Origin of the sequence: Sphingopyxis sp. GW247-27LB, from assembly GCF_002277025.1 — a bacterium.
In the GTDB taxonomy this organism is placed as follows: domain Bacteria; phylum Pseudomonadota; class Alphaproteobacteria; order Sphingomonadales; family Sphingomonadaceae; genus Sphingopyxis.
Window position 1 is genome coordinate 82,974 of record NZ_NIWD01000005.1, and the last position, 88,172, is coordinate 171,145.

Annotated in this window: 92 protein-coding genes and 5 pseudogenes; 50 read left to right on the top strand and 47 right to left on the bottom strand. The window is 62.9% G+C overall.

Translation table 11 applies throughout. From position 1 onward, the window contains the following. The 7 genes and pseudogenes from CD928_RS24000 to CD928_RS04915 all read right to left on the bottom strand — a co-directional run. The coding region (locus CD928_RS24000) for a transposase (RefSeq protein WP_369679301.1) at positions 1-84 on the bottom strand (84 nt) is incomplete at its 3' end. A 67-nt stretch (positions 85-151) separates the two neighbouring features. Next, positions 152-286: pseudogene (locus CD928_RS23720) on the bottom strand (IS481 family transposase); the annotation flags it as partial. A 99-nt stretch (positions 287-385) separates the two neighbouring features. After that, positions 386-1,968, bottom strand: a pseudogene (locus CD928_RS04895) (IS66 family transposase). 70 nt (positions 1,969-2,038) lie between these two features. Continuing rightward, positions 2,039-2,392 carry an IS66 family insertion sequence element accessory protein TnpB gene (gene tnpB, locus CD928_RS04900; RefSeq protein ID WP_054588704.1) on the bottom strand — a complete coding sequence of 118 codons (354 nt, stop codon included), beginning with the start codon at positions 2,390-2,392 and terminating at the stop codon, positions 2,039-2,041. Then, positions 2,389-2,793, bottom strand: a complete 405-nt coding sequence (locus CD928_RS04905; RefSeq protein ID WP_081997356.1) for a transposase — start codon at positions 2,791-2,793, stop codon at positions 2,389-2,391. The genes tnpB and CD928_RS04905 overlap by 4 nt, the downstream gene beginning before the upstream one ends. A 125-nt stretch (positions 2,794-2,918) precedes the next feature. Continuing rightward, a protein-coding gene (locus tag CD928_RS04910) for an IS3 family transposase (RefSeq protein WP_095385752.1) occupies positions 2,919-4,066 on the bottom strand; the annotation gives its coding sequence in 2 pieces (ribosomal slippage) (positions 2,919-3,808 and positions 3,808-4,066; 1,149 coding nt in all). 63 nt (positions 4,067-4,129) lie between these two features. Beyond that, positions 4,130-4,465 (bottom strand): annotated as a pseudogene (locus tag CD928_RS04915) (IS481 family transposase); the annotation flags it as partial. Between the two features lie 54 nt (positions 4,466-4,519). Between CD928_RS04915 and CD928_RS04920 the strand changes: the two are divergent. Next, positions 4,520-4,823, top strand: a pseudogene (locus tag CD928_RS04920) (integrase core domain-containing protein); the annotation flags it as partial. A 197-nt stretch (positions 4,824-5,020) separates the two neighbouring features. Here the strand turns inward: CD928_RS04920 and CD928_RS04925 are convergent. Further along, complete coding sequence (locus tag CD928_RS04925) at positions 5,021-5,497, bottom strand: helix-turn-helix domain-containing protein (protein ID WP_081997358.1); 477 nt, start codon at positions 5,495-5,497, stop codon at positions 5,021-5,023. Positions 5,498-5,861: 364 nt separating this feature from the next. Between CD928_RS04925 and CD928_RS04930 the strand changes: the two genes are divergently transcribed. From CD928_RS04930 to CD928_RS05005, 17 genes are all read left to right on the top strand, one after another. Continuing rightward, positions 5,862-6,698, top strand: coding sequence for a DsbC family protein (locus tag CD928_RS04930; protein WP_082665251.1), 837 nt, complete (start codon positions 5,862-5,864; stop codon positions 6,696-6,698). Positions 6,699-6,882: 184 nt separating this feature from the next. Beyond that, entirely contained in the window at positions 6,883-7,197 is a 315-nt protein-coding gene (locus CD928_RS04935) for a hypothetical protein (protein ID WP_054588705.1), read from the top strand. Positions 7,198-7,334: 137 nt separating this feature from the next. Beyond that, complete coding sequence (locus CD928_RS04940; RefSeq protein ID WP_054588706.1) at positions 7,335-7,601, top strand: type IV conjugative transfer system protein TraL; 267 nt, start codon at positions 7,335-7,337, stop codon at positions 7,599-7,601. A gap of 8 nt (positions 7,602-7,609) precedes the next feature. Then, positions 7,610-8,251, top strand: a complete 642-nt coding sequence (locus CD928_RS04945; RefSeq protein ID WP_054588707.1) for a TraE/TraK family type IV conjugative transfer system protein — start codon at positions 7,610-7,612, stop codon at positions 8,249-8,251. After that, positions 8,235-8,999 carry a type-F conjugative transfer system secretin TraK gene (locus CD928_RS04950; RefSeq protein WP_054588708.1) on the top strand — a complete coding sequence of 255 codons (765 nt, stop codon included), beginning with the start codon at positions 8,235-8,237 and terminating at the stop codon, positions 8,997-8,999. The genes CD928_RS04945 and CD928_RS04950 overlap by 17 nt, the downstream gene beginning before the upstream one ends. Then, a complete protein-coding gene (locus tag CD928_RS04955; RefSeq protein ID WP_054588709.1) occupies positions 8,996-10,288 on the top strand; it encodes a TraB/VirB10 family protein in 1,293 nt (430 codons plus the stop codon). Before CD928_RS04950 ends, CD928_RS04955 begins: the two co-directional genes overlap by 4 nt. A 29-nt stretch (positions 10,289-10,317) precedes the next feature. Next, positions 10,318-10,926 carry a TraV family lipoprotein gene (locus CD928_RS04960; RefSeq protein ID WP_054588710.1) on the top strand — a complete coding sequence of 203 codons (609 nt, stop codon included), beginning with the start codon at positions 10,318-10,320 and terminating at the stop codon, positions 10,924-10,926. Next, positions 10,923-13,451, top strand: a complete 2,529-nt coding sequence (locus tag CD928_RS04965) for a TraC family protein (RefSeq protein WP_095385755.1) — start codon at positions 10,923-10,925, stop codon at positions 13,449-13,451. The genes CD928_RS04960 and CD928_RS04965 overlap by 4 nt, the downstream gene beginning before the upstream one ends. Next, positions 13,448-13,780 (top strand): hypothetical protein, encoded by a 333-nt coding sequence (locus tag CD928_RS04970; RefSeq protein ID WP_095385758.1) that lies wholly within the window; start codon positions 13,448-13,450, stop codon positions 13,778-13,780. Before CD928_RS04965 ends, CD928_RS04970 begins: the two co-directional genes overlap by 4 nt. After that, on the top strand, positions 13,777-14,019 hold the full coding sequence (locus tag CD928_RS22930) for a hypothetical protein (protein WP_141237088.1): 243 nt from the start codon (positions 13,777-13,779) through the stop codon (positions 14,017-14,019). Before CD928_RS04970 ends, CD928_RS22930 begins: the two co-directional genes overlap by 4 nt. 46 nt (positions 14,020-14,065) lie before the next feature. After that, complete coding sequence (locus CD928_RS04975; RefSeq protein ID WP_095385887.1) at positions 14,066-14,692, top strand: conjugal transfer protein TraW; 627 nt, start codon at positions 14,066-14,068, stop codon at positions 14,690-14,692. 559 nt (positions 14,693-15,251) lie between these two features. Beyond that, positions 15,252-16,229, top strand: a complete 978-nt coding sequence (locus tag CD928_RS04980) for a TraU family protein (protein WP_095385761.1) — start codon at positions 15,252-15,254, stop codon at positions 16,227-16,229. A gap of 327 nt (positions 16,230-16,556) precedes the next feature. Further along, entirely contained in the window at positions 16,557-18,503 is a 1,947-nt protein-coding gene (locus CD928_RS04985; RefSeq protein WP_369679299.1) for a hypothetical protein, read from the top strand. Further along, positions 18,500-19,609 carry a conjugal transfer protein TraN gene (gene traN, locus CD928_RS04990; RefSeq protein WP_095385893.1) on the top strand — a complete coding sequence of 370 codons (1,110 nt, stop codon included), beginning with the start codon at positions 18,500-18,502 and terminating at the stop codon, positions 19,607-19,609. The genes CD928_RS04985 and traN overlap by 4 nt, the downstream gene beginning before the upstream one ends. A 133-nt stretch (positions 19,610-19,742) precedes the next feature. After that, on the top strand, positions 19,743-20,474 hold the full coding sequence (locus CD928_RS04995; protein ID WP_255247051.1) for a type-F conjugative transfer system pilin assembly protein TrbC: 732 nt from the start codon (positions 19,743-19,745) through the stop codon (positions 20,472-20,474). After that, positions 20,446-21,045 carry a S26 family signal peptidase gene (locus CD928_RS05000; protein WP_095385766.1) on the top strand — a complete coding sequence of 200 codons (600 nt, stop codon included), beginning with the start codon at positions 20,446-20,448 and terminating at the stop codon, positions 21,043-21,045. Before CD928_RS04995 ends, CD928_RS05000 begins: the two co-directional genes overlap by 29 nt. Continuing rightward, complete coding sequence (locus CD928_RS05005; RefSeq protein ID WP_255247040.1) at positions 21,042-21,938, top strand: conjugal transfer protein TraF; 897 nt, start codon at positions 21,042-21,044, stop codon at positions 21,936-21,938. The genes CD928_RS05000 and CD928_RS05005 overlap by 4 nt, the downstream gene beginning before the upstream one ends. A 35-nt stretch (positions 21,939-21,973) precedes the next feature. On the opposite strand, the gene CD928_RS05010 is transcribed toward CD928_RS05005, so the two are convergent. After that, positions 21,974-22,384 (bottom strand): type II toxin-antitoxin system VapC family toxin, encoded by a 411-nt coding sequence (locus tag CD928_RS05010; protein ID WP_095385899.1) that lies wholly within the window; start codon positions 22,382-22,384, stop codon positions 21,974-21,976. After that, a complete protein-coding gene (locus CD928_RS05015) occupies positions 22,381-22,632 on the bottom strand; it encodes an AbrB/MazE/SpoVT family DNA-binding domain-containing protein (RefSeq protein ID WP_095385769.1) in 252 nt (83 codons plus the stop codon). Before CD928_RS05015 ends, CD928_RS05010 begins: the two co-directional genes overlap by 4 nt. A gap of 109 nt (positions 22,633-22,741) precedes the next feature. On the opposite strand from CD928_RS05015, the gene CD928_RS05020 reads away from it, so the two are divergent. From CD928_RS05020 to CD928_RS05030, 3 genes are read left to right on the top strand one after another with little or no spacing between them, the layout of a single operon-like run. Beyond that, complete coding sequence (locus CD928_RS05020; RefSeq protein ID WP_255247041.1) at positions 22,742-23,284, top strand: hypothetical protein; 543 nt, start codon at positions 22,742-22,744, stop codon at positions 23,282-23,284. A 53-nt stretch (positions 23,285-23,337) separates the two neighbouring features. Continuing rightward, positions 23,338-24,759, top strand: a complete 1,422-nt coding sequence (locus CD928_RS05025) for a conjugal transfer protein TraH (protein WP_095385772.1) — start codon at positions 23,338-23,340, stop codon at positions 24,757-24,759. Between the two features lie 5 nt (positions 24,760-24,764). After that, a complete protein-coding gene (locus tag CD928_RS05030) occupies positions 24,765-28,499 on the top strand; it encodes a conjugal transfer protein TraG N-terminal domain-containing protein (RefSeq protein ID WP_095385775.1) in 3,735 nt (1,244 codons plus the stop codon). Here CD928_RS05030 and CD928_RS05035 read toward each other — a convergent pair. After that, entirely contained in the window at positions 28,496-29,020 is a 525-nt protein-coding gene (locus CD928_RS05035; RefSeq protein ID WP_255247042.1) for a hypothetical protein, read from the bottom strand. The two genes, CD928_RS05030 and CD928_RS05035, sit on opposite strands and share 4 nt — an antisense overlap. A gap of 153 nt (positions 29,021-29,173) precedes the next feature. Next, positions 29,174-29,563 carry a MarR family winged helix-turn-helix transcriptional regulator gene (locus CD928_RS05040; RefSeq protein ID WP_052208293.1) on the bottom strand — a complete coding sequence of 130 codons (390 nt, stop codon included), beginning with the start codon at positions 29,561-29,563 and terminating at the stop codon, positions 29,174-29,176. 223 nt (positions 29,564-29,786) lie between these two features. Here CD928_RS05040 and CD928_RS05045 point away from each other — a divergent pair, with 223 nt between their 5' ends. Both CD928_RS05045 and CD928_RS05050 read left to right on the top strand, forming a co-directional pair. Continuing rightward, a complete protein-coding gene (locus tag CD928_RS05045; RefSeq protein ID WP_176473457.1) occupies positions 29,787-30,026 on the top strand; it encodes a ribbon-helix-helix domain-containing protein in 240 nt (79 codons plus the stop codon). A 3-nt stretch (positions 30,027-30,029) separates the two neighbouring features. After that, positions 30,030-30,458 carry a putative toxin-antitoxin system toxin component, PIN family gene (locus CD928_RS05050; RefSeq protein WP_095385783.1) on the top strand — a complete coding sequence of 143 codons (429 nt, stop codon included), beginning with the start codon at positions 30,030-30,032 and terminating at the stop codon, positions 30,456-30,458. A gap of 8 nt (positions 30,459-30,466) precedes the next feature. On the opposite strand, the gene CD928_RS05055 is transcribed toward CD928_RS05050, so the two are convergent. After that, a complete protein-coding gene (locus CD928_RS05055; RefSeq protein WP_141237089.1) occupies positions 30,467-30,712 on the bottom strand; it encodes a hypothetical protein in 246 nt (81 codons plus the stop codon). 212 nt (positions 30,713-30,924) lie between these two features. Here CD928_RS05055 and CD928_RS05060 point away from each other — a divergent pair, with 212 nt between their 5' ends. Further along, the gene (locus CD928_RS05060; protein ID WP_095385786.1) at positions 30,925-31,296 is read left to right on the top strand and encodes a PRC-barrel domain-containing protein; all 372 of its coding nucleotides are present in this window, start codon (positions 30,925-30,927) and stop codon (positions 31,294-31,296) included. Here the strand turns inward: CD928_RS05060 and CD928_RS22935 are convergent. The 5 genes from CD928_RS22935 to CD928_RS05080 all read right to left on the bottom strand — a co-directional run bounded on the left by CD928_RS22935 (position 31,280) and on the right by CD928_RS05080 (position 33,432). After that, the gene (locus tag CD928_RS22935; RefSeq protein WP_054724989.1) at positions 31,280-31,612 is read right to left on the bottom strand and encodes a hypothetical protein; all 333 of its coding nucleotides are present in this window, start codon (positions 31,610-31,612) and stop codon (positions 31,280-31,282) included. The two genes, CD928_RS05060 and CD928_RS22935, sit on opposite strands and share 17 nt — an antisense overlap. Positions 31,613-31,695: 83 nt before the next feature. Beyond that, positions 31,696-31,959 carry a DksA/TraR family C4-type zinc finger protein gene (locus CD928_RS05065; RefSeq protein WP_095385904.1) on the bottom strand — a complete coding sequence of 88 codons (264 nt, stop codon included), beginning with the start codon at positions 31,957-31,959 and terminating at the stop codon, positions 31,696-31,698. 17 nt (positions 31,960-31,976) lie between these two features. Then, positions 31,977-32,570, bottom strand: a complete 594-nt coding sequence (locus CD928_RS05070) for an alpha-ketoglutarate-dependent dioxygenase AlkB (protein ID WP_095385907.1) — start codon at positions 32,568-32,570, stop codon at positions 31,977-31,979. 5 nt (positions 32,571-32,575) lie between these two features. After that, the gene (locus CD928_RS05075; protein ID WP_217983720.1) at positions 32,576-32,995 is read right to left on the bottom strand and encodes a nuclease; all 420 of its coding nucleotides are present in this window, start codon (positions 32,993-32,995) and stop codon (positions 32,576-32,578) included. Between the two features lie 11 nt (positions 32,996-33,006). Further along, the gene (locus CD928_RS05080) at positions 33,007-33,432 is read right to left on the bottom strand and encodes an SOS response-associated peptidase family protein (RefSeq protein WP_095385913.1); all 426 of its coding nucleotides are present in this window, start codon (positions 33,430-33,432) and stop codon (positions 33,007-33,009) included. Between the two features lie 144 nt (positions 33,433-33,576). Between CD928_RS05080 and CD928_RS05085 the strand changes: the two genes are divergently transcribed. From CD928_RS05085 to CD928_RS05165, 18 genes are all read left to right on the top strand, one after another. Continuing rightward, entirely contained in the window at positions 33,577-34,203 is a 627-nt protein-coding gene (locus tag CD928_RS05085) for an SOS response-associated peptidase family protein (protein ID WP_095385788.1), read from the top strand. Then, the gene (locus tag CD928_RS05090; protein ID WP_095385791.1) at positions 34,200-34,658 is read left to right on the top strand and encodes a DUF1810 domain-containing protein; all 459 of its coding nucleotides are present in this window, start codon (positions 34,200-34,202) and stop codon (positions 34,656-34,658) included. Before CD928_RS05085 ends, CD928_RS05090 begins: the two co-directional genes overlap by 4 nt. Before the next feature lie 56 nt (positions 34,659-34,714). Continuing rightward, positions 34,715-35,509 carry an ImuA family protein gene (locus CD928_RS05095; RefSeq protein WP_176473458.1) on the top strand — a complete coding sequence of 265 codons (795 nt, stop codon included), beginning with the start codon at positions 34,715-34,717 and terminating at the stop codon, positions 35,507-35,509. After that, positions 35,409-37,241: a DUF6504 family protein gene (locus CD928_RS05100; RefSeq protein ID WP_095385794.1), complete on the top strand. Its 1,833-nt coding sequence runs from the start codon at positions 35,409-35,411 to the stop codon at positions 37,239-37,241. The genes CD928_RS05095 and CD928_RS05100 overlap by 101 nt, the downstream gene beginning before the upstream one ends. Further along, positions 37,241-40,513, top strand: a complete 3,273-nt coding sequence (locus tag CD928_RS05105; protein ID WP_095385797.1) for an error-prone DNA polymerase — start codon at positions 37,241-37,243, stop codon at positions 40,511-40,513. Before CD928_RS05100 ends, CD928_RS05105 begins: the two co-directional genes overlap by 1 nt. 162 nt (positions 40,514-40,675) lie before the next feature. After that, positions 40,676-41,194: a LuxR C-terminal-related transcriptional regulator gene (locus CD928_RS05110; RefSeq protein ID WP_095385800.1), complete on the top strand. Its 519-nt coding sequence runs from the start codon at positions 40,676-40,678 to the stop codon at positions 41,192-41,194. 58 nt (positions 41,195-41,252) lie between these two features. Next, positions 41,253-41,585 (top strand): hypothetical protein, encoded by a 333-nt coding sequence (locus tag CD928_RS05115; protein ID WP_039575537.1) that lies wholly within the window; start codon positions 41,253-41,255, stop codon positions 41,583-41,585. Positions 41,586-41,626: 41 nt separating this feature from the next. Then, on the top strand, positions 41,627-42,100 hold the full coding sequence (locus CD928_RS23725) for a hypothetical protein (protein ID WP_255247043.1): 474 nt from the start codon (positions 41,627-41,629) through the stop codon (positions 42,098-42,100). A 125-nt stretch (positions 42,101-42,225) separates the two neighbouring features. Beyond that, on the top strand, positions 42,226-43,050 hold the full coding sequence (locus CD928_RS05120) for a JAB domain-containing protein (RefSeq protein ID WP_255247053.1): 825 nt from the start codon (positions 42,226-42,228) through the stop codon (positions 43,048-43,050). Beyond that, the gene (locus CD928_RS05125; RefSeq protein ID WP_255247044.1) at positions 43,047-44,072 is read left to right on the top strand and encodes a LuxR family transcriptional regulator; all 1,026 of its coding nucleotides are present in this window, start codon (positions 43,047-43,049) and stop codon (positions 44,070-44,072) included. The genes CD928_RS05120 and CD928_RS05125 overlap by 4 nt, the downstream gene beginning before the upstream one ends. A 108-nt stretch (positions 44,073-44,180) precedes the next feature. Beyond that, entirely contained in the window at positions 44,181-44,804 is a 624-nt protein-coding gene (locus CD928_RS05130) for an acyl-homoserine-lactone synthase (protein WP_095385805.1), read from the top strand. Next, on the top strand, positions 44,801-45,661 hold the full coding sequence (locus tag CD928_RS05135; protein ID WP_095385808.1) for a phytanoyl-CoA dioxygenase family protein: 861 nt from the start codon (positions 44,801-44,803) through the stop codon (positions 45,659-45,661). Before CD928_RS05130 ends, CD928_RS05135 begins: the two co-directional genes overlap by 4 nt. 3 nt (positions 45,662-45,664) lie before the next feature. Further along, entirely contained in the window at positions 45,665-46,267 is a 603-nt protein-coding gene (locus CD928_RS05140) for a GntR family transcriptional regulator (protein ID WP_095385811.1), read from the top strand. A gap of 198 nt (positions 46,268-46,465) precedes the next feature. Further along, the gene (locus CD928_RS05145; protein WP_095385813.1) at positions 46,466-47,398 is read left to right on the top strand and encodes a nucleotidyltransferase and HEPN domain-containing protein; all 933 of its coding nucleotides are present in this window, start codon (positions 46,466-46,468) and stop codon (positions 47,396-47,398) included. 262 nt (positions 47,399-47,660) lie between these two features. After that, entirely contained in the window at positions 47,661-48,278 is a 618-nt protein-coding gene (locus CD928_RS05150; RefSeq protein WP_255247045.1) for an RNA polymerase sigma factor, read from the top strand. Beyond that, positions 48,275-49,288 (top strand): FecR domain-containing protein, encoded by a 1,014-nt coding sequence (locus tag CD928_RS05155; RefSeq protein WP_095385816.1) that lies wholly within the window; start codon positions 48,275-48,277, stop codon positions 49,286-49,288. The genes CD928_RS05150 and CD928_RS05155 overlap by 4 nt, the downstream gene beginning before the upstream one ends. A gap of 95 nt (positions 49,289-49,383) precedes the next feature. Next, entirely contained in the window at positions 49,384-51,924 is a 2,541-nt protein-coding gene (locus CD928_RS05160; RefSeq protein WP_095385921.1) for a TonB-dependent receptor, read from the top strand. 6 nt (positions 51,925-51,930) lie between these two features. Beyond that, positions 51,931-54,117, top strand: a complete 2,187-nt coding sequence (locus CD928_RS05165; protein WP_095385818.1) for a prolyl oligopeptidase family serine peptidase — start codon at positions 51,931-51,933, stop codon at positions 54,115-54,117. 1 nt (position 54,118) lies between these two features. On the opposite strand, the gene CD928_RS05170 is transcribed toward CD928_RS05165, so the two are convergent. The 4 genes and pseudogenes from CD928_RS05170 to tnpA form a co-directional block, all read right to left on the bottom strand. After that, positions 54,119-55,840, bottom strand: coding sequence for an asparagine synthase-related protein (locus CD928_RS05170; protein WP_095385820.1), 1,722 nt, complete (start codon positions 55,838-55,840; stop codon positions 54,119-54,121). Continuing rightward, on the bottom strand, positions 55,840-56,511 hold the full coding sequence (locus CD928_RS05175) for a lasso peptide biosynthesis B2 protein (protein ID WP_095385823.1): 672 nt from the start codon (positions 56,509-56,511) through the stop codon (positions 55,840-55,842). Before CD928_RS05175 ends, CD928_RS05170 begins: the two co-directional genes overlap by 1 nt. 230 nt (positions 56,512-56,741) lie before the next feature. Next, complete coding sequence (locus CD928_RS23305) at positions 56,742-56,885, bottom strand: hypothetical protein (RefSeq protein ID WP_176473460.1); 144 nt, start codon at positions 56,883-56,885, stop codon at positions 56,742-56,744. 195 nt (positions 56,886-57,080) lie between these two features. Further along, positions 57,081-57,479: pseudogene (tnpA, locus tag CD928_RS05180) on the bottom strand (IS200/IS605 family transposase); the annotation flags it as partial. A 308-nt stretch (positions 57,480-57,787) separates the two neighbouring features. On the opposite strand from tnpA, the gene CD928_RS05185 reads away from it, so the two are divergent. From CD928_RS05185 to CD928_RS05200, 4 genes are all read left to right on the top strand, one after another. Then, positions 57,788-58,321, top strand: a complete 534-nt coding sequence (locus CD928_RS05185) for an RNA polymerase sigma factor (protein WP_255247046.1) — start codon at positions 57,788-57,790, stop codon at positions 58,319-58,321. Continuing rightward, positions 58,318-59,259, top strand: coding sequence for a FecR domain-containing protein (locus CD928_RS05190; RefSeq protein WP_095385826.1), 942 nt, complete (start codon positions 58,318-58,320; stop codon positions 59,257-59,259). The genes CD928_RS05185 and CD928_RS05190 overlap by 4 nt, the downstream gene beginning before the upstream one ends. 134 nt (positions 59,260-59,393) lie before the next feature. Continuing rightward, on the top strand, positions 59,394-61,928 hold the full coding sequence (locus tag CD928_RS05195) for a TonB-dependent receptor (RefSeq protein ID WP_176473461.1): 2,535 nt from the start codon (positions 59,394-59,396) through the stop codon (positions 61,926-61,928). Beyond that, the gene (locus CD928_RS05200) at positions 61,928-64,096 is read left to right on the top strand and encodes a prolyl oligopeptidase family serine peptidase (protein ID WP_095385831.1); all 2,169 of its coding nucleotides are present in this window, start codon (positions 61,928-61,930) and stop codon (positions 64,094-64,096) included. Before CD928_RS05195 ends, CD928_RS05200 begins: the two co-directional genes overlap by 1 nt. A gap of 445 nt (positions 64,097-64,541) precedes the next feature. Here the strand turns inward: CD928_RS05200 and CD928_RS05205 are convergent, their stop codons facing one another. Next, positions 64,542-65,249, bottom strand: a complete 708-nt coding sequence (locus CD928_RS05205) for an acyl-homoserine-lactone synthase (protein WP_095385834.1) — start codon at positions 65,247-65,249, stop codon at positions 64,542-64,544. Positions 65,250-65,485: 236 nt separating this feature from the next. On the opposite strand from CD928_RS05205, the gene CD928_RS05210 reads away from it, so the two are divergent. Next, positions 65,486-66,268: a DUF2285 domain-containing protein gene (locus CD928_RS05210; protein ID WP_141237092.1), complete on the top strand. Its 783-nt coding sequence runs from the start codon at positions 65,486-65,488 to the stop codon at positions 66,266-66,268. Positions 66,269-66,303: 35 nt separating this feature from the next. Here CD928_RS05210 and CD928_RS05215 read toward each other — a convergent pair whose 3' ends face one another. The 4 genes from CD928_RS05215 to CD928_RS05230 are packed head-to-tail and all read right to left on the bottom strand — an operon-like array spanning position 66,304 to position 72,189. Continuing rightward, positions 66,304-66,867: a lytic transglycosylase domain-containing protein gene (locus tag CD928_RS05215; protein ID WP_369679300.1), complete on the bottom strand. Its 564-nt coding sequence runs from the start codon at positions 66,865-66,867 to the stop codon at positions 66,304-66,306. Then, a complete protein-coding gene (gene mobF, locus CD928_RS05220) occupies positions 66,864-69,809 on the bottom strand; it encodes a MobF family relaxase (RefSeq protein ID WP_095385840.1) in 2,946 nt (981 codons plus the stop codon). The genes CD928_RS05215 and mobF overlap by 4 nt, the downstream gene beginning before the upstream one ends. Further along, positions 69,806-71,869 carry a type IV secretion system DNA-binding domain-containing protein gene (locus CD928_RS05225; RefSeq protein WP_095385842.1) on the bottom strand — a complete coding sequence of 688 codons (2,064 nt, stop codon included), beginning with the start codon at positions 71,867-71,869 and terminating at the stop codon, positions 69,806-69,808. Before CD928_RS05225 ends, mobF begins: the two co-directional genes overlap by 4 nt. Next, on the bottom strand, positions 71,866-72,189 hold the full coding sequence (locus tag CD928_RS05230; protein WP_095385845.1) for a ribbon-helix-helix protein, CopG family: 324 nt from the start codon (positions 72,187-72,189) through the stop codon (positions 71,866-71,868). The genes CD928_RS05225 and CD928_RS05230 overlap by 4 nt, the downstream gene beginning before the upstream one ends. Before the next feature lie 481 nt (positions 72,190-72,670). Between CD928_RS05230 and CD928_RS05235 the strand changes: the two genes are divergently transcribed. Next, on the top strand, positions 72,671-72,913 hold the full coding sequence (locus CD928_RS05235) for a hypothetical protein (protein WP_062902938.1): 243 nt from the start codon (positions 72,671-72,673) through the stop codon (positions 72,911-72,913). A gap of 186 nt (positions 72,914-73,099) precedes the next feature. Here the strand turns inward: CD928_RS05235 and CD928_RS05240 are convergent, their stop codons facing one another. After that, complete coding sequence (locus CD928_RS05240) at positions 73,100-74,068, bottom strand: SLOG family protein (protein WP_062900430.1); 969 nt, start codon at positions 74,066-74,068, stop codon at positions 73,100-73,102. 384 nt (positions 74,069-74,452) lie between these two features. Here CD928_RS05240 and CD928_RS05245 point away from each other — a divergent pair, with 384 nt between their 5' ends. After that, positions 74,453-74,926 carry an SRPBCC domain-containing protein gene (locus CD928_RS05245; RefSeq protein ID WP_137867548.1) on the top strand — a complete coding sequence of 158 codons (474 nt, stop codon included), beginning with the start codon at positions 74,453-74,455 and terminating at the stop codon, positions 74,924-74,926. Positions 74,927-74,971: 45 nt separating this feature from the next. Here the strand turns inward: CD928_RS05245 and CD928_RS05250 are convergent, their stop codons facing one another. The 4 genes from CD928_RS05250 to CD928_RS05265 all read right to left on the bottom strand — a co-directional run bounded on the left by CD928_RS05250 (position 74,972) and on the right by CD928_RS05265 (position 77,025). After that, positions 74,972-75,208 (bottom strand): DUF6117 family protein, encoded by a 237-nt coding sequence (locus tag CD928_RS05250; protein ID WP_062900432.1) that lies wholly within the window; start codon positions 75,206-75,208, stop codon positions 74,972-74,974. A gap of 5 nt (positions 75,209-75,213) precedes the next feature. Then, on the bottom strand, positions 75,214-76,224 hold the full coding sequence (locus CD928_RS05255) for an SLOG family protein (RefSeq protein WP_062900433.1): 1,011 nt from the start codon (positions 76,222-76,224) through the stop codon (positions 75,214-75,216). A gap of 66 nt (positions 76,225-76,290) precedes the next feature. Continuing rightward, the gene (locus CD928_RS05260) at positions 76,291-76,476 is read right to left on the bottom strand and encodes a hypothetical protein (protein WP_062900434.1); all 186 of its coding nucleotides are present in this window, start codon (positions 76,474-76,476) and stop codon (positions 76,291-76,293) included. A 69-nt stretch (positions 76,477-76,545) separates the two neighbouring features. Next, positions 76,546-77,025 carry a DUF736 domain-containing protein gene (locus CD928_RS05265; RefSeq protein WP_062900435.1) on the bottom strand — a complete coding sequence of 160 codons (480 nt, stop codon included), beginning with the start codon at positions 77,023-77,025 and terminating at the stop codon, positions 76,546-76,548. A 157-nt stretch (positions 77,026-77,182) separates the two neighbouring features. Between CD928_RS05265 and CD928_RS05270 the strand changes: the two genes are divergently transcribed. After that, a complete protein-coding gene (locus CD928_RS05270) occupies positions 77,183-77,401 on the top strand; it encodes a hypothetical protein (protein WP_232014688.1) in 219 nt (72 codons plus the stop codon). A 506-nt stretch (positions 77,402-77,907) separates the two neighbouring features. On the opposite strand, the gene CD928_RS05275 is transcribed toward CD928_RS05270, so the two are convergent. From CD928_RS05275 to CD928_RS05350, 15 genes are all read right to left on the bottom strand, one after another. Further along, positions 77,908-78,342 carry a MucR family transcriptional regulator gene (locus tag CD928_RS05275; protein ID WP_062900437.1) on the bottom strand — a complete coding sequence of 145 codons (435 nt, stop codon included), beginning with the start codon at positions 78,340-78,342 and terminating at the stop codon, positions 77,908-77,910. A gap of 121 nt (positions 78,343-78,463) precedes the next feature. Beyond that, positions 78,464-78,751, bottom strand: a complete 288-nt coding sequence (locus CD928_RS05280; protein ID WP_062900438.1) for a hypothetical protein — start codon at positions 78,749-78,751, stop codon at positions 78,464-78,466. A 95-nt stretch (positions 78,752-78,846) separates the two neighbouring features. Then, a complete protein-coding gene (locus CD928_RS05285) occupies positions 78,847-79,722 on the bottom strand; it encodes a hypothetical protein (RefSeq protein ID WP_232014689.1) in 876 nt (291 codons plus the stop codon). Between the two features lie 481 nt (positions 79,723-80,203). Then, the gene (locus CD928_RS05295) at positions 80,204-80,635 is read right to left on the bottom strand and encodes a hypothetical protein (protein ID WP_062900439.1); all 432 of its coding nucleotides are present in this window, start codon (positions 80,633-80,635) and stop codon (positions 80,204-80,206) included. Between the two features lie 73 nt (positions 80,636-80,708). Then, complete coding sequence (locus CD928_RS05300) at positions 80,709-82,394, bottom strand: ATP-binding protein (protein ID WP_062900440.1); 1,686 nt, start codon at positions 82,392-82,394, stop codon at positions 80,709-80,711. A gap of 110 nt (positions 82,395-82,504) precedes the next feature. Further along, positions 82,505-82,987, bottom strand: a complete 483-nt coding sequence (locus CD928_RS05305; RefSeq protein WP_095385930.1) for a hypothetical protein — start codon at positions 82,985-82,987, stop codon at positions 82,505-82,507. A 68-nt stretch (positions 82,988-83,055) separates the two neighbouring features. Beyond that, positions 83,056-83,349, bottom strand: coding sequence for a hypothetical protein (locus CD928_RS23730; RefSeq protein ID WP_255247047.1), 294 nt, complete (start codon positions 83,347-83,349; stop codon positions 83,056-83,058). A 179-nt stretch (positions 83,350-83,528) separates the two neighbouring features. Continuing rightward, positions 83,529-84,173, bottom strand: a complete 645-nt coding sequence (locus CD928_RS05315) for a hypothetical protein (RefSeq protein WP_095385933.1) — start codon at positions 84,171-84,173, stop codon at positions 83,529-83,531. 66 nt (positions 84,174-84,239) lie between these two features. Beyond that, a complete protein-coding gene (locus CD928_RS05320) occupies positions 84,240-84,509 on the bottom strand; it encodes a hypothetical protein (RefSeq protein WP_095385853.1) in 270 nt (89 codons plus the stop codon). Continuing rightward, a complete protein-coding gene (locus tag CD928_RS05325; RefSeq protein ID WP_095385856.1) occupies positions 84,506-85,048 on the bottom strand; it encodes a hypothetical protein in 543 nt (180 codons plus the stop codon). The genes CD928_RS05320 and CD928_RS05325 overlap by 4 nt, the downstream gene beginning before the upstream one ends. A 31-nt stretch (positions 85,049-85,079) precedes the next feature. Beyond that, positions 85,080-85,556, bottom strand: a complete 477-nt coding sequence (locus CD928_RS05330) for a hypothetical protein (protein WP_095385858.1) — start codon at positions 85,554-85,556, stop codon at positions 85,080-85,082. Between the two features lie 133 nt (positions 85,557-85,689). Next, positions 85,690-85,932 (bottom strand): hypothetical protein, encoded by a 243-nt coding sequence (locus CD928_RS05335; protein ID WP_095385861.1) that lies wholly within the window; start codon positions 85,930-85,932, stop codon positions 85,690-85,692. Positions 85,933-85,993: 61 nt separating this feature from the next. Continuing rightward, positions 85,994-86,866: a hypothetical protein gene (locus CD928_RS05340; protein ID WP_095385864.1), complete on the bottom strand. Its 873-nt coding sequence runs from the start codon at positions 86,864-86,866 to the stop codon at positions 85,994-85,996. After that, the gene (locus tag CD928_RS05345) at positions 86,863-87,252 is read right to left on the bottom strand and encodes a hypothetical protein (protein WP_095385867.1); all 390 of its coding nucleotides are present in this window, start codon (positions 87,250-87,252) and stop codon (positions 86,863-86,865) included. The genes CD928_RS05340 and CD928_RS05345 overlap by 4 nt, the downstream gene beginning before the upstream one ends. Before the next feature lie 57 nt (positions 87,253-87,309). Then, the coding region (locus tag CD928_RS05350) for a hypothetical protein (RefSeq protein WP_255247048.1) at positions 87,310-88,172 on the bottom strand (863 nt) is incomplete at its 5' end.

Consider the following 88,172-nt stretch of genomic DNA (forward strand, 5'->3'; position numbering starts at 1 on the left):
CGCCAGCTCGCCGGTCTTCGCGCCTGCCTCCGCTTCCTTCAGCACACCAATGATCTGCTCTTCCGAAAACCTCAAACGCTTCATCTGTCCGTCCTTCCTTCAAGGCCGGACTCTAATCACTGTTGGAGGAAAATCAGGGGGTCACGTCATAGGGCTTGGTGAGGCGATGCTCGATGCCGTTCTGCTCGCAGACACGGCCGAAGATATGGCCGATCCATCCCAGTGGGCCGCCTTGGTCCCGCTGCACGAACTGTACGCCGTTATCTGTCAGGATGGTGTGGATCCTGGTAAGTGATAATTTTCCCCCACGCGGGGCGGACGGGCGCGGGCTTCGATTAGAAGCTGGCGCCTAATTTCGTTGTATCTAATTTCGATCGTGCTTTGCTCAGGCGGCGTTGGCGGTGGCACTCGTTTCGAACGTCATTTCGGCGGCCTTTGTATCGACCCAGTTCCCAGGTAGCAGGTCATCGATGGGCTCGCCGTCGCCGCGGGTGACGATGCGGGCAAGGACGTCGGCCAGGTAGGCGGCGGGGTTGATCGCACCCAGCTTGCAGGTCTCGATCAGCGACGCGATCGCCGCCCAGTTCTCGGCGCCCAGTTCGTGGCCCGCGAACAACGCATTTTTCCGTTGGAGTGCGATCGGCCGCATCGACCGCTCCACCGGGTTGTTGTCGATGTCGATCCGGCCATCGTCGAGGAACCGGACGAGCCCGGCCCAGTGGCTCAGTGCATAGTTGATCGCCTTGAGGGTCGGCGAGCCGCTGAACATGCGCCGGCGCTTGGCGTCGAGCCAGTCATGCAGCTCGTCGACGATCGGGCTGGACCGCGCCTAGCGGACGGCAAGGCGCTCCTCGGGCGTGCGACCGTGGATCTCGCGCTCGATGTTGTAGAGCAGCCCGATCCGGTGCAGCGCTTCGGTGGCGATCGGCGCGCCATCGCCCTTGCCGCCGGCGTCGAAGAAGCCGCGGCGAACATGCGCCCAGCAATAGGCCAGCACCGAGGGTCCGCCGGGACGTCCCGCCTTGCCGAACTGGCCATAGGCTTCATAGCCATCGACCTGCAGGATGCCGTGATACTCGCCGAGGAGCTTCGCCGCCCACATGCCGCCCCGGCCCGGCATGTAGCTGTAAACGATCGCGGGTGGATCGACCCCGCCATGCGGGCGGTCGTCGCGGACCATCGCCCACAGGTAGCCCGTCTTCGTCTTGCCGCTGCTCGGCGCCAGCACCATCGCGGTGGTCTCGTCGACGAACAGGCGATCGCTCTTCAGAAGCTCCGCCTTCTGCCGGTCGACGATCGGCTTCAGATAGCCCGCCGCGCGGCCGACCCAGCCCGCGAGCGTCGCGCGATCGATCGTCACGCCCTGGCGCGCCAACATCTGCGCCTGCCGGTAGAGCGGAAGGTGATCAGCGTATTTCTTGACGAGGATATCGGCGAGCAGCGCTTCCCTCGGCAGGCCGCCCGGCACCACATGCGCGGGAGCCTTCGCCTGCGCGACGCTATCGCCGCACGATCGGCACACCATCCTCGGCCGCACCGTCACGATGACGCGATATTGGGCGGGGATGATGTCGAGTCGTTGGGACCGATCCTCGCCGATCCGGTGCAGCGCACCGCCGCAGCCCGCGCAGCAGCCGGCCTCCGGCGCGATCTCGATCTCGTGACGCGGAAGATGCGCCGGCAGCGAGGCGCGGGTTCGTCCGCCGCACGCTTGCGCCGCGGCGGCGCGATGCCGGTGGCTTCCTCGCCCTGTTCGACCAGCAGTTCGGCTTCGGCCATCGATACGTCGCGATCTTCGAGCGCCAGCGCGAGCTGGCCGCTGTCGATCTTCTCCGACCGCTTGCCGAAGTGCATGCGATTGAGGACATCAAGAAGGTGCTGGAGCCGGGCGGAGCGGAGCCGTTCGGCGATGATCATCGCCTTTAGTGCCTCGACGTCGTCGGGCAGCTCTTCCACCCCCTCGCTCATGGTGCGGATGGATACATTATTTCGCGGTTTTCTGCCCGTTTTGTGCGGCAAGACGAGTCATTTTCACGGCCTATAACGCCATCACCGGACGCGCCACACGCGGGGCATGAACACGCGCCCAGTCGAGCCCTTCGATCAGCGCCGAAGCCTGCGCCGCGGTAAGGCTCATCACCCCGTCGCCGAAGCGCGGCCAGCGGAACGTGCCCGTCTCGAGCCGCTTCGTCACCAGCACCAGGCCGGTCCCGTCCCATAGCAGCAGCTTGATCCGATCGGCGCGCTTGCGGCGGAACACGAACATGATTCCGGAGAAGGGGTCGCGGTTCAGCTCGTGCTGCACGAGCGACGCCAGGCCCACCATTCCCTTGCGGAAGTCGACCGGCTTCACCGCCACCAGCACTTTGAGTGGTCCCGGCGGGATGATCATGTCGACACCTGCACCGCGAGCAGCACCCGCTCGATATGGTCGGCAGTCACGCCGTCGGGAATGCGGATCGTCATGCCCTTGATGTTGATGCGGATCTCGGCGCCGCTGCCCTGCGCCTTCGGCTCCTCGACCATTGCCGGAACGAAGGCCGGCGCGTCGTCCGATTCCATCCGTTCGCGCGCTTCCCGGCGCCAGGCGTAGAGCTGCTGCGGCAGGATATCGTTCCGGCGCGCGATATCCGCGACGTTCGCCCGCGGCGCCATACTCTCGGCGATGATCCGGGCCTTCGCTTCCGGCGTCCACTGCCGACGCTCGCGACCCGCCGGGATCACCTCCATCGGGCGAGCACGACCGTTCCCGTTGCTTTCGAAGCTACTTTCGAACGTCGTTACATCGCCCATCGCTAGTTACGCTCCCGATACAGAAGGCGCGCAACATAACGATCTCAGAACATTCGAAAATGTGGGGGTAAATTAGCGCTTACGGTGGCCTGCTGCCGGTTTGGTGGACACCGAGATAAGTTCATTCAGGCTACCCCAGCTTCACGTTCGAAGTCGATAGGACTGAGGTAACCCAAGGTCGAGTGACGCCGGGTCGGGTTGTAGAAGCATTCGATATAATCGAACACGTCGGCCTTCGCCTGCGCCCTCGTGCGGTAGATCTTCTTCCCGATCCGCTCGGTCTTGAGCGAGGAGAAGAAGCTCTCCATGGCGGCATTATCCCATACATTGCCGGACCGGCTCATTGAGCAGGTGACCCCATTGTCGGCCATGAGCCGCTGGAACTGCTCGCTGGTATACTGGCTGCCCTGATCCGAGTGATGCAGGAGAGCATCGGGCTTGCCGCGCCGCCAGATCGCCATGATCAGCGCATCGGTGACGAGCTGGGCTGTCATGTTGGGAGTCATCGACCATCCGACCACCCGGCGCGAGAACAGGTCGATCACCGCAGCAACATAGAGCCATCCCTCGGCCGTCCAGATATAGGTGAAGTCGGCCACCCACTTCTGGTTCGGCCTGTCTGCCGTGAACTGGCGATCGAGCACGTTGCCGGCGATGACCGAACGATCGCCGTGATCCTTGGGAAGCCCGCGTCGCCGCGGCCTCGCTCGCAGACCCTGCGCCCGCATGAGCCGTTCGATCCGGTGCAGGCCGCAGGACACCCCATCGGCCAGCAGGTCGTGCCAGACACGGCGCGCGCCATAAGTGCGATAACTTCCTACATGGCTGGCACGGACCTTCGCACCGATCACCTCGTCGTCGCGGGCACGCTGCGACGGCGGGCGGATCAGCCAGGCATGGAAGCCGCTTCGCGAGACACCGAGCGCCCCGCACATCCATGCCACCGGCCAGATCCCTCGGTGCTTCGCGATGAACTGGAACTTCATATCGAGTCCCTCGCGAAGTAGGCGGCGGCTTTTTTTAGGATGTCGCGCTCCGCCTTCAACTTGGCCAGCTCGCGCCGCAGGCGATCGATCTCCATCTGCTCCGGCTTCATCTGACCGTGACCGGGAAAGGCATGACCCGGATCGGCGGCAAGCTCCCGGACCCATTTACGCAGCACGTTCGCATGCACATCCAGATCGCGCGACGCCTGCGCGATCGTCACCCCGCGTTCGCGGACCATCCTCACCGCCTCAAGCTTGAACTCGCGGCTGAACTTCCTTCTTTGCATTGTGGACCTCCGATAGGTGGAAACACCCTATCTCGGTGTCCACCAAACCGGCAGCAGGCCACGGATCCTGTATGGCACCGTCTTGATAAGCACGCGCAGGAACGCTGCCGCGGCAAGCTTGGTCGCCCGGCGATAGATGCGGGCGAACACCAGCTTCGAGGTGCGGTCCACTTCGACATAGAGGAAGCCTCTTCCGCCTTCATAGCGCAGTTCCGCGATATCGACGTGGAAGTAGCCAATCTCATATTTCTTGAACTTCTTCGGCTTCTCCCGATCGGCTTTGGGCAACCGACTGATCCCGTGGCGTTGCAGGCAACGGTGCAGCGACGAGCGTGTCAGGTGTGGGATCACGTCCTTCAGCGCGATGAACACGTCGTCGAGCGGCAATCGCGCCTGCACCGGACACCGGATGTGTTCGAGGTGCTGGAACGGGGCTGCGCGCAAGTGGGTTATCCCGCCTCGATCAGGGCTGACAATGGCAGCGAATTTTATCTCCCGCGAGCTCGATCTGTGGGCCTACATGAAGGGCGTGACGCTCGACTTCTCGCGGCCTGGCAAGCCCACCGACAACGCGTTCATCGAGAGCTTCAACGGCAAGGAATGCCTTAACGCCCACTGGTTCATGAGCCTGGATGACGCGGTGCGAAAATGCGAGGCTTGGCGTAGGGACTACAACGAGGTACGACCGCACAGCGCGATCGAAAACAAATCACCGATATCGCTCATGTTGGCATCAGCGGCACATGGCCCGCCCTGATGTCAGCACGCTGGAAGGCTGCCAGCAGGGCGGTCCAGAAACGGGTAGCAGCTCAGAAGCCATCGAGTATCTTGGCAAGTTCTGGACGATCCTGGGATGTCGGTTTGCCCCGAACTTCGTCGTTCTGATCGCAATGCAACTCGGGTACGCAAATCCTTGTCCCTGGTTCACTTGACAAATTTTCAGAAGTAGCAATTTTAGCTCCTATCCTGAGTAGCAGGTAAAGATTGTGCTGTTCTTGACTGATTTTCAGCAGGGACTCGAACCTCGGCGCGCAGAGGTTCCTGGGCGCGTTCAAATTCGCCGCGGTGTGCAGCCCATCCTGCTCGTCTGCCGATATGAGTCCAGATCAGATATTCGATGTCGGCCCATTCGAATGGCGCTGGATCGATCGACGAAGCTTGGCTGTAGTCAGGGTCCAACAAGGGAAGAAGGACGAACGCGGGCGCGAGACGGAGCGCCGCTGCGCAACGTAAATGGTCATCGAGCGCCACGGCCGGGTTACCGCTCTCGATCTCTCGTAGCCAACGAACGCTCAATCCAACTCTGCGGGCAAGATGCTCCTGACTCAAGCGACGGCGAAGACGCTCGCTTTCGATGCGCCGCCCAGAGAACTCCTTGAGCTGATCCAGCGAAGCGACGCCGCCCTTCTCGCATGTCCTGGTGTCCGACATGAGCTTCCGTCCGAATAGTATGTGGTGCGCTAGCGCTCCATGCGAGGCTGGCTATCGCTGAGCGACACAGCAAGTAGAGATGCTTTCAGTCTATTAGCTTCGTTCATCTTCAAGGATTTCAGTCTGTGTCGCGCCTGACGCAATTCCCTTCAATTCATTGATTCCAATATGAAAGTTGGAATCACGATGCTCGGCTGCGGCACAATCGTGCCGCCTTGGGGAACGCGCCTGCCCTCACGATTGCCGCTGGCTCACAGCGCGTCCATCTATCCCTCCGTTCCGACCGGCTGACTTATCACTGGCTGCCTCATCGGACGTTCACGCAACCCACATCGAACGGGCGCCGTCGCGCCAGGGAGGACTCATGTCATGCGATTCCGCGAACGATCGTGCTGCGCCTCGATTCCGGTTATCGTCATTATCGGCGAACGGCCCCTTCAAGAAACCTGCCGTCTTACTGGCGGCGGCCGCACTTCTCGCCTCGCCGGTCGTTTGTGCACAAGAGAAGACGGAGAAGGTGTTGCTGGCAAAAGCCGCAGCGGAGGCGGAGCAGCAACTCAAGCAAACCTTCACAAATCTCCAGTTCGATGATTTCGAACCGGCGCCGGTGAAAGGCGCGATCTATCAAGCGAGTGCTGGCGGCCGGATCGTCTATTATGCGCCCGAGAGCGAGCATCTCTTGTTCGCGTCGATCTTCGACAAGAACGGCGTCAATCTGACAGCCCTCGCGCAGGAAGCCGGCATCTCCAACCGTCTGAAATCGATAGACTCCTCACAGGCGCTTGAAATCGGCCCCAAGGATGCGCCGACGGTGATCGAATTTACCGATCCCGACTGCCCCTATTGTCGCGCGCTTAATCGATATTGGGCAGCGAAGGCCGCCGAGGGAAAACCGGTCCGGCGTCTCATATTCTTCGTGAGCGGCATTCATCCGGAAGCCGCGGCAAAGTCCGAGCACATCCTGTGCTCAGTCGATAAGGCGGTAGCCTTTAAAGCCATCTATTCGGGTGCCGCGCCGACAGCGCTGCGAACCTGCGCTGAAGGCCGCGGAAAGGTCGAAGCTCACGCCAAAGTGGTCAGCGCCGCTGGTGTCAGCGGGACGCCGACCTTGATCGCGGGCGGCAAGCTCATCTCCGGATTTCAGCAGGCCGAGATCGAGGCCTTTCTATCCTCGGCGAAGACCAACCGTGTCTCTCGCTGAATTCCATCTCTTCATGGCGGCTGCTCGGACGCAGAGAGCATCATCGCTCTCGGTCCCAACGCACCGGAATGCCGGCGGCGACGCCCCTTCGGGCCGTCCAGCACCGCCGTCGGCCGACAACGATCACCATCGATGCCGGCAGGCAGAGTTCAGGGCGGCCCAATGCCCAAGAAAGCAATCATTCATGGTCAAAAAACTTACCAGAACCGTACTTTCGGCCGCCGATGTCGGCGTACCGGTCCTGCTTCTGTCGCTCCTCGCGGCAAGCGCCCACGCCTTTACCGCGCCCGTGGCGGGGGATCTCGGCTACGACATCTACGACATTGTCGTGAACCAGGGTGTCAAAGGCCCGCTCGGCTTCGTCGGGGGCGTCGCCGCCTTCCTGTTCGGCGTGTCGCGACTGTTCAGCAATATCATGATCGGCATCCCGACGATCGTCGCTGCCGTCTGCCTCATTAAGGCGGACAGCATCCTTCAAACCTTCGGCATGGTGATCTGACGGCATCGGAACGTGGGCAAGCATTCGGGTTCCACGCTCGCCCACGTTCCGGTCACCGGGAGGAAGTGCTCCCGGACCCTCGTCTTCGCTTTCGATTTGCTTCGCTGGTGAGGACCGTAGCAGGAGGAGAAGGGTCGATGGACGAACGCTTGCCCCAATATCTGCACAAGCCGGTTCAGATCCTGTGGTTCGGATCGGACGAGTTCGTGTTGGTGGTCACCACCATCTTCGTCGCCGTCATCGTCGGCGGACTGGTCGGTTGGGCGTTCATCGCGGCCCTTCTCCTTTTCCTGCCATGGAAGCGCGCGCAGCCGCGCGGTTTCCTCGCCCATCTCGCATGGCGCTGGGGGATGCTTCGCTTTCGCCATTATCCGGGTCCGACCCAAACCCGATTTTACGAGTGAGGCCGCAGATGTTCTCGCGTCATCGCAAACCCCGAAGCGCGCCGGTCGACCCGCTGCTCGGTAAACCCGCCAGCTTCGGGATCCATCGGTACATTCAGGGCTCATCGAACCTCTTCGAAGAGAACCGGCTGCTCAAGTTCGCGATCGTCGGGCTGTTCGGCATTACCGCGGTGCTTGGCACGGTCATTTACAGCTCGGACCAGAAAGAGCGCACGGTGGTCGTGCCGTTCGGTTCGGGCGGCGATCTCTATGTGACCGGCTCGAAGCCATCGGCCGCCTATATCCGCACGATGACGCGCAATATCGTCGCGCTCGCCGGGACCTATTCGGCCTACTCGGCCGACCGGCAGTTCCAGGAACTGCTCTCGATCGTCCATCCATCGGCGTACGACAGCATGCGCGACAGCCTGAACGGCATATTGGACGAGCTCGCGGGCAATCCGACGCTGTCGATCGCGACCTACATCCGCCCCGATCAGCCGGTCCAGTGGACCGAGCGTGACATCCTGGTCCCGATCGAGAAGGTCCGCGTGATCGGCGGTGTCATCCGCAAGTTCCGCGGCGAACTTCGCGTCCGCTACGCCGTCGAGAACGGACGCTTCTGGGTCATTTCGCTCACCGAGGAGAAATTCGATGTCCAGCCTCGCTAGGCTCGCGGCGGCGCTGCCCGTTGCCGCGCTGCTGTTGCCCGCGCCCGCATCAGCGCAAGCCATCACCGTCCTTCCCGACCAGATGAGCACGATCCGCCTCTCAAACCGCGACGTCAATCATATCGTCTGCGTCGGCGGCGAGATCGAGGATGTAAAATTCTCGGCCGAGAAGGCGATCGCGGTCGAGCGCGCGGGCTCCGACGCCTGGATCAAGTTTCTCGTCAAGGAAGTCGACGATATGGGTATGGTGACGCGCAGCTATGTGACGACACCCTCTGAGTTCTTCATCAGCTGCAACGGGGCCATCTATCCGCTCTATGCCGAGCCTACGGAAATTCCCGCGCAAACGGTCACGCTTGCTCCCGGACGGCCGCAGCGCGCACGGGCCAATGAGGAGCTGCTCGGGCCGCTAGTCGAGGAAGAGAGGGCAGTGTCGATCACGCTCGCGATGCTTCAGGACCGCGTGCCGGCAAGCTTCACCGAGGTCGCGCCGCGGTCGGGAACGATCACGATTGCCGGCCTCCCCTCGGCGCAGCTCGTCGAGCGCCGGCGTCTCGCGATCGAAGGCTCCGGCCTTTCCGTCTCCGAGTATCGCCTCGGTAGCGACAGCGATGTCGTGCTCGAGGAACAGCAGTTCCTCGACCGCGCGCTTGGCATCGACATCTTCGCAGTCACGCTCGACCGACTGAGCCTCAAGGCGGGCGAAAGCGCGCGGCTGATCGTTATCCGCCGGGGAGACGGCGAATGAACGACACGCCCGAACAAGAGCCGCTCGATCTCGGCGAGGTCGGCAAACCGCTTCCGCCCGAGGCCACTCGCGGCCCCGCTCTTCTCGCATTCAAGGAGCGCTGGGCGACGCTGGGCTCGAAACAGAAGCTGCGCGCCAAGCAGTTGAGTGTCGCGGGCGTCGTCGCGATGCTCGGTACCGGTCTCTACGCGGCGAGTACAGGCGGAGATGAGAAGGCGCCCGAGGCGCCAGCGGTGACCAAGCTCGACATGGGCGCCGGCCTGCGCGGCGACAGCCTCGAGACCAAGCTGCGGGGCGACCTCCAGAAGATTCTCGATGGCCAGACCTTGCTCGGCGACCGCGTCACCGCGATCGAGGAGGGCAAGGTCGTGCCCGGCAGCAAGCCAGGCGCACCTCCCGACGGCGACCCCGGGCTTCCCCCGGCTCTGCCGGGCGCGATACCGGATTATCCACCCGCGCCCGGCGATGCCGAAATCGCGACGGGCGAGATCCCGCCACCTCCTTCACCACCCGCGGCGCCCCCTGCTCCTCCTGCGCCCCCGGTTGAAAAGGCCGTCGGCGCGATCGGCGCCGCGGTGACCGCCCCCGGCACGATTGCCGCGGCCGATGGCAAGGGCGCGCCGTCTGGCGCTAAAAAAAAGACCCGGACGATCTATTTGCCACCTGGTTTCATGAAGGCGCGGCTGCTGACCGGGATCGACGCGCTCGCGAGCCGCGATGCTACCTCGAACCCCGAGCCGCTGATTGCGCGCGTCCAGGCGCCCGCCGTGCTGCCGAATGACGTCAAGGCCAATCTCTCGGGCTGCTTCGTCATCGGCAACGCGACGGGCAGCCTCGCCAAGGAGCGGGTCGAGGTCCAGCTCGTATCGCTGTCCTGCGTCGATTTCGACGAACGCTCGGTGGTCGACCAGCCGATCAAGGGTTTCTTCGTCGACACCGACGGCAAGAAGGGGCTGTCGGGCAAGGTGGTAACGCGCGCCGGCGCGAGTCTCGCGCGCGCCTTCATCGCCGGCACGATCAGCGGGATCAGCCAGACGGTCGAGAACACGGTCGGTGACGTGTCGACATCGGCCTTGGGTTCGGTGCGGACGCTCGATGTCGGCGACGCCGCCAAGGTGGGGATCGCAGGCGGCCTCTCGAAGTCGTCCGACAAGCTCACCGACTTCTATCTCGATCTCGCGCGGCAGGCGGGACCTATCGTCGAAGTGGGCGCCGCCAAGGACGTCGTCGTCGTCATCCAGGAAGGCGTCACGCTCGAGATCAAGCCGACCGCCGGGAGCAAGTTCTGATGCCCCCGCCCATCCTCGGAGGAATATCGATGACCGATATGTCAAACCGGCGCCGCGCGCGCCTCTGCTCAGCCGCACTCTTGCTTGCCGGCGTCTTGCCACTCTCAGGGTGCGCAACGCTCGGCTCAGCGATGTCGCCGTACAGCGAAAAGTTCAGCTGCAAGAACGACGATCACGGCCAGTGCATCCATCCCGAGAAAGCCTATGAGGATGCGGCGGAGGGCCGGGCTTCGCGTTCGGACCCGGCGGTGACACGCGACAAGATATTGCTCAAGGCGAACCAGCGCGGCACCGCGCGCCGAGGACGCAGCGATGCTGATGCCTATGGTGATTACCGCGACAGCGTCTACCGGGAGCTTCAGGGGCTGATCGAGGCGCCCGAGGCGCCGATGCTGCGGCCGGCGCAGGCGGTGCGAACACTGATCCTGCCCTATGCCGATCGGAACCGGCCCGACCGGCTCTATATGCCGCGTTTCGTCTATTCGGTGCTTGAGCCCCCCTCCTGGGTCGTCGGCGGCTATCTCGTGCCGCCGGTCTCAGCCGCGGCGCGCGTGCCGGTGCTCGAGCAGATCCGCGAGGTGCCCGGAAGCGAACTGACGCCGCCGGTTGTGCCCGCGCGCGCGGAGCCGCGGCCATGAAGGCGCCCGGAACCGGCGGTGGTCTTACCTTCTCCGACCTGCACCGCGCCGTTGCGCGCGACCGCTATTCGGATTTCCTCCCGCTCGTCGCCTGGGTCGAGGAAGAGGAAGCCTTTCTCTGCATCGATGATGGCTGGGGCTATGCTTGGGAGTTGACCCCTACCGCCTATATGTTCGCGCATGTTCACCAGGCGCTGCTCGGCCTGTTCAACGTCCAGTTTCCCGAGAACAGCGTCGTCCAGCTTATCAGCTTCGCCGACCCGCTGATTGCGCCAGCGCTCGACGCCTATCTCGACCTCAAGACCCGGCCAGATCCGCTGATCCAGGCATCGGCGCGCCGGACGCACGCTTATCTAAACGAAGGCCGGAACGGGCTTGGCGCGCTCCACGGCATTCCGGTGCGTGATTTCCGGACCTTCCTCGCTGTCAAAACGCGCGCCCCCATGCACAGCGACCTGCGCCGCCAGATCGAAGAGCAGCTTGCCAAGCTCGGCATTCGCCGCGTCGAGCCGCACGAAATGATCTCCTTCTATCGCCGTATCTTCAACGGCGTCTTCGAGGACGCTCCTGGCGTATTCGCCAGCGGTGCAGCCGGGCACCCCGCCCCGCCGATCCGCAAGCAGATCGTCGATGCCGGCCCCGATCTCGCTTTCGACGGACCCGAAGTGTTCCTCGGGGGCCAGGTCGCACGCTGCCTGACGCCGAAAGCGCCGGCGAGGCGGGTTACCGCGGAACACATGAACCGGCTGATGGGCGGGATGCGCGGGAGCGCCGAGGACAGCGACCAGATTGGCGGCCCCTTCCTCTATTGCCTCAACATCCTCTTCGACCATTCGCAGTTCGAAATTCACAAGCGGGCGCAGATCCTGTCGGCGCAGAAAGCGGCGGGCAGTTTCGCGGTCGAGGTCGGAAAACAGATCGAAGAGATTGGCTGGGTACTCGACGAAGCTGGCAACAGCCGCTTCGTGTCGGTGATGCCCACAGTCTGGGTATTCGGCCGCGACCGGCACCAGGCACGCGAGATGGCCGCGCGCGCCAAGCGGCTCTGGGAAAGCGAGCCGCTGCCCTGGATGGTTCAGGAGGAGAGCTATCTCAATCCGATCCTGCTGACCGCAAGCCTGCCCTTCGGCCTCTATCCCGAGCGCCGCACGATCAAGATGCTCGAGCGCGACTTTCGAATGCCAGTGAAGGCGGCGGCGCTGATGGCGCCGATCCAGGCCGATTTCCGCGGCGGCGGCCGCCCTGCCCTGCTCTACACGGGGCGTAAGGGGCAGCTCATCACGCTCGATCTCTTCGACCCGCGCATCAACAATTATAATTTCGTCGTCGCGGCAGAAAGCGGCGCGGGCAAGAGCTTCCTGCTCAACGACCTCTGCCGGCAATATTACGCCCAGAATGCGCTGATCCGCATCATCGATATCGGCGGCAGTTACCGCAAGCTCTGCACGCTGTGCTCGGGCCGCTATATCGATATCGGCGAGGAGCGGCTTGTTCTCAATCCCTTCGACCTCGGCCTTGCCCTCGATGGGGAGGACAAGCAGTCGGCGATCGCGATGGCGGTCGCTATCGTTGCCGAAATGGCCAATGCCGCGACGCGCAAGGGCGTGTCGACGTCGGAGTGGAACCTGCTCAAATCGGCGGTCCAGTGGACCATCGACGCGGGACATGCCGAGGAAGGCATTGACGCCGTCCGGGCTTGGCTCGGCTCCTATCCCGAGTTCGCGGAGTCCGAGCTCGACAAGGTCGAGCATCTGAAGCCGGTCGCGCGCGAACTGGCGTTCAACCTGCGGGATTTTGCATCGAACGGCGCCTATGGGCATTTCTTCAACGGCCCATCGACCTTCGACATCTCGTCCGACGAGTTCGTCGTGCTCGAGCTCGAACGGCTGAAATCGATGCCGGACCTGTTCAATGTCATCGTCATGGTCGTCGTGAACGCGGTCACACAGGAACTCTATCTCTCCGCCCGTGATCGCCCGCGCTTCGTGCTCTGCGACGAAGCGGCGCAGTTCATGACCAAAAGCGACGGCCAGGACTTGTCCCGGCTTGCCGAGGCCTTCGCGCAGGGCTACCGACGGGCGCGAAAATATCAGGGCAGCTTCGGCATCGTCCTCCAGTCGATGAATGACCTCACGCTGTTCGGCGGCACAGGCCAAGTCATCCTCGAGAACGCGGCGACGCGGTTCCTTCTGCAAGGCTCCACCTACGATCGCGCTGTCGAGAGCAAGATTCTTGACTATTCCGGGTTCGTTCTCGATCTCCTGAAATCGGTCCGTAACAACAAGCCCAACTATAGCGAGGTCTTCATCGATTCTCCGCTCGGGCTCGGCGTGGCGCGGCTTGTCGTGGATTCCTTCAGCTACTGGATCAACACCAGCGCGCCGGGCGAAGTTGCGGCGTTCGAAGCACTCATCCGGAACGGGCGATCGCCGCTCGAGGCTGTGTGCGAGCTCGCCGGTGTCGATCCGTGCGAGATCTTGGGTAATCGCCCCAACGGGCCGCCGGCATCGGAGCAGGCGGCATGAAACGGCGATCTATCCATCCCGACCAGTTCGAGATGCACCTCGACGCGATGTTGCCCTCCGATCGGGCGCTGTTCGATGCGGCCGTTGCGGCGGTGGCGGAGCGGCAGGCACTCGGCTGGCGGTTCCGGCTCGTCGTGATCGAATCCGTCATGATGGCCGGTCTCGTTCTTGTTGTCGGACGGCTGGTCGACCAGCCGTCGTCGCTGGTCACGCAGGCATCGGTGACGGTTGGGATCACCTGCTTCGCGAGCGGGCTGCTTCTCATCTGGCTTTCGTCCGTGATGAGCGCCTTGATGCTCCGCTGGCGCGGGCATCGGCGGATACGATGAACGGTCTTCTCTCCTGCACGCCCTCGCCGATCGCGGTCAGGCTCGCCGTCGGCGGCCTGATGCTCGGTCAGGCGCAAGCCCTCATCCTACTCGCCGCTCCGAGCCCGATCGAAAGCTCGCCACGATCTCTCATCGTCGTGCTGAGCCTTCTCTCGTTGGGTTCATTTGTCGGGGCGATCATCGGCGCCAGCACCTCCGATCCGCGAGAAAGATGGAGGGAATATCGCCGTGGAACATGACCCCGTCAGCGTTCGCGTGGCCGCCTGGCAGTTTGGCACCTCGATGATGCTCGTGCTCGGTGCATTCGTCGTCGCGGCGACGGCATTTGGCCAGACAGCGGCGATCGGACGCACTTGGGCGATCGCCGAGCCGGATGCCCTATCCGAAATCGAGGCGCGCGTCACGCAGCAGCCGAAAAGCGTCGCGGATCGTTTCGGACCGCGCGAGAAGTGGAGCGCGATGCAGTCCGCCGCGCTCGGCGTCGCACGCGCGAACAGGAAGCGCACTGTCGTGCCGTTTCACACGCTCGATTTCGAAATCCGGCTGCCGAACGGCAAGTTGCTCTACCCTAAGGGCTACACCTTCAACCCGCTGAGCTATGTGTCGATGCCGCAGCGCCTGGTCGTGGTTCATCCGCGCGATCTCGACTGGGCGATCGGCCAAGCGCGGGCGAGCGACTGGATACTGCTTGCCGGCGGCCATGCCGAGACGGTCGACCCGATAGCGATCGGAGAGAGGATCTCCCGTCCGCTCTTCGTTCTCGAAGAACGCGTCAGGGATCGGCTCAATCTCAGCGTTGCGCCGGTGATAGTTGCACAGGTCGGACAAAGGCTGGAGGTCACCGAGTTCGCGCTAGAGCGAATGGACGCGGCCACGATGAACACACCCGCGCACGCGACTAATTTGCGATAGCTCTGCCGAGCTGATCTTTTGGCGTCTTCATACAATCGCGAATCCAAAGACTCGCGTAATCGGACGCCGCGACCCAGAGGAGCTCCTACTCGGAAACGAGGACAGAGATCTTCATCTTGACGCCCGCTCAGCACTGGCTGGGCGGGCGTCTTCTTTTAACTCGAAGATATTCGAGAGGTTTTTCGCTCGGTCGATTTCCTATCGCTTCGATATCCGTCGGGACGTCAGCCGGGCGCCGGACAAGATGCGTTCGCGGCTTTGAACCCGTCTCCTGCTTCTCCATGGTAGCTTATCTGCAAACCGGCAGCGCCATGCCTCTCGTGTGCAACTCACTGCCCATCCGGTTGCGCCGAACGTACCGGACAGGCCACCTTCCCTTGAGGACGGAAGAATCGAAGTTCTCACCAATCCAGTTTTTCAGCGCCCTATCCGGCGAAACGGAGAAGCCATGCCTGCTCGCCGAAGCCCGCGCGTGTCGATGCCCACGCCGCAATGCGAGCACTCTGACCGCCCGACCGGGTCAACCGCGCGTCGATCCCTCTTCGGCACGGCGACCATCATGCTGAGCGCGACGCTCGCGTTCATCCCGGCTCCCGCGCATGCTTCCAAATGCCCGACCGACACAGTGTTCAACCCGATCACCAAGGTGCGCTGGAACTGCATCTTCCCGATCACCATCGGCGGCGTCCGCGTCGGCAGCTATGACAAGCTGGACAAGGCGCTCGACGCGCAATCTGCATCGAAGCCGCTGTGCGCCTGCCGCAAGGGCGCGACCTTCTGGTTCGGTGTCAAGGTCAGCTTCTGGACCCCGAACCGCATGATCGACGTCGTGACCGAGCCCGGCTGCATGATGGCGCTCGGTGCGGACATCATGTCGACCGGCGGCAAGCTCCAGGGCAGCCAGTCGTCGATCGCAGACGGGACGAACACCACCAAGCTCTTCGCGCAGCTGCACTATTATGTCGCGCCGGTCTGGAAGATGCTCGACATGTTCACCGACCTGCCATGTCTCGAGGATGACGGCTTCGACGTGGCGCTGATGACCGAGGTCATGCCGACCTGGCAGTCGGGAACGCTCGGCGCGATCATCCAGCCCGAGGGCATCCTCTTCGGCAATCCCGCGGCCGGTCTCGCCTGCATGTCGGACAGCGCCGCGGCCGCCGCAGGCAAGGTCATCGACCCCCTCTTCTGGTGCATGGGAAGCTGGGGCAGCACCTATCCCGTGGCCGGCGACATCCACATGGGCGACCGCGTCGAAGCCTGGGCGGGGCTCGCCGCCCGCGGCACTTTCATGATGGGCCGGCTCGGCGCGCTCACCATCCACTCGGCGGACGGCTGCTCGTTCAAGCCGCAGCCGATCTGGACCAAGAGCCGGTACAAGCTCCAGCTCATGGAGCCGGTGAAGGGCGGCAAGTGCGTCAACATAGGCCGTCCCGGCGCGCTCTGGACAAGCGCCAAGCACGCGCCCGGCAAGGACAACGCCCAGTTCATGCTCTTCGAGAAAGCGATTTGCTGTGCCGGCATCTCCACGCCCTGATCCGGCACTCCCCGATCGTCTCGTGCGCAGCCCGGAATCGGCCCGGTCTGCCCGCCACAGCCCCGGTGGCTGCCGGCAGCCGCATGAGACGGGAGCGGCGCCCTGCCCCCTCTCGGGCGCCGCTCCACCTTCAGCCGATGCGGCCGAACCGCCCGCGCTGGAAGAAAGCCAAGCCCTGACCCCGCTGCGTCCCCGGGCGAAGGCCGTGCTCACTGTCTTCGAGGGCCAGGCCGTCTATCGGCACCTCCCGCCCGGTTGCGAAGTGTGCCGGGCGGGAGACCTGTTCCGGCTCCCGCATGGCTCGCGGACCATGGACGGTGGTCGCTCGTGAAGCGCCGGCATCCTTTCGTCCTGCTGCCGATGGCGGCATTGGTTCCCGCCATCGCGCTGGCACAATCGGTCGAGGACCGCGCGCGCACTGCGGCCGAGGCTTCGCGCGCCAAGTCCTCGACCAGCGAGGCGATCCAGGGGAATTATCTCACCCCCGGCCTCAGCGGACAGCCGATCGCAACCGTCGATCACAGCCAGAGCTTTACGCCGAGCCTCGCCTGCCAGAAATCTTCCAGCCTCCTCGAAATCCTGATCCAGCCCGGCGGCACCGGCGACATCACCACTGTCCGCATCGCCCGCGACACCGATCTCGACAGCAGCTTCGACCGCGTGTCCATCCTGCCCGTTCCGGTCTCGGGCATCTGCGCCAACGGCGTCATCTCCTGCCAGCCCGGCAGCTGGAACGCGTGCAACTATCATCGCTGGAATGTCGATGCCTCGGGTGGCCTGGGGCTCGCCGTGGTCGAGATGAGCGAGCTTGCCGGCTGTTACTGCGTCAACAACAGCTGCGGCGCGAACCTCGTGATGGCCAACCTGCCTTCGGTCCTCAAGGACCTTGGCGGCGGCGCGATCGGGGCGCTCACCAGCCACGATCCCCGCATCGGCGTCGCCGAGGCGCGCATCAACGGCCCGCTGATTCAGTATGTCGGCGCGCAATCGACCGCCTGCACCGCCTCGCCGAACCTTCCGCAAACGGCGTATCGCGGCAATCCGACCACGATCCTCGGCGATGCCGCAGCGGCCGCGGCGGGAAGCTCGCTCTTCCAGAGCCTGAAAGGATCGCCTGCCGGGATCGGCAAGGCCGAGCAAGTTCGCGCCTGCACGATCGAACGCGAGGTCACGCTTCAGCCTCTCGCCTATGAGGATATCGTCTCGGCGACGGGCATCATCTATTCGGTCCGCGACTGCGGCGAAGGCTGCCGGCGCTTCCGCATCATCGGCGACGGCAATTGCAGCAGCTCCCCGCCGATCTTCACCGCGCGCTTCGAAGTGAGTGATCCCGCGAAGCTCCTGTCCGCGCGGATCGTCGAGATGGGCGCCGACGACTGGGTTCAGGGCCGCGTCAACGGCCGCATCGTCGGCTCCGCGGGGCCGCGCCCCTGGCTGACGACAGGCTTACCCTCGGGCGACTGCCGCACGGACGGCGGCGCGGCGCGCAACTATACGCCTTATGATTTCACGGAGGAGCTACGGGCGACGCCAACAACCGTGTCCGCGCGAGTGCGGGGCGGTGGCGGCGGCGGTCCGCTCACGACCCAGTGGGGGCTGGTCGATGTCGAGATTCACGTTTCGGAAGCCTGCGAGCCGAGCGACCGGCTGGTCGACCGCTGCGCAGGCATTGGCGCGGATCCGAAGTGCCGCCTCGACAGCGAGAGCGTCGATGGCGTCCAGACGTTCCTGAACGGCGTTGGCACCGGGCTTCGTCCGCTCCCTAGATCGCGGCAATTCGGCACCGGCAGTTGCACGGCCACCCTCACCCGTGACTTTTTCCTGCGTCAGCGGTCCTACAGATGCGCGATCGACACCGGCGCGATCCCCGAACCCGATCTGTCGCGCGGCGCCTATATCATCGACCATTCGACCGAGACGCTGCTCGCAGACCGGGTCCGGACGGGCGATGGCGGCAGCACCGCGTCGACGCGCGCCTTCGCGCTTCCCGATCGCGGCTCGGTTCCGGCTTGCGAGGCGGTCTGCAAAACGCGCGCGCCGAAGGCCAATACCGACGCCGCTCCCGCAGGCGTCGTCGGCGCGCAGCAGACCAGCCCGACCGGCTTCGACACCTTCTATCACGCCTGTTCGCTCGACAATGTCTGTCCTGCCGGCCCCGGAGAGACGATCGTCACGCCTTGTGGCTGCCTCGACACGTTTCCTGAGGCGGTGGTCATGATGCAGACGGTGCGGCTTGCCGGCGCCGATCTCGCTTGCACGGCGACAACACGATGATTGGCCGCTTTCTCTTCTGGCCGTCGCGGCTCGCGCTGATCCTGTTCGGCGTCATCGCCTTCGCGCTCGCCGTCCATGCGTCGTCGGCGCGGGCGCAGCAGATTTGCGCGGTCGACCTCAATGGCAATGGCGATGCCGACGACGCGGGGGAGACCGCGAGCTGCGTCGGGATGCAAGGCGGCAGCTGGCAATGCCCAATCGAGCGCGCCTGGTGCGCGCCCGAGCCCGGCGGAGCCTGGTCCTGTCCGCTCGGTTCGCAATATGTTTGCGAGACACCGGCAAGTGGCGGCGTGCCGAGTTGCTCGCCGAACGCCTGCATCGATACCGCAGCAAACCCGATCGAGGACGAGCCCGTCGTCGACGATCCGGGCGCGCCCGCCGACGGCGCAGTCGATGCCGATGGCAATTGCCTCGGCAATATCGAGATCTTCGGCGGCCGCGCGCTGCGCTGCCGGCCCGCGGGGCTCAAGACCAGCTTCTCGAACTGTTGCAAGGACAAGGACAAGATCGTCAAGGACGGCATGGGTTCGTCGATCGCGTCGACGCAGACCAAGATCGCGATCGCCAAGGGCGTGTTCACCGGCGCAAGGGCCGCATATGCTGCCTTCCAAGCGGGCGCGACCGCGAGCCAGGCGGCGAGCGCGGGCGCCAATGCAATCATCGTCGGCATCGATCCGACGTCGATCGCGATCAGCCTCGCGGTCAACGTCATGATCGAGTTCCTGCTCTCGTCCTGCGACCAGCAGGACATGGAGACGGGCATGCTGCGCGGCTCGGGAATGTGCGTCGAGGTCGGCTCCTATTGCTCGTCGAAAATTCTCGGCGTCTGCGTCCAGAAATCGCGGAGCCATTGCTGCTTCAATACCAAGCTCGGCCGCATCATCCAGGAACAGGGCCGCCCGCAACTGAAGTCGTTCGCTGATGGCTGGGGACCCGTGAAGACGCCGAACTGCCGCGGGTTCACGCCGGAGGAATTCCAGGCGCTCGATTTCAGCCGGATGGACCTTTCCGAATATTATTCCGAGATCGAGGCCCGCGCGCAGGCCGACATCCAGTCAGACATGAAGGATCGCATCGATGCCTATATGCAGGCTATCGGCCGCTAGGCGCCGCGCCGTGCTCGCGCTAGCGCTCGCCGGCGCGGCGGGCATCGCCGGACTTGCCGCGGCGCAGATATCGCCGGGCACCGACGACAAGCCGTCGGCGCGCGAGAAAGTCGAACGCGAGAGCGACGCGGCGATGGACCGGCTGAAGGGCACGGTGTCGCGCCGCAAGGCCGAGCAGCAAAACGGCCCATCCGACCTGCCCCAGCCGAGCGAGGCCGAGCGCCGACGCGCCTTCGAGGCGATGCGCGGCCGCGCCAAGTCGTCGGCGATGGAAGCCCGCGCGCGCGATGCGCTCGATACCGGCAGGGACCGCTTCGCGGCCGAGCGCGAGGCGATGGCGAAGCGGCTCGGCCAGGCGCTCGGTCTCGAAGCGCCCGAGATCAAGGCGGTCGCCGATGCGGGACCGGCACCCGTGGCCAAAGGCTGGGTGCCGGTGCTGTTCGTCTCCTCGTCGATGCCGACCTCGACGCTGCGCACCTATGCGGCACAGCTCGAAAAGGCGCGCGGTGTCCTCGCGTTCCGTGGGATGCCCGGCGGGATGACCAAGGTCGCGCCGATGGCGAAGCTCACCGCCGAGATCCTTCGCTTCGATCCCGGCTGCGAGGGGCCAGCGTGCGTAATGCGCGACGTGCAGGTGATCGTCGACCCCCTCGTCTTCCGCCAGCACGGCGCCACCCGCGTTCCCGCGCTCGCCATGATCCCCGGCGATCCGGCGCTCCCCTATTGCGAACGCGAGGAAGAAAGCCCGCGCGCGGCGCACGTTGCCTATGGCGATGCAGCCCTTTCCGGTTTGCTCGAAGAAATTGCCCGCCTCGGCGGAAAGGAGGAGGTGCGCGATGCTCAGTCTCGCCTGGAAGGCCGGTAAGCATCTGGCGATCGGTTTGAAGAGACTGCCGCGGCGCGCGGCCGTCGCGCTCGGCGGTCCTGGACTCGGCGAACCCTCACGCCCCGACCGGCTCTGGAAGGCAACGGCGATTATCGTGCCGCTTGCACTGCTGACCTGGTGGGCGATCCCGCAAGCCATTCTCGTGATGTCGCCGTCGATCGACGCCTGGGCAGTGCGCGCGGCGCCGGGGTCGATCGCGAAGGGCGACCTCGTCCTGTTCATGCTCTCGCATCCACTCGCCGGCCCGGAGCCCGTCAAGGTGACCAAGCGCGCACTCTGCATGCCCGGCGAACGCATATCGCTGATCGAGAAGCCCTCGGCGATGGCGCCCGACGCCATGGACGGTTATTATTATTGCGAAGGCGTCCTGCTCGGCGTCACCAAGCCCTATGGCCGGGGTGGCCAGCGGCTCGACTATTGGCGGCCCGATCACGGGCTGATTCCGCAGGGCACGGTCTATGTCGGATCGCCGCATCCGAGCGGGTTCGACAGCCGCTATTACGGCCCGGTGCCGATCGCACGCCTAACCCGCATGGAGAGGCTGCTGTGATCCGTCCTTCCCTCCTCGCGGCGCTCGCCACGGCCATCACCGTCCCCGCCGCCGCGCAGCCGACCACAACCGCCCGCACCGCGTCCCCGGAGTCCAAACAGGGCTATTGGTGGTATCAGGCGCCGCCGCCTGCCGAAGATACGGCCGCCGAGCCTGATGCGCTGGTAAAACCGGCGATCCCGCCGATGGCGGAACTGGCAACCTGGACGCCGCCGAAGATCCGTAAGCTGATCGAGCAGCAACGCGATTATGCCGCGACCGTGCTCACTGTCGACGCGGTCGCGGACTTCTGGCGGCTGCAGGACTTCGCGCGGCGCAAGGCGCGGGCGTTCGCGGGCGTGACCCAGATCGTCTTGCTTCAGAACCCAGAACTCAACGCCAAGTCCGCAAACCCGATGGTCGGCGACGCGCGCGCGGCGATGGGCGCCGAGAAAGAGGCGGTTCGCCGCCAGTATCTGCGCGCCCACGCCGGGCAGTTCGCGCTCGTCATGTTCTCGCGCGCGTCGTGCGGCTATTGCCGCGTGCAATGGCCGATCCTCGAACGCTTTCGAGAGGAGACCGGCTGGCAGGTCACGCAGATGGACCTCGAACGCCGCCCGGAGCTCGGCCAACGCTTCGGCGTCGAAATCACGCCGACGACAATGGTAATCCGCCGCGACAGCTCCGCAAGGATGGTGATCGCGTCGGGCGTCGAATCCTACCCCAACCTCGCGCAGACCACGTACCAGGCGGTGCGGCTGCTGCTCGGCGATATCCGGCCCGAGCAGTTTCTGACCGGCGCCGGCGAGGAGGATGGCTTCTTCGATGCGCTTGGCAACGGACCGGTCTCGGCAACCGACCCGCGCGTGCTCGGCGGCGACCTAGTGGGTGCCAGCCTGGAGCCGCGGCGATGACGGGGCCTATTGCAGAGCAGCGCCGCGCAAGTGGGTCAAGCTTTCGATCGATCGGGGTCGAGCGCAGGTTGCCCGTGCTTTGTCAGCAGGCCAACAGCGCCTCGATCGAAGCTCACGAAGGTCTCGCCTCCAAGCCATTGGCCGTCATGGGCGATGACTCCGTCGGCGAAATCTCCGCCTTCCTCCAGAAATGCCAGCCCGGCTTCGACAGCTTGGGCGTCCACCTTCACATTGCTCGCCGAAATCAGCTTGCGGATTGCCGCAGCGATGTCCTCTCGACTGGCCTTGTACGCGCTGAGAAATACCCAGCAGAATTCGCAAAGCGCCGGCAACGTCACCGCGACCAGCTCGGCCTCGTCGAGTTGGGCTTTGGCGATTGGGCTCTGAATCTTGTCGTCGTCCGCGATCGCACGGACAAGGATATTGGTGTCGGCGATAATCTTCACCGTTCGCCCGCCCATCCCTTTTTGATAACCTCGTTCATATCCTCGATCGAGACGGGCGGTTGGCCCTCTCGCTTGAGCATGCCGAAAACATCCGAGATCTTCCCGGTTTGGGTCACAGGCCGGATAGCGATTCGACCGTCGGGCAATTTATCCAGACTGATCTTGTCACCAGGGTGGACGCCGAGATGCCTCAGCAATTCCTTCCGCAGCGTAATCTGTCCCTTCGTCGTGATCGTAACGGCGTTCATTCGGACTATCCTTTCATATGCACAATGTAATGCAAAACGTCATTACACACAAGGAGCGCTCAGCCGGATCTGCCTGCACGGCCTCTCGAGCGTAACCACCATAACCCTCTTGTTCGGCGCAACGGCCAACGCGCAGGTTGTCAGCCGCGAAGACGCCGCGCGCGCCGCGATCCATGCGGTCGGCACGACTGCGGCAATGAACGAATGGCTGTCGCGTGTTCCGGTGACGCACGCCTTCCCGCCGGACTTCGCCGAGGAGCTGCGTGGGCGCGGTTCGGCCTTCGTCGTCGAAATGAGCACCGCGCCAGGCTGCCTTCCCTGCGCCGATCTCTGGGGAAAGCTCGCAAGCCTCGGAAGGCAATATGGGTGGCAGGTGCGGGCCATCCCGGCGCAGGAAGCGATGCTTCGGTCGGGCCGGCTCGGTCTGCCCTGGATCGGGCACCCGGTCGCTTGGGTGCGGCCGGTGAACGATACGAACCGGATCATTCCGATTGCCGTCGGCACCGATCATGCGCCGAACGTCGCGCGCAACCTCTATCTCGCCGCGAAGATGCTGACGGGCGTTCGCCCCGCGGTCGGCGTCCGCGCACTCTCCAAGTTCACAGGGATCGTCGGCGCGTCGCCGCGCCCCTCACCCCGTCCGAAGCGCTGACCATGGCGGACCGGCGCTTCTCCTCTCTCCCCCGCAAACCAAGGACGTTATCCATGTCGACCGCCCGATTTCGCGCGACCGTCGGCGCGTTGAGCCTGTTCGCCGCCAGCGCCGCAGTGCCTGCCCATGCCCAAAGCTGGGCCGAGCACTGGTTCGATAATGTGACCTATACCTCCCCTGGCAGCTTCGAGGACCAGGCGCGCGGCTATGTGACCGCGGGAGGCTTCTCGGGCCGCGTCGATGTCCACAATGACTATCTGATGAGCGTGACGCTGCCGAAGGTCCGCGCGGGCTGCGGCGGCATCGACATGTTCCTGGGCGGGATGAGCTTTCTGGACCCGGATTACCTCGTCCAGAAGCTCGAGAGCATATTGCAGGCCGCGCCGGCGGTCGCGTTCCAATATCTCCTCGAAACCCTCGACGAGAAGATGGGCAACATCATCTCGAAGATGGAAGCCGCGACCAACTTCCTGAACTCGATCCAGGTCAACGATTGCCGTCTCGCGAACCGCATGGTCCAGATCGCCAAGGGCGACGACAATATGTCGGGGATCATCGAGGAGATGACCGGCTACCGCTCGATCAAGCAGGGTTATGCGAAAAGCTATCAGCAGAGCCGCGAGAAGATCGAGGCGAACAACAATAACCCGACCGAGGACCTGAAGGAAGCGCTCGCCAACTGCCCGCGCGAGGTCACCGACATTTTCCGCACCGGTTCGCTACTCGCGCACGCCGCCGCGCGCGTCGGCGCCGGCGAATGGACCAATGTGATGCGCGCACGGGTCGGCGACATTTATATGCGCTGGGATGCGACCGACAAGGTTCCGCTCTTCTCGGCTATCCCCGCCTGCCCGCGTCAGGACACCGAGGACGTCGAGGATTTCCTGACCGGGCGCGTCCAGGCACGGTCGCTCAACCTGCCGCCGACCGGCGCCGATTGCTCGACCGACGGGCCGGGCCGCGGCGCGCTCGTCCTCGCGCGCGAGCGGATGCAGGCGATCGCGACCAAGATCCGCACGCGCGCCGCGCTGACCTCCGAAGAGCGTCAGTTCGTCGCCAATGTGAAGACACTCCCCATTTATCGCATGCTCGAATGGGGCGTGCGCGAGGGCGTCGAGGATTCGGTGATCGGCGATACCGATGAGCTCGTCGCGCTGACCCTCGCCTATCAGATGCTGAACGACCTCACCCGCAGCATCGATTTCGCACTGTCGAATGCCGAGCGCGGGACCTCGGCCGCTGGCGCCGCCGACGCAGGCAATACCAATATCTGCCAGACACGCATTCTCACCAAGGGGATCGAGCAGCTGCGCGATCTGCGTGAAGAAGTGTTGCGCCAGCGCGCACAGATGCGCCAATCCTATATGGCGTCGCTGAACCAGGCGAACCTCTCGGCCAATTATGCCGGGCTCGTCCGCCAGCGCGACCGCGACGCGCGCGACGCCGCGGGTGCTGCCGCCAACCGGAACCGCTGACCATCATGCGCGCCGGTTCTCCTTCCGCGCTCGTCGCTGCCTTGATCGCGCTGCTTCCCGCGCCTGCACTGGCGCTCGAGACGAGCTTTCACACCTATGACGGGTTCAACGAGACGGTCGATGCGTTCCGGCTCGTCTCGATGATCTTCGCCGATCCGCGCTACGAGACGCTGGTGCTGATCGTCGCGGTCGCGGGGATCGCGCTCGGCGCACTGATCGCGAGCGTACGCGGCAATGGCATGGTGATCGTCGCTTTCGGATTCCAGACGCTCGTCGGCGTCGGGCTGTTCATCGGCATGGTCGCAACCACCGGCACCGTCCATGTTTATGACCGGGTGCGCAACGCCTATCAGCCTGTCGGCGACGTCCCGAACCTGATCGTGCTGGTCGCGGGCGTCACCAACATGATGGAGCGCGCGATCGCCGAGACGATCGACGACAATACGATCGACCCCAATGCCAAGCTCGAATTCGGCGCGGGCGGCCACAGCTTCGATCTGTTCCTGAACGCTGTCTCTCCGCGCGGTCCGATGACCGACAGCTTCCTCGATGCGACGATCAAGGATTATGTGCGGCAATGCTATCCGGTCGCGCGCGTCTCGCCCGCCTATGGCATCGACGACGATCAGCTCTTCCGCACCAGCAACGATCTTCCAGCGGCTTTCGCGGCGATGGCGGGCCCTGCGACCTTCAGCACCGTTTTCACCGCCACCGACAAGGGCGGCACGACGGTGAGCTGCACCGAGGCCTGGACGCACATTTCTGATCGGCTTTCCGATCCCGCGCTGTTCGACGATTACAGCCGCCAGGTTTGCGAGCGCACCGGCTATGACGTCTCGAATGCGGCGCAGCTTCAGCGCTGCCGCTCGAACCTCGGCGCGCTCGGCGACAAGATGCTGGCGACGCCGCTGACGCTCCAGCAACTGATGACGAACATCAATCTCGGCAATGCTGTCGGCGACGTGCTGTTCGAAGACAGCCCCGCGACCGCCGCGCGCGTCATGGCCAACCGCGCCGTCGTCTCGAGCGGCCTCGCGACCATGTCGACGGCGAACGAATGGATGCCGACGATCCGCGCCACCGTCTTCGGCATCATGCTGTTCATGATGCCGATCGCGCTGCTCTTCATCCTGACCCCGATCAACCTGCGCGTCGCGAGCTTCGCGCTCGGCCTCTTCGTCTTCGTCGCGATGTGGGGCGTTATCGATGCGGGCATCTACCAGCTCACGCTCGGCCGCGCGATGGACGTGCTGGCCGAGATGCGCTCGAACCATGTCGCCGCCAATGCCTGGATGCTCGCGCCGGGCTCGGCGATGAAAGCGCTCGCGATCTTCGGGAGCTTTCGCACGGCGGCCGCCGGGCTCGCCGGCGCCTTCGTGTTCACGGTGTTCCGCTTCTCGGGCAACGTGTTCACCTCCTTCACCAGCGGCGCGCTCGGCGTGCAGGGCCAGGGCACCGCGGCCGCGACGCCGATCATGACGCACGAAGGCCGCGCTCAGGCGCTCGAGGCGCAGGCCTCGGCGACCGGCACGACGGCGCGCCGCAGCGCGGCATCGAGCTTCGGGGATTTTGGGGAGCGGTCCGCCATGGGCGCCAATCGTGCTTTCGGCGCGGCCGGCGGATATCTCGCCGACCGGACGCCGGGCATCGCGGGAACGACGGGTTTTGCGCTCGGAGCGACCGATGCCGCGCGCGAAATTGGCGGCCTCGCTCCTGCTCTTGTCGGCCGCGACTTAAGCCATCCCGCGACGGCCGCGGCCGTGCGCGCCAATGCGACGACGTCAGCGATCCACAATTTCGCCGAGAAGGACGCGCTGCGGAACTTGGGGACGAACTATTTCGGGCCGGGTCAGGCGGGCGAGCGGGCTTTCGCCGGCTTCGCGCAGAACATGGTCCAGTGGAAAGCCTTCGGCGACACGCGCGCCTATGACATGATGATGCAGGGTGCGCAGCGGCATTTCGAGCGCAATGGCTATGATCAGAAGGATGCCGCGCTGAAAGCGTCGACCGTGATCGCGCAGGCCTCGGCCGACCCGACATTCGCCAAGCTGATTGCCAATACCTACGACCAGGAAGCGATGCTGCGGAACGACCTTACGGCAGCGCAGGTCAATGTCGGCGCTATGGAAGGCCGCCGCGACTATGCCGGCGACAATGTCGCCGGGATCGAACGGCGCAATGTCGCAACCGAGCAGGCGTGGCGCACCGGGAATAACGGGGGCCAGCGCAACGCCGCGTCGATGCTCGGCCTGTCCGTCGACGAAACCGCGCGCCGCATCGGCTTCATCAACACCCTCTCGGGCGAGGCCCGCTCGTCGGCGATCACCTCGCTCTCCCGCGCGACGGGCCGCAACGAGGCGCAGGTCATGCGCGCGCTGGAAACCTACAATGCCTCGGTCCAGCTGGGGACCGCCGACGGCGCGGCCGCCGAAGCGGCACGCGAAGGCACGAGCGTCTATGGCCGCACGCGGGCGGCGGCGGGCTTTGACTTTGCCGAACGTTCGGGCAAGCTCGACGCCCAGCGCGAGGTTGGCCATGACGGCGTGCGCGGCGCGGCGCGGATCGGCGAGCAGCGACGGCAGAGCGAAAATTTCGGGTTTGCGGAAGGTGCGGCCGCCGCCGGCGTCTCCACGCGCGAGGCGGCGCGGCTTGACGCCTTCATCCAGGCACTCAGCCGCACGGCGGGCAATCAGGTCGACATGGCCGAGGGCGGTGCCGCCGGGATCGCCGATCGCGCACGCAACGAGCGGCTGACACGCATTGTCGACAACGAGCGGCTGACGCGCATGCAGGGACTGTTACGCAGCGAAGGCATCGACATGACCAAGCGCGAGCTCGCCATGGCGCAGAACGGCGACCTCAATCTCAACGTGTCACCCGATGTCGCGCGACAGCTCCGCGCCGCCGGCCTCATCAACGACAGCCAATATGGCGCGATCGCCGAGGGGGGCCGCGCGCGCTTCAGTTTCGCGGACAATGATCTGCTCGTATCGAGCAGCACCGGGTTCACGCAGTCCGCGCGCAGCGATACCAGCACCAAATATGAAGCCGGCAAGCAGGCCGGCCCCGACACTGTCGAGCATATGCTGAGCAGCGGCCCCGAGGGCCAGGCAATGATGGCCAACTGGCTTCGCGGCGGGTTCGAGATGGACCGCAACGGCGAGTGGCGGCTCAATCCGCAGGTCGCAGATACGCTTCAACGCGACGTGTCCGCGATCATGGCGCAAACCGGATGGCAGCGATCGTTATCGCGGCAAGCTGTGGATCAGATCACGATGGGAACGACCGTCGGCGGCGAGATCGGAGCCAGCTCTCAAAGTACCGATTATGCGTCGCGGGGCGCTCGCGGCAAAGGAGACTCGAGCGCTGGCAAGCAGACGTCCGGAGCTGTTAGCGGAAGGCTTGGATATTCGAGCAACGATGTAGGCATCAGCACCGAGAACGCTCAGGCCGCGCTCGATATTGTGAACTACGATGTCCGAGGAGCAATTGCGACAGCCGAACGCGCCGCCGCCCATTCGGCAACCCCAGAGACTACCTTCACTCGTGAATTAAACCGTCAGGTGCTTGGGCCGGAAGGGCTTCGAGATCGCTATCTCGAGCAAGCCGATTCCGCGCGTGGAACTACAGACATCACCGCACCACTTACCTCGTACGAACAGTCATCCATCCTGCGCAAAGGCCGGTTCTCAAACGATCTTGCCAATGGTCCATTCGACGGAGATAACAGCAAGCGCTAGAGATACTTGCCGCTGTTTATTCCATTTGGGTTCCCGACGTAGAGGACGCCCGATCGTGGGTCATAGATATCGAAAGCAGGATCCGGTTGCCCAGATCTCCGTCCCGACCAATCGTCTTCGAACATCCTCATCTGTTCGAGTTCGTCGATTTCCTCGTCCGAGAGAGGGTCGCCAGACAGCGGCCTGTTCAGCCAAGCTCGGATGAATCCCAAACCAAGCACCAGCAGCGTTGTCAGCGGGAAGAAGAGCATGTTGAGATAGCCCGCCAGAGCGCTGGTATAAAACTCCGCCAGAGCCGGGAGTTTCAGCGAGGCCGCCGCGCCTACCCAGTAGACCGGAATCGCTGCCCACCAAAGCTTCGCGTACCACGGCTTCCAGAGCCAATCGCGCGCGACGGGCTCCCGAACGGTATCGGCTGTTGATACGTTGGAAGGTTGGCTCGCCTGCATGGGTTTTCTCGGTCGGCAGCCTATCAGACTATGCCGATTGAAGGAATCGAAAGAGTTTCCGGAAATGGACATTTTGCTTTCCCTGATCCGATATTCTCCAATTTCCTTTTGTAGTTACATCAACTTCGCCTTCCCTCTTTCTCCCTTGAACCTTGAAGCCAGATTCCTCGTCTCTCGTTTAGGCATGACAGATTTCGTTCTGGACGATCGAGGAAGCGGCAGCCATCAGGCATTCGCCCGGGACTTCGCATAGTCGTCCAGAATGCACCTGAGGATGGCTCGACCGCGAGCGGTCAGGGCGATGTTCGTTCGACGCCCGTCGTGAGGATCGCGCTCGCGAACCACAAATTTGCAGGATTCCATTTCAATGGTCTGCCGCGTCGCAGTCGGAATCGAAACGCCACTCGCATATCCCAGGCTCGAAACCGGCAGCCTCTTATCGACCGTATCCGCGACATAGAGTTCCAGTAGCATGATCCAGCCCGCATGGCTCCAGTCTTGCTTCTTGAGGTACCGCGCAATGATCTGCCGTTCGACAAGCAGCTCACGGCATAGGCGAAGCCGTCGAGCTTCGACATCGAACGGTGGATCATCTTGTTCGATCCGCGTCGCCATGCGTCCGTTTGCGCCTCGCGTCAGTTTGACGTGGAGAGCCGGAACATCCGGCGCCGAGGTGGATGCTGCGATCTATTGTGTTCCGTGCAGAGGCTCGAAAATCGGGGTAAGCTAAATCGAGCCCCCCTGTGGCAAGTCGATCCAGCGCATATGTCGCAATTGAAGATTGGCGTAAAAGATGATAAGCGCTTATCCGCTTAAACGTCCATGAGGAGTTTAGATTATGGGAGATGCGACGCGTTGGACCATCAATGTCGCGACCGAAACCGACATTGATGTCCGCACATATCTAGCTCAGCGCGGAATGAAAAAGGGCGATCTATCGCGCTTCATTGAAGAGTCCGTGAAATGGCGCCTGCTCGATCTTACGCTCGCCGAGGCCCGTGCCGGTTTCGATGACGTCTCGCCGGAAGAGATGAGCGAGTTGATCGATGAAGCGATTGCGGATGCGCGTCGGAACTGATCAATGCGCGTTGTCATCGACACCAATGTGCTTGTCAGCGCACTCCTGCACGGGCGGTCGCTTCCCTTTCAGCTGATTGCCGTGTGGCGCCAAGGGAAGATCACCTTAATCACCTCTGCGGATCAGCTAGAGGAAATTCGGCGCGTTACACGCTATCCCAAACTGCGAGCCCGCTTGAATCCAGCCGTTGCCGGCAGACTCGTCAATGAACTCAAGGGCAGCGCCATTGTCATAGAGAATCTGCCCGACGTGTCCGTCAGCCCGAATCCCTGGGACAACTATCTTCTGGCGACGATCGAGGCCGGGATGGCCGAACTTTTGATCACCGGCGATAAGGCCGACTTGTTGAGTCTCGGGCGCCATGGCGGGGCGCGGATTATCACCGTTCGGGAATGCCTGAAGCTGATCACAGGAACCGAGCCTGATATCTAGCGCCTCATCTAATACCAGAACCGGCGCCCCTTCAGCCGAGACGGCTCAATATCATTGGCCAACCTCTCAGAGCGGCGAAGCGCCGCCTTGAATCCATCGCCGGCGCAGCCCGTGACCAAGCCGAGTTCGCTAGCGCTCGCGTCGTCGACTCGGCGTCCTAGGAAACCCCGCGCGAGCAGCAGCGCGGGGCGATTGCGAACCGCCAGGCCGAACGCGACCGCAGCTGGCGCATGTTTGAAGCCGATCAGGCTCATGAAAAAGAGCGGCCGAAAGGCAAGGTCAGTGCGGCGCGTTAAATACGATCGCGCCATGCGCGGGTGGTGCGCGGACTGAGCTGGCGTTCGGCTCGTCACACGAGTCCGACGTCTCAGCGAATATTGCCGGATGCTCGATTGAAGCAGGGAAAGATTGCGGGATGCGAAGCGTAGCGTGAGGAGAGAGGGGAGACGCAGAAAGGAAACATGTCATGGCTGACACGGACATCGCCACGGACGAAACCAGCCGCCTGATCGCCTCGAACAAGGTGGAAGGCACCGCCGTCTACAACCGCGACCGCGAGAAGCTCGGATCGATCTACAATTTCATGGTCACGAAGCGCGAAGGTCGCGTCGAATATGCGGTCCTCCAGTTCGGCGGTCTATTCGGTCTTGGCAGCGATTATTATCCGCTGCCCTGGGACGTCCTGACTTACGACACCGAACAGGGCGGCTATGTCGTTGATCTCGACAAGAAGGTTCTCGAACAGGCGCCGCGTTATGGCGCCGATAGCGAGCCGACCTTTGATCGCGACTATGGCCGCGAGGTCTACGGCTACTATGGGATCAATTATCCGTTCTAGTTTCCGGCGCCGGATTCGGACGCGAGGCAGCCGCATCGGGGTGCTGTCTCGTCGGCCCGGACTGTCCCTGCGCGGCGGCACGGGCGGCAATCCGCCGACCGTCTGCCGCCGGCGATGCTATGCTGCCGACGTAGCGGATTTCATGGAGATCCGTCAGGCAAACGGCTACCTTCGTCCAGAACGCGGCGCCCGAGTGATCACCCGAGCGGCGCAAATCGTCGATCATTGTCGTGATAACCTCGGGTCCGCGATCGCCATATTGAGATTCGATGGCGAGCGCTTGGCCCCAAAGGTCGTTGTCGGCCTTGGCACCCATGATTGCGACTCCGATTTTCTTTGGATCGATCCTACCATGAATGAGCAAGCCGGCAAAACAGACCGCCGCGCGCAAAAGCCGCTTCAGCGCAACTGGCTGTCCTTGCTGCCGCGGCGATTGAAGCCCGCTGGCCGGATCGACGCATCGCGTTTGTCCTGACAGGAAACGCAGGTCCGGCTCGATGGCATCGCCTTGCGGCGCGCGGCGGGAATTTCCATGCCGCAGTCCTCGCAGAAGCGCGTCCCTTCGCCCGACGCGATGCGTGAACGCGCGATCTTGACCGCATCGGCAACTGTATCCTCGATCTGTTCCTGCACAGCACCGTCATGTGCCCAGCCGTTCGCCATCATCGACCCTTTCAAGGTTATAACGCCGGGAACTGCCGAGAGACGTCGTGGCCCTCCCTGCAGGCGAGGCTTCGGAACGTCACCGACCAGCGCGTCTTGTCCATCTCGGCAATGCTGTGCTCCCAGTCGTGCCGGGCCTCGCCGGACAGGTGATAGATGGAACGCGGCATCAGAAGCGCGCTCGTCCGCTCGAACTTCTCCTTCGCGCGTCGGCGCAATCGAAGCGTCGCTGGCGCGCCGAGCGAGATGCCCACGACATGCTCAAAGATGGGCCGGTCCTTGTGCCAGCCGATCCCGGCGCCCGAATCGTAGCGGATGATGAGCGCCTGCACGAGGTCAGCCGCTTCGAGGCCAGCGAATTGCGCCGCGCGCTCTTTTACCGGCCCGAGCCATGTGGGGATCGGATCGGTCGGGGCAAACCGCCCGGTCTCGAAATCATAGTTCCAGCCGAACGAGCGGGTAAGCCGCTTGCCCGTCCATTGCTGGAATTTGAACGGACTGAGATTGGCATCGTCGATAAGCGCGATCAGCGCCGCTTCCTCGGCAGGCGACACGATCGCCTCGGACGAGGACAGGCCGGGTAGCGCGGTCGTGCCGAAGAGATCGACCATCGCGTTTACCGCTTCCATCCCCGCCCGCCTTCGGCCGCGCCTTGCGCACGCAACATTTGCCCGACGGCGCGACTACGCAACGTGCAGGTGCCGATCACGCGGTCATAACTTCGCTTGCCAGCGCGACAGTAGAGCATCTGTCCGAACACGAGGCGCTCAAGGCGGCGCTTGGCTTCCCGCCCGCCTCTTTCGTGAAGCTCCGGGGCATAATAGTCGCCTAGACGAACCTCTATCCAGCGGTCTGGCCGTCCTGCGGGACCGATGCACAGACTGTCGCCGTCGCCGACATAGCGCACGACTCCGCTGAAATCCGTGCCCTTCGCCGGCAGCGTGCCCTCGCAGGGATCGGCGAGCGCGGGCGACGCCCAGCAACCGAATGCGAGGACGGCAACAATCGAGCGCAGAATAGGAACTGGAAACGCCATCGACCGGATAATCAGAGGGCGAGCGCCGCCTGTCTCGGGCTCTCGATGATTTCCTCGACGATGAACGTCCGCGCCGGCGGCGTCTCGAGGAGGTCGATTTCGGGCACGGTGCGGTCGAGCCATTGCATCACCTGCCGGCGATGGATGATCGCGCCATGGCGCTCCTGATATGGCGCGACCTCGGGATTGGCGGCGACGGTGACGACACGATAGCTCAGCGGCCAATCGCGCATCGCCGGTTCCCAGATAGCTGCGAGGTAGAAGTGGTTGCCGCCATCGAGCGTGACGCGGTAGCGCTTGTCGCCGACACGTAGCTGAAATTCGGATGCCGGGATCAGGCAGCGGCCCGCAGGGAAGGCCCGGCCCTCCGAGCGCACGAAGCGGTACGACAGGCCATCGGCAAATTGCGGGTTCGAGCCCCAAGCGGCTTCGACCATCTCGATTTCGCTGGCATCGTCCGGGTTTCGCCGGATGATGGCGCGACGATCGCCGAACGGCGCGTCCGAATCGAAAGGTGTTGGCGAGTCCATAGGAGAGAACATAATAGGAACTTCTCCAAATCGCAAGGAAGGCAAAAACGGGTGTGCAACGACTACAGGCTGGAGGTCGACATTGCCTCGATCATCGAGGATTTCGACGATCTCAAGATCAAGATCAAAATGCCCGAGGGCACCCCGAACGTCGCCGCGCGCGAGGACATTAAGATCACCGACATGGCGCCGATCGTAAGGTCGGCCGAAGGCGAGCGCGGCGTAGGCGAGTTGGTCAACCGACGATGGAGCTGGCCCGGACCCGGCGGCAAACCGGTCTATAATTACCGCTCGGAAGGTCGTGCGTTCAGCTCGCATCGGGCGCTCGTGCTCTGCGATGGTTTCTACGAGTTTACCGCCCCGGAGGAACCGAAACAGAAGCGGCTCGACAAATGGCTGTTCACGATGAACGACCATCGCTGGTTCTGCATGGCGGGAATCTGGCGCGCGCATCCAGAAATCGGCGAGGCCTTCACGCTGCTGACGATGGACGCCGGCCCCGATGTCGCGCCCTATCATCACCGCCAGATCATCCCGCTGCCGTGCGATCGCTGGGCTGCGTGGCTCGATCCCGAGGTACCCGCTGAGGAGGTGTTGACCTGGCTCCCGGAAGGCAGCCTCCCGGCCACGCGCGTTTTTCCGCCACCGCCCGCGCAAGCATCGCTGGCCTTCTCGTGAGCGACGACGGATCACTCGACCGCTTCGTCGAGGCGCAGACGCTCGCCTATGCCATCGCGCTTGCTGAAATCCGCCGCGGCGCCAAGCGGACGCATTGGATGTGGTTCATCTTTCCGCAGATCGCGGGACTTGGCCGCAGTGCTACAGCGCGGCATTTTGCGATCCGGTCGATCGACGAAGCTCGAGCCTATCTCGATCATCCCGTGCTCGGCCCCCGCTATGACGAGTGCGTCGCCGCACTGCAGGATCTGACGATCAGCGATCCGGTCGCGGTGTTCGGCGAAGTCGATGCGTTGAAGCTGCGATCTTCGCTGACACTCTTCGAGTCGGCCCGGCCCGATTCGCTCGTCGCCGCCGCGATCGACCGCTGGTTTGGCGGCAAGCGCGACGAGATAACGCTGCGGATTCTGGGCGCCGACCAACCCGAAACGCATGGCGACGGTCAAGCCGCTTGACTGCGCAAGGACTCGGTGGAACAAAATAGGAACACATGAGTCGATGTTGTTGACCGATGCCCACAGAATTTGCCCTTTCCGATCGGCTTCGCGCCGAACAGCTGGCCGTGCTTCGCACGCAGGTTGCGGCTGCCCAGATAGCGCGCGGGCCGGCGCTTGCGTTCGGGCTCGAGGCCGTCGATAGCCATCTTGCCGATCACGGGCTGGATGGCGCAGGCCTCCATGAAATAGCCGCCGCGTCATCGACCCTAAACGACGACGCGGCGGCGACGCTTTTCACCGCGGGTATCGCAGCGCGGTTCGCCGAAGGGCATGGATCCACGATATTGTGGGCGCTGACGCGGTTCGATCTCTACGCCCCCGGCCTCGAACAGGTCGGCCTCGCCCCTGCCAAGATTCTTTATGCCCAAGGTCGAAAGGACGCGGACGTTCTGGCAATGGCCGAGGATGGCTTGCGTGACGGTTCGCTCGCCTGCGTCGTCGCCGAGGTGAAGGCGCCCGACCAGACGGCGACGCGTCGGCTCCAACTCGCCGCTTCCGACGGCAAGACCCCGATGCTCCTCTATCGTCGCCACCGCGCCCGCGACCGCTGTCCGCTCGATCAGCCCTCGTCGGCGATGACGCGGTGGCGGGTCGGCAGCGCGCCGTCGACGCGGCTTCCCTATGCCGGGGTCGGGCGCGAACGCTGGCTGATCGAACTCGTCCGCCAGCGAAACGGCAATCCCTTTTCTCTTGAAGTTGAAGCCTGCGATGACACGGGTCGCCTCGCTCTACCTGCCGCAGCTCGCGATCGAACGGCTCCGCCGGAGCGAGCGGCTGCGCGGGTCCGAGCATTCCACCAAGCCGCCTGAACGCGGCGCCCTTCCCCTGCAATCGCGGCTTCCCGCGCCGATCGACCACAATTCCGGGGTCTGTTCGGTGCCGAGAGGCGGCGGCTGGCGCCCGGGCGCCCGGTGGGCACAGGGCGGCGCGCTGCCCGCAACGCCGACCAAAGCCGAGATCGACGCGCTTCCCGCCCACCAGCGCCCCGCGTCGCACGAACGAAGCCGTCGCAGTGAAGCGACCAATCATCCGTTTCGCGCGATGCCGCCCGATGACGGCATGCCGGGAGGTGCCCCGGCGGCGCCCGTGCCGATCTCCGCATGGGCGCCGCCGCTGATCCTGATCGAACGCGTCGGCCAGAAGGAGGTCGTCACCGCCGCTTGTTCCATCGCCCGCGACCTTGGCCTCTCCCCCGGCATGGCGGCTGCGCATGCCCGCGCGCTCGTTTCCGATCTGGACGTGCGCGATGCCGACCTCAGTGGCGACCGCGCGTTGCTCGATCGGCTCGCGCTGCATGCCGTCGGTCATTGGACGCCCATTGCCAGCATTTCTGGTCCCGACGGGTTATGGCTCGATCTCAGCGGCACCACGCATTTGTTCGGCGGAGAGGAGCGCTTCTGTCACCGCCTGGTGCGTTTCCTCCATCGCCTCGGTTTCACGGCGACCATCGCGATTGCCGGGACGCCCGGCGCCGCCTACGCGCTCGCGCGCTTCGGCGGCAACGTCATTACCATCCTGCCGCCCGCCGCCGAAACCGACGCGATCGCAGATCTTCCGCTCGCGGCGCTGCGGTTGTCGTCCGAAGCCTTGTCCGCCGCCTCGCGGTTCGGACTCGAGCGCATCGCCGATCTCTATCCGATGCCGCGCGGCCCATTGGCGAAGCGGCTTGGACTTTCCACGGTGACGCGGCTCGATCAGGCCCGCGGCGCAGTCGCCGAACCGATCGTGCCCGTCGTCCCATTCGAGATGCCGCGCACCGAACGACGGTTGCTGGAACCAATCGGCACCGCCGAGGCGATCACGCAGGTCATCGGCAACCTCATCGACGATATGGTGCTGTTGCTTCAGGAGCGCGGTCTGGGCCTGCGCGCGGCGGCACTGACCTGCCTGCGCGTCGATGGCGGCGAGCAGCGGATCGGCTTCGGCACCGCGCGCGCGACCCGTGATGCCAGGCATTTGAAGCGGCTCGCGGCGATGCGCGTCGAGACGATTGACCCTGGACTCGGTATCGAGGCGATGACACTCGCCGCGCCGCGTGTCGAGGAACTGCATGCCGTTGCGATCAGCGCCGGACTCGCGGGCGAGGAGCGGGCACCCGACATCGCGCCGCTCGTCGACCAACTCATTGGGCGCGCCGGCGAGAAAGCGCTGTTCCGCATGAGCCCACGTGAAAGCGACGTGCCCGAGCGCGCTGCCCGCCGCGCCGCGCCGCTCACGATTCCGACCGGCTGGCCGCGCTGGAAGCGCCCGGTGCGGCTGCTCGCGCGTCCCGAGCTTCTCGGGCGCGTCGTCGCATTGCTCCCCGATCACCCGCCGCGGCGTTTCGTGTGGCGCGGCAGGCCCTATAATGTGGTGGCGGGCGATGGCCCCGAGCGCATCCACGGCGAATGGTGGCGGACAGCCCAAGAAATGTGGGCCGTGCGCGATTATTTTCGGGTCGAAGCCGAGGGCGGCGAGCGCTTCTGGCTGTTCCGGCGCGGCGATGGCGTCGATGCTCCGACCGGCGATCTCTCTTGGTATATGCACGGACTGTTCGGCTGATGGTGACGCCGACCCCCTATGTCGAGCTTCAGGTCACGAGCCATTTCTCGTTCCTGCGCGGCGCATCGTCGCCCGAGGAACTGTTCGCCGCCGCCGCACTTCAAGGTCATACCGCGCTCGGCCTCGCCGATTGGGGCAGCGTCGCCGGCGTCGTGCGCGGCTGGGACGGACAGAAGACGACCGGCGTTCGCATGATCCCCGGCGCGCGTGTCGATCTGACCGACGGCCGCGCGCTGCTGCTCTATCCCACGACGCGCGCCGCCTGGTCACGGCTGACCCGGCTTTTGTCGGTCGGCAAAGCGCGCGGCGGCAAGGGTTGCTGCGTCCTCGACTGGATCGACGTTGTCACGCACGCGGAGGACCTGATCGCGATTCTCGTGCCGGACATAGCCAATGACGAAGCGGCGGCGCATCTCGCGGAACTGCGAGGCGCTTTCGGACCGCGGGCCTATCTGGCCTTGGCGCTCCGGCGCAGGCCGGACGACGCCGCGCGCCTTCATGCGCTCGACGCGCTCGCCCGGTCCATCGGCGTACGCAGCGTCGCGACGGGCGATGTGCTCTATCACACACCCGAACGGCGCCCGCTCCAGGATGTGCTGACCGCGATCCGCGAGAAAACGACGATCGATGCGCTCGGTCTCCGGCGTGAGCGACATATGGATCGCAATCTGAAATCTCCCGAAGAAATGGAACGGCGGTTTGTCGCCTTCCCCGACGCGATCAAAGCAAGCGCCGACATCGCCGACCAATGCCGGTTCGATCTCGGCGAGATCCAGTATCAATATCCCTATGAGGAGGTAATGGCGGGGCGGACAGCGCAGCAAGCGCTCGCCGCGCTGACCGAGGAAGGCGCCGCCCGCATGTTTCCGGGTGGCTTGCCGCGCAGATACCGCGATCAGATCGACCACGAACTGCGGCTGATCGACCAACTCGATTACGCACCCTATTTTCTGACGGTCAACTCGATCGTCGCCGAGAGCCGCCGGCGCGGCATTCTCTGCCAGGGACGCGGTTCGGCTGCGAATAGCTGCGTCTGTTTTCTGCTCGGGATCACCTCGATCGACCCGATCATGCACGAACTACTTTTCGAGCGCTTCGTCTCTGGCGAGCGCAAAGAGCCGCCCGACATCGACGTCGATTTCGAGCATGAGCGGCGCGAAGAGATCATACAGTGGATCTACGAGACCTACGGCCGCCATCGTTCGGCGCTGACCGCAGTCGTCACCCGCTATCGCACGCGCGGCGCGGTCGCCGAGGTCGGCAAGGCGCTCGGGCTGCCCCGCGACCTGACCAAGATGCTGACCGGTCTCGTCTGGGGCTGGTCGATGGACGGCGTCACGGACGAACAGGTCGCGAGTCTCAACCTCAATGCCGACGATCATCGACTTCGACTGACCCTCGATCTCGCGCGCCAGCTCATCGGCACGCCGCGACATCTGTCGCAGCATCCCGGCGGTTTCGTGCTGACCCAGGAGCGGCTCGATGATCTCGTGCCGATCGAGCCCGCGCGGATGGAAGATCGGCAGATCATCGAATGGGACAAGGACGATATCGACGCCCTCAAATTCATGAAGGTCGACGTCCTCGGCCTCGGAATGCTCGGCTGTATGAATCGCGCGTTCAACCTGCTCGAGGAGCATAAGGGCGTCCGCGTCGGCATGGCCGATCTGCAGGACGACGATCCCGGCGTCTATGCAATGATCCAGAAGGCCGACACGCTCGGGGTCTTCCAGATCGAGAGCCGCGCGCAGATGTCGATGCTACCACGCATAAAGCCCGACAAATTCTACGATCTGGTGATCGAGGTCGCGATCGTCCGTCCAGGACCGATCCAGGGCGACATGGTCCATCCCTATCTCCGCCGCCGCGAGGGCAAGGAAAAGCCCGAATATCCCAAGCCCGAGCTCCGCGCCGTGCTCGAGAAGACCTTGGGCGTGCCGCTCTTTCAGGAGCAGGCGATGAAGGTGGCGATCGTCGGCGCGGGGTTCACCCCGGCGGAAGCCGACCAGCTCCGCCGCGCCATGGCGACCTTCAAGCTCACCGGCGGCGTCAGCCATTTCTACGACAAGCTCGTCGGAGGCATGGTCGAGCGTGGCTATCCGAAGGATTTCGCAGAGCGCACGTTCAAGCAGATCGAGGGGTTCGGTTCCTATGGCTTCCCCGAAAGCCATGCCGCGAGCTTCGCCAAGATCGCCTATGCTAGCTGCTGGATGAAGCATCATCATCCCGACGTGTTCTGCGCCGCCTTGCTCAACGCGCAGCCGATGGGATTTTATGCGCCTGCGCAAATCGTCGCCGATGCCCGGAAGCATGGCGTCGAGGTGCGGCCCGTCTCGATCAACGACAGCCATTGGGATTGCACGCTCGAGGCGACGCGCGGCCAATACATGGCGGTGCGGCTTGGCTTCCGGCAAATCCGCGGGCTCGCCAATGTGCACGGCGCCGCGATCGTCGGTGCACGCGGAGAGGTGCCGTATGGAAGCGTCGAGGAGGTGTGGCGCCGCGCTGGTGTCCCGCGCGCGGCGATCGAGCGGCTCGCTGAAGCCGACGCCTTTCACTGCATCGCCGAAGACCGTCGCCAGGGATTGTGGAAGGTGAAGGGCCTGGGCGAAGCGCCGCTGCCGCTGTTCGCCGCGGCCGACGAGCGGGAAGCGAAGTTTTCGCCCGAGGGCCGCGAGCCGTTGGTAGCGCTGCGGTCGATGGCCGATGGCCGCGAGGTCGTGGAGGATTACCGCATGACCCAGTTGTCGCTACGCGCGCACCCGGTAAGTTTCCTGCGCGCCTCCCTCGCCGCCGTGAATATCGTCCGCTGCGCCGACCTTCCGGCGATTCGCGACGGCCGCAACATCGAAGTCGCCGGCGTTGTTCTGGTCCGCCAGCGCCCAGGCTCGGCGCGCGGCGTTTTGTTCATCACGATCGAGGATGAGACCGGCATCGCCAACGGCATCCTTTGGCCCGACAAGTTCGAGGTCTACCGGCGACAAATCATGTCTGCCTCGATGGTCGCGATGCGCGGGCGGCTTCAGAAGGAAGGCGAAATCATCCATATCATCTGCGACCGCATCACCGACCATGACGACATGCTGCGCTCGATCGCACGGATGGATTTCACCGTCGCGCCGGGACGCGGTGACGGGGCGAAGAATGGCGGCGGCCCCGATCCGCGCGATCCGACATGGGCGCCGCGCGGGCGGACATTGGCGTCACCGCCATTCGGCACAGCGGCCGAACATGATGAAATCCTGCGCATCCGCAGCCATGATTTTCACTGATCGCCTACCTCGCGGCGCTCAATTTCGAAAAACCCGCAGAGCACCCGGCGCCACTGACTGCAAAAAACTGTAATATCGACTCGACCTCCGGGCCTTCCGCGTGAAATATCGCTAACTCCGAAGGAAAATCTGGCCACCAGGGGTCACAGTGGCGGCGGCGCTATGGACGAATTGGGATCGCGAGAATCGGATGATGCCGAACGCTGGTCTCGGCTGACCGACAAGCAGCGTGCTTGCCTCGATCTGCTCGTCGAGCGCAAAACGTCAAAACAAATCGCCCGCGACCTCGGCATTGCGAAGGTGACCGTCGATCAGCGCATCAGGGCGGCCCGCAATATTCTCAGCGCTTCCGACCGCGATGAAACGGCGATCATCTATACCCGGCTAAAGCCGATATATGATCGGGTGATATATGATCCGGTAGACCTTCCCCAACCCCAGAACAGCGTGCCAAGCATCGACACGAACGGAAGTGCATTCAAGGCCATCGCACTGAGCGAGCACATGACGTCAGTGGTTGAGCCGCCGAGGCGCCCATCACCGTTCAAGGATCTATGGAGGCATGATCATGCCACGAAGAGCAGGTTACTGATCACCGTGACCATAGCGGTCTCTGCGGCGATCATAGCACTCGTCGGGCTTGCGATTGCATTGGTGCTTACGCAGCTGATTTCCGTCTGATCCCACATTGTCGCAACCACAAAGTCGGAGCCGCCGCGGCTTCCGGCAAGGAGAAGCCATGCATACCGAAGTCGAACCCATCGTAACCCGCCTGCAGCAGGACGTGCCGGCGGCAGAGGCTCGCATCGATGACGCGATGATCGCCCTTCTGTCGCTCACCACCAGTGTCGTGGCGGCCCGCCGGGACACTGCCGGAGTACCGGCTGCGAAAGGCCATGCGATGATCCAGCGTCTCGCCAAGGCGCAAATGTCGCTGGTCGATATCAGCGGCGAGGTATTCCGCGTTCACGGTGATCTGGTGACCATCGGTCGAGAAACCGCGGGCTACGACATCCACGAAGACTGCCCGCTCCAGGAATCGGCGGTCGTGCCGCTCCACGCCGTAGCCTGACACGGTTTGACCGGGAGCCATTACTATGAATATGGATCGCAATGCGCGTCGCGGCATTCTTCCTGCTTCTTTTGGTGGCTCTCGGTTACGCCGCACGGCGCGGTGGAGGTCCCGAACGGGTGATGGCGGCGATTGCGACCGTGATGGTCGCATCCGATCCGATTCTCCATCGATTCGTTCCGCTTGGCTATGCTTCACTCGATTTCGGTCATCTTGTTATCGATGGCTTCGGCGCTACCTCGACATTGGTCCTGGCGCTGATCGCACACCGATTCTGGCCGATGATAGCCGCTGCGCTTCACCTGCTCCCATTGATGGCGCACCTCAGCCGGACGTCCGATTTGTCGATGCACCCGGCTGCCTACATGATCATGCAGGTCGCCTGGTCATGGCTGGTGCCGCCTCTCCTGATCTTCGCAACATGGCGTCATCAGCAACGCTTACGGCAGAACGGGAGCGATCCGTCCTGGCGAAGTTCATCGCGATCGTCGCCCCTGAGCAAAGCCAGCAATTAGCTGGCGCGCTCCTCGCAGAGTTTCACACCCTCAAACGAATCGGCTCGCAGTCGAAGGAAAGCCTGGCTCGTATTTGCGGCAAAAGCAGCACGGTGCCCGGACTCCTGTTAGGCGCGCGCGCCCTGATGCTCGAAGGGTCGCGCGGGGAATTGGGAAAGCGAATAATCGACCCGGGCGACCAGAAGCTCCTGCGGCATCTGATTGCCACGATGGGCTCGCTCCAGGATGAAACCCTCCGTATCCTCTTTCTGGATGGCGTTGGCCGGCTGATCGCCGATGAGCAAATGCAGCGCGGCACCGTGCATCAGCTCGTGATTTATCCCCGGCCAATCTTTCGCCGGGCGATGGAACATAACGCCGCGAGCCTCATCCTCGTCCACAATCACCCCAGTGGGGATGCGACGCCCAGCGAGGAGGACCTGATTGCAACACGCGCGCTGGTACAGATTTCCCGATCGCTCGACATAGAAATCGTCGAACACATCGTTGTCACGAACTCCGAGTGCCGGCGAATAATGAAGTCGCGCCCACGACCGAATACAACCGCCAAATCGGCAGGCCAGAGCTTGAGAGACAGCGCTTCCGATCGATCGAGCTCGGAGCAAGCGCGAACGGATCAAGCGCTTGCTAACGCCCGACGCGCTGTCCGACGGCGCCTGTTAAGGCAGCAGTTATTCGGCTCGCCAGAAATTCTCGGCGAACCAGCATGGGATATGCTGGTTGAGCTCTTCATCCATGAGTGCGAGGACAAACCGATATCGACCGGATCGCTATGCGGGGCGGTCGAGCGTCCTCTGAGCAGCGCGATGCGGGTCCTGCAAAAGCTGTGCGACGCCGAGCTCATTTATCGCGCCGAAGATCCCAGCGACGGCAGGCGACAATTTGTACGGCTCGCGCCCTCGGTCGCGCACCGACTGCATGCCTATTTCTCCGAAGGCGGCGAGACATGACGAGGCTCGCCCCGACCAAGGCACACCAAATTCGCATCAATGTCCATGCCGAGACTTATCACCGCTGGCGGAACGACCCACGCCTTCGTCGGGGCGCAGCAAAGGAGAGAAGCCACCGAGCTATCCAGCATCTATTTCAACCGCTCGGTATCGAGCATTCATGTTCAGCGATCGTCGATGAAGGAAAGGAACCGAATTCGATGACATTTGGAGCGACCTGCGGGATCGCGGGTTGGGAACGCGCCCTCGGTCGATCGATGATCATGCGATTGCATTTGATGGAAGATCTGGTTTCAGAAATTTGTTCCGTAGATGACGAAGATGAACTTCATGCAGCGCTGATGACCGCAGCGCGTCGAATGTGTTTCGATCATTTTGCCTTGGTCTATGATCGGCGAGCCGGCGACGAAGCCGAAGCCAATTTGCTGATCCATGACTATCCGGACGCCTGGGCGAATGTCTATGTCGACTTCGACCTCGGGGGCGCCGATCCGGTGCGCCGGGCAGGCGAACGATCGCTAGTCGGCTTCGAGTGGCAGCATCTGCCTGATCTCGTCCCCATGACCGAAGGCGATCGGCATATGCTGGCGGTGGGACGCGAAAACGGCGTCGGCGACGGCTTCACGGTCCCCCGGCATTTGCCGGGCGAGGCCAGTGGATCGTGCTCTTTCGCCGTTCGTCCGAACCGGGAGATCCCTCGCGAAATGCTTCATGTCGCCGAAATTGTCGGCGCCTTTGCATTGGCCAGCGCGCGGCGGATCGTCGGGGTCGCACCCGTGCGCGAGCGTCCAGTCCTGAGCAAGCGCCAGCGCGAATGCGTCCTCTGGTCAGCTCGCGGAAAGTCCCAGGCCGAAATTGCCGCCATCCTTGGAATAAGCGAGGAGACGGTCAATCAGCATCTTAGAACGGCGCGCGATCGATATGCGGTGCATTGTCGGCAGGCGCTCATCCTTTGCGCGCTGTTCGACGGATTGATCGGCTTCGGCGACATCATCCGGTGGGCGCGGCCCGCCGTTCACTGACTGACACTGGATCAGGATGGCTCGGTGGGAAGCCATCCCCCTTTCATGCTATAGGCAGATTGGCAAAATCATGATGAGACTCCGGGAACAGACAGCCCAGGAGCCAATATGCCTACCCCTACCACGCGGACGCCAGAGGTGTCCGAGAACGATGTGCTGCGCGCCATGTTCGCGGCCCGCAAAGAGGTGTTCGTCGACCTGTTAAAATGGGACTTACCCGTTCTGGACGGCCGGTTCGAGATCGACCAGTTCGATACTCCGGCGGCCCATTATCTCATTCTGGCCGACGAATGGGGTCGCCACCGCGCATCCGCGCGGCTGCTGCCAACCGACAGCTCGCATCTGCTCGGCGACCTGTATCCCTTTCTCTGCGACGGGCCCGTCCCCGCAGGGCCGAATGTCAGGGAGATCACCCGCTTTTGCCTCGACCGGAATCAGACAGCCGGCGAGAGGCGCATGGCGCGAAACCAACTCGTAACCGCGCTTGCCGAGCATGCCTTGGCGACCGGCATCACGGATTACACTGGGGTCGCCGAAATCGGCTGGCTCCAACAAATTCTTCAATTCGGATGGCTGAGCCGGCCGCTCGGAAGGCCCTTACGCCAGGACGGGAGAACGCTCGCTGCCCTCCATATTCAGATCGACGAGCGCACGATCGATGGCCTGAAGCGCGGCGGCGTCTTCGAACCGCTGACATTCGCACTGTTCGGCCAGCAGGAGTTGGTGGAATGACATATATGTCTTCCGAAGAACTGACCGCCCGGCTGGTCGAATGCGGCTATTGCATCGTCCCGGACGTTTTGCCGACCGCGACGATCGATGCATTCAATGCCGACCTCGATCCCGTCTTCGCGGCGACGCCTTTCGGCCAGGGGCGTTTCTATGGCTACCGCACCAAGAGGTTCGGTGGGCTCCTCAAACGATCGGCCTATGCCGAGACCCTCGCGTTGGAACCGACGATCCTCGGCGCGGTTCAAGCAATACTCGGCGGCGCGTGCGACCGGATTCAGCTCAATGTGGCGCAAGCGATCGAAATCCATCCCGGTGAGACGCGGCAGTTTCCCCATCGCGATCATGATATGTGGAATGGCGCCAAGGGCGAGCATGAATATCTGATCAACGTCATCTGGCCGCTTACTCCATTCACGGCTGATAACGGCGCGACCCAAATCTATCCCTATAGCCACGGCCGCGACGGGATGGAGAAGGAGGATGTCGGGGATCCGATTGCCGCGATCTGCGATCCGGGTTCAGCAATTTGCTTCCTTGGCTCGACCGCGCACGGCGCCGGGCCCAATTTGACCCAATCGGTACGCCGCGGGGTGGTCATCGGCTACAGTCTCGGATGGCTCAAGCCCTATGAGAATCTGTGGCTTTCCTACCCGCCGAATATCGCCCGCAAATTCTCACCCGAACTCGCCGCGCTCGTGGGATATGCGCAGCATCGCCCCAACCTCGGCAATTATGAAGGGCAATGCCCATCGATATTGTTGAGCGACAATGTTCCCGACCATATCGGTGCGATCGATGCGTTGCGCCCCGATCAGGAGGCAATGCTTGCCGAATATTTCCGGGCGTCGGCGGGCTGAGCAATGAGTCCCGCCCATGTGCATGAGCCGACCTATTCCGCGATCAAGCAGCGGCTGATGACCGGCACTTGGTCTGCCGGCGTTCGGATCGAAGCAGCGCGGCTCGCAGACGAGATTGGCGTCAGCATCACGCCAGTACGCGATGCCCTCAATCGCCTTGCCGGGGAACGCATGGTGGATTTCATCGCCGGGGAAGGATTTCGCGTTCCGCAGTACAGCGAGGCCGAGCTACGCGACCTCTTTGGTCTCAATCGCCTGCTGCTGCTTGCGGCCGTTGGCAAGGCCGAGTTTCCACGCGACGGCAACCAGAATATGGGTGATGTTGCGGACCGCACGAGCCGGCTATTCCTTCGTCTGGCGAATTACTCGGCAAATGGAGAAATCGTCGCCGCGGTGGGCGCACTCAACGACCGATTGCATCGGACGCGTATGCTCGAACTCGAGGTATTCGCCGACGCGGCGGACGAACTTTCCGAGCTTGAGACGATGGCCAGCAAGAGACACGACCGCCGCATCTTTCGGGACCTCCTGGGACGCTATCACGAACGACGCAGACATGAAGCGGGCACCTTTGCGCGTCTGCTCAGCAGCACCGTTTCGCGATAGGAATCGGGCAGCAGAGAGATGATTATGACTGCGGATGAAAGCTTCAATGGGCAGCACCTTGGTCGTCCGCGGCGACCAGGGCTCGCTGCGAGGGTCGTCGACAAGAAAACCGATGGGCGCGCGCCGACCCGCCGCTTTAGTCAAAGATGGACCCGAAGAATGGGTGCATCGTGGGCACAGTGTTGCTAGGCTGTTCTCATGCGGACGAACATTGACCACATCCCTCCCCAGAAGCGTCGAGACCTCGAGCGGGTCGTCCAGATCATCTTCGAGGAATTCGAGGATGCGCTGGCGCTGGCAACGCAGCAATGGAAGAAGCGCGGTCGTATCGAGAAGATTATTCTCTATGGCAGCTATGCCCGCGGCGACTGGGTGGACGAGCCGCACACGGCCAAGGGCTATCGGTCGGACTTCGACCTGCTGATCATCGTCAACGATAAAAGGCTGACGGATCGCGTCGATTATTGGTTGAAGGCCGACGATCGGTTGATGCGCGAACTCGCGATCACCCAGACGATCAAGACACCGGTGAACTTCATCGTGCACACGATCCAGGAGGTGAATGACGGCCTGGCGCATGGCCGCTATTTTTTCATGGACGTCCGGCGCGACGGCATCGCGCTCTATCAGACAGTCGACGATGAACTCCACGAACCGAAGCCAAAGACGCCGGAATCGGCGCTGGCGATGGCGGAGGAATATTTTGAGGAGTGGTTCCCGGGAGCCATGCGCTGCTTCGATATTGCGAAATTAGGTATCGAACGGGAATACAATAAGAAGGCGGCATTCGACCTGCACCAAACGGTCGAAACTCTTTACCATTGCGTCCTGCTGGTCGAAACGTTCTACACGCCGCATGTCCATAATCTGATTTTCCTCCGCAAGCAGGCCGAGCGGATTGATCGTCGCCTTGTCGATGCTTGGCCGCGCGAGACGCGTGCTGACCGGGCGCGGTTCGAGAAGCTGAAGGACGCCTATGTGAAGGCGCGCTATTCGAAGCACTACCGCATCACGGTGGAGGAGCTCGAGTGGCTCGCCGCGCGGATCGAAGTGCTCGGGCAGCTGGTCCATGAGATTTGCACCGAAAGACTGGCCAAGTTGCGGGAAAATCTGGAGAGGCCGGCGAATTGATCTTCGTTGCCGTCGAGGTCGATTTCCGAAAGCCAGCTCTGACTTGCCAATTCATCGGGGATTCGCCATGAATATTGGGCGCGCATCGCAACTGGCAGCGGGCGCGTGGATCTTCCGCCAGGCATTATGAACACCGGTCCGCGAGGGACAGGTGGCCGAACCGGGGCAAGTCTGTCAGAGTGGCAGTCAACGGCGGCGCAGCACTGGACACCATTTGCCCGGCCTCGTCGGAGCATCTGGCTTGCCATATTCAGGCTGACGCGTGCCCTTCCATTCCTTCAAGCGCTTCACTGGCGCGCAGCACCCACGTTCCCGTTCGCCGGCGTGTCGCATCACCGCAGCGACCGTGCCCGAGACGTCGTGCTCGACCGGAGTAGCGCCGGAAGACACGATGGGCCTCGATGAGATGTTCCGCGTCCACGGGCCCAACCTGCTTGGTTATCTACGCCGTCATGCCGGCGACGACGCCGCGGCCGATCTGATGCAGGATGTGTTCGTGCGGGCCGCCGGAAGCCGCCACCGGAACAGCCTCGTGAACCCCGGAGGATTCCTGCGCCGGGTCGCGAAAAATCTGCTGATCGATCGCGCACGCAAGCGCAAGCGCGACAATGTCGTGCTGCTCCCCCTTCAGGAAGAATGGGATGCCATGAGCGCTCCCGAACAGGAACATGGGTTGCAAGTGACTGACGCGCTGAAAGAATATGAGCAGGCCATCAGAACCATGCCCGAGAAGACCCGCCGCGTTTTTCTGATGCGCCGCATCGACGGACTGAGCTATCGCGAGATTCATGAACAGTTGGGAATCAGTATCTCGACCGTAGAATATCATATGGTGCGGGCGCTTGGTCATCTCTCGGACGCTATGGAAATCTATCGATGAACGACAATGAACGGGGCGACGACGAACATGGGTCCATCAATCAGCAAGCCCGCGAATGGGTGGTGCGATTGGATCGGGACAAGAGCCCCGAAACCCGTGCCGAATTTGACGAATGGTTCGACGCATCGCCGGAGCACCGCCGTGAGTTCGAATGGATCGAGAAGATCTATGCCGTCGGCGAGCATCTGAAGGATTCCGAGGAGTTCGGGCTGGACCGTAACGCTCACCCCACGCACCGTTCGCGCTCCCGGCATTGGCTGATGTGGGGAACAGCGGCCGCTGCTGCAGTCGCGGTCCTGATGATCGCGTTCGGCGCGGGCGGCGCTCCCCTCCCCGGGCAGTCCATGTCGGCGCTAGCCGCCGAGCCGCTCGTGACCCAGCGCGGCGAGATCCGCAGTTTCCGACTCTCCGACGGCACAAATGCCACTCTCGATACCGACAGCCGGGTCGAGGTGTCGATGACCGCGACCGAGCGCAGTTTGCATCTCTCGCAAGGGCGAGCGCGCTTTGAAGTCGCGTCAGACGCTCGACCATTCCGGGTGCGGGCCGGCGCCGGCGAAGTCACAGCCTCTCAAGGCGTGCTCGATGTTGCCTATGGCGACGATCAGAACATTACCGTCCGCGTCATCCGCGGCGAGGCCAAGGTCGGTCCCATAGCCCCGGGACCGCAAGCGGCGCCAGCGCAGCCAGCGGATCAGAGTGAAGTGCTTGGCTACAGCGTAACCGACGGTCGTGCTATGTCGGTGCCGCCAGCTGTCGGCGCAAACGCACGCCAAGATTGGCCGAGCGGCTGGGTCCAGCATCGATCGATCCGCCTCGACCAGTTGGTGGCCCAAGCCAATCGCTATTCCGGGAAGCCCATCATCCTTGACGATAACGCCACGGCCGCGTTGATCGCCTCGGGGCGCTTCCAGATCAACAAGACCGATGTCTTCGTAGAGCGGATCGCTGAGTCTCTTAAGCTCCGTATCTCGTACCGCGACGACGGCATTCATCTTCGAAAGCGATAATTTTTTCGGCGACCCACTGCGGGTTGCGAAATCCCTTCGTCAGGCATCCCAGCGACCCGCGCTCAACACGCGCGGGCGGATCACGGATGGGGACAATGACTATGAGGAATTCGCGGCCCGCTTTGGCATTGCTGACTGGAATGGCGGCTTGCGCGGTGCCGACAAGCATCTATGCACAGGAAGCCGAGAGATACAATTTTGACCTTCCCGCGCAGGATCTGGGTGATGCGCTCCTTTCGGTCGCAGCCAAGGCCGGGTGGGAGCTCTACGCTCCAGCAGAAGACCTAACCGGCATCTCCTCTCCCCAGCTTCGGGGCAAATATACGGTCGAGCAAGCTATCGAGCGACTTTTGCGAGGCACCAATCTAGTAGCCCGCTTCGACGACAGAGCCGTTATCATCCGCGGTCGATCAACTGCAGCGACGGCGTCCGAACAGCAGTCGAGTGAAGCTATTATCGTGACAGGCACTCGGATCGAAGGCGCGCCACCCGCCGCGCCAGTGATCAGAATTTCGAGCGAGGACATCCGGAACGCAGGTCAATCCGATCTCGGCGAGGTTGCTCGCAGCCTGCCGCAGAATTTCGGCGGCGGGCAGAACCCGGGCGTCGGCAGCGGCCAGGGAAATTTCAATGAGAACGTAAACGTCAACGGCGCATCGACCTTCAATTTGCGCGGTGTCGGTTCCAACGCCACGCTCACCCTGCTTAACGGCAACCGCTTCAGCTATACTGGGACAAGCAGCGTCGTCGATGTAAGTGCGATCCCTGTTTCTGCCGTCGAACGCGTCGAGATCGTCGCGGACGGAGCCTCAGCAATTTACGGTGCCGATGCGGTTGCTGGAGTCGTCAACATACTGCTCCGCAAGGATTATGAGGGCGTTTCTACCAGCGGCCGTATTGGCGGGTCGACCGATGGGGGCAATTTCCAGCAGCAGTACAATATCCTCGGCGGCGCGAAATGGTCTAGCGGTGGCTTCCTGGCGACTTACGACTATTTCGAGAACGATGCGATTTTCGCCGGCGATCGGGCCTACACGCGCGCGAACAACCCCGACAGTTCCAGCTATCCCGCACTGCATCGCCACAGCCTACTTCTGAGCGGACATCAGGAATTGTCGTCGAGCCTGAACTTCCAGGCTGACATTATCTACAAACGAGGGGCGATGCGCAGTGTGCGTGGGATCTTCGTTGACAGGCCGATCAGTGCGCGCGGTCTCGATGTTCACACCAAATTCGAAAGTTTCGGCGTCGCGCCTGTGATGGAAGTCGAACTCGGCGGCGATTGGCGGGCGCGCATTGCGGGGTTCTATGGCACTGATACGACGGACGGCGTCACTCGTTCGTTCACGAACGGCGTCGAAACGCCTATTTATCGCCGCTATGCAAACCGCAATCTGGCACTCGAGGCTGGCCTTCAGGGACCGATCGTGGAACTGCCAGCCGGCGATTTACGTCTCGCCATCGGTGGCGGTGTTCGCGGCAATCGCTTTACGGTCGCGGTTGCCGGAACCAACTATGCGGCCAGTCGCAAAAACAGCTTCGCGTACGGGGAGGTATTCGTCCCGCTCGCCAGCCCGGCCCAGAATATAGCGTTTCTGCATCGGGCCTCGCTGACCGCCGCAGTGCGATGGGAGGACTACTCGGATTCCGGCAGCATTGTCATACCGAAGCTAGGCGTCCTTTATGAGCCGGCAGAGGAACTGACGCTCGGTCTGTCTTGGGGACGCTCGTTCAAAATGCCGACCCTCAAGCAGCAATATGACGGCTATTCTGCGGTTCTCCTGCCAATCGTCGGCTACGGAGATCAGTTTCCCGCGGGCACGAACTACCTCTATCTCGTCGGATCTGACCCGGATATGAAGCCAGAACGATCGGAAAACTGGACGTTTAGCGCCACTTTTCGACCGTCGGCCCGACTCGAGATCGTTACCAGCTTTTTCCGCATCGACTATCGCGGCCGCGTTGCTCCTCCTTTCGGGTCGCCGATCGGAGTTTTGACCAACCCGCTCTATGCCGACCTCATGACAAACAATCCTTCGGCAGCGATGCTGGAAGGGCTGATTGCGGGCGCCAGCGAGCCGCTGCAGAACGCAACGAGCGGCTCCTATAGCCCCGCGAACGTCATCGTTCTGGTCGATGGCCGAGATCGCAATATCGCGCGGCAACGATACGAGGGTGTCGACCTGTCACTTCGCTATCATGCGCCGCTGGGGGGAGGCCGCTCGCTGACGGCCACTGCATCTGCGAGCTGGCTCGATAGCCGCCAGACGTTGCTGCCGGGGCTTCCAACGACGGACCTCTCGGGGAATATTTTCAATCCGCCACATTTCCGCGCGCGGGGCGGGGTAAGTTACGACAGCGAGAATTTTACCCTTTCCTCGTTCATCAATTATGCTGGCGGCGTGACTGACCGGCGACGTGCTGTTCCGGCGGAGATTTCGCCCGTCGCTACCTTCGATCTGACGGGCCGATACCGACTAGGCGATCTCGCAGAAATCTCGATCAGCGCGCTGAATCTCTTCAACGCCAAGCCGGACGCGATTTATGTCGCCTCCGCGGGTGATACGGCGTTCGACAGCACAAATTACTCGCCTGTGGGCCGTTTCGTCGGCGTGACAATTCGTCGCGACTGGTAAGAGGCAATGCGAGATTCCTGCGCCTTCTGCGCTGCTACCCTGGCGGTGTTCTTCGTTCCGGCTTCATTTGCGGCGGATGTCGCGCCTGCGAGAAGCTGGATGCTTGAAGATATTCTCCTCGCCCCGAACGTCACCGAGATTGCCCTGTCGGGTGATCGCCAGCTCGGCCTATATTCGGTGGAAACCGCCGATATCGCCAACAACGAACCGCAAGCGTCTCTACGCATCGTGAATATGGTCGACGGCGCGCAGCGAGAGCTGCTCCGAGCGCGTTCGATCAAACTCATCAAGCGCATTCCGAAAAGCGACGCCTGGAGTGGACTGCTCGATATAGGCGCGGGGCAACAGCTATACAGAATTGAACGGTCCGGTGCGATCACACCCATCCTCATCAACGAGACGACGGTTTTGACGGGGCGTGCGGACATGGCGCTCTCCAAGGTCGGCAGCGAGCCGCCTCGGCAAGTCGGGGTACTTGCCTATGACTGGTCGCCGAATGGCCAACAGCTTTGGTACTCTCTGCTTAAGCCTGTCCTGAGTGCCGCGCGCATAAAGTTCGATGATGAAGTCCTCGGTGAACGCAATCGGCAACGGTCGCATATCGAGGCATCGGTAGAATTTCATCTTCGCGGATCGGAAGGCGACGACAGATCCATTATGACGCGACCTTCGACGGATCGCATGGCGCTTCTTTTTGGAGGCAATGTCGTTTGGCAGGGTGACGAAGTACAATTCCGCGTCGAGACCGGAGACGGGACTGCGGGTTCGGCGTTCGAAACGCGTGCATGGAATCGAAAAAATGGGGTGCTGCGCGTTCTCGGGACCGAGCGCGACGTGATGACCGCTTGGCTTCTCAAGGGACCGCGCGGCGGCGCGCTTTCGACTACCGACGTCGGCGAGACGCTGGAACTCGTCGAGCGCCTTCCGAGTGGCAAGCCATACAGCTATGGTGACGTCCGCTTCTCCATTGGCGATCCTCGGTCGGCGGGTTTCCGGCGTTCAAAAGACGGCAAGCGTGTCGTGGTGGGAACGCGAACCATAGAGAATCCTCGTTACGGGCTAGCGGTGATCGACGGGAAAGGTGTGCATCAGATCGGAAGCGATGTCAGCCTTACCCGATGCGATTTTGACGACGATGTTGCGATCGGCTTTTGCGTCCGCGAGGGGGTAACCTACGCGCCCGATTTGGTGAGGGTGGACCTAAAAAGGGGCGACATTGCCCGGATCGCGTCGGTTTCTCCGCAGCATGAGGCAATCGCTCCGCTGACGGCTAGACCGCGCACATGGGTAAATCGACTTGGCTACAAAGCTACGGGGTTCGTGATCTTTCCGCGACATTATGTCGTGGGACGTCGCTATCCGGCAATCGTGGTGACGCACGGCAGCGATGCTGACGAGCGCTTTGCAAATATCGGAATGCAGTGGAATTATCCCGTGCAGCTGTTTGCCGAGCGGGGTTATGTCGTCCTCCTCATCAATGATCCCTCTCCGCGACAGAAATCGGAACTCTGGGCCGCCTACGATGCTTGGACGCTCGACAAGGGTCCGCCATCGCCCGAAGAGGTGCAGCGCCTCATTTGGGTGAATGGCGTGTACAGTTTCGAGGACGCGGTGCGGGAAATGGGCAACGAAGGGCTGGTCGATCTCGACAGAATCGGTATTGCGGGCTTCAGCCGTGGTTCCCAGATGGTCAATGTGGCGCTCACACATTCGAAGATGTTTCGCGCGGCGTCCGGCGGTGATGGCAGTTTTCTCGACCCTTATTCCTACCCGAACCCAATGCTCGGCTATAATGCCATCTTCGGAGGCTCCCCCTTTGGCGAGCATATCGATCAGTACCGCAGCTTTTCGCCTTCACTGAATGCTGAAAAGGTTTGCGCACCGTTGCTTCAGCAGATGGCCTCGCCGATGGGGGGCGCTCTGAACCTATACACGGCGCTCCGCCAACACTCCGTCCCTGCCCAGATCACCTACTATCCGGGCGAGAGTTCCGCCTCGGATGAAACGCATGTTTTTCACATCCCGTCCAACCGCCTCCTGGCAATGCGCGAAAACCTCGCTTGGTTCGATTATTGGTTGTTGGGTCGCCGCGATGTCGGCGCCCCTTTCCCGGGACGTCTAGCCCTTTGGGATCAAATGGCTCAAAATCCGAAATGGGCTTGCGGAACGCCGGCCACCGATCTCGATCACTGAATCAGCTATCGTTCCAGTGACGTGCCCAGCTTTCCGCCGCGGCAAATTCGAGGAGACGCTGTATGCGTTCGGCGCCGCGCCAGCTTGGATCGTCCGGTTCGTCCAGAAGCTTGGTATCGATTATCCCCTCGGCGGCAAGGTGACCATTCCGCAGAAGTGCGTGTATTCTCTCTCTATTGGCTCGATATATGGCAAAGCTGAACCCGCTCGGGCCTCCCTTGTGGACTCGCGTCGCAATCATCGGCGGGAGGCGATCTGAAAACGCTGAACGTGCGACGGATCGATTTATTCCATTCGTGATCCACATCCAGGTGGGAATGGAAAGACATAGTTCTACGACGGGCTGGGATAGGAGCGGCGCGATATGAGGCGGGGCTTCGGCGCGCGGATAGAGCTCAAGGCTCCGATGGGCGCGCATCAAGAACGCCACATGGCTTGTCTTTCCAGGCAAAGATTCCTCAGGCGCGACCAGCCAGGGATGGCGCTTGTCGGAGCGTTCCATCCGAGCAACAAAGTGCGATCGCAGCCCGCTCGTGTTGTGGCGGACATTATGGCGCCCTCCGTCACGGCGATATTTGTTCCACGCGTAGCGGAGGATTGTCGGAATGTCGGCACCGGTCACGCCGCTCAGATCGCGCAGCGTGGCGGCCAATGCGAGGCGGGGACCTTCAGCTATGACACGGTCTAGTAAAGGAGTCGGGCTGTAAAGACTGCAAAAGATCCCGTCCCCACCGTTGCCGGAAAAATGAGCCCCGACGGCATTCGCGGTGCGGAAGCGGCTATGCATCGCGGCGATTGCTTGTTTGAAGTGATAGGCGTTCGGCCAAGGATGGTGCGACGCCGGCGCCTGATCGATATCGATATCATCGAGAGCGAGCGAACATTCGTGGAGCGTAAGGCCGAGTGACTCGGTCACCGCGCGCGCATAGTGCCGTTCGTCGCCATCGCGATCGGGTCCGACATGTGTCAGACAGGTAATCTTCGAACTCAGAGGCGCGGCGGCTGCCGCTACGATCGAAGAATCAAGCCCCCCCGAAATGTCGAGCAATGCACGAGGAAAACAGTCAACCCACGCCGCCACGCAATCGCAGATCGTATCGCGCAACCGTGCAGCATTATCAGCGAAATCCATTCCATTCGGCGCGACGTGGCTCCAGGGTGACCACCAGCTCTCAATCGTGACTTTGCCGTCGGCGACGATGAGGCATTCACCCGCGACCAATTCCTCGATTCCGGTCACGCAGGTCCGTCGAGTGGGTGCATCAATGCCTGCGAGAAGGCGTCCTATCTCATCGAGGTCGGCTCGGTCGTTTGCCGGTGAGGCCAGTGCGGTGATGTCCGATGCCAGAGTGACACCATCGGAGTCGCGGCGATAGTAGCACGGACGCGCGCCCGACGGATCACGCAATATCATCGCCCGGCCCTCACCATCCGCTTGGATCAGCAGATACCCGCCCCAAAAATCTCTCAAGAGTGAACGGCCGCCGGTTGCTCGAAATCGATCGAGCACCGCATCGGGAATTCTCGACACCCGTCGGCTCGGCGGGCCGCGCGTGAAGAGATGACCAATGATCCACGCATCTTCGCTTATCTCGAGGATCGGCTCGTTCGACCAGACCCTCATTCCGGCCCGTTCAAAACTAACTCGGAGGTCCGCATCGTGCGCGCTCAGCGCCACGCTCTTGGCCGACGAGCCTAGCTGGATGCGATATCCGCCCGCCATCACGCGGCCAAGATCGGCTCGAAAGAGAGGACGAAGTCGAGAGTGTCCGTGAGAACTACGTCGCCTGCCTGCACCCAGCAATGCGCTGCAAAAGGCATGGTGACGCCGAATACCAATGAGGCTGCACACCCTCTGCGCATGAGAAGACGTCTCATCGCGATCCCGCGCACTAGGCATTGGTCGATTGCGGGCGCATAGCGGCGCGCGCGCACGAAACCTGCGGCGACGTCGCGGCATGCGGTCATCGAGATGCCTCGGGTGCTCACTTGCGCTGCCGCTAGGTCATCGACGATTTCAAGCATGCGTCGCCGCTTGATGTCCACGCGAGCTCGACGCTGAGCGCAGATGCTGGCAACGGTTGTGGAAAATTTGCCGCGCGGAAGGGCCGCGTTTAGCAGGCTTGACCGGGCCGGCGGAATTGGTTCCGGCTTGTGGCTCGCGCGTTCGGGTGCGAGAATGTCGCGCTCCGTTAGCCAGTCGAGGTCCGATGGTTCCGGTTCGCCAGCGACATAGCGCGCAAAACATTCAGCCGGTCGATCACGGAGGAGGAAGTAACGATCAGAAACGAGATCGAGGAATATGAAATCCCCTCCGATGCATCGATAGTAAAGTCCGCGGCGGACGCCGAACTGGCTTGCTTGACGAAAATCTTCGTCCTTATGAACCTTCATCGCCGTGGTTCCGATTCAATCTGCGGAAAGCAGGCCGACAATGAGATAGCGTTGCCCGGTCTCAGTTTCGAGGGCGCCGACTACGGAAACTCCGGTCGTTTCAGACGCTATCGAGCCGAGGTTGATGGGTTCGCCTTTGTGCAGTTCCAGGAGATGCAAGGCATTTCTCCTCAATTGCCTTGGAAGCGCTGCAAAATGCGGCGCACAGATTTCCGTGCGCCGCACTTTCGTCAGTCGTCGCTGAGGATGCCGGCGAAGACGTAGCGATCACCGGTCTCCTCGTCGAGGCGACCGAGACCACCGATGCCTTGCGTTTCTTCGGTGATGGCGCCGAGATCGATCGCAACGTCATCGATATGTTCATAGACTTTCATGACACTTCCTTTCCTTGATTGCGACCAAGCGTGAGTCGCTGGAAAAAGTTATGCCTCTGTGAAGAAACGATCTATTTTATAATCCAATTATAATCGGATTATAATCGCCGGCCATTCAGCGCGGGCGCTTTGCCTCCTGCTATCTGAATGACTGACCGGCTGACGCCGGTAGGACCAAGCGGAGGGGCTGAAGCCGTTTTTGTGGGTGTGTCGGTCGAGATAGCGGTTGATGATGTCATCGGTGATGTTGCCGGAGGTGGTTGAGAAGTAGCCCCTGCCCCAGAAGCGCTGGCCCCAGTAGCGTTTGCGGATATGCTCGAACTCCTGCTGGATCTTGCGCGAGGACCGGCCCTTTGCCCGGCGGACGAAGTCGCTGACCGAGATGTGCGGCGGGATTTCGACGAACATATGGACGTGGTCGCGCGACAGCACGCCATTGACGTTGGTCACCCCCAACTCGTCGCAAACCTGCTTGATGATCTCACGAACCCTGAGCCGTACCTCGCCATGCAGCACCTTGAACCGATATTTCGGTGCCCAGACGATATGATAGCGATGGTGAAAAGTCGTGTGACAACCCTTGCTGTAGCCCATAGCCTGTAACCTCGGAAAAATGAGACTCGACGCCCTTCGGGCTGTCTCATTTTTCCGAGGTTACAGGCTATCGCGCGAGTCGAACGGCTGAAGCCAGTATCCGACTGAAGTCGGAGGGGTTCCTCCCCAAGTGGGACTCTAAACGAATTTGGTCGGCCCGATCGATTTCGAAAATAATCTCGTGCATTTCCTAGGAAGCACTTGGCTCGTGTCTCTAACGGTATGGGGTGGAATACGAGCAGCGGACTAAGGAGGTCGGCACGTCCGAAGGATTGAACAGCGATCGGCGTCGACTGATAGCCGCGTGGGTGGGTGAGAAGATCATGCCCCATGAAGCCAGCGTGCGCGCGTGGCTGAGGCGAATGAAAGTTTCTGCCGACGACCTCGACGATTTGATCCAAGAAAGCTATTGCAAGCTCGCCGGATTAGACAGCGTCGATCATATCCACCGTCCAGACGCTTATTTCTTCTCGATCGCACGCAACCTACTACTCCGCCGTCTGCGGCGTTCTTCCGTGGTATCGATCACCGCAATTGCCGAGATCGAGGCCTTCGACGACGGCAGACCGTCGCCTGAACGGGAGGTTGCCGCACGCAAGGATTATGAGCGCGTGCGTGCCCTAATCGCTCAGCTTCCCGAGCGTTGTCGGCAAGTCTTCGAGATGCGAAAGCTCCAAGGGGCCTCACAGCGCGAAATCGCCCATAGAATCGGCATTAGCGAGGGCATGGTCGAGTATCACGTCTACGAAGGCACCAAGGCGATCGTACGTGCCATGCGTCGGCAAGATGAGGAAGCGGAAGTGCGAGCAGAGGAATTAAATCGCGGAAAGCTTTCGCCATGACTCGCGAGACTGCTTCCCAAATCGAGGATGCCGCGGCTCGCTGGGCAGCGCGTCTGGATGCCGGTCAATTGCGGGCCGACGACGAACGCGAGCTTACCATATGGCTGGCGAATGACGATCGCCGCAAGGGTGCCCTTCTGCAAGCACAGGCCGCGCTGTCGATGCTCGATCTCGATGAGGCCGTCAACAAACCAACGGCACAATCGATCAATATTACCCGGCGCTGGATGCTTGGGGGGGCGGCTGCGGCCGTTGCAGCGTCCGCAGGCTTTGCACCCCATGCCCCCGGCACGATCTATCGGACGCAGATTGGCGAAATTCGGCGCGTGCCACTTTCCGACGGCTCAACCGCCGCGATCAATACCGACAGTATCGTGGCGATCGATCTCCACGAAAAGGAACGCCTCGTGCGGCTGGATCGGGGTGAAGCGTGGTTTCAAGTAGCGAAGGATCGGACACGTCCGTTCCTTGTTGAAGCTGGCCGCGTTCGCGTTCTTGCCGTGGGAACCGCTTTTTCAGTCAGGCGATCGCAGGATGGCGTCGACGTTCTGGTGACTGAAGGCGTGGTCGAAGCGTGGGCGACCGGTGTCGAACAGCACAGGGTACGCATTGCGGCTGGCTCCAACGCATTTATCGGCGACGACGCCGCGATCCGACAATCCCTTCCTGAGGGATCAAGCATCGACCGCGCGCTGGCATGGCGCAGCGGAAAAATTGATCTTGAGGGACAACCACTCAGCGAAGCAGTGGCCGAATTCAATCGCTACAATCGCCGCAAGCTCGAAGTCGTCGATCCGACGCTTGCGAAAGAGCAATTCGATGGCGTGTTTCGGACCGACGATCCAGCTGGATTTGCCGCGGTTGTCCAGACCGCACTTGGGGTTCCCATCGATCTGTCTGACGCTGACCGCATAGAGATCGGTAGCCCGCGCCGGTAATCTTTTCGGGCGCTCCTAGGAAATTCCGGCCTGGGGACTCTTTCGTTCGACAGCAAATCAATCGAGGGGAGAGTTTCGTGATATTCAGGGGATCGGCACAACATGTTTTGATGGCCTCAGTTGCGGCTGGATGCGTGGCAGCGGCATCGCCCGCTGCTGCACAGACGAAGACCTTCGACATCGCCGCACAACCGGCCGCCACCGGCATTTCGACGCTCGGGCGCCAGGCAGATGTCCAGATTGCGGCCTCACGAAGAGTCACGAAGGGCAAGCGGACGAATGCGGTTCGAGGGACGATGACGGTCGAGAAGGCCTTGCAACAACTCCTTGACCGCACCGGTTTGATCGCCCGCAGAACTGGACCTGCAACATTTGCCGTTATTGCGGCAGGACCAACTGAACTACTCGATTCTGCCGGGGAAAGCTCGACGTCATTCGAGGGCCGCCCAACCGATCAGCGCGCATTGGAAGAGAACGACCCGATCATTGTGACGGGCACTCGAATCGAAGGCGGGCCGCCATCGGCCCCAGTGATCCAAATTTCTAGCGAAGACATACGGAACGCGGGTCAATCCGATCTCGGCGAGGTCGCGCGCAGTCTGCCGCAGAGCTTCGGAGGTGGGCAAAATCCGGGCATCGGCAACACTCAGGGCGCGCCCAATGAAAATGCCAACGTCAATGGCGCCTCGACATTCAATTTGCGCGGCATCGGGTCGAATGCCACCTTAACGCTGCTTAACGGCAACCGCTTCGCATACACCGGCGTCTCGTCGGTGCTCGATGTGAGCGCGATCCCGGTCGCGGCGGTCGAACGGATCGAGATCGTCCCCGATGGGGCTTCAGCGATCTATGGTGCTGACGCGGTCGCGGGCGTTGTCAATATCTTGCTCAAGCGCGATTATGATGGCGTGTCGGCGATGGCCCGCGTCGGGGCATCGACCGAGGGCGGAAACACGCAGCAGCAATATGGGCTGCTTGGTGGCAAGACCTGGTCTTCGGGCAGCTTGCTGGCTGCTTATGACTACAGCCAGGCATCGGCAGTCCACGCCGGCGATCGAAGCTATGCGACCGCCAACAACCCCGAGACGACGCTTTTTCCCCGCACTTGGAGGCACTCGGTCCTAGTGAGCGGGCACCAAGCCCTCGGCCCCGACATCACACTCGCGGCTGACCTACTCTACAAGAAAAGCCGGATTCACTCGGTCACCGGCTATGATCTGGTGCTCGCGCCCAACGTGAATGGCATCGACAATTTCAGTAGCTCGGAGATATTCGGCATCGCGCCGAGCCTCACGGCCGAACTCGGGGGAGATTGGCGGTTCAAAGCGAGTGGATTCTTCGGCACCGATCGCACTGGTGGATACGCCGATATTTATGTCGGCGGTGCGCTGGCGCGCCATAACGACAAGCATTTTTTCAATCGGAACCTAGCTCTCGAAGCAGGCATGGAAGGTTCCTTGACTGAGCTTCCGGCCGGTGCGCTCAGCGTCGCATTCGGGGCAGGCGTCCGGCGGCAGGACTTCTTTGGGATCTTGCCCTTCAATGACATAGACCGGCGCCGGGATAATCTTTTCGCATATGGTGAGTTGCTCGTACCGCTCGCCTCTCCCGCGCAAGCGACTGACGGCTTGCACCGATTGGCGCTGACCGGTGCGTTGCGCTTCGAGGATTATTCAGATGCGGCGAGCATCGTGACCCCGAAGCTCGGCATCATCTGGGAGCCGGTAGCCATCTTGCGCCTAGGGGCCTCGTGGGGGCGCTCATTCAAAATGCCGACGCTCTATCAGCAATATGGCGGCTATTATTCGGTGCTAGCGCGCGCCGCGCGTTATGGCACCGGCTATCCGGCCAACGCGACTGTTCTCATCGCCTCCGGTCCCGACAGTCGCCTTGGCCCCGAGCGTTCCGAGAATCTGACGCTCAGCGCGCAGCTGACGCCGACGCGCGGCCTCGAACTCACGGCAGCGTGGTACCAAATCGACTATAGCGACCGCGTCGCGGCTCCCACCGCCTCGCTCGTAGGAGTGCTCGACAATCCGCTTTACGCTGGCCTGGTGACGCTCAACCCGGACCCGGCCGATCTGGCGGTGATATTCAATGGATCGGTGCTGGGTCTCGAAAACAGTAGCGGACTCCCCTATGATCCCGCGAACGTCGTCGCCTTTATCGACTCACGCACCCGCAATATCGCGCGCCAACGCTATTCGGGCCTCGACTTGTCGGTCCGCTATCGCACTGCCATCAGCGGCGACCGGGAGCTCTCGCTTTCGGCGGCCGGTAGTTTCCTCAGAAGCCGCCAGCAGCTCATTTCTGGGGCTCCTTGGACGCGACTCGCAGCCACCATCTTCCACCCGCCGCATTTCCGTGGACGGGCCGGACTGACCTATGGCGGCGATCGCTACAGCTTTTCCGCCTTCGTCAATCATATGAGCGGTCTCGACGACGACCGCCAGATCGTGACCGTGCGTATTCCGTCCTATTCGACGGTTGACCTCACAGTGCGTGTCCGGATCGGCCGCAGATTTGACATATCACTCGCAGCTCTCAATTTATTTGATGCGAAGCCGACACCCATCAGCACTGCATCGCCGTTCGACACGCCGTTCGATACGACTAATTACTCGGCAGTGGGCCGATTTGTCGGCTTAACGCTGCGGCAAGAGTGGTGATGATGATGGCGAAGTCCGTCACCGGCACCTTGGCGGCCGCGCTGGCAATAGCAACCCCCGTCGTAGCAGAGCCTCTCCGCCACTGGACATTGCAGGATCTGCTCAGCATTCCCGAAGTTCGTGCGCTTTCTCTGTCCGCCGACGGTCGCACCGCGCTGTATGTCGTGCGCGTTGCAGACATGAGAAACGATCGCGTGGTTGCCGTGTTGCGGCGCGTCGAACTCAAGAGTGGCGCGACGCGCGACATGCTGCGTGTCCGATGGATCGACCAGCTCCGCCGCATCCCCGGCGAGGATGCGTGGAGTGCCCTGATTGACAAAGGTGATGGCGTGCAGCTCTACCGCCTTACGGCGGACGGCACGATTGCGCCCCTTGTGGTGCATCCCGCGACGGCAATCTTCGGGGATGCGGAAGGGGCGATTTATCCGGGATATGGTCATGCGCCGCTCGCGACAGGCGTGAGGGCGCATGACTGGTCGCCCGATGGAAAACGGCTGTTTTATGTCGTGCTCGATGCGGCACCGCGTTCCTCCAAGGTTCGTCATGGTGAGCAGGTCGTCATTGAGCGTGCGCGACGGCGCGCGCCTGGGACAGCGACCGCGTCGATCTACTTGCGATCGAATGGACAGGATTCGCTCATCGCTACACGCCCGCAAAGTGATCTCTCTACATTTTTCGCCCGAAGTTTCGTCCGGTGGAAACCCGGTGCTGTCCTCTTCGACGTGACCGAAGTTGACGCCGCGGACCGATCGCACGTGATGACATTGGCATGGTCCTTTAAGGACAAGGACACCCGGGCCGTCGGGTCGTCTGCCGACAGCGCCGAAGCGTTCGGCCCGCACGGTGGGCAGCTATCGTCAGAAGGCTTTGGAGAGCGCCGTGAACTAGTCGAGACCGTGGCGGGAGGCGAAACGCACAGCTATGGCCGCGTCGCTTTTGCTCTTGATGGCCGCGCTGTGAGCAGATTCCGTTCTGCGGACGGCAAGCGAACGATCGTGGGCATCCGGACGATCGAAAATCCACGCTTCGGCCTCGCGGTGCTCGATGCAAAGAAAATACGCAGGATCGGTGGCGCGCTCAGTCTCAATAATTGCGACTTCACGCCATCGCTGGGCAGGGGCGCGTGCATCGCCCAGAGCCAGACGCAACCTCCGACAGTCGTCGAAATCAACGTCGCGTCTGGACAGATCAGACGCATCGCTTCGGTATCGCCGAAGCACGAGCAGCTCGCCCCTTTGCAGATCGAACCGCGCACGTGGACCAACCGTCATGGCTACAAGGCGACGGGTTACATCGTCTGGCCTCGCGGCTATGATGAAGACCGACACTACCCCGCGATCGTCATCACGCACGGAACTGATGCCGACCAGCGCTTCGCCAATCGCGAGAATCAGTGGGAATATCCGGCCCAACTATTCGCCGAGCGGGGCTACGTAGTGTTGCTCATTAACGATTACAGCGCGCGTGAAAATGCGGAAGTCTGGTCCGCGCGCCAAGCCTGGATAAACGAAACGAAGTCGGTCGCCCCCGAGACGATGCGCCGGATGATTTGGCTCAATGGGGTGGCGAGCTATGAAGACGCGGTCATGGAACTTGTCAATGCTGGTGTCATCGATCGCGAGCGGGTCGGAATCGCTGGGTACAGTAGAGGCTCCCAAATGGTAAATGTCACCATCACCAACTCGACTCTGTTTCGCGCCGCGTCGAGCGGTGACGGCGGCTATCTCGAACCGGCCTTCTACCCTGACGTTGCCGGTTCTTATGATGCGGTTTTCGGAGGCCCCCCCACCGATCTGGCGGCGTTGGTCCATTATCGCCAGCTGTCGCCATCGCTTCGCGCCGAAAAGGTTTGCGCAGCTGTACTGCAACAAGTTGCGGCCCCCCTTGTTCCGTCGATCGATTTTCACACCGCGCTTCGGAAGGCCAGCGTCCCCGCGGAGCTCAGCCTCTATCCGGGCGAGGATGCCGCGTCGGACGAAACACATATCTTCCATATCCCTTCGAACCGTCTCGGCGCCATGCAGGAGAATATCGCCTGGTTCGACTATTGGCTCCTCGGCAAGCGGGATTCGACCTCGCCTGTTGCCGATCGCTATACGGTGTGGGACAAGATGCGCGATGAAGCGCAGCCGCGTTGCAATGGGGCGCGGCTCCCGCTTGAAGGTTAGGACAGATGTGCGTTGCCTTCGTCTTACCAGCACACTCAAGCTTCGGCAGCGGAAAAGCCAAGAGACGCCGATGTCGGTCGAATTTGCCGGTTCCATGACACTCCAATGAATGGGATGTCCCCATTTCCATCGGCTAATGCGGTGAAGGCAGTTCGGATACTCTCGCTCCTGACGGCCCCAGTCGATTCTGCGACACCCTCCTTCGTGCCGAAACGTCCGGCACAATTCCGCGCGCGAGAATATGATCTGCGCGTGGCGCCACGCTGGTTAGGCCGAAAAATAAAGTTGTCACTAAACCAACAACAAAAATGTGACCGAGCTATTGGAAACGCGCGTTGGGATCGCGTACCGGAGCCTTTAGCCAAAGCCTGAACATTCGCACCGGAACCCGGTCACGCGCTTTTAAAGAAAGCGCGACAATATAGTGATAAATCTATCTGTTCTTTCAAGGAGAACTGTAACCGGAATCGGTTATATTTCGAGACAGCGCCCTCTTGAACGCCGCCCCATGTTGTCGATGATTGGCTGACGAAATGCACGCCACATGGGCCGCCGCGCACGGTTCCGGTCGGAAGAGGCGAGACCCGCTCGCTATAAAGTTCGCGCGGGTCGCGGGATCAATTTCGATCCCGAGCACTGTAAATGCCCGTCCGCCATGATCTTGTGTTGAGCCGAGCCGCCTGCACTTCCAGCCGAAATTGGCAATCCATGATGTGTGTTCGGGGTGCGCGATGATCGTGTAAGTTTGAACCCCGGCTTCGACGGCGAACTTCGCCAGACCGAACAGCAACATTTCGCGAACTTCACGGTTTCGTTCGCTGCCCTCCGGGAATGACGAACAAATTCGGGTTATCTCCCAGAGGTCGCGCCCCTTCGGAACAATCCCTTCGACAAGATGCGGACAAGCGGACTCGATCGGAGACGGCCTGATAGTGTGGAGCAGGCGCGCTGAGGCTAGATGCTGATCGTCTTGATCGACAACGATCAGGTAGGTTGCGTGCCCATCATCGAACTGGTCGACTTCGTAGAGACCGGCCAGGACGGGCAAATTCCAGCCCAGCTCATCGACGAAGTAGCGCTTGCGCGCCTCGAACATCGAGCGGAGCGCAACATGCTCGCGCGTCCGATTGGAGCGGTCGATCATCTTGAGCATGGACTGCCTCCCTTGGCGAAGAAAGGCATTCCAATTGAACCGGAAAATCGCAGCGCGCTATAGCAAGAAGGGGGGTGTCGGGCCGGCGCGCCAAGCATAGATATTTCGCGCGGTGGGGGGGGGGCGCTTCGCTGCCTTGCACCGTCTTGTTTCGGAACGCATTCGGCTGACAACTCGGGCGGGCGTGCCTATCCAAATTGCATGGGGTCGCTAAAGCCAAATCACGAACTGTCAGAGTGAAGGGGCTGGACGGCGATCCCGGACCGGCACCTCAAGTGCCGGATTGGCTTCTGGCCAGCGAATATGCCCCGTTGCTGTTTGCCGATCGGCGCAGTTTCGCATGGGAATGGCTCAGGCGCAGCGCGCCCTATCGCGCGGCATGGCGGGATCGGGAAGTTGGTGAGATTGTCCCCTCTGACTTCGGGCTGATGAGACTCGAGGACCCGGATCTTGCGACGCCATATGCTCGACCAATATGGACGCCGGCGCTTGATCCCAGGGTGCTCCGTAGTAAGGCGGCTGACCATCAACCCGCGTCTGAATCCAACCTCCTCGATATCCGAGACCTTGCGGACTATGTGTCGGTCGCCGTCGACGAAACCAATGCGGAACACTGGCTCCTCTCAGACGGGCATTGGGTGATCAGGCTCGATCTCCACGACGGGACGCTACTCGGTGGCCCGCTGTTTCTGGATTATCAGATCGGAGGTCTAGTGGACACGGGACCGAAAATCTCCGCGCTGCAGCAACTCGTCGCACTGGCGACCGGCGGCGAATTGCCTACGTCCCTTAAGCCGCGCGAGACCCGGGCGCCGCGGTGGATATTGGAACTGCGAACAGCGGACGCGATCGCCGCGGGAGCGGCCCAGCAAGAGATCGCTCAGGCCTTCTTCGGTTCCGCTGTCGCGCCGGAGCGGTGGCGCAAAGAAAGCTCACCGTACCGGTCGCGCGTGCAGCGCCTGGTCAAGGCCGCCCAGCGCCGCCTTGCCGACCCGTTATGCGGGCCATGGTTTTCATGAGTCCGGCGCGGCCCCGTGCGGAGCTTCGGTTGTGATCAGAATATCGTCTTCCCAAATCTCTTTTGGAGATGCGCTGCGACGCTCGTCGCATAACGCGCCTGCCGCCAAGCGGTAGGACTATGATAAACGCCGATCGCTTTCCAATAGTCACCCGTGAGCGCCAGTCCCGAGAGAAAAATCCAGCGCGCCGCCTCGGCATTGAAACAGGCATCGTTCTGGAGCCAATGCCGGACATGGGTTTCGGATCGCCGGACAAGCGCCGCAATTTTGGGTACCCACGAACTGTTGATTTGCAGCGGCCCGAGATCATGAGTGCCATTGCTGTTGACGACAGCGGCGCCGATCCAGCCGCCTTCCTGATCGCGCAAACCCCAAAGCGTACGTTCGAGCCACGGCTTACCATGGGCTGCGCTGCGAATGCAGCGCGCGATCTCAGCATTGGCCGTCGCGACTGGCGCGCGAGCCATCGCCGGCAGCGAGAAGCCGAACGAGAAGGTGAAGATGGCCGCCGCCACCCCGGCCCGCAAACCTTGCGAAGCGCGGACCCGGATAGGCGACCTGACGGCTTCGGCTGTCCGTGGAAATCGGAATATGTTCATCGATCATGTCCTTGCTGTCGGGAATGCGGATGTTCGGCGGGCTCGGGAGCGGTCGGTGCCTGCGCGCGCTGGTCCTTCGTCGAGCCGGCGAGAATGCCGTTCAGATAGGCATCGAGCTTCGACATGCCGTCTCTCGCGCGGCCCGCGAGCATTTCTGCAAGCGATGGCGGGCGCAGAATCTCGTTCCATTCCCGCTCCCGCTCGGCCCTTCGCTCGGCGCGATCCGCACGCGTGCTCAGCATCTGCTTTCGCGCCCGGTCGAGACTTTCAGCGAGCCGGGCGCCGCGGATGCGATGGCTATCTCGCCAGAGCCGCCCGAGGCCTTCAAGCGAGGACGTCTTTTCGCCGGAATACCGCTCGAGCTTTTGCACAAGGCGCTCGAGATCTTCGGTCCAGAGTTTCACGCCATAGCGAGCGCGCGTGATGGCGGTGTAGTAATTCTGGCCATTGACGAGGCCCGATCCGACCGGGGCAAGGACATAGACTCGGTCATAGGTCTTCGACTGCGCTGAATAGACCGTCTCGGCATAGCCATGGTCCCAAGTCCGATGAACGGCGAGATCGATCTTCTGCGGCTCGGCGCTCCGGTCCCAGCGAATGGTCGCGACGGTCCCGTCGAGACACTCGATCGTCCCGCGCTCGGCATTTTTTAGGTCGAGTTCCTTGGTCGCCAGCCGCCACTGAATGCGATCGCCCGCGGCAATATCTCGCTCGTCCTCGACGAACACATTGACCTGCGACGCGCGGCCAAGACGGGGATTCCAGAGGATGGTCCGGCCCTTTTCGTCTACAAGACGCACGAGCTGGCGGCCGCGCGCATCCCGCGCGAGGCCACTGACGCGATACTCTGCCCCGGCGGCGATCCCGAGTCCCGCGTTGTCGCGCGCGAACGTCACTACCTGGCCGCCCGAGTAAAAGCGGGCAAAATGCTTCTCCTGGTCGGTCATGCCCGACGGAGCGAGAATATCGATCCGTGCGTCTTCGGCCGCGACGGCCCCTTCCCGCTTCAACACTTCGCGGATCTGCGTGTTGACGATCAGCCTGGTCGCGTTGTCGAGAACGAGGATATTGGTCTTGTCGCGGTTCTCGGGTTTGAGCCGCGTCCATTCCGCGACGAGGTTGGCCGCGAGCTTGTCGGCTCCCTCCCCGCTGATGATCTTGTCGAGCGATTGCAGCGACGCGGCATAATCCCCGCTGCGCGCGGTCGCGACCGCGGTCTTCATCGCGCGGGTTTGCTGCCGGACCGCCTCGGTGAGCTCGACCGTCGGGAGCCCGAGCTTCTGCATCAGCCAGAAGGGTTTGCCCTGCTCGATCGCTCCGGTCTGCTCGTTGTCGCCGAGGAACAGGACGCGCGCCCCGCTATCGTGGCTGATCTGCAAGATCCGCTGCGCTTGCCGGCTCCCGAGCTGGCCCGCCTCGTCGACGACCAGGACATGACGGTCGGTGATATCATGCCCTCCGCCGCCCAGCAGCGCGGCGACAGTACGGGAGTCGATGCCTGCGTCGTGACCCAGCTTCGCCGTCGCCGATGAGGTCGGCGCCAGACCGATGAAAGTCCAGCCGGGATCAGCCGCAGCCTTCAATTCCTTGATGAGAGTCGATTTGCCCGAGCCGGCGACGCCGTGAACACCCATGACGCGGTCACTGGATATCGCGATCTCGCCGAGCACCTTTCGCTGGTCATCATTGAGAATGCTGCCGCGCAGCGACGTGTCGATCTGTTCCGGCAATGCCAGCGGAAACCCGTCGCCAAGGCTCAGCGAAATATGCGTCGATAGCGCGATCTCTAGCCGCGCGGCGCGGCGCGAGGTCCTGCCGCGCGTGAGAATCTGGTCGCCGGTCGGCTCCCTCGTCTTCAGCAGCTTGAGCCGCGCTTCATGTTCCTCGAACAGCGGGCGGACGTCACGGAGCCTGACGTCGCCAACATGCGAGGCGAGCCCGGTGCGGATGAGTCGGCCGAGATTATTGACGGCTTCGCGCGTTTCCGACTGTCGCAGCCCGAATAGGGCGGCACGGCGCGCCGTGGCGGGGTCGGCATCCAGCCGGCTCTCCCCGCGTGCATCGGCGGCCGCGCGGACGGCGTCCAGCTTCGGAGCATGAGTTTTCGAGCGCTCCGCCCACTGGCCATGGAGCGTGTCGAGATCGACTTTCTGCTTAGCGCGCCGGGTCGCGAAGAAGGAAATCGATCGTTCGGCCTGCCCCTGGAGACCATGCTCCTTCGCATGCGCATCGATCTGCTCGGCGCGGCGCGACATCGCGTATATAAGATCCTTTGGAACATCGCGGATTTCGAACAGTCCCCTTCGCGGGTCGAACTCGATCTCGTAGCCAAGCTCGCGCAGGTCGTGCGCGAGTTCGTTGCGATAGATCTGCCCCGTGGTCATCTGCTCGGCGAACATGCCGCGGGTTTCGAGGCTCACCACCTGCTCGTCGCCGGCATGCCGAGTCATGTTGAAGATCACGACGTGGGTATGGAGATGCGGGTCGAGTTCGCGCGAGGCATGTTCAGTGAAGCGCGCATAGAGCAGCTGGCCTGTCGTTTCATGCCGGATATTGCCGTCCATACGTCGGCGAAGCTCGGCATGCTCTTCGATCCAGCCGATGGCGGTGCCGACTGCCCGCTCATGCGCGGCGACGATCCGTTCATCGCCCGTCACCAGCGCCATGATCGACACCGATTTCGGGGCGTTGACCGCAAAATCCCACCCCGGATGATGCTGAACCTCGCCGTGGCGGATGCGCCCGAGTTGCTGCTCCTCGACCTTGCCGGCGAGCAACGCCTCGAACGCCTTGCGGTCGACCGGGCCCGAAAGCCCGAGCCCGGCCGCAATTTTCCCGCCCCACTCCGAGGGTTCGTTCCCGCCCTTGGTGTAATAATCGCCGATCGTATAATAGCGGGCGATATTGCCGGGCTTGCCTCCGAGGCGCCGCGGATGGATCATGCCGGTTTCGCCGGACGGCGACGACCACCCGGACGCCCATGCTGTCGCAGGGTGCGGTCCCAGTGCGGAGCGATGATTTCGAGCGGCGTGGCCGGGTTATCGGGCGAACCATCTGCAGCCGCGTCCCGGTCGGTTGGCGCCTCCCCATTCGTGTCTTCACGCGCGGGTTCGGACGCGCCGGTCGGGAGATCGAGCTTCAGCTCGGGCGCATTGGCATCCGATCCGCGCTTCCCCGACCGTTTGCGTGCTGGCGCACCGTTCCTCGCCGGATTCGCCGATGACGGGGCAGCCTCTACCGAACCCGAGGGCGGCTGCGGCGCGGGCGGCGGAACGATACGATGCGGGGGACGACGGCGCTCGGTGAAGGCCTCGCCGACAGATGACAGGTCATTATATTTATCCGCGAACCGAACGACGGGCAGGTCGCGACCGAACCGCAGATAGCCCGACAGGTTCGGCAGGTTGGTGACCTCGGTGTGCATCACAAGAGGTCTTGTCACCTGGATGCGCGAGAGGTTTACCCCGTCACGCATGTCGTTGACTCCGTAGCTCATCCCTTCGTTCGCCTCGACCTGCTCGACCTGCCCCAAATTCTCGCTGACATGCTTGGCAGTGGGGGTGTCGTTGGCTCGAAGTGCGACCCAGGTCGAGCAATAGCCGGTAATCGCCGCAGCATCCTGAATGCCATAGGTCGCCTCGAGCTGCGGATAGGACTGGAACCCGAGGATGCCGCAGCCGCCATATTTTCGGGCGCGTGCAAGGAAGTCGGAGAGCGACGGCAGTTTCTGGAGCGAGGGAAGCTCGTCGATCACGCAATAGAGGCGGCGCTGCTGATCGGGTTTCAGGCTCATGATCGCGCTGATCGCGATATCGAGCCACACCGTAATCAGGGGCCGGAGCGAAGGAAGCTGATCGGCCTTCACGGTAACGAAGAGCCAGCTGTCGTCCCCCTCGGTCGCGACCCAGTCGCGGATCGAAAGCCCGTCGTCGGTATCATCGAGATAGGCGAAGCTGCGCATCACCGACGCGAGCTCGGCCTGGACGCCCGCCGACGTGCGTTCGCCTTCCATCGAGATGAATGCCGCCGCATCGGTTCCCGCGGCGAAGGCGGACAGATCCTTCAGCGGCGAGCGGACGATGGTATGGAGAAGGATCGACACATAAGTGCGTCCCTGCACCGCGAGCTTGCGCAGCACGGCGACGAGCGTACCGCGCGCGGCCTTCGACCAGAAAGGATCGCCATGTTTGTCGGGGATCGTCGATTCCGCGATCTGGTCATAATGATAATCGTGCGGGACATCGACCCAGGGCGACCAGATGGCCGACCGCTCGTCGAGGGGATTGAGCAGGATGTCTTTCCCTTCCCGGTAGAATTTCTCGACGAAGGTTCCGGCGGTGTCATAGACGATCGCGCGCTTGCCCTTGGCGCGGATGCCTTCGAGCATCTTGACGATCATGTTCGTCTTCCCCGTTCCGGGTGCGCCGCAGATCAGGACATGCTCGGTTTCGAAGGCATGGGGGACGTTGATGCCGCCGATCGCGTAGCTGCCCTTCTCCTCCCCGCGGAGCGCGCGGCGGACCTGACGGGCGGTCCCGAAATGGGCGCCGCGCAGATATTCATTGGAACCGAGCCCCCTCCCCGTCCGGGTGAAATAGAACCAGGCGAAGACGAGCGCAGCAAGCGCGAACACGCCGGACAGGATCGCCCCGCTGATGAGATCGCTCTCGAGCTTTTCGAGCGCCTGTTTCGCGATCGCGGAGTCGATCAGCCAGTCAGCCGAGGTCCAATATTCGCGGCCCTCGCGCGTGCGGAACAGGACCGGGTCGTTCGTGCCCGGGGCCGCATCGGCCTTGAAGGTTGCCTCAACGAGCTTGGTAAGGACGAAGCGCTGATAGGCATCCGACTTTTCGAACGCGTACCAGATCGCGCCGATGACCCAGATGCTAAGGCCGGCGAGCGTCGTCTGGAAGAAGACCTGGGTGGTCATCCGGACATTGTGAACGATGGCCTGCCCTCCGCGCGTCCAGCTGCCGAGCGTGTCGTTACGGAAGATGCTCATGACGATGCCTCTCCCCCCAGAGTGGGAAGGTCGCCTGCGCCAATCAGCCCCCGGTCGAGGAGCAGCCGCCGCGTGTCCTCCATCCCCTTGGCGAGCGATTTGGGCGCGCGCGCGCCGACGTCGGACGCGAGGATCGCAAGCACCTGGATGACGGTCGAGTGGAGTTCGTCGAATCGGGCATGGAAGCCGAAGGGGTCGGCGCCGTTCAGCTGATCGAGGGCATCGCGAACGAAGGCCGCGATGGGGACGCCCGCCGCATCGGCATCGGCCGCGAGCCGGTCGTATAGTTCATCGGGGAGACGAATAGTCAGTCTTGCCATGGCAAGCTCCTGGTCTGGAGCTTCGGCAAGTGAGGACGCGTAGCCCCACTGTTATATCCGAGACCTGCCGCTTTTCCAATAGCTTAGCGTGGCAGCCACGGCTGCCCAAAGATGCCAAGGATTATCAGGACCTTGGCGCGGATGGCAGCCAACTGCTGCCGCATCGGGCTGCCACGGCGGCCAAATGACGCCGCCTGCGCCAGCGTTCGACTTTAGGGTTAGGCTATTGATTTGCTGGGAGGTTTGGCGCCGCAGCACCCGTGCGTAGGGTGCATTACAAACGCCAACGGCGTGCGTCCGCCCACCGCAGCGACGTGTCGCTGCGACACCTCGTGCCGGAAGGCGCGGGGGTTCCCCCCGCCGGGGGGGATTTCTTCATCTGCCGGCGGCACGCCGGCCAGGATAATTGACGTTTGATCATGGCGCATTCCTTCGGATAGAATTGGAAGCTGGCGGGCAGACCATTTGAAGGATGATGGTTATGCCCAAGAAGAGTGAACGTGAACGCCTCGCCGATCTCGAAGCGCGTCAGCGCAAGGTCGCCGAGGACGTGGAGAATGCCCGCCGCGCCCTGCGCGGCCGCTATGCGTCGATCATCGGCGAGCTTGCCGTCGAGGAACTGACCGAACGCGAATTTCGAGAGCTTGTAGGCCTTGCTATCCGGTCCGGCGGCGAAGCGGCGGTGGGGGCACTCAAATCCCTGCCGATACGTCCCGCCAAGTAACGCTATCCCGAAGGGATGCCCCTGCGACGAGCACGGCGAAGCCGCGCGCAGGAGGCCGATGGCATCGCCATCGCATCGCCCGCGCGACGGACCCCGCCAGGGGTCCACGAGCGCGGGCGACCTTCCCTTACACCAAAAAGAAAAGGGACGGCCCGGCACTCCGGACCGTCCCTTTGCGCCGCCCGATCAGGCGGCGAGACGCTGGTCGATAAGGCGGAAGAAATGCGCGGGCACGCCCTTCGCGCGGACCAGCCGGGCGAGATGTGACTGAAGCCCCGAGCCTTCGCAGACCAGGGCTTCCACCGGGTTCAGTCCGAGCAGTTGCTCATTGCGCATAAACCCCGCGCGTTGCCCGAACTTGCTGCTGAGGGTGAAAGCGACGAGCGGTGTTGCGGTCCGGGCCGCCCATGCAGCGGCAATGGCATCGCACCCCTTGGACTGCGCGGTCGTCGCCAGCACCATCGCCGGGATGCGCACCTTGATCTGGTCGAGCCGCTCGGTCAGCAGGGCGTGATCTTCCCATTGCTGCCCGCCCGAGAAGATCACCACGGGCCCCTGCGGGGCGTGGGCGTCGATCCGGCGCTGACGCCGCGCGGCGAGGAAATCGGTCGCCGCCACCACCGCGGCGGTGCGCTTGCTCGACACCAGCGACCCCCGGGGTGCCGCCCATGGGCGTCCGGTTTCGGCGGCGAAGGTCTGGGCGGCATAGTCGCGCATGCAGGCCACCGCGTCGCGCGCCTCGTCGAGAGAATGGCAGAAGGTCTGCGCCTCCTCCAGCTCGGCGGTCAGGATCTCGCTGCCGTCGGCGTCGCGGACGAGATCCTTGACCTTCAGCGCGGCCTTGTCGGCTTCGGCATCGAGCTGGTCCGCGACCTTGTGGAAGCTGTGGACGATGCCCCAAGCAATGCGGTCGGCGATCCCTTCGAGGCGGGTGTCGCGGAACAGATCGAAGAAGGTGCGGACCGCCATTTCCGTAGCGAGCTCCGCCGCGTGGGGGAGCGGCATGTCGGCGTCGGTCGGCTCGTCGGCATAGCCCATCCGGAAGCCGCCCGTGGTTTCGGTGAAGGCGTTTTCGAAGGCGGGCGACACGGTTTCCGCGGCGATGAGGTCAGCGATTTCTTGGTCGGTGCGAGTGGTTTGTGTATGCTTCGTCATGAGAACCTCCTTGAAAAAGAGGTCTCCTTCCCTGCACGGGCTCTGAGCGACGGGGTCAAGGATCGGGCGCAGCCCGACCGCGCAGCGGCGATGGGGGTCACGATTTTCTTTGGCGGCCACCGGCACCCGATGGGCTACGCCGCGCCCGCCGCGCCGAAGAAAATGGTGGGGCCCCGTCGTCCTTGAGGCCGGCGCTGCCCCCGTGCCACACTAAAAAGAGTTGAGAGAGAAGAAGAGGCTTGCGAAGCGGGGGCTCGATGCCCCCGATTCGCAAATGGTTGCATCAAACGCGATTATTTGCGGAAGGTCTCCGCCAGACCGGGAGGTGCGCCGCAACGGTGCTGGTCAGCCCTTCGAAGGGGAAGCGAGAGAGGATGAAGATAGTTGGACGCGTGTGAGCAGACCGAACGGGTGGACAGCGCATCGCGGATGATCCTCGCCACGCCGCGGCAGTTGTTCCGTACCTATTTTGACGCCGAGAAGATGAAGAGTTGGCGGGTGCCCGATGGCGCGACGGGCACCTATTCGGTGCTTGAACCGCAGCCCGGTGGGCGTTTCTGCCTAAATCTCCTCTATTCCGATCGGGCGGAGATCGACGGGCCTGAAGCCGCAATCGAAATCATCACCGGCACATTCACCGAGTTCCTACCCGACGAGCGTGTGGTCGAAGCGATTCGCTACACGAACGCCGACGCGGCTTATTCCGGCATGATGACGTTGACCCTCACGATCGAGCCAGCGAAAGTCGGCTCCAAAGTCTCGCTCCACGCGACCGGCATGCCCCCGGCGCTGGAGGTCACCGCCCATCGCGCGACACTTGCCGCAGCGCTACGGCGGCTGGCGCTGCTGACCGAATGAACGAGGAAGGCGGCCGCCTCGCAAGAAAGGCGACCGCTCATTTTCTTAACGTCGTTCGAAGGCTTCTCCGGTCGGCGGCATATAGGCCTCGAACGGATTGCCGTCATGCAAATGTCCGAACGGCGTCATGACATAGCTCGAACCCTCGCGCCCCACCGCGCAGATGACATAACGGGGCTCGCCCGACGCCGCATCGGTACATTCCATCAGGGCGAGGTCGCCTTTTTCCGCCGCACGGCGGAGCGTCGCGAAGTTCCGCCGATAAGCCTCAGGAATCGCCATCGCCGTCACGCCGTCAGGCGGAGGCCGGGGCCCCGCTGTGCCGCCGGGCGCGAAACGTCATCCGGCTTCTTGAAGGCATGAATCGGCACCCCGGCCTTGCGGAGGAGCTGGTAAAGATTGGCCTGAAGCCCCGACCCCTCGCAGAGCAAAGCCTCGACTGGCTTCAGCTCGGCGAGCTTGCGGTTGCGGTTGAAGGCGGTTTTCCGCCCCGAGCCATAAAGGCCATAGGCAACGAGTGGCACGCTGTTCTCGGGACGCGCCGCCCATGCGGCGGCGATCGCGTCGGCGCCCTTGCGCTGGCCGGTCGTCACTAGCGTCATATGCGGCACGCGGGCCTTGATCTGGTCGAGCCGCGCCCACAGCGGTTCCCAGTCGGCCCAGACGGCGGGACCCGAGAAGACGACGATCGGGCCTTGCGGGAGGGTCCGTTCGCGCGCGGCGAGCGCCCGCTCGCGCAGAAAATCTTGCGCCGCGATCTGGCTCGCCATCGAGACGGACGACGCCCGGGTTCCCTTCGCCGGCGACCATGGCCAGCCGGTGAGCGCGCGATACATTTCGGCGGCATAATCGCGCATGCATTCGATGGCGTCGCGCTGTTCCGCGAGCGAGCGGCAGAGGAGCTGCTTCTCCTCCAGGCTCGTCGCATAGACTTCGCTGAGGTCCGGCGTGCGCGCGAGATCACCGAGTTCCTGCGCAATTGAATCTTCGCGGCGCGCAAGCTTTCCGGCCGTGAAATGGAATGAATTGACGAAGCCCCATGCGATGTCCGGAGCGAACGCTTCGAGGCGCGTGTCGGTGAAGAGGTCGAAGATCGCGGCGATCACGCCGCCGCATTCGGCCTGCGCGGCGAAAGGCTCGGGCATGTCGAGATCGCTCGGCTCGTCCCCGGCGGAGACGATCGAGAGCGGGATTGGGTCGCCGAAGGCGGCCTGAAATTCAGGCGTGGCGATGGCCTCGGCGTATAGCTGTTTCAGGTCGGCGAAGCGGTCGACGGACGCGGGGTTGGCGTTGGTCATGATGGGCCTCCAGTCAGCAAAAATGAAAATCGGCCGGAGCGGCTGCGCCGCCCGGCCGCACGAGGATCAGTGGAGCGTTGCGCCCGCAGGCTTCCGCGGCGCCGGGCTGGCAGCGATGCCGTCCAGCGGGCGCAGCCCGTTGACGACCTCCCATGCGAGGACGGGCGCGAGCGGTTCGAGCGCGGTTCCGGCGACGATGTCGAAGACAGCGGCGATGACGGCGCCGCATTCGATGAGACGAATCTGGGCCATGACGGCCTCCCAAGCTGGATGAGAAAAATGGGCCGGGAACCGAAGCCCCCGGCCCGTCAAGCCTGACCGTCAGAACGGGACCTCATCATCGACGTCGGCGCCGGCGCCCGCGCCATTATCCATCAGCGCGCCGTCGGTGCCTGCGGTGCTCTCGCCGAACCCGCCGCCCTGCTCACCGTCGCCATAGTCGCGGCGCGACGAGCGGATCGCGGGACCGAAGTCGTCGCGGCGCTGCGGGCGCCGCCACGCGACGCGGTAGCCATCCTGCTCGGACCCGAAGAGCGCGATCGGGAGCGGTTCCGGGAGGCTCGGGTCGTCGATCGAGCCCTGAAGGAAGACTTCGCCGGTGGTATTTTTGGCGACGGCTTCCCAGAGAGCGCCGAGTTGGACCCAGCGATTGCCGACGTTGAGCGCGACGATCTCATAGGCCGGGGCCCGCTCGTGATCGCTCTCGACCGGACGAAGGCCGAGACGCGGCAGATCGATGGTGCGGGTCGCGATCGACCCCATCAGACGGCCGTTCCGATTGCTGAATTCACCAATATTCATGGGACTTTCCTTTGACGTTCATCGCTCCGGCCAATCCCGAAGCGACACCCGCCAAGGTCCCCCTCTCTTCTCTGTCCCGCCGCCGCCGTCCGGCGCCGCGGCCTGCGGTCGCACCCGCCCTCGCGCCCTCACGCACCCGCTCGCTTCAGGCGCGCGGATGCGCTATGCAGGTCGCATGGATGCCGAGACGATGAGGACGGTTGCGCGGCTCGCGCGGTCGCGCGCGGATCGCGGCAGTTCCGCGGCGCATGGTGACGGGCTCCAGCGGCTCGGGGCCGCGCGGGCGCTGCGCCAGCTCGCGATCGATCTCGAAGTCTCGGCCGATGCGTGCGAGGTCAGTCCCCCGCCATCCCGTCGGCGCGGCCGACCGGCCTAGCTCCACCCGGCCCCCGCGCATTTCCCTTTCGGCAGCCAATCGTTACCCTTCAGGGCCGAGATCCGGCGCAGCCGGAGCTCGGTCGGAGCGGCGCGCAGCGCCGCGGAGATAGAGCGGCGGTGCCCGCGGCAGCGGACAGCCGCCCCGCAGCGACATCCAACCATCTGCGGATCAAGCACAACAGTCCGGTGCCAGGCTATTCCAGGGGACAGAGTCTCGAACGCGCCGCAGGCGCGCTGCCAATGCGGCGCGCCTGCGATCGGTCGGACGGCAGTCTCAAGATAAGAGAGGCGGCGGCCGCTAACGCCGCCGGTAGTGTCATTCCGCGATGCGAGGGGTCAGAGCGAGCGGTAGCTCGCGGTCCGGTGACGGCGCGGTCGCGGTGTTGCGCGTGAAGGTCGCCGGACCGCCCACAGAGCGGCGGCCAACGTCAAGACCAATTTCATTGAGGCGTGCCCAAAGCGCGGACGATCTAAGGGCGGGACCTTCCGGAGGATAAGACCGGGCTATTTTGCCTTGGCGCGGCCACGCGGGGCCTTGCCGCCGCCGCCCCGACCCTTGGTTCCGAGGCCAATGGCCTTGGCGAGAGTGCGGCGGGTCTCGGCATAATTGGGCGCGACCATCGGATAGTCCTTGGGAAGGTCCCACTTCGCGCGATACTCGTCGGGGGTCATGTTATAGGCCGTCATCAGGTGGCGGCGGAGCATCTTGAGCTTCTTGCCGTCTTCAAGGCACACGATGTAATCGGGCTTCACGGAGGCGCGGATCGAGACGGCGGGCTCCTGTTTGACTTCGGGGGGCTCGGTCACGCCAAGACCGGCGAGGGCTTCATGGACGGACCGAATGACGAGGGGAATGTCGGATATCGCGACGCTGTTGTTGCTGACATGAGCAGCCACGATATCGGCGGTCAGCGTTACGAGCGTTTCGGAATCGTCCATGCGTTCACCCTTCGAATGCCAAGCTATCTAACTTTACCAATAGCAGGCATTCCACCGGGAACAAAGGGCAAGTAATCGGCAGTCCGACACCGAACTATCTCATCCAGACACTTACAGGGACCTACCAAGGGAACGTCGGTAGCAAGTCCTCGGTCGGTCCGTCGCTGTCGAGCAGCACATAATCACAGCCGTTGTCGCGGCCGAGCGCCAGGATCGCGGGCAGTTCCTTGGGGAGACAGCGCTGCGCTTCGGGCGGTAGCGTCATCGTATGGAGGAACCAGCCATATTGCGTTGGCGCGACGCACAGCGGCCGCCTGTGCGGCGGATAGTCTGCCCAAGCGGTGAGCAGCTGCCCGGTCGCGCAGCGAATATGGGCGGTGCTGAGCACAAGATATTGTCCGGTTTCCATGGCGTATTCCTTGAAGGGAGGCTCTGGTCGAGGGCAATTCAACGAACCGATTCCTGCTGTTCGATCCGCGAATTCGGATCCGCGGTGCTCGATGGTCACGCCGCGAGCCGCGTGACACCGGCGTTGAACCGGTCGATCCATTCGCGGAGCGGCGGTCGCTCTTCGATCGGGATCTGCGCCGCGACTGCCTGGAATTCGACGAGGGCGACGGGTGCGCCGTTCACGATCGCGGCAATCTCGCGGGGCGGCAACAGGCCGCGGTCCCGGATGAACTCGGTCATCGTACCGGGCCGCGCACGGGTGGACCGCCGCCACAGGCCTTCGACATTGATCAGGCGGGGGGCCGCGCGCGCTTCCATCAGGACGATCAGGCGCAGACACCAAGCGGGCAAGGTCTGAACCTCGTGCGGCTTCATCGCGGCGCAGAAGAAGCAGCTCGACTTGACGGGAACGGGAAGGCCTTCGGCCTTGATGCGAGCCGCGCATCGATGCCGGTCCCAACCCCAGTCGCGTAAGGGGTAACAATAGTCATAGCGCGGGTCGACATGCCCCTCGCGGTGCGCATACCGGCGGCTGTCCGCCGGCGATGCATCGTAGCCAATGAGCTTGATCACCTTGCCGCCGCGTGCCCACGCCTGCTTCGCGGGATCCCAGCTCTCGACCCATTTATCCTGTGGCTGGATCTTCCATTTCTGACTGCAACTGTGACGCCCGAAGCTGATCGAGGGCAGGGTCGCGTTGGTGAGGCAGTTTTCGAGCAGGGAGAAATAGGGCGGCCAATGCTTGAAGCGCTTCGGGGCATAGCGGACGATCTCGTGCGCTATGCCGCGGGCATCCATCCAGCGCTGAAATATCGGGAGATAGTCATAGGTTTCCGGACGCTCGCTGCCGGTGTCGGCCGTCAGCACGAGGTCCAGGGGTCGGCCGCGCGCGATCCATTCGATGATCATCGCCGTGCTATCGAGTCCCATGCCCCATGCGGCGATGACCGGCGGACGTGGCAGCGCAGGATCGTCCGGAAGACCCGGGTGTGGCCGGACATCAGACGAGAGGCGGGCGAGCGCGGTAGCCATATCAACGGCACCGGCAGCCGAGCGATCGCCGAAAGAAGCGGTGCGAATGTTGCGGGCGTGAAGATGTCATCGGCGAATACCCTTCCAACGATCCTCGCCGATGCTTCTCCCTTCCCTCCTCCGTATTGGCCGGTCAGGCGACGAGGGTCGTCAACCTTTCGCCATTGCCGGGCGGTCGCGATGAGACCCTGAAAGGCCGCAGCGTCTCTCCAGTGTTCACGATGAACTGGGCGCGACCGCTGGCGGCGCACCGCCTGACGGCAACGGCATAGCAACGCTCGAAGGAGGCGAGTTCCGCGCGCCGCGGCGACAATCGGATCGATGGTTCAGCGTTCGCCATGACAAAGTCCAGTCGAAGTGGATGAGGAGAGGCCCGCCTTCAGGTGCCGACGCGTTTGATCGTGAGCCGGAAGGCATCACCGTCTTCGAACACGACATGAATATGCGCGGCATCGATCCTGGAGCTGGTCGCGATGCTTGCGATATAAGCCTGCGTGCCAAATGCCTCGGAGACGATGTGCGGCGGGCGCTCGTCCGGACCGCCCCCGGCGTTCTCGCATTTGTCGATATGCGTCTCGATCAGTTCGGAAAGGAACGCGGCCATCGTCGAAAGGCGCGTCCTCGCGGAGCCCGCGTCGCCACTCTCGGGAGGGCCGAGGTCGCGCAAGATGGGCGCAAGAGCATCGTTGATCAGGTTCAGGAGATGCGATCTCCCCTCGGCATCCATTCCGGCGAGTAGCGAGGATGGGATCAAATTGTTGACCGCATGGGTCGCGTTGTCGACGAGATCGTCGAATTCGTCTTCCGCCATGGGAGTGACTCCTCGGGAATTGGGCCGGTCAGGTGACCACGGATCGCCCGCTCGGTTCAAGATTCCGGCATCGTCATGCCACAGTGGTTTCAGGGTCGGCGTCATTGGCCGCCAACGCGACCCGCACATTGCCGTGATAGGCCTCGAGCGTGAGCCGCCGCCCGATCGGGATCATCCATTGAACTTCTTCGGCGAAAACGGCGCGGATGTTCTCGGCGAGCGCTTCATCGGCTCCAAGAAGCAGTTCATTTGCAAATTTGCGGGCATCGCGTTCAAAATCGCGGTGCTGGGTGTGCCAACTATCGCTGCTACAATCCTCGTCGTAGGCAAAGCAGCAATCCTCGATCATCTGCGCAAGCGCCGCCGGCGCGATAGTGGCTCCTTCGCGAACGAAGACATGGGTTTCATCAAGACCGCTTCCGCCATTCGCACAGACCAGCATGTCGACGGGAAAGTTCAACGTCGCGATCGGCTCGTCGGACGCGGCGCAGCGGACGACTGGAACTTCGAGCGTGATCATAGGAACGCGGCCAGACAATGTGTCCGAGCAAATCACATCGCCGTCGGCGTAGTGAATCTGACGCCCGTCAATCTCGGTCGCAAAGGACAGGCCCGTGACGCGGGGAAGGTCATCATACCATTTGTAGCCCGCGAACGCGTCCTCGGCGCGGACGGCACGAAAGCCGAGCCTCTCTTCGGTCAGCAGCGATGCCGCGCATTGCTCGATATCGGCGTCATGATCGGGAATCAGGATCATCGGGACGGCCTCGATGCGGGCGCCCTCGGCGCCGCCACGATCGTCCGCCGTGCGTGGGCACCATTCGGAGAGCCAGGCACTGGCTTCGGGAAGTTCGATGCCGAGATCGGCTGCGCGCTGCCAGTTCTGGAATGAAAGTCGGTGGCTGCTCTCGGTTGCAATGGTTCGATAAATGGTGGCCTGAACGGCTACCCGCAGCGAAGCGAGCGCGGCATTATCGACCATTTCCTTGCGCGCAGGGAGCACGAGCTGCAACGATGGCGCGTCGACGATGTCGATCCGGGCCGTCCAGGGATACGAACCATCGACCTCTTTGACCGACGGCAAGCGGCAGGCGACCTTGACCCCGTGAAAGTTGATCCGCGGTTCAGTCGCGAGATCATAATTCGCGCGGAAGATGCCGATCCGGCAACCGTTCCATTCCTCGACCCGATGGGCCCCTTCGAGGAAATCCTCACGCGGCAGCAGTGCGCCGTGGAAGTGGACAGGCAGGGGGAAATGCTTGGCAGCGGCCTCGATCTGGCCCCGAAGATTGCAGAGCCATTCCTTGGGCATGGCGATGATGATCTCTGTGCCCGCCCGGATGCGACAGTTTTCGACAGCCAGGGGCTGCGCTCCTTCCCAGCCGTCCGCGGGGATGGTCATTGTCCAGCCCTCGTCTGCGACCCGCGAGAAGGACCGCACGGTCACGGTCCTGCCGGCCAGGCTGAACACACCCATGCCGGCCGGGTCCTCGCGCTGCGCGATCTCGTCGCTCCAGCCAGAGCGCCCAAGCGTGACGAAGGAAGCAGGGTCGTCGATACCGCGGCCATCGTCGGCGATGTGAAGGCTCGAGCTGCCCTCGTGGTCGCCCAGATGAACGTCGATCCGTCCGGCGCCCGCGCGGCGGGCATTCTGGAACAGCTCGTTGAGAACGTCGGTGATCGTCCCATTGAACAGGCGCGATACCTTCGTGATGAGTTCATCGCCGACCGATGGCCGAATCTCGCGGGGAAGCGTCATGACAGGATCTCCGGTTGCCGGGCAACATCATTGCTGCCGCACCGCCCCGCTCCCCCTTTCCTCCTAGCCCAGGGGAAGCGGGCGCATGGGCCCGTCATCAGGGGCCCCGCTTATCGGCTTCGGCGAATGGCTCGCTCAGCCTCGGTTTCGACATAGACCTGTTGTGAGCGACCGCGGCGGCGCTTGCGGATGCGGCCATCGACATGGGCCTCGGCCCAGCGCCGCGCCTCGGCGGCGCGCATGCCCATCGCGCATTCGTCGGCTTGCTCGAAGATCGTGTAGGCAAGCGCATATTGCTCGCGCTCGGGAAGAGCGAGCAGGGCCGAAGCGACCGGCAGAAGCCCCTCGTAGAATTCGAGAACATGGCGGCCGCCGCCATGGTGCATCAATATGGCGAGGCGGCCCTTCTTGCCGATGCCGGTCGGCCTTGCGACCATCACATCGTGCGAGGAATAGGTGACGCCTGCGCTGCAGCTGTCCGGTTCCGTCGGATAATAGACGCGTTCATCGCGTGCTGGTAGCGGGTGCGCGATAATATCGTAGCCGTCGAACGTTTCGACCTTTCGTATGTGATTATGTCCGATAACGGTCATTTCAGACCCTTTCTTTTTGGGTGACTTCATGACGAGGTTGCAGGTTTCGTGGACTCGGCCGACCGACATCAGGCGGCGCGCAGATTGTCGCCCTGACGCAGACCGAGGTCGAAGGCCGTGAGAATGTCGAGGTTGGACTCAAGGCGATCGAACGCGGCCGTGAGGTCCGCGATTTGGATCCAGACGCACGCATCGCCTGGGTCATGGTCGAGCTCGAATATGATCGGCACCGAGTCCGCGGTCATCTCGGGGAAGATCGAGCGGATGATCAGCAATTCGATCCTGCGGCTGAGCGCCCCGATGCGCGGCGCGAGGGCCGCACGTTCGACGGGGCTCATCATCAAATAGCGCTCGGGCGCCACGACGGGCGCCATGCGAACACATGCGATCCGCCCCGCGACCCTGGGCGCCACCGAAACGCCGCCTATTGCGCGGCGTTCAGCCGCCACGCCGTCGGCGGGGACCAGGACGCGGTAGACATAATGGGGCGGCGTCCCCGCGAGGCGGGAACGGGAGACAAGGATTTCCATGGATTTACTCCTCAGGCGACGAGCCGCAGGGGCGGCGTTCCGGGATTGGGGAGATGCAGGTCGCGGCGGATGCGAGCCGCCAGGCGATCGGGCTCGAGCAGTTCGCCAATGGCGGCCCAATGATTGCGATCGCCGCAATAGTCCCGCCGTCCTGCGACACGGCGGAACATCACCTCGCGGCCGGGCCCGATGCCGAGGCCGAGCTGGACATAGATGTCTTCGCCATGAAGGATGATCTCGCCGCTGACCGCGATGCCACCCATGTTCGAACGCAGGTCATAGCTTCCGTCGATGAGGCAAAGCGCGTCGGCGAGACGCTTCAGCGCCTTGCGGCCATCGCTATGGAAGAGCTTCTTGGCTTGCTCGTCATAGCTGACGCCCTTTTGCGCGAGCACCGCAAGGGCGGATCTGCCCCGCATATCGGCAAGCCGGTCCATACAGGCGCGGCGGAGCAAACTGTCACCCTCGCCCAAGTCTCTCGCGATGGCGCCGAGATGGCGTGCCAGCAAAATCACGGCGGGATCGAGGTCGTCGGACTTGCCGGCGTTCCGGCAATCCGAGATCGCGGCGGTCAGCGCGTGGAGACAGGCCGGAAGCGTCGACAGCCCCGAGGGATCGAGCGCTTGCTGAAATCGGAACGCGATATCGTAAGCCATGGGATAGGCTCCTGCCTTCGGACGCCCCATCGCGCCCGCCCCTGCCTATCCCCCTCTCCTCCTGCTTCAGTCGGCCGGCTGCGGGCCGCTATTCTCGATCAGTTCGGCGCAGCAATCCTCGATCTGGACGCCCATGGGGCTGGCACCGGGATCGAAGATCATCTGTAAGCAAGCGCAGATATCGGGCCGGTCCTGCGTCCCGCACATGAGTTCGAAATCGGGCTGGTCGGCGATTCCGCTCGTCTTTTCATAGGCGGAAAAGGCCGATTGCCACATGATTTGCTCGTCCCACACATCGACATAGTGCGTCACGCTCGCGCTGGCGATGCCGGTCACGTCCTCACTCCCGGGCGGAGCGATCGAAGGGTTTCGTCCATCATCTCGCGGGTCGAGGCGCCGAGAATCTGCGTGCCGGTGATGACGAAATATCCGCCGCCATGCTGGCCCGGCCTGAACTTGTCGCAGGTAGACGCCCACTCGAAACCGAAGGGGAGCGCGCTCATGCAAACCTTCTGGATCAGCGATGCGAGTGCCTGCACATCAGCCTCATAGCCGCGAATGAACGCGACGAGGCCCGTATCGTCGCGCTTGTCGTCGATCGAGATGTCCGCATCGAATGAGGGAATATCAGGATCGGGCCAGAGTTCGAGGAAGGACGCAAACGGATCTTCCTCCTGATCTTGCTTGGGGAAGGTTTTGCGGAAGGCATCGCTGCAGGCGGCGTAGTGTGGCTCGAGCACCTGCATCTCTCCGCTCGGTGTTCCTTCGAAATCGCCGGACAGCCTCTCGGCGACAAGAAAGCATTCTTCGAGCAGCGATGCTTCCTCGGGCGTGACGGGCAGATAGAAGGCCGTCTCGACATAGTTATTGGCCATGTTCGGGTTCCTTGCGGTTCGTGGCGACAGGTCATTTCTGTGAGAGGAGAACCTCGACGGCCTGGGCGAGCACGTCGCCGCTCGCGCCATTGACGATGACCGCATCGGGATTGGTCGCCCGGACCGCGCTGATGATCGTGTCCACCGGGCGCTTGCGAAGCGGGTACTGGTAGATCTGACCGCGCTCGATCGTGACGAGATAGGTCCGCATCAGCCGCTTCAACCGGCGGCGTTCGAGTTCGCGGGCGAGAAGGTCGCCGACCTCGACATCGAGGTCGTGATCGTAGCTGAACCTGCCGAAGGATCGCTGCGGCCGGTTCGCGACCAGCCATTGGTTGACATCGATCTCGGTCCAGCGGCCGACCTTGTGGAAGAAGTCGGCACCGCCCGTCCCCTGGTTGCGGGCATGGAACGCCAGTTCGCCATCGATATAGACGTCGGCCGTGTAGGCGCTGGTTTCCTGCGACAGCGCAGCATTATAGGTGATGCGGCGAAGTTCGATTTTCATGGGTGCCACCTCCTGATTGGGACGATCACCCGCGCGCCACCTCCTCTCCTCGCCGTGCAGCCGCCAGGATGGCAGTGCAGTCAGTCGCTGTTTGCCGAGAATTTCAGGCTGTGCTGGACAATCGAGCCTTGGCTCAATTCGATGTGCGGAGAGTCGCTGTTCGATCGTACAGGTCGAGGAGGATTCCCAGGCTTGCGGCTTCCGAATAGGTGAGATCGCGGTGGTCATCCGTATCGGGACCGATGGCCAGTTCGATTACAGGGTGAACTGAGGCAATTTGTCCTGAGGGAAGCCGAAACTGGTTCTCGATGCCGGGTGAGGGAGTGGTGCCGTCAGGCACGTCGATCCGACCTTGAATCTGGAAAATGATGTGCATTCGCTTTCTCCCTGAACGAACGGATTTTGGGGCTGCCAGCACCGATCGCTGAAGGGACCGCCTAGGCAGCGAGGTCGAGGAGCGGGAGCTTCGTGACGTCGCCTTCTGTCGCCGCCCGGTCGAGAATGGGATACGGCAGGCTCGGCACCTTGCGTGCGGCGAGCCGGGCCGCCTTCGTCAAAGGAAAGAGATAGGCGTGGCAGCCAGGATGGCGCCGCCGCGTCAAAAAGCCGGTGCGTTCGAGGCTGGCCAGCCATTCGCCGCGGTGCTCGCCGAAGTGCGGCGCGCGGGCACCGGCTCGGATCAAATCCTCCATCGCATATCTCTGACCGCATTCGGCATTGCGGATTTTGGATATTGCCCGCGACGATATGGGGCGGCCATCGGGCAGGATGAGGTCGGTGCGCGCGCTCGATCGGCCGACATAGCGGCTTCCCATCACCGAATAAAGGCGGCCGACATGGCCAGGAAGGAACACGTGTCCGTCTGCATCGACGCGCCTGACCGGGTCGGCATAGGATATGACCGACAGAATTTCGGGTTTCTCACGGCGGAGCAGCCGGAACGCCCGTGCCACCAGGAACGACTCCGAATTGGCGCCCTGACTGTCGAGTATGACGAGACGTCCAAGATCGCACGCCGCGCGCGGATCGCCGAGACCCGCCGTTTTCGGAACGCTTGCATTATTGACCGGGTGCGAGAACACGCAAACGCCCACGAGTTCCGATCGTCCATCGCGGCCGTTGGCGAAGAGGCCGACCGAGAGCCGTGCGACCGGCATCGATCCCGCATAATGATGTTCCCTGACGAACGGCGCGGCCTCGCGCCGGGTATCGATTATATCGACGGACAGGGTTGCGGGGTCGATTTCCGCGGCGCCCGGCACCCAGCGGCACCGGCGCTTGCGCCACCGCTGGGTCCGGTCGGTGATCATTCCGGGCTGCCCGCGCCGTCATCGGTGGACTGGGCCGAAGCCCTCCTTGAAAGGTCGGGAACGCGCGGGTCATTGTAGATGCTATCGAGCGACAGCGCGAGCGCGCGGTGCTGGGCGCCATTGGGCGTCGAAGCGTCGATCGTGAAGACCTCGGTCGCGAAGCGGTCATCGCCGCTATAGAAATCGACGTCGACGACATAGGTGACGATATCTGCCGGAGCGGTCGGCGACAGTGACTTGTCGAGCAGGTCGATGACGGTGGATCGCAGACCGTCGATATCAGGATCGAAATCTTCCCACGTCACATGGTCGGGGCATTCATCGACGAGATAGTTGGACATGAGATCCTGCATCGTCTCAAGCAGCGTGTGGCGTGCGTCGGCCATGGTTTTCCTCCTTCGGAAAATTGGCCGCCGGACGATCGCGTCCGGCGGCGCAGAATGTCAGTGGACGGCTTCGAGGAGCTTGCGGGCCTTGCTCTCGATATCGAGCCTGCTGTCCTGGTGGGTCTTGGTACGGGCGAAGGCGGTGATGCCCTGCACGAAGTCGTAGATGCTCTCGGGCGGGCGGCCTTCCTCGCCCAGCACCGTCGCGACAATCTTGGCGGACTCGGCCTTCGAGAAGCCCCGCTTGCGCAGAAAGTCCTCGCGATCTTCGTCCTTCCGGGCGACGATGCGTTCACGCGCGGTTTTGACGCCACTGACGAAGCGCATCGGCGAGGAGTCCGCGAAACGCTCGAGCGCCGGCGCGGCTTCGTGCGCGAAGCGGTTGGCAGCGAATTTCGAGTGCCGGATCTTGACCTCCTCGAAATTCTCCACGCCCCAGAGGTTCCGGTTCATGCAGACGGCGCGGAGATAGAAGGTCGCCATGCCGAGCGTCTTCGCGCCGACCTCAGAGTTCCAGCTGTAGAAGCCGCGGAAGTAGAGATCGGGCTCGCCGTTCGGAAGCTTGCCCGCCTCGATCGGGTGCGTGTCATCGACCAGAAAAAGAAAGACATCGCGGTCCGAGGCATAAAGCGTGGTCGTGTCGCGGCTGACATCGACATAGGGATTATAGTACATGTTCGACCAGTCGAGCACGCCCGGAACCTTCCACCGCGTCTGCCCGACGCCGTCGCCGGCGATCTTCATCACCGCGGCGACGAGTTCGTGATCGAATATCCGGCCATTATCCCGACTCTTCGGGACCGTCTCACCGATGCAATGCGGAAGTGATAGGACCATGATCGCCAGCCTTCTTGTTAAGGATGCGATGTTTTGCCGGGGTGGGCTCGAGCCCACCCCGGCAAAACATCGTCGCCCGGAGA

Excerpts from the sequence above, each read along its gene's own strand:
- tnpB (WP_054588704.1), bottom strand. The coding sequence starts at position 2,392 with ATGATCATCCCGCCGGGACCACTCAAAGTGCTGGTGGCGGTGAAGCCG.
- CD928_RS04905 (WP_081997356.1), bottom strand. The coding sequence starts at position 2,793 with ATGGGCGATGTAACGACGTTCGAAAGTAGCTTCGAAAGCAACGGGAAC.
- CD928_RS04925 (WP_081997358.1), bottom strand. The coding sequence starts at position 5,497 with ATGTCGGACACCAGGACATGCGAGAAGGGCGGCGTCGCTTCGCTGGAT.
- CD928_RS04930 (WP_082665251.1), top strand. The coding sequence starts at position 5,862 with ATGTCATGCGATTCCGCGAACGATCGTGCTGCGCCTCGATTCCGGTTA.
- CD928_RS04935 (WP_054588705.1), top strand. The coding sequence starts at position 6,883 with ATGGTCAAAAAACTTACCAGAACCGTACTTTCGGCCGCCGATGTCGGC.
- CD928_RS04940 (WP_054588706.1), top strand. The coding sequence starts at position 7,335 with ATGGACGAACGCTTGCCCCAATATCTGCACAAGCCGGTTCAGATCCTG.
- CD928_RS04945 (WP_054588707.1), top strand. The coding sequence starts at position 7,610 with ATGTTCTCGCGTCATCGCAAACCCCGAAGCGCGCCGGTCGACCCGCTG.
- CD928_RS04950 (WP_054588708.1), top strand. The coding sequence starts at position 8,235 with ATGTCCAGCCTCGCTAGGCTCGCGGCGGCGCTGCCCGTTGCCGCGCTG.
- CD928_RS04955 (WP_054588709.1), top strand. The coding sequence starts at position 8,996 with ATGAACGACACGCCCGAACAAGAGCCGCTCGATCTCGGCGAGGTCGGC.
- CD928_RS04960 (WP_054588710.1), top strand. The coding sequence starts at position 10,318 with ATGACCGATATGTCAAACCGGCGCCGCGCGCGCCTCTGCTCAGCCGCA.
- CD928_RS04965 (WP_095385755.1), top strand. The coding sequence starts at position 10,923 with ATGAAGGCGCCCGGAACCGGCGGTGGTCTTACCTTCTCCGACCTGCAC.
- CD928_RS04970 (WP_095385758.1), top strand. The coding sequence starts at position 13,448 with ATGAAACGGCGATCTATCCATCCCGACCAGTTCGAGATGCACCTCGAC.
- CD928_RS22930 (WP_141237088.1), top strand. The coding sequence starts at position 13,777 with ATGAACGGTCTTCTCTCCTGCACGCCCTCGCCGATCGCGGTCAGGCTC.
- CD928_RS04975 (WP_095385887.1), top strand. The coding sequence starts at position 14,066 with ATGCTCGTGCTCGGTGCATTCGTCGTCGCGGCGACGGCATTTGGCCAG.
- CD928_RS04980 (WP_095385761.1), top strand. The coding sequence starts at position 15,252 with ATGCTGAGCGCGACGCTCGCGTTCATCCCGGCTCCCGCGCATGCTTCC.
- traN (WP_095385893.1), top strand. The coding sequence starts at position 18,500 with ATGATTGGCCGCTTTCTCTTCTGGCCGTCGCGGCTCGCGCTGATCCTG.
- CD928_RS04995 (WP_255247051.1), top strand. The coding sequence starts at position 19,743 with ATGGACCGGCTGAAGGGCACGGTGTCGCGCCGCAAGGCCGAGCAGCAA.
- CD928_RS05000 (WP_095385766.1), top strand. The coding sequence starts at position 20,446 with ATGCTCAGTCTCGCCTGGAAGGCCGGTAAGCATCTGGCGATCGGTTTG.
- CD928_RS05015 (WP_095385769.1), bottom strand. The coding sequence starts at position 22,632 with ATGAACGCCGTTACGATCACGACGAAGGGACAGATTACGCTGCGGAAG.
- CD928_RS05025 (WP_095385772.1), top strand. The coding sequence starts at position 23,338 with ATGTCGACCGCCCGATTTCGCGCGACCGTCGGCGCGTTGAGCCTGTTC.
- CD928_RS05030 (WP_095385775.1), top strand. The coding sequence starts at position 24,765 with ATGCGCGCCGGTTCTCCTTCCGCGCTCGTCGCTGCCTTGATCGCGCTG.
- CD928_RS05035 (WP_255247042.1), bottom strand. The coding sequence starts at position 29,020 with ATGTCCATTTCCGGAAACTCTTTCGATTCCTTCAATCGGCATAGTCTG.
- CD928_RS05040 (WP_052208293.1), bottom strand. The coding sequence starts at position 29,563 with ATGGCGACGCGGATCGAACAAGATGATCCACCGTTCGATGTCGAAGCT.
- CD928_RS05045 (WP_176473457.1), top strand. The coding sequence starts at position 29,787 with ATGGGAGATGCGACGCGTTGGACCATCAATGTCGCGACCGAAACCGAC.
- CD928_RS05050 (WP_095385783.1), top strand. The coding sequence starts at position 30,030 with ATGCGCGTTGTCATCGACACCAATGTGCTTGTCAGCGCACTCCTGCAC.
- CD928_RS05055 (WP_141237089.1), bottom strand. The coding sequence starts at position 30,712 with ATGAGCCTGATCGGCTTCAAACATGCGCCAGCTGCGGTCGCGTTCGGC.
- CD928_RS05060 (WP_095385786.1), top strand. The coding sequence starts at position 30,925 with ATGGCTGACACGGACATCGCCACGGACGAAACCAGCCGCCTGATCGCC.
- CD928_RS22935 (WP_054724989.1), bottom strand. The coding sequence starts at position 31,612 with ATGGGTGCCAAGGCCGACAACGACCTTTGGGGCCAAGCGCTCGCCATC.
- CD928_RS05065 (WP_095385904.1), bottom strand. The coding sequence starts at position 31,959 with ATGGCGAACGGCTGGGCACATGACGGTGCTGTGCAGGAACAGATCGAG.
- CD928_RS05070 (WP_095385907.1), bottom strand. The coding sequence starts at position 32,570 with ATGGTCGATCTCTTCGGCACGACCGCGCTACCCGGCCTGTCCTCGTCC.
- CD928_RS05075 (WP_217983720.1), bottom strand. The coding sequence starts at position 32,995 with ATGGCGTTTCCAGTTCCTATTCTGCGCTCGATTGTTGCCGTCCTCGCA.
- CD928_RS05080 (WP_095385913.1), bottom strand. The coding sequence starts at position 33,432 with ATGGTCGAAGCCGCTTGGGGCTCGAACCCGCAATTTGCCGATGGCCTG.
- CD928_RS05095 (WP_176473458.1), top strand. The coding sequence starts at position 34,715 with ATGCCCACAGAATTTGCCCTTTCCGATCGGCTTCGCGCCGAACAGCTG.
- CD928_RS05100 (WP_095385794.1), top strand. The coding sequence starts at position 35,409 with ATGACACGGGTCGCCTCGCTCTACCTGCCGCAGCTCGCGATCGAACGG.
- CD928_RS05105 (WP_095385797.1), top strand. The coding sequence starts at position 37,241 with ATGGTGACGCCGACCCCCTATGTCGAGCTTCAGGTCACGAGCCATTTC.
- CD928_RS05110 (WP_095385800.1), top strand. The coding sequence starts at position 40,676 with ATGGACGAATTGGGATCGCGAGAATCGGATGATGCCGAACGCTGGTCT.
- CD928_RS05115 (WP_039575537.1), top strand. The coding sequence starts at position 41,253 with ATGCATACCGAAGTCGAACCCATCGTAACCCGCCTGCAGCAGGACGTG.
- CD928_RS23725 (WP_255247043.1), top strand. The coding sequence starts at position 41,627 with ATGCGCGTCGCGGCATTCTTCCTGCTTCTTTTGGTGGCTCTCGGTTAC.
- CD928_RS05120 (WP_255247053.1), top strand. The coding sequence starts at position 42,226 with ATGCTCGAAGGGTCGCGCGGGGAATTGGGAAAGCGAATAATCGACCCG.
- CD928_RS05125 (WP_255247044.1), top strand. The coding sequence starts at position 43,047 with ATGACGAGGCTCGCCCCGACCAAGGCACACCAAATTCGCATCAATGTC.
- CD928_RS05130 (WP_095385805.1), top strand. The coding sequence starts at position 44,181 with ATGCCTACCCCTACCACGCGGACGCCAGAGGTGTCCGAGAACGATGTG.
- CD928_RS05135 (WP_095385808.1), top strand. The coding sequence starts at position 44,801 with ATGACATATATGTCTTCCGAAGAACTGACCGCCCGGCTGGTCGAATGC.
- CD928_RS05140 (WP_095385811.1), top strand. The coding sequence starts at position 45,665 with ATGAGTCCCGCCCATGTGCATGAGCCGACCTATTCCGCGATCAAGCAG.
- CD928_RS05145 (WP_095385813.1), top strand. The coding sequence starts at position 46,466 with ATGCGGACGAACATTGACCACATCCCTCCCCAGAAGCGTCGAGACCTC.
- CD928_RS05155 (WP_095385816.1), top strand. The coding sequence starts at position 48,275 with ATGAACGACAATGAACGGGGCGACGACGAACATGGGTCCATCAATCAG.
- CD928_RS05160 (WP_095385921.1), top strand. The coding sequence starts at position 49,384 with ATGACTATGAGGAATTCGCGGCCCGCTTTGGCATTGCTGACTGGAATG.
- CD928_RS05165 (WP_095385818.1), top strand. The coding sequence starts at position 51,931 with ATGCGAGATTCCTGCGCCTTCTGCGCTGCTACCCTGGCGGTGTTCTTC.
- CD928_RS05170 (WP_095385820.1), bottom strand. The coding sequence starts at position 55,840 with ATGGCGGGCGGATATCGCATCCAGCTAGGCTCGTCGGCCAAGAGCGTG.
- CD928_RS05175 (WP_095385823.1), bottom strand. The coding sequence starts at position 56,511 with ATGAAGGTTCATAAGGACGAAGATTTTCGTCAAGCAAGCCAGTTCGGC.
- CD928_RS23305 (WP_176473460.1), bottom strand. The coding sequence starts at position 56,885 with ATGAAAGTCTATGAACATATCGATGACGTTGCGATCGATCTCGGCGCC.
- CD928_RS05190 (WP_095385826.1), top strand. The coding sequence starts at position 58,318 with ATGACTCGCGAGACTGCTTCCCAAATCGAGGATGCCGCGGCTCGCTGG.
- CD928_RS05200 (WP_095385831.1), top strand. The coding sequence starts at position 61,928 with ATGATGATGGCGAAGTCCGTCACCGGCACCTTGGCGGCCGCGCTGGCA.
- CD928_RS05205 (WP_095385834.1), bottom strand. The coding sequence starts at position 65,249 with ATGCTCAAGATGATCGACCGCTCCAATCGGACGCGCGAGCATGTTGCG.
- CD928_RS05215 (WP_369679300.1), bottom strand. The coding sequence starts at position 66,867 with ATGAACATATTCCGATTTCCACGGACAGCCGAAGCCGTCAGGTCGCCT.
- mobF (WP_095385840.1), bottom strand. The coding sequence starts at position 69,809 with ATGATCCATCCGCGGCGCCTCGGAGGCAAGCCCGGCAATATCGCCCGC.
- CD928_RS05225 (WP_095385842.1), bottom strand. The coding sequence starts at position 71,869 with ATGAGCATCTTCCGTAACGACACGCTCGGCAGCTGGACGCGCGGAGGG.
- CD928_RS05230 (WP_095385845.1), bottom strand. The coding sequence starts at position 72,189 with ATGGCAAGACTGACTATTCGTCTCCCCGATGAACTATACGACCGGCTC.
- CD928_RS05235 (WP_062902938.1), top strand. The coding sequence starts at position 72,671 with ATGCCCAAGAAGAGTGAACGTGAACGCCTCGCCGATCTCGAAGCGCGT.
- CD928_RS05240 (WP_062900430.1), bottom strand. The coding sequence starts at position 74,068 with ATGACGAAGCATACACAAACCACTCGCACCGACCAAGAAATCGCTGAC.
- CD928_RS05250 (WP_062900432.1), bottom strand. The coding sequence starts at position 75,208 with ATGGCGATTCCTGAGGCTTATCGGCGGAACTTCGCGACGCTCCGCCGT.
- CD928_RS05255 (WP_062900433.1), bottom strand. The coding sequence starts at position 76,224 with ATGACCAACGCCAACCCCGCGTCCGTCGACCGCTTCGCCGACCTGAAA.
- CD928_RS05260 (WP_062900434.1), bottom strand. The coding sequence starts at position 76,476 with ATGGCCCAGATTCGTCTCATCGAATGCGGCGCCGTCATCGCCGCTGTC.
- CD928_RS05265 (WP_062900435.1), bottom strand. The coding sequence starts at position 77,025 with ATGAATATTGGTGAATTCAGCAATCGGAACGGCCGTCTGATGGGGTCG.
- CD928_RS05270 (WP_232014688.1), top strand. The coding sequence starts at position 77,183 with ATGCGCTATGCAGGTCGCATGGATGCCGAGACGATGAGGACGGTTGCG.
- CD928_RS05275 (WP_062900437.1), bottom strand. The coding sequence starts at position 78,342 with ATGGACGATTCCGAAACGCTCGTAACGCTGACCGCCGATATCGTGGCT.
- CD928_RS05280 (WP_062900438.1), bottom strand. The coding sequence starts at position 78,751 with ATGGAAACCGGACAATATCTTGTGCTCAGCACCGCCCATATTCGCTGC.
- CD928_RS05285 (WP_232014689.1), bottom strand. The coding sequence starts at position 79,722 with ATGGGACTCGATAGCACGGCGATGATCATCGAATGGATCGCGCGCGGC.
- CD928_RS05295 (WP_062900439.1), bottom strand. The coding sequence starts at position 80,635 with ATGGCGGAAGACGAATTCGACGATCTCGTCGACAACGCGACCCATGCG.
- CD928_RS05300 (WP_062900440.1), bottom strand. The coding sequence starts at position 82,394 with ATGACGCTTCCCCGCGAGATTCGGCCATCGGTCGGCGATGAACTCATC.
- CD928_RS05305 (WP_095385930.1), bottom strand. The coding sequence starts at position 82,987 with ATGACCGTTATCGGACATAATCACATACGAAAGGTCGAAACGTTCGAC.
- CD928_RS05315 (WP_095385933.1), bottom strand. The coding sequence starts at position 84,173 with ATGGCTTACGATATCGCGTTCCGATTTCAGCAAGCGCTCGATCCCTCG.
- CD928_RS05325 (WP_095385856.1), bottom strand. The coding sequence starts at position 85,048 with ATGGCCAATAACTATGTCGAGACGGCCTTCTATCTGCCCGTCACGCCC.
- CD928_RS05330 (WP_095385858.1), bottom strand. The coding sequence starts at position 85,556 with ATGAAAATCGAACTTCGCCGCATCACCTATAATGCTGCGCTGTCGCAG.
- CD928_RS05335 (WP_095385861.1), bottom strand. The coding sequence starts at position 85,932 with ATGCACATCATTTTCCAGATTCAAGGTCGGATCGACGTGCCTGACGGC.
- CD928_RS05340 (WP_095385864.1), bottom strand. The coding sequence starts at position 86,866 with ATGATCACCGACCGGACCCAGCGGTGGCGCAAGCGCCGGTGCCGCTGG.
- CD928_RS05345 (WP_095385867.1), bottom strand. The coding sequence starts at position 87,252 with ATGGCCGACGCACGCCACACGCTGCTTGAGACGATGCAGGATCTCATG.